The organism is Clostridium sp. (genome assembly GCF_036642255.1).
Lineage (GTDB): Bacteria > Bacillota > Clostridia > Clostridiales > Clostridiaceae > Clostridium_J.
Map to the genome: position 1 here is coordinate 57,672 of NZ_JAVWDJ010000001.1, position 115,343 is coordinate 173,014.

General features: G+C 31.4%; 94 protein-coding genes, 1 other RNA gene, 1 pseudogene and 3 riboswitches (1 of these 99 only partly in view). Of the genes and pseudogenes, 15 read left to right on the plus strand and 81 right to left on the minus strand.

Annotated features, from left to right (window positions below):
• The 9 genes from hypE to RR409_RS00280 all read right to left on the minus strand — a co-directional run.
• Positions 1-969: the 5' portion of a hydrogenase expression/formation protein HypE gene (gene hypE / locus RR409_RS00240; protein WP_332555702.1), read on the minus strand. 24 nt of this gene lie to the left of the window's left edge; 969 of the gene's 993 nt are visible here — the first part of the coding sequence; its start codon is at positions 967-969; its stop codon lies off the left edge, out of view.
• Between the two features lie 130 nt (positions 970-1,099).
• Positions 1,100-2,188 (minus strand): hydrogenase formation protein HypD, encoded by a 1,089-nt coding sequence (gene hypD, locus RR409_RS00245; RefSeq protein ID WP_332555703.1) that lies wholly within the window; start codon positions 2,186-2,188, stop codon positions 1,100-1,102.
• The gene (locus tag RR409_RS00250) at positions 2,181-2,417 is read right to left on the minus strand and encodes a HypC/HybG/HupF family hydrogenase formation chaperone (protein ID WP_332555704.1); all 237 of its coding nucleotides are present in this window, start codon (positions 2,415-2,417) and stop codon (positions 2,181-2,183) included. The genes hypD and RR409_RS00250 overlap by 8 nt, the downstream gene beginning before the upstream one ends.
• Positions 2,418-2,421: 4 nt before the next feature.
• A complete protein-coding gene (gene hypF, locus RR409_RS00255; RefSeq protein ID WP_332555705.1) occupies positions 2,422-4,728 on the minus strand; it encodes a carbamoyltransferase HypF in 2,307 nt (768 codons plus the stop codon).
• Positions 4,725-4,982 (minus strand): hypothetical protein, encoded by a 258-nt coding sequence (locus RR409_RS00260; RefSeq protein ID WP_332555706.1) that lies wholly within the window; start codon positions 4,980-4,982, stop codon positions 4,725-4,727. Before RR409_RS00260 ends, hypF begins: the two co-directional genes overlap by 4 nt.
• A 155-nt stretch (positions 4,983-5,137) precedes the next feature.
• Positions 5,138-5,593, minus strand: a complete 456-nt coding sequence (locus RR409_RS00265; RefSeq protein WP_332555707.1) for a hydrogenase maturation protease — start codon at positions 5,591-5,593, stop codon at positions 5,138-5,140.
• Positions 5,593-6,999: a nickel-dependent hydrogenase large subunit gene (locus RR409_RS00270; protein ID WP_332555708.1), complete on the minus strand. Its 1,407-nt coding sequence runs from the start codon at positions 6,997-6,999 to the stop codon at positions 5,593-5,595. The genes RR409_RS00265 and RR409_RS00270 overlap by 1 nt, the downstream gene beginning before the upstream one ends.
• Positions 7,000-7,009: 10 nt before the next feature.
• Positions 7,010-7,882 (minus strand): hydrogenase small subunit, encoded by an 873-nt coding sequence (locus RR409_RS00275; RefSeq protein ID WP_332555709.1) that lies wholly within the window; start codon positions 7,880-7,882, stop codon positions 7,010-7,012.
• 3 nt (positions 7,883-7,885) lie between these two features.
• On the minus strand, positions 7,886-8,317 hold the full coding sequence (locus RR409_RS00280; protein ID WP_332555710.1) for a cytochrome b5 domain-containing protein: 432 nt from the start codon (positions 8,315-8,317) through the stop codon (positions 7,886-7,888).
• Positions 8,318-8,660: 343 nt separating this feature from the next.
• On the opposite strand from RR409_RS00280, the gene RR409_RS00285 reads away from it, so the two are divergent.
• Positions 8,661-9,032 (plus strand): BlaI/MecI/CopY family transcriptional regulator, encoded by a 372-nt coding sequence (locus tag RR409_RS00285; protein WP_332555711.1) that lies wholly within the window; start codon positions 8,661-8,663, stop codon positions 9,030-9,032.
• A gap of 5 nt (positions 9,033-9,037) precedes the next feature.
• The gene (locus RR409_RS00290; protein ID WP_332555712.1) at positions 9,038-10,543 is read left to right on the plus strand and encodes a M56 family metallopeptidase; all 1,506 of its coding nucleotides are present in this window, start codon (positions 9,038-9,040) and stop codon (positions 10,541-10,543) included.
• Between the two features lie 143 nt (positions 10,544-10,686).
• On the opposite strand, the gene yjeM is transcribed toward RR409_RS00290, so the two are convergent.
• The 18 genes and pseudogenes from yjeM to RR409_RS00380 form a co-directional block, all read right to left on the minus strand.
• Positions 10,687-12,195: a glutamate/gamma-aminobutyrate family transporter YjeM gene (yjeM, locus tag RR409_RS00295; protein WP_332555713.1), complete on the minus strand. Its 1,509-nt coding sequence runs from the start codon at positions 12,193-12,195 to the stop codon at positions 10,687-10,689.
• 594 nt (positions 12,196-12,789) lie between these two features.
• On the minus strand, positions 12,790-14,568 hold the full coding sequence (locus tag RR409_RS00300) for an aminopeptidase P family protein (protein WP_332555714.1): 1,779 nt from the start codon (positions 14,566-14,568) through the stop codon (positions 12,790-12,792).
• A gap of 328 nt (positions 14,569-14,896) precedes the next feature.
• On the minus strand, positions 14,897-16,327 hold the full coding sequence (gene glnA / locus RR409_RS00305) for a type I glutamate--ammonia ligase (RefSeq protein ID WP_332555715.1): 1,431 nt from the start codon (positions 16,325-16,327) through the stop codon (positions 14,897-14,899).
• A gap of 389 nt (positions 16,328-16,716) precedes the next feature.
• Positions 16,717-17,436: a PHP domain-containing protein gene (locus RR409_RS00310; RefSeq protein WP_332555716.1), complete on the minus strand. Its 720-nt coding sequence runs from the start codon at positions 17,434-17,436 to the stop codon at positions 16,717-16,719.
• A gap of 121 nt (positions 17,437-17,557) precedes the next feature.
• Complete coding sequence (locus RR409_RS00315) at positions 17,558-18,094, minus strand: hypothetical protein (protein ID WP_332555717.1); 537 nt, start codon at positions 18,092-18,094, stop codon at positions 17,558-17,560.
• Positions 18,095-18,336: 242 nt separating this feature from the next.
• Positions 18,337-19,689, minus strand: a complete 1,353-nt coding sequence (dsdA, locus tag RR409_RS00320) for a D-serine ammonia-lyase (RefSeq protein WP_332555718.1) — start codon at positions 19,687-19,689, stop codon at positions 18,337-18,339.
• A 217-nt stretch (positions 19,690-19,906) separates the two neighbouring features.
• Positions 19,907-21,358 (minus strand): annotated as a pseudogene (locus RR409_RS00325) (DHA2 family efflux MFS transporter permease subunit).
• Positions 21,355-21,816: a MarR family transcriptional regulator gene (locus tag RR409_RS00330; RefSeq protein WP_332555719.1), complete on the minus strand. Its 462-nt coding sequence runs from the start codon at positions 21,814-21,816 to the stop codon at positions 21,355-21,357. The pseudogene RR409_RS00325 and the gene RR409_RS00330 overlap by 4 nt, the downstream one beginning before the upstream one ends.
• A gap of 143 nt (positions 21,817-21,959) precedes the next feature.
• Positions 21,960-22,766 carry a DUF368 domain-containing protein gene (locus tag RR409_RS00335; RefSeq protein WP_332555720.1) on the minus strand — a complete coding sequence of 269 codons (807 nt, stop codon included), beginning with the start codon at positions 22,764-22,766 and terminating at the stop codon, positions 21,960-21,962.
• A gap of 311 nt (positions 22,767-23,077) precedes the next feature.
• Complete coding sequence (gene clpP, locus RR409_RS00340) at positions 23,078-23,671, minus strand: ATP-dependent Clp endopeptidase proteolytic subunit ClpP (protein ID WP_332555721.1); 594 nt, start codon at positions 23,669-23,671, stop codon at positions 23,078-23,080.
• A gap of 30 nt (positions 23,672-23,701) precedes the next feature.
• On the minus strand, positions 23,702-24,112 hold the full coding sequence (locus RR409_RS00345) for a helix-turn-helix transcriptional regulator (protein WP_332555722.1): 411 nt from the start codon (positions 24,110-24,112) through the stop codon (positions 23,702-23,704).
• 143 nt (positions 24,113-24,255) lie between these two features.
• Positions 24,256-24,963: a DUF4367 domain-containing protein gene (locus RR409_RS00350; RefSeq protein ID WP_332555723.1), complete on the minus strand. Its 708-nt coding sequence runs from the start codon at positions 24,961-24,963 to the stop codon at positions 24,256-24,258.
• The gene (locus tag RR409_RS00355) at positions 24,956-25,516 is read right to left on the minus strand and encodes a sigma-70 family RNA polymerase sigma factor (protein ID WP_332555724.1); all 561 of its coding nucleotides are present in this window, start codon (positions 25,514-25,516) and stop codon (positions 24,956-24,958) included. The genes RR409_RS00350 and RR409_RS00355 overlap by 8 nt, the downstream gene beginning before the upstream one ends.
• A 121-nt stretch (positions 25,517-25,637) precedes the next feature.
• On the minus strand, positions 25,638-25,832 hold the full coding sequence (locus RR409_RS00360; RefSeq protein WP_332555725.1) for a hypothetical protein: 195 nt from the start codon (positions 25,830-25,832) through the stop codon (positions 25,638-25,640).
• Positions 25,833-26,247: 415 nt separating this feature from the next.
• Positions 26,248-26,784 carry a hypothetical protein gene (locus tag RR409_RS00365; protein ID WP_332555726.1) on the minus strand — a complete coding sequence of 179 codons (537 nt, stop codon included), beginning with the start codon at positions 26,782-26,784 and terminating at the stop codon, positions 26,248-26,250.
• A 577-nt stretch (positions 26,785-27,361) separates the two neighbouring features.
• On the minus strand, positions 27,362-29,599 hold the full coding sequence (locus tag RR409_RS00370; protein ID WP_332555727.1) for an excinuclease ABC subunit UvrA: 2,238 nt from the start codon (positions 29,597-29,599) through the stop codon (positions 27,362-27,364).
• A gap of 282 nt (positions 29,600-29,881) precedes the next feature.
• The gene (locus tag RR409_RS00375) at positions 29,882-31,084 is read right to left on the minus strand and encodes an MFS transporter (protein WP_332555728.1); all 1,203 of its coding nucleotides are present in this window, start codon (positions 31,082-31,084) and stop codon (positions 29,882-29,884) included.
• A gap of 618 nt (positions 31,085-31,702) precedes the next feature.
• Positions 31,703-32,953 carry an MFS transporter gene (locus RR409_RS00380; protein WP_332555729.1) on the minus strand — a complete coding sequence of 417 codons (1,251 nt, stop codon included), beginning with the start codon at positions 32,951-32,953 and terminating at the stop codon, positions 31,703-31,705.
• A 371-nt stretch (positions 32,954-33,324) separates the two neighbouring features.
• Here RR409_RS00380 and rsmH point away from each other — a divergent pair, with 371 nt between their 5' ends.
• Positions 33,325-34,389 carry a 16S rRNA (cytosine(1402)-N(4))-methyltransferase RsmH gene (rsmH, locus tag RR409_RS00385; protein ID WP_332555730.1) on the plus strand — a complete coding sequence of 355 codons (1,065 nt, stop codon included), beginning with the start codon at positions 33,325-33,327 and terminating at the stop codon, positions 34,387-34,389.
• Positions 34,390-34,750: 361 nt separating this feature from the next.
• Here rsmH and ssrA read toward each other — a convergent pair.
• The 7 genes from ssrA to RR409_RS00420 form a co-directional block, all read right to left on the minus strand.
• Positions 34,751-35,104: a transfer-messenger RNA gene (gene ssrA / locus RR409_RS00390) on the minus strand.
• A gap of 310 nt (positions 35,105-35,414) precedes the next feature.
• Positions 35,415-35,882: an SsrA-binding protein SmpB gene (gene smpB / locus RR409_RS00395; protein WP_332555731.1), complete on the minus strand. Its 468-nt coding sequence runs from the start codon at positions 35,880-35,882 to the stop codon at positions 35,415-35,417.
• Positions 35,883-36,369: 487 nt separating this feature from the next.
• On the minus strand, positions 36,370-38,661 hold the full coding sequence (gene rnr / locus RR409_RS00400; protein ID WP_332555732.1) for a ribonuclease R: 2,292 nt from the start codon (positions 38,659-38,661) through the stop codon (positions 36,370-36,372).
• A 644-nt stretch (positions 38,662-39,305) separates the two neighbouring features.
• Entirely contained in the window at positions 39,306-40,022 is a 717-nt protein-coding gene (locus RR409_RS00405) for a pseudouridine synthase (protein WP_332555733.1), read from the minus strand.
• A 102-nt stretch (positions 40,023-40,124) separates the two neighbouring features.
• Complete coding sequence (locus RR409_RS00410; protein ID WP_332555734.1) at positions 40,125-40,967, minus strand: transglycosylase SLT domain-containing protein; 843 nt, start codon at positions 40,965-40,967, stop codon at positions 40,125-40,127.
• Between the two features lie 376 nt (positions 40,968-41,343).
• The gene (locus tag RR409_RS00415) at positions 41,344-41,832 is read right to left on the minus strand and encodes an LURP-one-related family protein (protein ID WP_332555735.1); all 489 of its coding nucleotides are present in this window, start codon (positions 41,830-41,832) and stop codon (positions 41,344-41,346) included.
• 291 nt (positions 41,833-42,123) lie between these two features.
• A complete protein-coding gene (locus RR409_RS00420; RefSeq protein ID WP_332555736.1) occupies positions 42,124-44,130 on the minus strand; it encodes a triple tyrosine motif-containing protein in 2,007 nt (668 codons plus the stop codon).
• A 253-nt stretch (positions 44,131-44,383) separates the two neighbouring features.
• On the opposite strand from RR409_RS00420, the gene RR409_RS00425 reads away from it, so the two are divergent.
• Positions 44,384-44,569 (plus strand): hypothetical protein, encoded by a 186-nt coding sequence (locus RR409_RS00425; RefSeq protein WP_332555737.1) that lies wholly within the window; start codon positions 44,384-44,386, stop codon positions 44,567-44,569.
• Positions 44,570-44,753: 184 nt separating this feature from the next.
• On the opposite strand, the gene RR409_RS00430 is transcribed toward RR409_RS00425, so the two are convergent.
• From RR409_RS00430 to guaB, 4 genes are all read right to left on the minus strand, one after another.
• A complete protein-coding gene (locus RR409_RS00430; RefSeq protein ID WP_332555738.1) occupies positions 44,754-45,200 on the minus strand; it encodes a YaiI/YqxD family protein in 447 nt (148 codons plus the stop codon).
• A gap of 2 nt (positions 45,201-45,202) precedes the next feature.
• The gene (locus tag RR409_RS00435) at positions 45,203-46,558 is read right to left on the minus strand and encodes a glucose-6-phosphate isomerase (RefSeq protein WP_332555739.1); all 1,356 of its coding nucleotides are present in this window, start codon (positions 46,556-46,558) and stop codon (positions 45,203-45,205) included.
• 327 nt (positions 46,559-46,885) lie between these two features.
• The gene (guaA, locus tag RR409_RS00440) at positions 46,886-48,415 is read right to left on the minus strand and encodes a glutamine-hydrolyzing GMP synthase (RefSeq protein WP_332555740.1); all 1,530 of its coding nucleotides are present in this window, start codon (positions 48,413-48,415) and stop codon (positions 46,886-46,888) included.
• 127 nt (positions 48,416-48,542) lie between these two features.
• Positions 48,543-49,997, minus strand: coding sequence for an IMP dehydrogenase (gene guaB / locus RR409_RS00445; RefSeq protein ID WP_332555741.1), 1,455 nt, complete (start codon positions 49,995-49,997; stop codon positions 48,543-48,545).
• 342 nt (positions 49,998-50,339) lie between these two features.
• A riboswitch (purine riboswitch) is annotated at positions 50,340-50,437 on the minus strand.
• A 204-nt stretch (positions 50,438-50,641) separates the two neighbouring features.
• Between guaB and RR409_RS00450 the strand changes: the two genes are divergently transcribed.
• Positions 50,642-51,448 carry an EAL domain-containing protein gene (locus RR409_RS00450; RefSeq protein ID WP_332555742.1) on the plus strand — a complete coding sequence of 269 codons (807 nt, stop codon included), beginning with the start codon at positions 50,642-50,644 and terminating at the stop codon, positions 51,446-51,448.
• A gap of 143 nt (positions 51,449-51,591) precedes the next feature.
• On the opposite strand, the gene groL is transcribed toward RR409_RS00450, so the two are convergent.
• The 13 genes from groL to RR409_RS00515 form a co-directional block, all read right to left on the minus strand.
• A complete protein-coding gene (gene groL, locus RR409_RS00455) occupies positions 51,592-53,217 on the minus strand; it encodes a chaperonin GroEL (RefSeq protein ID WP_332555743.1) in 1,626 nt (541 codons plus the stop codon).
• Positions 53,218-53,405: 188 nt separating this feature from the next.
• Entirely contained in the window at positions 53,406-53,690 is a 285-nt protein-coding gene (gene groES / locus RR409_RS00460) for a co-chaperone GroES (protein WP_332555744.1), read from the minus strand.
• A gap of 202 nt (positions 53,691-53,892) precedes the next feature.
• On the minus strand, positions 53,893-54,624 hold the full coding sequence (locus tag RR409_RS00465) for a TVP38/TMEM64 family protein (protein WP_332555745.1): 732 nt from the start codon (positions 54,622-54,624) through the stop codon (positions 53,893-53,895).
• Positions 54,625-54,790: 166 nt separating this feature from the next.
• On the minus strand, positions 54,791-55,672 hold the full coding sequence (locus RR409_RS00470; protein WP_332555746.1) for a DNA-3-methyladenine glycosylase: 882 nt from the start codon (positions 55,670-55,672) through the stop codon (positions 54,791-54,793).
• Positions 55,673-55,917: 245 nt separating this feature from the next.
• Complete coding sequence (gltA, locus tag RR409_RS00475; RefSeq protein WP_332555747.1) at positions 55,918-57,300, minus strand: NADPH-dependent glutamate synthase; 1,383 nt, start codon at positions 57,298-57,300, stop codon at positions 55,918-55,920.
• On the minus strand, positions 57,300-58,166 hold the full coding sequence (locus RR409_RS00480) for a sulfide/dihydroorotate dehydrogenase-like FAD/NAD-binding protein (protein ID WP_332555748.1): 867 nt from the start codon (positions 58,164-58,166) through the stop codon (positions 57,300-57,302). Before RR409_RS00480 ends, gltA begins: the two co-directional genes overlap by 1 nt.
• A gap of 104 nt (positions 58,167-58,270) precedes the next feature.
• A riboswitch (glycine riboswitch) is annotated at positions 58,271-58,385 on the minus strand.
• Between the two features lie 256 nt (positions 58,386-58,641).
• Entirely contained in the window at positions 58,642-59,667 is a 1,026-nt protein-coding gene (locus RR409_RS00485; RefSeq protein WP_332555749.1) for a pyruvate kinase, read from the minus strand.
• A 235-nt stretch (positions 59,668-59,902) separates the two neighbouring features.
• Positions 59,903-60,751, minus strand: a complete 849-nt coding sequence (locus RR409_RS00490) for a 3-hydroxybutyryl-CoA dehydrogenase (protein WP_332555750.1) — start codon at positions 60,749-60,751, stop codon at positions 59,903-59,905.
• Between the two features lie 534 nt (positions 60,752-61,285).
• On the minus strand, positions 61,286-62,293 hold the full coding sequence (locus tag RR409_RS00495; RefSeq protein ID WP_332555751.1) for an electron transfer flavoprotein subunit alpha/FixB family protein: 1,008 nt from the start codon (positions 62,291-62,293) through the stop codon (positions 61,286-61,288).
• Between the two features lie 23 nt (positions 62,294-62,316).
• Entirely contained in the window at positions 62,317-63,099 is a 783-nt protein-coding gene (locus RR409_RS00500) for an electron transfer flavoprotein subunit beta/FixA family protein (RefSeq protein WP_332555752.1), read from the minus strand.
• Positions 63,100-63,112: 13 nt separating this feature from the next.
• Positions 63,113-64,252: an acyl-CoA dehydrogenase gene (locus tag RR409_RS00505; RefSeq protein ID WP_332555753.1), complete on the minus strand. Its 1,140-nt coding sequence runs from the start codon at positions 64,250-64,252 to the stop codon at positions 63,113-63,115.
• Between the two features lie 153 nt (positions 64,253-64,405).
• Positions 64,406-65,185 (minus strand): short-chain-enoyl-CoA hydratase, encoded by a 780-nt coding sequence (locus RR409_RS00510; RefSeq protein ID WP_332555754.1) that lies wholly within the window; start codon positions 65,183-65,185, stop codon positions 64,406-64,408.
• Positions 65,186-65,512: 327 nt separating this feature from the next.
• Positions 65,513-66,151 (minus strand): redox-sensing transcriptional repressor Rex, encoded by a 639-nt coding sequence (locus tag RR409_RS00515; protein ID WP_332555755.1) that lies wholly within the window; start codon positions 66,149-66,151, stop codon positions 65,513-65,515.
• A gap of 694 nt (positions 66,152-66,845) precedes the next feature.
• On the opposite strand from RR409_RS00515, the gene RR409_RS00520 reads away from it, so the two are divergent.
• Positions 66,846-68,759, plus strand: coding sequence for an ABC-F family ATP-binding cassette domain-containing protein (locus RR409_RS00520; protein ID WP_332555825.1), 1,914 nt, complete (start codon positions 66,846-66,848; stop codon positions 68,757-68,759).
• A 161-nt stretch (positions 68,760-68,920) separates the two neighbouring features.
• Here RR409_RS00520 and RR409_RS00525 read toward each other — a convergent pair whose 3' ends face one another.
• The 11 genes from RR409_RS00525 to RR409_RS00575 form a co-directional block, all read right to left on the minus strand.
• Positions 68,921-69,919, minus strand: a complete 999-nt coding sequence (locus RR409_RS00525; protein WP_332555826.1) for a M14 family zinc carboxypeptidase — start codon at positions 69,917-69,919, stop codon at positions 68,921-68,923.
• A gap of 369 nt (positions 69,920-70,288) precedes the next feature.
• Positions 70,289-71,080 carry an OAM dimerization domain-containing protein gene (locus tag RR409_RS00530; RefSeq protein ID WP_332555756.1) on the minus strand — a complete coding sequence of 264 codons (792 nt, stop codon included), beginning with the start codon at positions 71,078-71,080 and terminating at the stop codon, positions 70,289-70,291.
• Positions 71,080-72,636 carry a lysine 5,6-aminomutase subunit alpha gene (locus RR409_RS00535; RefSeq protein ID WP_332555757.1) on the minus strand — a complete coding sequence of 519 codons (1,557 nt, stop codon included), beginning with the start codon at positions 72,634-72,636 and terminating at the stop codon, positions 71,080-71,082. Before RR409_RS00535 ends, RR409_RS00530 begins: the two co-directional genes overlap by 1 nt.
• Positions 72,626-74,107 carry a hypothetical protein gene (locus tag RR409_RS00540; protein WP_332555758.1) on the minus strand — a complete coding sequence of 494 codons (1,482 nt, stop codon included), beginning with the start codon at positions 74,105-74,107 and terminating at the stop codon, positions 72,626-72,628. Before RR409_RS00540 ends, RR409_RS00535 begins: the two co-directional genes overlap by 11 nt.
• A 1-nt stretch (position 74,108) precedes the next feature.
• On the minus strand, positions 74,109-75,134 hold the full coding sequence (locus RR409_RS00545; protein ID WP_332555759.1) for a hypothetical protein: 1,026 nt from the start codon (positions 75,132-75,134) through the stop codon (positions 74,109-74,111).
• Positions 75,135-75,193: 59 nt separating this feature from the next.
• Positions 75,194-76,441 (minus strand): lysine 2,3-aminomutase, encoded by a 1,248-nt coding sequence (ablA, locus tag RR409_RS00550; protein WP_332555760.1) that lies wholly within the window; start codon positions 76,439-76,441, stop codon positions 75,194-75,196.
• Positions 76,442-76,511: 70 nt separating this feature from the next.
• On the minus strand, positions 76,512-77,555 hold the full coding sequence (locus RR409_RS00555; RefSeq protein ID WP_332555761.1) for an L-erythro-3,5-diaminohexanoate dehydrogenase: 1,044 nt from the start codon (positions 77,553-77,555) through the stop codon (positions 76,512-76,514).
• A 36-nt stretch (positions 77,556-77,591) separates the two neighbouring features.
• A complete protein-coding gene (locus tag RR409_RS00560; protein WP_332555762.1) occupies positions 77,592-78,422 on the minus strand; it encodes a 3-keto-5-aminohexanoate cleavage protein in 831 nt (276 codons plus the stop codon).
• A gap of 103 nt (positions 78,423-78,525) precedes the next feature.
• Positions 78,526-78,906 (minus strand): hotdog domain-containing protein, encoded by a 381-nt coding sequence (locus RR409_RS00565; RefSeq protein ID WP_332555763.1) that lies wholly within the window; start codon positions 78,904-78,906, stop codon positions 78,526-78,528.
• 334 nt (positions 78,907-79,240) lie between these two features.
• Positions 79,241-79,417: riboswitch (Lysine riboswitch) on the minus strand.
• A 279-nt stretch (positions 79,418-79,696) separates the two neighbouring features.
• On the minus strand, positions 79,697-79,978 hold the full coding sequence (locus tag RR409_RS00570) for a DUF503 domain-containing protein (RefSeq protein ID WP_332555764.1): 282 nt from the start codon (positions 79,976-79,978) through the stop codon (positions 79,697-79,699).
• A gap of 45 nt (positions 79,979-80,023) precedes the next feature.
• Complete coding sequence (locus RR409_RS00575) at positions 80,024-80,551, minus strand: hypothetical protein (protein ID WP_332555765.1); 528 nt, start codon at positions 80,549-80,551, stop codon at positions 80,024-80,026.
• A gap of 279 nt (positions 80,552-80,830) precedes the next feature.
• On the opposite strand from RR409_RS00575, the gene RR409_RS00580 reads away from it, so the two are divergent.
• Positions 80,831-82,627: a thiamine pyrophosphate-dependent enzyme gene (locus tag RR409_RS00580; protein WP_332555766.1), complete on the plus strand. Its 1,797-nt coding sequence runs from the start codon at positions 80,831-80,833 to the stop codon at positions 82,625-82,627.
• 3 nt (positions 82,628-82,630) lie between these two features.
• On the plus strand, positions 82,631-83,203 hold the full coding sequence (locus RR409_RS00585; protein ID WP_332555767.1) for an indolepyruvate oxidoreductase subunit beta: 573 nt from the start codon (positions 82,631-82,633) through the stop codon (positions 83,201-83,203).
• Positions 83,204-83,485: 282 nt separating this feature from the next.
• On the opposite strand, the gene RR409_RS00590 is transcribed toward RR409_RS00585, so the two are convergent.
• From RR409_RS00590 to tsaD, 4 genes are all read right to left on the minus strand, one after another.
• A complete protein-coding gene (locus RR409_RS00590) occupies positions 83,486-84,343 on the minus strand; it encodes a formate/nitrite transporter family protein (RefSeq protein ID WP_332555768.1) in 858 nt (285 codons plus the stop codon).
• Positions 84,344-84,532: 189 nt separating this feature from the next.
• Positions 84,533-85,588: a hypothetical protein gene (locus RR409_RS00595; protein WP_332555769.1), complete on the minus strand. Its 1,056-nt coding sequence runs from the start codon at positions 85,586-85,588 to the stop codon at positions 84,533-84,535.
• Positions 85,589-85,862: 274 nt separating this feature from the next.
• Positions 85,863-87,890 carry a urocanate hydratase gene (locus tag RR409_RS00600; RefSeq protein ID WP_332555827.1) on the minus strand — a complete coding sequence of 676 codons (2,028 nt, stop codon included), beginning with the start codon at positions 87,888-87,890 and terminating at the stop codon, positions 85,863-85,865.
• Between the two features lie 517 nt (positions 87,891-88,407).
• A complete protein-coding gene (gene tsaD / locus RR409_RS00605) occupies positions 88,408-89,430 on the minus strand; it encodes a tRNA (adenosine(37)-N6)-threonylcarbamoyltransferase complex transferase subunit TsaD (RefSeq protein ID WP_332555770.1) in 1,023 nt (340 codons plus the stop codon).
• A 402-nt stretch (positions 89,431-89,832) separates the two neighbouring features.
• On the opposite strand from tsaD, the gene RR409_RS00610 reads away from it, so the two are divergent.
• A complete protein-coding gene (locus tag RR409_RS00610; protein WP_332555771.1) occupies positions 89,833-90,468 on the plus strand; it encodes a RusA family crossover junction endodeoxyribonuclease in 636 nt (211 codons plus the stop codon).
• A gap of 248 nt (positions 90,469-90,716) precedes the next feature.
• Here the strand turns inward: RR409_RS00610 and RR409_RS00615 are convergent, their stop codons facing one another.
• Positions 90,717-92,093 carry an MATE family efflux transporter gene (locus tag RR409_RS00615; RefSeq protein ID WP_332555772.1) on the minus strand — a complete coding sequence of 459 codons (1,377 nt, stop codon included), beginning with the start codon at positions 92,091-92,093 and terminating at the stop codon, positions 90,717-90,719.
• A gap of 157 nt (positions 92,094-92,250) precedes the next feature.
• Between RR409_RS00615 and RR409_RS00620 the strand changes: the two genes are divergently transcribed.
• Entirely contained in the window at positions 92,251-92,832 is a 582-nt protein-coding gene (locus tag RR409_RS00620) for a DUF4230 domain-containing protein (protein ID WP_332555773.1), read from the plus strand.
• 396 nt (positions 92,833-93,228) lie between these two features.
• On the opposite strand, the gene RR409_RS00625 is transcribed toward RR409_RS00620, so the two are convergent.
• The 3 genes from RR409_RS00625 to RR409_RS00635 all read right to left on the minus strand — a co-directional run bounded on the left by RR409_RS00625 (position 93,229) and on the right by RR409_RS00635 (position 95,311).
• Positions 93,229-94,053: a TPM domain-containing protein gene (locus RR409_RS00625; protein ID WP_332555774.1), complete on the minus strand. Its 825-nt coding sequence runs from the start codon at positions 94,051-94,053 to the stop codon at positions 93,229-93,231.
• Positions 94,054-94,060: 7 nt separating this feature from the next.
• On the minus strand, positions 94,061-94,630 hold the full coding sequence (locus RR409_RS00630) for a LemA family protein (protein ID WP_332555775.1): 570 nt from the start codon (positions 94,628-94,630) through the stop codon (positions 94,061-94,063).
• Between the two features lie 303 nt (positions 94,631-94,933).
• Complete coding sequence (locus RR409_RS00635) at positions 94,934-95,311, minus strand: CoA-binding protein (protein WP_332555776.1); 378 nt, start codon at positions 95,309-95,311, stop codon at positions 94,934-94,936.
• A 220-nt stretch (positions 95,312-95,531) separates the two neighbouring features.
• Here RR409_RS00635 and RR409_RS00640 point away from each other — a divergent pair, with 220 nt between their 5' ends.
• A complete protein-coding gene (locus RR409_RS00640) occupies positions 95,532-97,523 on the plus strand; it encodes a fructose-1,6-bisphosphatase (RefSeq protein WP_332555777.1) in 1,992 nt (663 codons plus the stop codon).
• Positions 97,524-97,683: 160 nt separating this feature from the next.
• On the opposite strand, the gene RR409_RS00645 is transcribed toward RR409_RS00640, so the two are convergent.
• Positions 97,684-98,925 carry a trypsin-like peptidase domain-containing protein gene (locus tag RR409_RS00645; RefSeq protein WP_332555778.1) on the minus strand — a complete coding sequence of 414 codons (1,242 nt, stop codon included), beginning with the start codon at positions 98,923-98,925 and terminating at the stop codon, positions 97,684-97,686.
• Between the two features lie 391 nt (positions 98,926-99,316).
• On the opposite strand from RR409_RS00645, the gene RR409_RS00650 reads away from it, so the two are divergent.
• Positions 99,317-100,243, plus strand: coding sequence for an SMR family transporter (locus RR409_RS00650; protein WP_332555779.1), 927 nt, complete (start codon positions 99,317-99,319; stop codon positions 100,241-100,243).
• 144 nt (positions 100,244-100,387) lie between these two features.
• Here the strand turns inward: RR409_RS00650 and RR409_RS00655 are convergent, their stop codons facing one another.
• Both RR409_RS00655 and pepT read right to left on the minus strand, forming a co-directional pair.
• Positions 100,388-100,882: a hypothetical protein gene (locus tag RR409_RS00655; protein WP_332555780.1), complete on the minus strand. Its 495-nt coding sequence runs from the start codon at positions 100,880-100,882 to the stop codon at positions 100,388-100,390.
• Between the two features lie 243 nt (positions 100,883-101,125).
• On the minus strand, positions 101,126-102,346 hold the full coding sequence (pepT, locus tag RR409_RS00660) for a peptidase T (RefSeq protein ID WP_332555828.1): 1,221 nt from the start codon (positions 102,344-102,346) through the stop codon (positions 101,126-101,128).
• 537 nt (positions 102,347-102,883) lie between these two features.
• Here pepT and RR409_RS00665 point away from each other — a divergent pair.
• Entirely contained in the window at positions 102,884-103,372 is a 489-nt protein-coding gene (locus tag RR409_RS00665; RefSeq protein WP_332555781.1) for a thioredoxin family protein, read from the plus strand.
• 361 nt (positions 103,373-103,733) lie between these two features.
• Here the strand turns inward: RR409_RS00665 and RR409_RS00670 are convergent, their stop codons facing one another.
• Positions 103,734-104,906, minus strand: coding sequence for a malic enzyme-like NAD(P)-binding protein (locus RR409_RS00670; protein ID WP_332555782.1), 1,173 nt, complete (start codon positions 104,904-104,906; stop codon positions 103,734-103,736).
• A gap of 165 nt (positions 104,907-105,071) precedes the next feature.
• A complete protein-coding gene (gene nth, locus RR409_RS00675) occupies positions 105,072-105,704 on the minus strand; it encodes an endonuclease III (RefSeq protein WP_332555783.1) in 633 nt (210 codons plus the stop codon).
• Between the two features lie 750 nt (positions 105,705-106,454).
• Between nth and RR409_RS00680 the strand changes: the two genes are divergently transcribed.
• Complete coding sequence (locus RR409_RS00680) at positions 106,455-107,417, plus strand: methyl-accepting chemotaxis protein (RefSeq protein WP_332555784.1); 963 nt, start codon at positions 106,455-106,457, stop codon at positions 107,415-107,417.
• A gap of 34 nt (positions 107,418-107,451) precedes the next feature.
• Here the strand turns inward: RR409_RS00680 and RR409_RS00685 are convergent, their stop codons facing one another.
• The 5 genes from RR409_RS00685 to RR409_RS00705 all read right to left on the minus strand — a co-directional run bounded on the left by RR409_RS00685 (position 107,452) and on the right by RR409_RS00705 (position 112,224).
• The gene (locus RR409_RS00685; RefSeq protein WP_332555785.1) at positions 107,452-108,168 is read right to left on the minus strand and encodes an ABC transporter ATP-binding protein; all 717 of its coding nucleotides are present in this window, start codon (positions 108,166-108,168) and stop codon (positions 107,452-107,454) included.
• Positions 108,161-108,931, minus strand: coding sequence for an ABC transporter ATP-binding protein (locus tag RR409_RS00690; protein WP_332555786.1), 771 nt, complete (start codon positions 108,929-108,931; stop codon positions 108,161-108,163). The genes RR409_RS00685 and RR409_RS00690 overlap by 8 nt, the downstream gene beginning before the upstream one ends.
• Before the next feature lie 2 nt (positions 108,932-108,933).
• Positions 108,934-110,010, minus strand: coding sequence for a branched-chain amino acid ABC transporter permease (locus RR409_RS00695; protein WP_332555829.1), 1,077 nt, complete (start codon positions 110,008-110,010; stop codon positions 108,934-108,936).
• A 33-nt stretch (positions 110,011-110,043) separates the two neighbouring features.
• Positions 110,044-110,949 carry a branched-chain amino acid ABC transporter permease gene (locus RR409_RS00700; RefSeq protein ID WP_332555787.1) on the minus strand — a complete coding sequence of 302 codons (906 nt, stop codon included), beginning with the start codon at positions 110,947-110,949 and terminating at the stop codon, positions 110,044-110,046.
• Between the two features lie 99 nt (positions 110,950-111,048).
• Positions 111,049-112,224, minus strand: a complete 1,176-nt coding sequence (locus RR409_RS00705) for an ABC transporter substrate-binding protein (protein WP_332555788.1) — start codon at positions 112,222-112,224, stop codon at positions 111,049-111,051.
• 176 nt (positions 112,225-112,400) lie between these two features.
• On the opposite strand from RR409_RS00705, the gene RR409_RS00710 reads away from it, so the two are divergent.
• Positions 112,401-114,134: an NAD(P)/FAD-dependent oxidoreductase gene (locus RR409_RS00710; protein WP_332555830.1), complete on the plus strand. Its 1,734-nt coding sequence runs from the start codon at positions 112,401-112,403 to the stop codon at positions 114,132-114,134.
• Positions 114,135-114,244: 110 nt separating this feature from the next.
• On the opposite strand, the gene RR409_RS00715 is transcribed toward RR409_RS00710, so the two are convergent.
• A complete protein-coding gene (locus RR409_RS00715; protein WP_332555789.1) occupies positions 114,245-115,186 on the minus strand; it encodes a hypothetical protein in 942 nt (313 codons plus the stop codon).
• Positions 115,187-115,343: the final 157 nt, after the last annotated feature.

Here is a 115,343-nt window from a genome sequence, read left to right on the forward strand (position 1 = left end):
CCCCTCTAATTCCTTTAATACCCTTCTTCCACCAAATTTATTTTCTATAATAACCTTTTTGTTTTCATTAACAACTTCTCCAACTATAGCTGCATTTTCATATTTTTTATCACTCTTTAGTTTTCTAATTACGCTTTCAGAAACTTCATCCTTTACAATTAATATCATGACACCTTCTGAGGCTAGGTAATAAGGATCTAATCCTATAATTTCATTGAAAGTTTCAACTTCTTTTCGTATTGGTATCTCCTCTTCATATAGTCTTATTCCTATATCATATCTTTCTATAATTTCATTGAAACACTGACCTATACCTCCCCTTGTAGGGTCTTTTAATAATTTTATATGTCCACTGTACTCCTCTAAAATGGGAATTAGATCATTTAATGGTTTTACATCACTTCTTATATCGCCTAATATTTCAAGGTTATATCTATCCATAGCAATAGCAGTTCCATGCTCTGCAATTGTAGAAGTTATAATTATTTTATCCCCAACTTCAGGGCAATTCACAATGTTTTTTTCCACAATACCAATCCCAGAAGTGTTAATAAATATTCCATCTGCCATTCCTTTTTCTACAACTTTAGTGTCACCAGTTACAATTTGAACTTCTGCTATAATAGCGGTATTTTTAATTGACACTACTATTTTTTCTAAATCTTTAAAATCAAATCCTTCTTCAATAATAAAACTTAGACTAAGATATTTAGGTAACGCAAAACTTGTAACTAAATCATTTACGGTACCACAAATGCATAGCCTACCTATATCTCCTCCATTAAAGAACAACGGTTTTACTACAAATGAATCTGTTGTAAATGCTATACTTTTTTGGGACAATGCTAAAACTGCTGCATCTTTATCCTTAATTAATTCTTCATTATTAAATTGTTTATAAAAAAGATTTTTTATAAGCTCCTGTGTATGCTTTCCACCTTCCCCATGTATTAACCCTATCCTCTCCATTTGCCCTCCTAAAAGTATTAGTTTAGAAAGTTGATTTTAGAACTTGCTCAGTATGAACCTCTGACTATGACCTAATGTCCAATTAAGTATTATCCAATTTTATGCACTTTTTCTTCTGATTCATACATAATTAAACTGTAAATTTATATGCACAATAACAGGTGCCTTCCATGGATATCATGCATGGTCCTTGAGGATTTTCAGTGGTACATATAGTTTTAAATAAACTGCAACTTTCAGGATTTATTTTTCCCATAATAACCTCTGAACACCTACACTTAGAATCTTTACTTTCTATATAATCAGCATTTTCTTCAAGTTTAAATTTCACTATGGCGTTGAAGTTGCTATATTTTTCTCTCATAATCAATGAAGAATTCTCTATAATTCCAATACCTCTCCATTTTCCATGAACTACTTGAAAAACCTGTGTCATTAGTTCTTTAGCTTTCAAGTTTCCTTGAACTTGAACATAGCTCTTGTAGACGTTTTTAAATCTTCCTATATTTTCTCCACACTGTTTTTTATAGATAGCCTTCAATAAAAAATATATTGATGCTAAAATATCTTCAAAACTAAACCCTGCGATTACAGAAGAGATTTCACTATTAGCAAATAAAAGCCTAAACTCTTCCTCCCCTTGTATAACTGCAACATGACCTGGCAATATGAATCCATCTATGGAATCGGATGAGACCAAAATCTTATTTAGTATTGGCGGCATTATTTTTAAGGAGTTATAAAAGTAAAGATTTTTAATGTTTTCTTCATGAGCCTTTTTTATTATGTTGGCAATTAGTGGAGTTGTGGTCTCAAAACCAACCCCTAAAAATACATAATTTTTTTCTGCATCCTCTCTGCAAATATTAAGTATGCTATCTAATGAATATATAATTCTTAAGGATAACCCATTTCTTCTTTCTTCGATTAAGGAACTATTACTCCCTCTAACCTTTGCAATGTCTCCAAAGGTTATTATAGTAACATCCTGTCTTCCTATGGCAATGGCATTATCAATAAAGCTTTTTTCAGTTACACAAATGGGACACCCTGGACCAGATATAAGGTTGATTTTCTTTGGTAGCATATCTTTTATACCACAATCATAAATCACATGGGTATGGGTACCACAAACTTCCATAATATTTATATTGTCCTTACGAATTTCCCTACTGAATTTTTCTATCTCCTTTAATAATATCTTCAGCTTATCATCCACGGTGAACCTCTCCAAAGTCGTAATATACTTCATCTATTGTATCTTTAAGAAAACTATGATAGTTCATATCAATTTTTTGTATTGCAAAACCCCCATGAATTAAAATATATTCACCTTTCTTACAATTATCAATTAAATCAATATTCACCCACATTTTAATTCCCTTTACTTCCGTTAAGGCCTTATTATCTTTAACATCTATTACTTCCCCCGATATTGCTAAACACATAAAATCACCCTTCAATAATTTTGTTGGCGGCTACTAGTTGTCCTATAGAAATTCCTCCATCATTAATTGGAATCTTCTCATTAAAAAACACTCTAAATTTCTCACCTTCTAACTTGTCTACTAAATTACAAAGAAGATATCTATTTTCGAAAACGCCACCACTTAATACAACTAAGGAGATTTGTGTTATTTCTTTTATCCTTTTAACCATATTAAGGGTTACGCCTATTATAGTATTATGAAATTTACTTGCTATAATTCCGATTGGAATCCCTCTAAACTTATCTAAAATAATCCCTTTAAAAGTTGAAGTCATATCTACAACAATCTCATGATTTTCTAAGGATACCTTATATTCATATTCATCATCTATTCCCATAGCAACCTCTGCTTCTAATTCTATAGCTCCTTGTCCATCGTAAGTTATTTTCTGTGTAATTCCCAAAATAGAGGCTACTGCATCAAAGATTCTCCCAACACTTGAGGTTTCATAGCAATTGATATTATTCCTTAGTGCCATGGCATGGTTATTTATAGAAACTTCTACTTCTTCTTGATTCAAAAAATTTTTTAAGCTTGCTGAAATTCCCTTTATTCCACAACTTCTTATGCCTTCTTCCTGAATTTCTTCAACGAAGCTTAGCGCAACCTTATATATGTTTTTTGTAGCACTATCTCCTCCTTGAATTTTTACATATTTATAATGTCCTATTCTTTTAAAGGATTTTTTATCTCCCACTAGAAATTCTCCACCCCAAATTTTCCCGTCATCACCATAGCCTACCCCATCATATATAACTCCAATAGCTTTGTCCTCAATATTATGCTCAGTTAAACAACTTACCATATGCGCAAAGTGATGTTGAACCTGAATAACTTTGCAATTATCTAAATCCTCATATTCCCTTGTAATAAAATTTGGATGGCAATCTATAGCTAAATATTCCGGTTTAAAATTTAATAACTTCTTCATATTATTGATGCTATGAAGATACTCTTCATACACGTTAAAGTTCTTTAAATCACCGCAATACTGACTCATAACTGATATGTTTTCACTACATAGTGCAAATGTATTTTTCATTTCACTTCCTGTAGCTAAAACATTGTATTTCGTATCTGCATTTACGTAGTACGGAGCATATCCTCTTCCTACTCTGCTTATTAAAACTTTATTTCTAACTACTTTCACCACTGAGTCATCAATTGGAATATTTATCATTCTATTATGAATTAAAAAATAATCTGCAATTTGTTTTAATTTCTCTAGGGCTTTTGAGTTCTCATACTCTACAGTATCTCCACTTATATTCCCACTGGTCATTACCAATGCCTCAATATTTTCATTGAAAATTAAATGGTGTAATGGTGTATAAGGTAGCATTATTCCTAAATATTTCATTTTTGGAGCAACATAATTTGAAAGTTTCTTAAACTCTTTTTTATCTTGTTTCTTCCTTAATAATACGATAGGAGCTTTTGGAGACTTTAATAAGTTCTCTTCTATTTCATCCACATACACATAATTTTTAATAGTTTCTATGTTCTTTATCATTAATGCTAATGGTTTATGTGGTCTTATCTTTCTAATTCTAAGAGTTTCCACTGCTGTTTCATTAAAAGCATCACAGCATAAATGAAATCCGCCTATCCCCTTAATAGCAATAATTTTTCCATTTTTTATAAGGTTAGCTACTTCTTTAATTATATCTTTACTATATAAATCCTCCCCTTTATTATCCACAAGAATCAGATCTGGCCCACAACTTGGACAACAAACCGTTTGAGCATGGAATCGCCTATCCGTGTGGCTTTTATATTTTTTGCTACAGGATGAACACATGGGGAAATCCTCCATAGCAGTGGTATCTCTATCATAAGGAAAAGAATTCATAATGGAGTATCTAGGACCACAGTTGGTGCAACTAGTAAAAGCATACTTATACCATATGTTTTTTTCATCTTTAATATCTTCAATGCAATCCTTACAGGTGGCAATATCAGCTAGTAAATACCTTGCCTCTTCTTTGCTTTCCTTACTTTTATTTATCTTAAAAACTTCATATCCTAAAGGTTTCACTTTATCTATGTGAATTTTTCTTATTTCGGCCATATTAGGAGGCTGTTTAATAATCTTCAAAAGGAAATTTTTAATAGAGCTTTTTTCTCCTTCAATATCAATAATAAGGGATGAGCCCTCATTTCCTACCCATCCCTTTAAATCCTTATCTACGGCTGAGTTATATACGTAAGGCCTAAACCCTACACCCTGAACTATGCCACATATTTTAATTAGATATCTGTAAGTCAATTAGCTTCTTCTCCCTCTAGATAGTTAATTTGGGCTGTAAGCTCTTGGATATCGCTATAATTCACTACTACCATTGTATCTTCATCTACATATCCATCACATAATTCTACTAGGTGCTTCGTTAAGTGTGCTCTAGTAATGTGGCTATTCCAGTTCACCATAAGTTCCATAGCTTGCACTCTCACAAAATTATTATCTTTACATATCTTTTTAATAGTTTCTATTATATTCTGCATAAGAAATGAGTCATGCATTTTTCATTCCCCCAAGAATTATATTTCTGATTTCAATTTTAAATTCTCTCTAAGCTTATTTCTCATTTAATAAAGATAGACAATTAATAAATAAATCGATATAACATTTCATTCTACCTGTTTAATAAAGATAAATATAAATTCTAAAGACATGCTTAATTTGTATCTTTTATTAACCTAATTTTCGCTATAACCTTTTCTTTAATTTCATCAAACTTAACTTCAAGCTCCTTGCTTAGTTCTGTTCCAAAATCAATAATAGAGCTTTCAATAGTGATGAGTTTTCCCTCTATTTGCAGAAAACTAAAATTACTTAATATTTTAACTAGGCTCATTTGATGTAGCGAATATCCCTTCTCACTAAATTCCTTTAACTCATTTAATTTGAAAACAGATACTTCTCCTATCTCAATGCCGAAAAGACTTGAATCCACAATAATGATGTAATCCCCATTTTCTATATAATTTAACGTATATTCTATATCTGTTTCTCCTATGATAACTTGAAACCCTAAATCTCTTAATTGATCTTTTAACGCTTCTACAACCTTTATTCCTATAGAATCATCTCTCATGATTCTATTACCTATGCCAATAACCTTAGTTTTCATCAAACCACCCTAATCTCTACCAAAGACGTTTTATTTGATATAACATGAGTGCCACAAGAAACACAAGGATCAAAGCTTCTTACAATTCTTCCTAATTCTATAGGATCTTTCGGGTTCTCAATAAAAGATCCTATCAAAGCTTGTTCTATTGTTCCTTTTATGCCTTTAGAATCTGTAGGCGATAAGTTCCAACCACTAGGAGTTATTATGGTATATCTATCAATGAGCTTATTCTTTATACCTACAAAATGAGCTAATGCTCCGCGAGTGGTATCATGGAGATCAAAACCAAAGGCCTCTTCAGGCATAATAAATTTTTTATAGCTTGGTGGTTCACTTTTAACTTTTTGAAGAAGTCTTCTTATACCTTCAGCTATTTCCTTTGCTTCAAGTACTCTAGCCATTAATCTATTCATGGTGGAGCTACCTTCCCTGTATAAGCCAGATATATACGTTCTTGCTAGGGGACCTACTTCCATTGGCATCCCATCATATCTTGGAGCCTTTATAAAGCTATAACCTGTAGGGTTTTTGGGATTAGCTTCCCAACTTTCATTTGCAATGTTAAACTCCACATTATTTGAAGAATACCAAGCATTGTAGATGTTTTGAGTTATTTTATTGGGGTCGATGTCTAACTCTTGCCCATCTTTTAATATGATTTTTCTAGGTACATATTTCCCACCATCATAACTCTCAAAGAGTCCATAGGACATAAAGTTACCATGACTCTGTCCTATTTTGAAATAGTCATTATAATACTTACCAATTGTAATAACATCTTTTATCATTCTACTATTAATAAACCCAATAATTTCTGCAACTATGCCTTGAGCTTCTAATATTTTCTCAGCATTAATAGTAGCTGTAACGCCACCAACAAAAATTCCATGTGTATGGGGAGCCTTTCCTCCGAGAAGTGCTAATAATTGATGAGCTTTCTTACTTACTTCTATTGATAAAAAATAATCCTCCTTTAGCCTTGCCTCTTCTCCTATGGGAATTCTGTAATCCTTGTGAGTTGATGCAAACACTGGATCAACCCCAATATTACTTACGTAGTCGGGAAGTACAAATTGATAAAAGTGCCTTAAGTGATTTTGAATAAATTCACTGCTATGCATTATATCTCTTATAATTTTCTCATTTAGGGAAGTGCTGACGCTAAGAGCATTTTCTAGTGCTTTTGCAGAAACTAGTCCATGAGCTGTGGAGCATATGCCACATATTCTCTCTGTGAAATATATTGCATCACTAGGAACCCTACCTTTTAACATTTTTTCAAAGCCTCTAAACATCATCCCTTGACTTTTAGCATCTACCACTACATTGTTTTCGATTTCAACTTCTATTTGTAAATAACCACTTATTCTTGTAACAGGATTTACTATCACCTTTGTTGTCAAATTATCACCCCTATTCCATCTTCACAAATGGTTCCATTAAATCAGGAAACCCATATTGTGCACATCCAATACAGGGCGTATTATCTCCCACAGGCCAGTTTACTCTATCATTCCAATTTCTAGTAGGACAATCTGTTCTAGTTACAGGCCCTCTGCACCCTAATTTAAACATGCAGCCTAATTGACCCACTGATTCCGCAAAAATCTTATTTTCAAAAAAAGATCTTCTTTCACAATAATCATGAATTGTATTTCCATAAAACATCTTAGGTCTATTAAAATCATCTAACTCTGGTTCTCCATATAAGATTAAATTTGCAATAGTCCCCATTACCCAATCTGGATGGCATGGACATCCAGGTAAATTTATTACCCTTTTTCCTTTAAGATATTGTTGTAAACTTATACTACCAGAGGTATTAGGCGCTGCTGCTGATATTCCTCCAAAAGAAGCACAAGTACCAACTGCTAAAATATAACTAGCCTTTTGGGCTGCACTAGCTACCTCCTCCATACTTGTAATTAGCCTACCATTGAAATTCCCTGTATAAGTATAAACTCCGTTATCTTTTACAGAAATTGACCCATCTACAATTAAAATAAAATTTTCTTTAAGTAATTCATTGAATCCTATTAATGCTTGCTCTCCTTGAGCAAGCATTAAACTATTTGTATATCTTAAATTTGCCACCTGAGTTAAGAAGTAATTTAAATTTGGAGCATCTGCATTCAGGAAAGATATTATATTTCCTGAGCATCCGGTGGCTTCAATCCAAGCTATATTTACCTTGTTTTTCCTATAATTCTGTATTTCTCTAGATGCTTCCAGTATCAGTTCTCCAGTTAATGATCTTATTCTCTTATTTACCACACATTGAGCCATTACTTAACCCTCCTGCGTTTGAAGAACCCCTATCTTTGGAAGCTTATTAACCGCACCAGTTAGCCCATGACATTGATGATATTCTTGGGTGGAATCGGTTCCTGCCCTAACTCCGAAATGACTTCCCCCTGCCCATCTTGCTATATTAGTAACATCGTATACAATTCCATCAACTGCCACATAGGCTGGGTTATTGTTACTTCCGTTATATTGTTTTAATTCTTCTAAAGTGAAAACTCGTTCCTCTGGAAGAGCTTCAGTATTCTCCATAGGAACTCCTGTGGTCTCAGGAGGAGTTGCCGTTACACCTTCATGTTCTTCAATATATCCTCTCATTACTGAACTTCTTCTATATTGCCATTGTATTAAACTCACCTTTTTATTAACTTCTGTAAAATATCCATACATTTTCTTTATACTAGTTTCCAAATCCATAATTTTCTCCCTAAAATTATTTCCTTAAGATAATAATATGTTGAAAAAAATATTTATATGAGTCTATCAACAATAATAGACTTAATTTCTATATTAACTTTTTAGTTATAAATAATATCTGTCACAGAATTTATTAAGCTTTTGCCTCCAACTAACCTATCCATCATCATTACAAATATAACATTTCCAATGGACTTAAAAGATTGGCCAGCACATGAATAATTAGATTATGATTTTAAAATTATATAATTGTTAAAATCTTGAAAATACTTATTGACAGTATTTTCAAGTTAACTTACAATATAAATATAGATTACATTTGTAATCGAAGGAGGTTTAAAGAATGAATGATAATTTAAAAATATCCGATTCTGAATGGGAAGTAATGAAGATCCTTTGGGAACAGCCCCATTCCACAGCAAGTATTGTCATCGAAGGACTACAGCATAGTAAAGAATGGAAACCAAAAACAATAAAAACACTGATAAAAAGATTAGTAGATAAAAAAGTGTTAGGCTTTGAACAAGAAGGTAGAGAGTATAAATACTATCCCCTTGTTAATGAAGAGGAAGTTGTAAAAATTGAAAGTAACTCCTTTCTACAAAGAGTATATAGGGGATCGCTAAAAACAATGCTCCTAAATTTCATAGAAACCGATGCTTTGTCTAAGGAAGATATTGAAGAACTAACCCGTATTCTTAAAGAAAGGAAGTAATTCAGTTGAGTTTATTAAGCGAAGTTCTTTATGATTTATCTGCATATATGGTTAACTCTTCCTTTATGGCAACTGTTCTTGTGTTACTTATCTTATTAATTAGGATAGCATTAAAGCATCGATTAGGAATTAAACTTCAATATGCCCTTTGGTTTATCTTAATATTAAGACTTTTACTCCCAATGGCTCCTGTAAGTAGTCTTAGCATCTATAATTATGTGCCAGATATGGAGCAGTATTCTAAGTCTTATTTTAGCAATATAGTTCCTATGAATACTCCTGTTAATTCTGGTGAGCATTTAAACTTTGAACAATTTGACTTCGAAGGTTTAAATTTAATGAACTATTCAGCCTCTGAAGCTCAGCCAACTAATTATATAGAAAAAATATTTCCTAAACTTTGGATTTTAGGAGTTATTATATATCTGACAATAATCCTTGTTTCATATCTAATATTTCTATCATCTCTAAAAAACTCATCTGAAATTAAAGAAAAGAACATAATCGAAATATTTAATCAATGTAAAAAAACTATAGGAATATCTAAAAGAATTACATTAATTGAAACTAATACAGTAAAAACTCCAATTTTGCTTGGATTTATAAACCCAAAAATTCTTGTACCAAGTAATTTATTAAACTCTTCCAACCATGTGCACTTACGTTATGCATTCCTTCATGAAATCTCACATATTAAACGTAAGGACATCCTTGTAAACTATATTTGTAGCTTATTATCAATACTATATTGGTTTAATCCAATGATCTGGTATGGGTTTCATAAAATGCGAGAAGACAGAGAACTATGTTGCGATACTCTAGCTCTTTCTTGTATAAATGACAAAGAAGTTTATGAATATGGTTTTACAATAATTAAGCTTGCAGAATTTTCATCTAGGGCGCCATGGCTGCCAGGTATGGCAGGCATTATAAATAATAAATCAAAAATAAAAAGGAGGATCACAATGATAAAAGTATTTAAAAAGAATTCTTACAAACTCTCAATATTAGCTATAGTTACGTTACTATTTGTAAGCTTCATATCTCTTACTGATGCAAAAGCAGAGTCTTCAACTAATGAAATCTCTGTAGTTACTGAAGATAATGCAAAACCGAAACAAATAATATTTGATAAAATTGACTATCCTTTTGTTGATGACGAACAATTAATAGGTAAATGGACTTCCGTAAACTTTGTTTTTGAGATGTCAGACTTCGATCCAAGTTCTAAGTTTTGGACTAACGAATTATACTTTAAAAGTATGACAATACTACCTAATGGTAAGATAGATCATCCAATTTCTACAGATATACCTAATCCACCAAAAGGTGCTGTTAAATGGCTTACCTGGACAAATGGCTATATTATTCATCACGGAGATACTACTGCATCACAATATACCATACAAGAAATAAATGGTTCTCAATATATGTTCATGGAATGGAAAAGTGGGGATTATACACTTAGAGGTCAAAAACCATATTATTATGTTCTAAAAAAAGTTGAATAATTAGTAAGGATTTAAAACCCTTTAAGATGTACACCTTAAAGGGTTTTAATTTTTTAATTTTTATAAGAAAGGAGCTGCCTCTTTCTAGAAATCACTTTCTATTTTGAGACAACTCCTTTTACATGTATATAAAATATTTAATTTTACGCTACGTTATTCTTCTTTTGACCTTTGATTTTCTTTTCGTAGTTGTTGTACATTACAACAGCAACTATAGCAAAGAATACTGGTCCTGCAATACTATAAAGTGTAGTTTTTACATCACCATTCATTGCTGGATCTATGATTGAGAAGAAGTTAGCGAATCCAACTGTGAATGTTACTATTATAGCTGCTACTAAAGAGAAGCTTTGAGATTTAAACACTTCGAATGGCTTGTGTATATCCGTTCTTCTCTTAAATGATATAAATGCAATCGATAAGAACATATATGGTATTGTCATTGCAACGTTAGTCATCGCAACTAATATATCGAAGAACTTAGAAACTGCATCTCCACCGAAAGAAACTAATAATATCATAACTATTACTATTGTAGCTTGAATCCACATAGCATTTATTGGCATTCCATCTTTAAGCTCGCCCATTTTTCCTGGCCATAATTCTTTTGGAGCACCTTCAATTAGTTGCTTTAATGGAGCATAAGATAATGCGAAGAACGCACCTGTTAATGCTAATAACATTGATAATCCTACAAATCTAGCTACCCAGTTACCCATTTGAATTGCTACTGCATTAGAAGCACCAAATGCTGTTCCTAATTGGAATCCAAGATTATTCATTACAACATAACCAACGTTACCCATGTGAGCCTTATCACCTGAAAGAACTGCTTGCCAATTTGTGAATATTCCAATACAGAAGATACCAACTGAGTATCCAATTGCTATAACTATAGCCGCAATTGCAATACCTTTTGGGAAATCTCTCTCTGGATTTTCAGCTTGGTCAACAAGCCCTCCAACAACTTCTATTCCACCATAAGCAAATATAGCGAAAACTAAGAATGAGAATGTTGCAACTAAACTACCAACATATTTTGGGTTTGGAGATGTTGTGAAAGATACTGGTTGTTGGAAGTCTCCACCGTTACCGATGAATACAAGAATTGCTCCAACTATTAAAACGATGTTTAATGCTGCAACTGCAGTACCACCAACTGAAGTAATTTTTCTAATCTTATCTAATCCTCTAGAAGATGTAAATGTTACAAATAATATCCAAAGAACTGCAAGTATTCCTAAAGTTTGTGGTGTAGATAAGCCAAATAATGACCAAGTTTTACTTTTATCTACTCCGAATATAGCATTTGAGAATGGAACCCAAATACCTGAAGAAACGTTAACCATCCATATGATATTTGATGCATACCACATGAAAGTTGCCATGAAGGCATATCTTGGTCCAACAGATTTCTCCATCCAAGAGAATATTCCACCTTTTTCATTTTTAAAAGCTGCACCATACTCAGCCATCATGAATGCGAATGGTATAAAGAATGTAATTGCTGATAACATATACCAAGGAATCGCTGCATAACCCATTAAGAAGAATGATCTTGGCATGTTGTTAAATCCATAAACAGAAGTAAAAATCATTAATATTAATGATACCAGTGTTAATTTTTGTGTACTTTTACTGTTTGATGACATTTTTTTATCCTCCCTTTATTTATAAATATTTAATTAAATTATAATAACTTAATTACCTCGCAAATATCATTATACTCATACTACTAAAAAAATCAATATTTCTTAAAAAGTTTTAATATTTGATTTTTTCCGTCAAATTAAACAATTGGTCTTAGCATTGGACAAAATTTCACTAACAGTTACTAAAGTTGGTTATTCACTATTAAAATGCATATATTTAGCCCTAAATATTTAGTTATTATAAGTGTTATAGTATATAAAAAATGGACACAATTCTGAAAATTAATTTTAAACCTTTACATCTGTTAATTGTTTCACAGGATTTCATATTTTAAATATTTATGAACACTATTACTTTAAGATTATTATTTCATTAAATTCCATTTTTATGTGCTATTTGTTTAATTTTCAACTCCAAAATCTCGAATAATATGTAAAATTTAACACTAGTACCCCTTTACTGTGTACTATCGTTATAAATAACTCTTATAATAGTAATGAGGATATAGTAAAAGCAATTTAAAATACTTTTACTATATCCTCGGTTTCTAATTAATTATGATTTTCTTCATAGATGTTTTATGGGAATACTAATTATATAGCTCTTGTGGCATGTTTTAACCATGCTTTTTCTTCTTCAGTTAAGTAGCTTTCTAATTTGTTATATACAACTTCATGGTAATTATTTAACCATTGTCTTTCTTCATTAGATAATAGCTCAACTTTTATTGCTTCTATTTCAAATGGACAATAAGTTAATACATTAAACTTCATAAATCTACCGAACTCAGTATCCATATCTTTAGTTACAGTAATTAGATTTTCAAGTCTAATTCCATGTTTTCCTTCTCTGTATATTCCTGGTTCATTTGACATCACCATACCCTCTTCTAAAGGCACATTTAAAACCTCTTTTCTTATGCTATGAGGTCCTTCATGTACATTTAATAAGTATCCGATTCCATGTCCCGTACCGTGGTTGTAGTTTATCCCTCTATCCCACATAGGTTTTCTTGCTAGAATATCTAAATTACATCCTGCAATACCATATAAAAACTTAGCCATAGTTAATGCTATATTTCCTTTTAATACAGAAGTATAGTCTATAATTTCTTCTTCAGTCAATTCACCTAAAGCTAAAGTTCTTGTAATGTCTGTAGTTCCATCTAAGTATTGACCACCTGAATCAATTAAGTATAAGCTTCTTGGTTCCAATTTTGAGTGGTTTTCGTTAGTTGCATGATAATGAACAATTGCTCCATTTGGACCATATCCAGATATAGTTGAGAAACTTATATCTACGAAGCCTTCTCTTTCACTTCTAAATTGTGTAAGTTTATCTGCAGCTGTTATTTCAGTAATTTCCTCTTTTCCTATGTTTTTCTTTAACCAATTAAAGAATTTAACCATAGCTACACCATCTTTTACCATGGCATTTTCTATATTTTTAAGCTCAGTTTCATTTTTTCTTGCTTTTAAATCAGTGGTAATATTTCTTTTTTCAATTATTTTCACATTGTTGTCTAAAGCATTTTTAATCCAAACATTAGTCTTAGTCGGATCGTATGTAACAACTGCATTTTCATTTAGCTTTGTAATATCATTTACTATATCTTCATAACCTTTGATGTTTATATTATTTTCTTCTAAATACTTAGATATTTCATCACTTAATTTTTCTCTATCTATATATAGAGTGCAAGCTTTATCATCCATCAAAAGATAACTTAAGAATACTGGATTACATGGTACATCCGCTCCCCTTAAGTTTAATAACCAAGCTATATCATCTAGAGATGCTAGTATAAAGTCAGTAGCGCCTTCTTTTTGCATTTCTTCTCTAACCATAGCTAACTTTTCTATTACTGATTTACCAGTGTATTTTAATTCATGTATAAACATTTTTCCATTTGGCATAGCTGGTCTATCATTCCATAGTTTTTGGAACAAATCTTCTTCAATCTTTATATTAATATTTCTACTTGCGAATAGTGCCTTTAAACTATCTAAAGCTGCTACAGTAAACACTTTACCATTGAAGGCAACTGTGGAACCCGATTTAAGATTGTCTGCTAACCACTCTACGTGATTTTTTACTCCTGGCTCTCCAAGTTTTTCTAATATATAGCTTGTTCCTTCTATTTCTTTTGCTCCTTGAATAAAATATCTTCCATCAGTCCAAAGGTGAGCTTCATTTAAAGTAACTACAGCAGTACCTGCAGATCCTGTAAATCCTGATATCCATTCTCTAGTTCTAAAGTATTCACTTACATACTCACTTCCATGGTTATCGTCACTTGGAATGATAAAAGCATCTATTCCTCTTTCTCTCATTAGGGTTCTTAAACTATTAACTCTTGAATCAATGTTCATAATTTCTCCTCCTGACATATTATGTTCTTCTTTTAGTGCAAAAACTTTTTGATAAATCTTGCTTAAATATGTATATTTTTGAAAGCAAACTAATTTATAAGGCTATTATATTATATTGTTTTTGAAAGTACAAATATTTAAAACAAAATTACTATTCAAAACTAATATACTTTTCATCCTATCTTTTGTAATTCCATGTCCTTTTATTAAAAAATTAATAGAAATTAATTAAAATCCTGAAGGAAATCTTATAATATTTACCCTTTATAAGATTTTCTTTTTTACAAATAAAAAAGTCCCATTGATTTTTCAATAGGACTTTTCATTTTTATAGATCGTAGTAAAGTTCAAACTCTATTGGAGATGGTACTTTAGCTATTTTCATCACTTCTTTTTCATACTTAAACCTAATCCAATTATTTATAAAATGAGTATCAAATACTCCATCTCTAAGCAAGAATTCATTGTCTTTTTTAAGTTCTTCAAGTGCTTCTTCCAAGGAAGTTGGAAGAGCTTCGATCTTATTTCTTTCCTCTTCCGGCATGTCAAATACATTTATGTCATATGGTCCGAAGCCTTCTTCTGTAGGATCTATTTTATTTAATATTCCATCAATACCCGCCATTAAAAGTGCAGAATATGCCAAGTATGGATTTGCTGTTGCATCAGAAGGTCTAAACTCAAATCTACGCTTTTCAGGGTTTTTTACATATCCAGGTATTCTTATTACTGAGCTTCTATTACCCGTTGCAAAACAAATAGATACTGGCGCTTCAAAACCTGGAACTAATCTCTTATAGGAATTTGTTGATGGATTCGTGAAGGCTAATAATGCCTTAGAGTGTTTTAGTATACCACCAATAAAATACAATGCTTCTTTACTTAACATCGAATATCCATTGGCATCATAGAACAAGTTGCTTCCATCTTTTTTAAGAAGCATATGAACATGCATTCCACTTCCTGCCTCACCATATAGAGGTTTTGGCATAAAGGTTGCAGTTTTTCCATGTCTTACAGCTTCATTTTTAATAACATACTTAGCTATCATTGTAGCATCAGCCATTTTTCTCATTTCACCAAGTTCTACTTCTAACTCAAGTTGTCCTGCTGCTCCAACTTCATGATGATGATATTTAATATCCACTCCCATACTTTCAAGTTTTAAAGTCATTTCGCTTCTTAAGTCATTATTTGAATCATATGGTAGGTCTCTATGATAGCCTCTTTGGAATGGTACTTTATAACCGTAGTTTTCCTCTTTATCATTGGTATTCCAGTATGCTTGCTTTGAATTAATAGTTATTTCTTGGTGCTGATTCTTTGTTTCAAAACTAATATGGTCAAATATGTAGAATTCAAACTCTGGTCCTATAACGAATTCATCAGCTATACCAGTTCTTTTTAAATATTCTTCCGCCTTTTCAGCCACATATCTAGGATCACCACTGAATCTACCTTCTTCTTTTCCTACAGTGTAAATGTTTGCAATCATGGTTAAAGTAGGTATCTTACAATAAGAATCCACAAAAGCTGTAGTTAAATCTGGTATGAAACACATATCTGAGTTTTCTATACTTGAATACCCATAGCTTGATCCGTCAAATCCTATTCCCTCTTTAAAAATACTTTCATTTAATCTTTCTACTGGGATAGAAAGATGATTCCATCTTCCTGGTAAAGTTACTACTTTAAAGTCAACTATTCTTATATCATTTTCCTTAACGAAGTTTTCTAATTCACTATAATTCTGAAACACAGGATTCCCCTTCTTTCTTTTGAATATTATAAATTTTTGGTATTTTCAGTATAATACAAAAATCATTTATATTCAAATTATTCTTGTGGTCAGTAGAGCCAATTTAATAATGTTTATGCAAATTATCTTTCTCTATATTGACTAAATGAAGTTTTTCTTTCACTTCTTGCTACTATCTAACTAATTTTTGATTTATTAGCAGTAGAGGAGTAAAATTCATTTTTTCACACAATATTACAAAATGCAGATTCGGAAATTCTTTTTTTGCTTATACTCTTGAGTTTTTTCAAAATATAAAAGAAGTACTGTGAATTTATTATGTTCATAGTACCTCCTTCATAAAAAGAAATAAAATATTTAAGCTTCCCTACTATTTTTCTTGAGCTAGATTATACCACTTGTGAGGCTGTTAATTTAAGTAAAATATTTAATGATGATTCTTTTAGGAATATATCAATCTCCTCACTATCTAAAAATGCATCACCGATTAACCCATGTTTTAAGTCCATCTGCTTATTTGTATGAAAATCTGAACCAGCAGTATAAAAACATCCTTTTTCCTTACATATCTTCAAAAAGTTTCTTGTGTCATCCCTGGTGTTTCTAAAGTATTTTGCTTCAATTCCATGAAAAGGCATGGAAATTACATCCATAACATATCTTCTATTTATTGTTACGGGGTGAGCTAAAACTACTGTTGCGCCGAAGTGCTTCAACAGTGTTATACCACTCTCTACAGAGAGTTTTCCGCTGTCTAAGGTAATTTCTATTGAATCTCTTAATAATCTTTGCACCTGCTTGGTTTTTCTTGTTTTAATTAATCTTAAAATTTTTTGAAAGAAGTCATCTTTGTATCTATTACCATTAAAATATCCTAGAATATGAACACGATTTCCCTTGTATCTAGTGGATAGTTCAACCCCTGGAATTACTGCAACTCCATATTTTTCTCCAGCTAGTAAAGCTTCCTTCACTCCTGACATGGTGTTGTGATCTGTTAAAGCTATAATATCCACTCCTTGTTTCTTTGCAAACTGTACTACCTCAAAAGGCGTAAGCCTCCCATCTGAAGCAGTAGAATGAATATGAAAATCTCCCTTTAAAAACATTATAATACTCCACATATTGCTATACTACATACTATTTATTAATACGAAAAATGGGTATAAAAAATTCTAAAAAGAACATATTTATTAGTCCCTTCCATTTTTTAAATTTTACTACTTAGTTTTATTTTTTCCTTACCCACTTTCTAAATAAGTCTGGTCTTAATTTATCCACATGACTTAAAAATTCCTTATCATATCCAAGTTTATTTAGTTCTTCAAATATTCTCCTTGGGTAAGTAGTTTTTTCCTTCATCACTCTTGCAGTATCTATTATTCTAAAAAAGTTGTCAGAGGTTACAAATACATGAAATAACATTATATCCTGTCTACTATAACCCACCTTCCCTAATGTCTCATACACATCAATAAGCTTAGCTGAAATCTCTAAAGTCAATGGATGAACTTCTAAATATTTATCAAGTTCAACGCCTTGTATGCACTCCCTTACAATATATCTATCTCCATAGCTATATAACTTTGGAAAATGTGGATCTCCTTGAGCCATCTTTAAAGTCTTCACTTCTTTTTTACATGAATCTCCGCTTTTAAAAATCTTTATACATTTTTGTGAATCAATCTTATATACCCATCCCTGAGTTCCCTTTCCCAAAAGTTCTAGTTCTTCAATGTCATATCCGCCATACTTTTTAATATTCATCACCTACTAATATTACTAAGGCATCTCCTAAAAATAACTAGCCAATATTTCTAACATTCTAGGTATAACTTCATTACTCAATTATATTTTCCTTATCTAAAAAACCTTTTTGTGGATATACACTATCCTTGGCATTTTTCACTCTTTATTTTTATAGATGCCTGAATCTTATTATTAGTATATGATATATAAAAAAACAGGGCACAATAAATGTGCCCTAAATTCCTTTTACTTTTACTAATCTAACTTTTCCCCTTAGAATAATACTTCATCATTTCTTCTTGTGGCACCATACTTCCCCCTGTTGCCCAAGCTATATGTGTGGCATTATCCATCTTATTCTCCAAGTTATTATACTTTATATAAGCTCTTCCTTCTTCAGTTTTAAACAAATTAATTATACCTGGTATACTTGCTAGTGCTGAAGGCTCTAGATAGATCTTTTGTGAATCTGCAAGTAAGCTTAACAACACATACAATTCATTATCATCAACAGTATAAATACCACTTAAAATTTCTTCCATGGTTTTACCTATAAAGCCAGATGCTCTTCCTACAGCTAATCCATCTGCAATAGTAACATTATCTATTCCAAAGTCCTGTACTGAAACCTGATTATGTTGCTTTGTCATCATTCCAACTAACATACAAGGTGAATGGGTGGGTTCTGCAAAAAAACAGTGAACATTATCTTTGAATACTAACTTAAGTCCAAAAGCCACGCCTCCTGGTCCTCCACCAACTCCACAAGGAAGGTAAACAAATAGAGGATGTTCTTCATTTACTATAACCTTCATTTCCTCTAGTTGATTTCTTAACCTTAGTGCTGCAACAGCGTAACCCAAAAATAAATCAACAGAATTTTCATCATCCACAAAGTAGCTTTTGGGATTCATTTCTGATAGTTTTCTACCCTCTTCCACTGCCTTACTATAATCTGATTTATATTCTACTACAGTAACACCTTTACTTCTTAATAGATCTTTCTTCCACTGCTTTGCATCAGCGGACATGTGTACTGTGACTTTAAACCCTAACTTTGCACTAATGATTCCAATACTTAGTCCTAAATTTCCTGTAGAACCTACAGCTATTGAATACTGCGCAAAAAAACTCCTAAATTTATCACTGTCTATAATTGAATAATCATCTTCTTTTTTAAGAATCCCTTCTTGAAAAGCTAAATCTTCAGCATGTTTTAGCACTTCATAGATTCCGCCTCTAGCCTTAATAGACCCCGAAATTGGAAGATGGCTATCACATTTTAACAATAATTGTCCTAATATCTCAGTATGGTATAAATTTTCTATACTACTTTTCATGTTTGAAATTTCTACAATAGGTGATTCAATGATACCTTTTGTATTTTCCGTCTCTGGAAATACCTTTGCAATGTATGGGGCGAATCTAAATAATCTCTCCTCTGCTTCTTTTACATCGTCCATATTAATATTTATATTCTTAATTCCCTTTTCAAAATTCTTGTATTTAGGATTCATCCAGAATACCTCTTTTGTTTCCATAACATCCACTAATAAAGGATATTCCTCTTTCCACTTTTTGATTGACTTCCCCAAAATTAATTTACTTTCCATATAATTTATCCCCCTATCACCTATTTTTATCTATCTTAAATTTAAAACTTTCCTTAAACATCGCGTTACATCAATTATACAATACCCTTTTAAATGAGGAAATAATAATAATTTTTAATATGTTGTAACTTTTTAAGAATAAGGCTCCTTATTCTTTTAAAAAAACCTTACTAGACATATCTAATAAGGTTTTTTTAATGTAAAATATTAAATTAACTTAGTCTTGTCCAATCGTTGCTTTAATGTGTACTTTTTTCTTACTATTATAGAGTCTTATTGCTGTTAATACGGCTCCTAATACACATATGCTTGCCGCAGTAATATATACATAATTCATTCCATAGACAAATATATCATCTCTTTCAGGGACATAACTAAAAACAGGATACCCAATTTTATAGCTCATTCGATTATATAAAATACTTGTGGATAAGGAAACTCCCATAACCATTCCTAAGTTTCTTATTAAGGCATTAACACTACCTGCTATACCTAATTTATCCCTTGGTACCGTAGACATTATTAAAGAGGTGTTAGGAGATTGGAATAATCCATTTCCCAAAGACATTATTGCAATGAAGCTAATCATTGTCCAAGGACTAGAGAACTCATTTAGTGTAGACATAAGAAATAATCCTATACTAGTGAAAGTTAACCCAAAGAAGGTTAACACTTCAGATCCAATTTTATCAGACAAATAACCACTAAAAGGTGCAACTACAGATAAAATTAGTGGATATACCATCATAAATAACCCTGTGACTTCTGGTGGTAGCTTCAATACGTTTTGCAGATAAAAAGGTTGTATTATATTTGAAGAACCTATAGCTATAAAGGATGTGAATGCACAAAAGATACTAAGAGAAAATAGTGGATTATAAAATATCTTAAGATCCAACAGTGGTTTTTCAATATTTTTTTCTATAATAACAAATACCACTAAAGATAAGATTGCTAAAATAAAACCTGCAATAATCATAGGATTACTATATCCCATATGTTGCCCAAAAGTAAGTGCACAGATTAGAGCTATGATAAATATGTTAAACAATATGGCACCCTTAATGTCTAATTTTTCTTTTGAGGAAGAAGTATTCTTAGGAAAATTCTTCATTGCCCAAAAAAAAGTAAACAATCCTATTGGTATATTTATAAGGAAAATATATTTCCAACTTATTAAAGATATTATAAATCCCCCTAGTGGTGGCCCCACCATAGTACCTAATGCTACAAAGGTACCTGAAATTCCTAGGGCTCTCCCCCTTTCGTTGCTAGGAAATACCTGAGTGATAATTCCTTGACTTGTGGCCATAGTGGCAGCTGCCCCAATAGCTTGTACAGCTCTTGCTAGAACTAATATTTTTAAAGAATTAGTAATTCCACAAAGTAAAGATCCTAAAGTAAATAAAATAATCCCAAACTTGAATACAGTGGTTTTTCCTTTCGTATCTCCTAATCTTCCGAAGATTAAGATAGTAGAAGCTATAACTATTAAATAGCTCGTTACTACCTATTCTATGGCGGCCATTGTAACCATAAGTTTATCTGCCATCACTGGTAATGCAACATTCACAATACTACTATCTAAGCAAGACATAAAAGTCATCAATACTACATTAAATAAAATAATCCATCTGTTTTTATACATATTGTCATTTAACTTATTCATAATCTACAATCACCTTTCTCATTTTTTATCTTATATTCCTTTGCATTATTTAATACTTTATCCAAAAGTTGTCCTAGGATAACTTTCTCTTCAGTGCATAGGTCAGCAGTTATTATACTAATCCAATGAAGAATTTCTTTTTTAATTTCCGGAACTATTTCCTTTCCCTTATCTGTAAGATATAGTTTATATGCTCTTGAATCCTTTTCATCATTCTTCTTTTCTATAAATTGAAGTTCTATAAGTTTTTTGATAGCCCTAGCTGACAAGGCTTTATCCACGTTAAGCTCTTTGCTGATTTCATTTTGATTTATACCCTCATTATTGTAAAGCACAAGAAGAAATGGATAAGTTCCAGTGGTTAAATTAAACTTAGCCATTGCTTCATCTGTATAGGATTGAGTAATTCTAGAAATAGTGTTAACGAATTTAATCAAAGGGGTAATTTCCTCTACCATAATTTTTTCTCCTAAAATTTAATTTTCAATAATAAAATACAGCAATATAGTTGATTGGTCAACTATATTGCTGTATAAAAAAGTGTTAATTTATTTAAAACTATAAATAAATTAACACTTTATATTGTTTTACTTATTAACGATTAGCCTATTTCCCTTTTACTTATCCAATGGATTAATAAGTATCCTATTATTAAAGCTACTACGGAAGCTACTGCTGTAAGGCCTGTAGGTATTCCTGGAAATACTGGTATTAAAGATCCTAGTACAAATCCCAAAATAAGCATGTAAGTTTTTCTTGGTTGCTTTTGAAGCAGGTTTTCTATAGTTCTAGCAGTGCCTAAAGTACCTAACACTACTCCAAGTCCTAATGGGATTAAAAAGCCTATATTCCTAGTATTTACAGCATTTAAAAAGATATTATATAGTCCTAAGGTTAGTAGCATAAAAGATGCACTTATTCCTGGTAAAATCAATGCAATAGCAATGATTATTCCTGCTATAAAAAGAAATACCATGCTCATAATACCTTCGCCCATGGCTAAGGTAGTTGTAGCTGCCGGCTCCATAGACATCACTAACACAATCACAAAACCTAATATTAAAAAGATTATATCTTTTATATCCTTTTTTCCCTCTGTAGACTTCTTATATAATACTGGTACTCCACCACAGATAACTCCAATAAAAAAGAATCTCATTATGGATGGATATTGATTTAAAGCTGATTCTAATAATCGACTAAAAAGTCCAATTCCTAGAACTGCTCCTAATCCTACCTGCATTAAAAATATGGTGTGTTTTTTCCAATCTTTGAAGAAAGAGCTAATTGAGTGTATTAAATCGTCATAAATTCCTAATATTACTGCCATGGTTCCACCACTAACTCCTGGAACTAAGGTGGCAACTCCCACAACTATGCCTTTTAAAAAATTAACTAGTTTTTCCACTTTGTCCTCCTACATTTTCACTTATACTCATACTTATTTTTACCCTAATCATAGGTAAAATTATAAGCCTTTAAAAGATCTTTGTAAAATATTTTTTGCAATAAGCTAAAACTACATCATATTTAAAGAAAAATAGTACTTAAACTACATGTTACTGTAATTTAAGTACCTTTATTCAAAACAATATTTTCACTCACATCTCTCTTTATATAAGAAAGCTTATTAAAAGCATTGCCTTTGCAGGAGTTTAACCTCAGTCCAATATCCTTTAACAAAATGAACCTATTCATATGGAATAATTTATCTATTTATTATCTTAATGGTCTTGATAGTATACCATCAATAAGTCCATACTCTTTGGCCTCAGTTGATGTCATAAAATTATCTCTTTCCATATCATATGTTAGTTTTTCTACAGATTGACCTGTTTTTTCACTATATATTTCTACAAGTCTCTCTTTTGTCTTTAACATTCTTTCAGCATATATCTTTATATCGGTGGCTTGCCCGCTTAATCCTCCTGATACAGATGGCTGATGAATCATAATTTCACTATTTGGTAAAGCAAATCTTTTTCCCTTAGCTCCACCAGCTAATAAAAAGGATCCCATACTAGCGGCCATTCCCAAACATATAGTAGACACATCTGGTTTAATGTATTGCATAGTATCATAAATAGCAAGCCCTGCAGTGATTACCCCTCCAGGGCTATTTATATAAAATATTATATCTCTATCTGGATCTTCAGCTTCTAAAAACAGCATTTGAGCTATAATAATGCTAGCTGTAGTGTCATTAACTTGATCACTAAGAACTATAATCCTATCCTTTAAAAGCCTTGAGTAGATATCATAAACTCGTTCGCCTCTGCCTGTTTGCTCTATAACCGTAGGTACATAACTCATTTAAATTTCCCCTTTCAAATTTTAAACATATTATGCAGCCTTACAAATTGGACTTACCCTTGGTTGTATAGTAGTGTTTTTATAGTATAACTCTGCTCTTCTATACAATAAAACGTTAACCTTGGCTTTCCTAAATTCTCCTGGAGAAACCTTAAACATTCTTTTAAAGGCTCTTGAAAAAGCTTCCTGAGAGCTAAACTGATATTTTAATGCAACATCAACTATCTTTGCATTGGTTTCAACTAACTCTTTAGCAGCTTCTGTTAGCCTTCTCTTTCTAACATACTCCATTACTGTTTCACCCACTAATTCATGAAAGACTCTATGATAATGATACTTAGAAAGAAAAGTTCGCTTAGCTAAATCCTCAAGAGATATTCTTTCTATTAAGTTATTTTCAATAAACTCTATAGATTTTTCAATTGTTTCATTATTATTCATAGTAAACCTCCATTTCATTAAAGCTACATAACTTAATTATAAAGGGATTAAAGTTAAAATTCCTGACATTTTTTGCTCTGTTTTATTATTTGATATATTATTCCCTTCCACGGTTTATTCCTTAAATTTAATGATATCTTTACTTATTTTAAGCTTCTTGCGACTTTAATTGCCTCTTCTTCAGAAATAGTTCCCTCAATTGTATATAACCTTTCGCCTATAAACCACCTTAATTCAGCACTTTCATTTAAATTATTTCTGAAGGATTTAATATATCCTTTTATTCCATTAATATCTACGATTCTATATTCTTCAGTACTCTTCCACATAGTATTTCCTTCAACACTTATTACTAATATTTTATCCTGTGCAAAATACTCTATCCATAGATTCCTTGTTTCTGTGTCATTATTACTAACCCCATGAATTTCCTTAAGCTTGAATCCATTTGGTAAGTATGCAGGTTCTAACACATTAACCTCTAAATATTTTTTTGCCTCATCCAATGTTTTAATATCACTTGAAACTATAGGCCCAGGAAGTATTATTTCTTCGCCACCCTCATGTGCCTCAGTTGTAGAATTATCCGGTGCTAGCATCACATTTGCATTTTCAATGTTATTTTTACCGATTTCATCATTAGTATTCCATGGTTTAACTGAACGTCCCCATATGAAAATCAATAATAAAACCACACCAAAGCAGGTTGCAGGAACTAATGGAGTTTTAATAAATCTCTTGCTTTTACTTTCTCTACACTTTATCAGTGTTCTTTCTTTTAACTCTTCACTTACTTTTATATCTTTCATAATATCATCTGCTAAGCTTTTAAAGTTTTTTTGGTTATCCAAAATAATCAATCCTCCCATCCAGTTTGTTTTTAAGGATTTCTCTTGCTCTATGAAGTCTGCTTCTCACAGTACCTTCAGCCACACCTAAAACTTTACTTATTTCTTTAGTACTAAATTCCTGATAATAATAAAGTAACACTACATCTTTTAAATTAGGCTGTAGTGTTATCACTGTATCAAACAATATTTTATTTTCTACTAGTTTAATAACAGTTTCATCTGTATCCTTTTCATACTTATCTACATTAATAACTTTATCTGTTACAAACACCCTTTTAAACCATGAATTTCTTAGAAAATCCTTACAGACATTAATAGTTATACTAATAATCCAGGTTTTTTCACTACTTTCACCTTTAAAACTAGGATACTTTTTATATACTTTTATAAAAACTTCTTGAAAGGCATCTTCTGCTCTTTGCTTATCTTTCAAATATAGGTAAGCAGTCTTTAATACATCATTCCCATATAAATTCATCAATCTTTCTATCTCTCTGTGAATATCTAGCCCTTCAACCTCTCTGATCTCCTTTGGTGCAAAAAGAGGATTCATGAGACACCTCCTTATGAACATTTAATCCCATAAGCTTTAAATTATATCGGTATGCTACCTACCTATATTTCTTTATGAGTATTTTAGGATTTACTTACATACCTTGGATAAGTTAAATTCACTATATTTCTAAGTACTTTCTTTTAAATACTTTGTCCATTAGAAGTTTAATTCTTGTGAATACAAAGCTTATTATTCCTCTTTCATGTAATGTTATAGCTTCATCATAGGTTTCCCCTATAGCTAAAAACATCAAGCTCTTAAAACTTGGAATTATTAATGTGGATATCAATATAAACGTAATAATGTCCTTCATAATCACTCTTCCTTTCTAATAGTTTTATGATTCAACCTTATATTTTTCACTTATTTTTATCACTCTACTTATTAGACGAAAACTTTTTAGTTTTTGTTCTGGTTATCTTTTAAAAATAAAATATTTTTTAATATCTGATTTTATTTAAAGAATGCACTGCACTCTTACACTTTCATTTTTATATAATTTTAGTTCATTTGTATTCACAAACTTTCTTTCAAGTACACACTGAGACAAAACCTCTTCTAAAAGGAATTTGTTCATTATTTAATCCGTTGTAACTATCTTATATTCATCTTATTAATGCTTGTCCACTTAAAATTATAATTAAACATAAAGGTTCACATACTTTTTTATATATCATGTAAACCTTTATGCTACAAAAAACCTTTATTACTGTAATGATTTTGAATTTTTAGTTAGATGGGTTATATCCCACCACAGTCCATATTCCTGTGTTATCTTGTTTTATAAGTCGTTTTAGATAAACTGCTTTTATAGGTGTATCCTTTGCACTTACTTCTACTACTGCATCCTTTCCAGTGTTTTGTACTACCTTAAACTCTTCATATTTGATAGGATAATCCCCTTGGATGCCTTGAGGGAAAATTTTTAAACTTACAAATACTTGAGCCACAAAAGCAGGGTCTAATTTCCATGGTGAATGTCCTTCATCCACACTGCTTTGTTCTCTTTCTACAACTTCTAAATCTACTGAAACCTGCACTTGTGGCCTCCCTATGTCATCTTTCATTGCAGCACATTGAACTTCATCTCTCTTATTAATCATGTTCCCTAGAATATGTACAGAGGATAAATTAATTTCACTAGGAGATTTCCTTTCTGCAACCATTTCCTCCTTCCTCATATTTATCGATGTAATGAATAAAGCAACTATTAGGGAAAGTGTTAGGCTTAACCCCAATACTTTTCTTAAGTTTTCATTTTTCATAAACTTATACCTCCACTATTAAAATGACTTTTAACACCTTTCCATAATTAAAATTTTCTAATGTTAAATTTATTTTAAGCATCAACATAGTTATTGATACATAATTAATTTTTTCCAAATTATTTTACAGATTGATTTTAAAAGTATAAATCTTCTTTGGTGTTAATAACATTTAATAAATTGTATTTTGGTAAATAAAATAGAGTTAGATTCTACTACTACTGAGTGATTCTAACTCCTTTTCTCTAATTCCTTATTTAGTTTTACTTATTAAATTAGTAAATATTTAATTGCTGTGATTCATTAATAACATGATAGCGCTACTATTTATAATACCTTTTAACCTTATAATTAATTCACTAAACTGCTACTTTGCCTACTAAGTTTACAAATTTCTCTTAGATTAGTTTAAGCCATGTGATGGTATTTGTTATGGCTAATAAAATTCATAAAAAGGGTTATCTCACAATATTCATACATGAATCGTGAGATAACCCCTTTTATTATAAAAGCTAATTATCATATATTATCTACTAATTCAGTCTAGCCTTTTTAGATTTTGGATAGTAGATTCAAACTATATATATTTAGCTGTGAGTGATTCTTTACATTCGCTTAATTCTAAGGGGGTTCCCTGGAAAATTATTTCTCCACCTTTTACGCCACCCTCTGGGCCAAGGTCTATAATCCAATCTGCATTTTTGATAATGTCTATATTGTGTTCAATTATAATAACTGTATTTCCATTATCTACAATATTATTTACTATACCTATGAAATTCTCAATATCAGACATGTGTAGTCCAGTGGATGGTTCATCCATCACATATATTGAACTACTTTTATGTATTTCATTGGCAAGTTTTAACCTTTGACATTCTCCCCCGGATAAGGTATCAAGGGTTTGCCCTAAAGTTAAATATCCAATGCCCATTTCTTCTATTGACTTCAGCTTTGCTTTTATTGGTTTTTCTTTGAAAAATTCTAAAGCTTCTGAAACAGTCATGTCAAGAACCTCTATTATAGATTTCTCTTGGAACTTGTATTCTAACACTTCTTTTTTAAATCTTTTACCTTCGCAAACTTCACAGGTATTCTTGGTATTCTCCATAAATGCAAGATTGGTTTCGATAACTCCAAGGCCATTACAATTTTCACAAGCACCTGCTGAATTATAACTAAACAGTGATGCATCCACATTATTAGTTTTTGCAAAGACCTTTCTTATGTTGTCCATTATTCCACCATAAGTGGCTAAATTGGATCTAGAATTTGCAGAAACCGCACTTTGGTCAATTAAAACTGCATCCTTATTTTGTTTTAAAAACTCATGCTTCATAAGGGTACTCTTACCTGAACCTGCAACACCAGTTACCACAGTTAAAACACCTTTTGGAATCTTAACTGATATATTTTTCAAATTGTTTGAAGTACAATTATTAACTTCTAAATATCCCTTATGTTCTCTTGTATATTTCTTTATTAAAAGGCTCTTCCTTAGTGCATTACCTGTAAGTGTGCCAGAAGTTAGTAATTCATCATAACTTCCTTCAAATACTATATTCCCACCTTTGGTACCTGCATATGGTCCAACATCCACAACATAATCAGCAATTTTAATAACATCAGGATCATGTTCAACCACAATTACAGTGTTTCCTTTATCTCTGAGCTTTTGTAATAACTCATTTAATCTATGAACGTCTCTTGGATGAAGCCCGATGCTTGGCTCATCAAATATGTACATTAAATCTATAAGATTACTATTTAAATGCTTAACCATCTTTATACGCTGGGACTCACCACCTGAAAGAGTTGAGGTTTCTCTATCCAGTGTTAAATATCCTAGTCCAATATCTATGATGTTATTAAGCTTCTCTTTTATACTTTCAATTACCGTTCTCACTTCTGGCAATTTGATTTGGTCTATAACTTTAATGAGCTCATCAAGTTGCATTGACGTAAAATCTGAAATATTGTATCCATTAATTAAAACACTTAAAGCTTCTTGATTAAGCCTTTTCCCTTTGCAGAGAGCGCATTCTCCTTCAATCATCAAATTACTAAGCTTTTTCTTTGAAGCTTCAGACATTTCTTTATCACTCTTTAGATACAATCTATTGAACTTTATAATGAGTCCTTCATAAGTTATGTTCATTGTTCCAACGTCACTTACTTTTATTTTTTCAGGCTCTCCATATAAAAATTTATCTAATTCATCTTTTGAATAATCACATATCTTTTTATCATTATCAAAAAATCCAGATTCAGCAAAGATTTTCCAGGGCCAAGTACCAATACCAAAACCAGAAAGCAATATAGCCCCTTCATTTATTGACTTATTTTTATCTAGAATTTTATCTAAATCTACAGTTAGTTTCTTCCCAAGGCCTTCACACTCAGGACACATTCCACTTACATCATTAAAAGAAAATTTATTCCTTTGACCTATATGTGGCACCCCTATTCTTGAAAATAACATTCTAATGAATGGATTAATATCTGTAATGGTTCCAAGAGTTGACCGAGAATTTGAACCAATTCTTTTTTGATCAATGATTATTGGTGTTGATAAATTCCCTATATGATCTGCTTTTACTTCACCATATTTAGGGAGAAAATTTCTAATAAAAGCACTAAAAGTCTCATTTAGTTGACGTTTAGCCTCTGTTCCTATTGTGTCAAAAACAATAGATGACTTCCCTGAACCTGAAACTCCAGTAAATATAGTGATTTGTCTTTTAGGTACATTCAATGAAATATTTTTTAGGTTGTTCTCTCTTAAGCCTTTTAGGGTTATAAATTCATCCTTCATGTAATTCCTCCTTATTATTAATAATTACTTATTGTTGATTATTATTAGATAAATAAGCTTGAATTTTAAGTGTTGTTAAATACATAAATTCAGTTAAATTAAGGTAACCTTTTATGCTTTCACAATTTACATATTACCTATTTCTTCAAAATCTAAGTTGCAAATTAACTTCTAAATGTCTCTAAATTTGTTCCCTTAATGATTAGTGCTTTATCCTGAATTTACAACTTGGAAGCCTATTAAATCATAAAGTTGTAATTTATGTCAATTATATTTTAAAACTTATTCATATTTACGTGTCATAAAATAGCATAGAATTCCAACCAAGAACATAATAATTCCAGATATAATAAACCATGCATTAACCCCGATTATATCTGAAACCGGTCCAGATATTGCAAGTCCAAGTGGTGTAGTGAGGCTCATTATACTCATCATTAGAGACATCACTTTCCCGAGCTTTTCTGCTTCTATAGACTTTTGTATGTACGCCATATATGGAATTGAAAAAAACGTTCCTATAAACCCCATTAGAAATGAAACCCCTGCAAATCCAATGAAGAGATTTGAGGGTAAAGCTCCCCCTACTCCTGAAAAAATCCCTAGTGCCATTAATGATAGCGATATCATTAAAAATTGTTTTTTAATTCCACCGGAAATACCAATAATGAATGAGGATAGTAATAAGCCTGCCGAAAAGGAAAGTTGACTCACGCCATTGTGCCATGCAGTTCCCTGAAAATGAACCCTTATTAGTAATGGAAACAAGGAACTTAGAGGCATATATACTATTGTAGCCAAAATTACAGGTAAAATAAGCACCATCAATGGTTTATTGTTTCTAATTGCTATTATTCCTTGCTTCATATCATCTATGAAATGTAACTTAACTTCATTTCTTTTAATATCTGGTATACTTACAAATAAAAGTGTAATAATTGCTAACACTGCTCCAAAAATATCTACAAGCATAATGCTTTGAATATTAAAAACTGACATTAATGTTGCTCCTATAACTGGTCCAGCCATACTGGTGCCTGCATTAATCATCTGCCCTAAGCCACCAGCTTTCACTAGCTCTTCTCTTGGCACAAGTGTTGGAATTGTAGCTTGTAATGCTGGACTATGAAAAGTACTTCCCAATGCCCGCATAAATAATATGACATATATGAAAATAATAGATGGTTCTCCAAGAAGGAATGCTATTCCAAGGGCTGCACTAGAAACTGCAACTAATCCATCTGCCAAAATCATTACTTTTTTTCTATTATATCTGTCAACCCATACACCAGCAAATGGCCCTATGAGTGCTTGAGGCAAGAAACCAATAATTGATGCATTAGTCAGTGTAATTGCTGAGCTAGTTTTTATGGTAAGCCACCAGATAATAGAAAATTGTACTGCACCTGAACCAATAATAGAAAATGCTTGTCCCGTATAAATCAATGCAAAAACTTTCTTCCAATCTTGTTTTTCTTCATTCATAAAAATCCCTCCTTAATTATATATTTCAGAAGTGCTATATGTTCTCATTTCGCACCTCCCTTTTTTATTTCTTCAAATTGCATTTTTTATTATAGTATATAAATAATACCTTGGTGGTATAGTGGAGGGTTCATGAATTCTTTACTAATATTATCCAAAACAAGGGTAAATTTAGCACTAACCTAAACTTCTAATAAATAAGTGACACTATCTTGGGACTGCAATAAATAATAATTTACTCTGAAAGATGATGTTGTCAAAGAAGCCCAAGGGTATTATATAGCATGTATTCCAAAACTCTGTTCTATAACAAACTTACAAATACATCAAAAAAACCTCAATGTTTTATTGAGGGTTTTTATTAGGGCCAAAACATATTAAATTACAATTCATCAAAAATCTTTGTTTTTTATGGTACATCTCACTGTAACAACGCTATCAGAGATTTTAATATTAGATAGTAGAAACTAGATACTGAGACCTAGGAATAATATCAACTAACTTATTTTAATTGGCTAATATTAGTCTTAGGGTTAGATGATGTTATTCTTGTATGAATAGAAAGAAACAAGATTTGAAGGGTTAGAGTCAGCCCTGACTTTATACCTGCTTATCTATCTAGGCCTGTACTTTTATCTCTGGCTTTGAACCTGTTTCTTCATTTATTACTACCAGCTTTGCCACAACGAGGTTAACTACAGAAGCTGCCGCTGCAAAGAAGAATATATACTGTGGTCCAAAGCTAGTCCAGATTATTCCTCCTATATATGCGCATACTATTGCTACAATATGGTCCATACTCATACCAAGGGACAAAGTTGGAATGATTTCAGACTTGTGAACTGATATGGATCGAAGATAAATTGTTTTTATCATACTCATCTGCATGGACATACGATCCAGTATAATCAGTACAAAGGTCAAAACAACAGGTATCCCCACTTTGACAAGATTTCCTGATGAAAAGCCTGAGGCTAAAAAGCCATAAGCAATATATACCACTATAAAGGAAATGGCATCTACATAAAGCATCTTTCTGATACCGTATCTGTCTAGCCATCTTCCAAGTGCAGGAATAAAAAATATTCCTATAAAGGAGCCGATTATTCCAAGAATTGCAATAGTATCAGCTCTCTTACTTAAAAGATCAATAAGCACCCACGGGCCATAAACTGCCATAATCTGTTTTTGCACACCAGTCATTATTGATAGAATATAATAGTATTTGTATTCCTTGCGAAATATAAGCTTTAGCTTTCTATCTGCTTTGATTGGAACTTTTACAATCCTGTTCATATAAAGAAATAATATAAACACCGCTACAAAAATCACTGCTGCAATAATGAAGGGAATCTTTACGGGCGCAGTCAAACTAAAAAATCCGGTCCTAAATCCAACAAATACCATAACACTTGCAATCATGCTAAAGGCTGTGCTCACCCCTTTGTACTGTCCCATTGTTTTTCCTACTTCTTCATCTTTTATGAGAGACATACCTATGCCGTCCGACAGTGGAAAGAATAAATGCATTCCCATAGAATTTATGAAAAGAAATATACACATTATTGCAAAGGGAGGGGTTAAAAATCCCAGGAATACAAGTCCTATGGTGCTTAAAAGCTGTGCAATTATTGCAATACGTACATCTCCGAGAAAGGAAAGTAATGAAATAACCACAATTGAAAGAATTCCAGGCAGTTCTCTTGGAAATTCAATTAACCCTCTTTGAAAGGCATTTACATTATATGCTTCTTTGAAGTAGTTTGAAAACACACCGTCACTGAGTCCAAGTCCAAGAGCGGTGAGTGCTAATATTAAATAATAAACTAAGATTTCCTTTTTTACATTCTTAAATAATTGAATCTTCACTATACATTCCCCCAGAAGATATTTTATTCACTTATGCCACATCTATAATCATATATCGGAAATAGTGAAGATTGCAATGAAAATGGAAATATTTATTTCCCTCAGCTTAGGACGTAGAATAGTTGCAAATGATATCATTTATCGTCAATGTTCTATATAAAGCTTGTAAGAACGAGGTAAAATCTCTATATTTCTGCATAGAATTTAACCGCTAAAAACAATACTTTTAATACAACTCAATGAAGTATACAATATGATTATTTAGCCGAAAATTTAGAAGGTAAACTGTTGATATTGCTTTAACAAATTGTATCTGCTATTATTAATTTGCAATAAAAATACAAAATATATTATAAGAATGAGGGAAGAGAATGAGCCTAGAAAACACATTGGATGAGAAAGAGCCCAAACATCAGCGACGTACTCGATATAAAGGCACTCACCCTAAGAATTTTAAAGAAAAATACAAAGAGCTGAATCCGGAGAAATATGCTGATGATATTACAAAGATTATTCAAAAGGGTAATACTCCTGCTGGTATGCATATTTCAATTTGCGTAAAAGAAATATTAGAATTCCTACAAATTGCACCTGGCCAAACCGGTTTAGATGCAACACTAGGTTATGGTGGGCATACTTTAGAGATGCTTAAATGTTTAGATTCAAAGGGTCGCTTGTATGCAATTGATGTAGATCCTATTGAATTACCACGCACTAGAGACCGTTTAGAACGTTTGGGTTATGGTTCCGAAATTTTAGAGATTAAGCAAATGAACTTTTCAGAAATAGATAAAGTCACCTCTAAATCTGAGCCATTTAACTTTGTATTGGCAGATTTAGGTGTTTCTTCTATGCAAATAGACAATCCTGATAGAGGATTTACCTTTAAGGCTGAAGGTCCATTGGACTTAAGACTTAATCCAAAAATGGGTATCTCTGCAGCAGATCTTTTAAAAGAAATGACCCTATTTGAAATAGAAGATATGTTGATAGAAAATGCTGACGAGCCACATGCCGCAGTAATCGCTCGTGCTATTCTTTCCAGCATAAAAAAAGGAATTGATATAACCACAACAACACAACTCCGAAACATTATCAAAGATGCTCTGAAATATGTTCCAAGAATCAAAGAGAATGATATTAAAAAATCCTGTCAGCGAACCTTTCAAGCATTGCGAATTAATGTGAATAAAGAGTTTGAAGTGCTAGATGAGTTTTTAGAAAAACTTCCTGATGTCCTTGCTAAGGGTGGCCGTGTTGCCATACTTACATTTCATTCAGGAGAAGACCGTCGCGTGAAAAAATCTTTTCAACACTTTTTTCGTGAAGGCATTTATTCTGAAATAGCGCCTGAGGCTATTCGTCCATCAGCAGAAGAATGTCATGTGAACAGTCGTGCCCGTTCTGCTAAATTACGCTTCGCAATTAAAGCGTAAGGTGTAATATTTTTACTACATCTTTCCCAAAATACAAAATTCCCTTATAATGAACTGCCCTGTGTAGTTCACAAAGAAAAGATAAAATTCTTTAACTGGATTTCCCTAAGTACGGAATCCAGTTTTTTCACTTTTTGTCTCATTGTCCAAACCTTTTTTATGGTTGCTTTAATGACCTTTTCCTTCTTACCTTCATTCTTTAAACTTTTTCCAATCTATGTGAGCTCTAATTTCGCCTTTACATTCTCTAAGTTTTACTTTCTAAAAATATTTTGAAGAACAATCATTATCAAAACAATTGTTTTATAAAGAATTTATGAATTCATAGGAAAAAACCTCAGCATTTCTGCTGAGGTTTTTATGGTGGAGGCGAGGGGAATCGAACCCCTGTCCGAAAGCCATCACAACTAGGCATCTCCGAGTGCAGTTCATCTTTTTACATTCCCTCTATGAAACGCCGATAAACAGGCTTTTCACTTCAGTAGCTTCATTAATTCCGTTTCTAAGTCAAAGCTTTCCTAGACTCGGTTCCCCACTAAATGACGCCCTATCCTAAGTCGTGGGACTCAAAGGTAGAACGAGCTGAACTAAGCAGCTAACGCGAAATTATCTTCTGCGTTTATCTTTATTCCCATAGTTTTTTAAGGCGGGCCCATGAGTTCCCTCCACTCGCTTCCTAGGTGCCACGTACCCCCGTCGAAACCAGTACGCCCCCATGTTAAGTGTTATTAAACGCATTTCCCATGTTCAGTAACCTAAATATTGTTTTAGAAAACTTTAAATATAGTTTCCTAAAAAGTAATTTTGTTAACTTTACATCTAATTATTAAGTTTTAAAAGTTTAAAGTCACTATATTATATAACGCATAAGTATTTTATGCAACTATTTAATACATTATGCAACTTTAATATATTTTGTAACCACCAGAGCTTATTACTAATCGGTGACTACAAAATATATATTACACTAAAGCTACAATAATATCAAGGTACAATCATTACATATGTTGGAAATAACCTTGGTATTATCTATACTTTTCCTTCATTTCTCTATCAATATCTCTTTTAGCAGCTTTTTCTAACATTGCATCTCTCTTATCATAGTCTTTTTTACCTTTACATATTCCAAGAGCAACTTTTATTCTTCCATCCTTAAGATATAGAGATAATGGTATTAGAGTATACCCCTTTTGAGTTGTATATCCTAAAAGTTGATTTATTTGCATTCTATGAAGAAGTAATTTACGTTCTCTAAGTGGATCTCTATTAAAAATGTTTCCTTGTTCATAAGGACTTATATGCATATTTTTAACGAAAACTTCTCCATTTACTATATCAGCATAACAATCTCTAAGGTTTGCTTTTCCTGCTCTTATAGACTTAACTTCTGTACCCACTAGTTCAATTCCTGCTTCTAAGGCTTCTTCTATGAAATAATCATGTCTAGCTTTTCTATTTTCAACTAAGGTCTTAGTTCCTAATTTCTTAGCCATTTTTTCACCTACTTTTACTATATAAGTTAATTTAAAATATACTATATTTCCATGAATTTGTAAATCATTTACTTTTAATGAATTACTATAATACTGAAGTTATTCATTAGAAAAATTAAGGAAAGTCCCTGAATCCCGCATAAATACTATATATTGTTATGTTTTTTTATTGTTATATTCTTTTATCTTTATGTTCTTTTATTCTGGACCGAGACCAATATTTTTATCATTTTATTCCTCTATTTTCATCTTTCCGTAACCCACTGTTAGTGTAATATGGTGATTTTAAATCTGTTATAACTCCAAATTCTAAGAATTTTCTTCCAAAATTTTATCTAGATTTTAAAATCCTATTCCTACAAACTTCACAATGGAATTTTTATTTTATTACTACTATTATAGACAACATTATCAATAATAATATTTCGCATAATACTATGACTTAAATTTCTATAAAAAGGAGCTGTATATAAACAGCTCCCTACCTTTACTCATCTAAGTTATCGATGCTACTCCTTTGTATAATTACAGTGGTATTTTTACCATTATCGTCATCTTCATAATGTTTATTAGACTCAATATCATCTTCATCATCCTCAACAAATTCGGATAATGATATTACTGGATATTTTTCTAAGGCAAGTTCTTCTTCTGGAGATTCCCCACTCTCTTTAACTATATCGAAGTAAACTTCATGTGCTGCAATATCTACTTTAGAGCAAACTACCTTAACTGAATCTCCAAGTCTGTACATATTCTTAGTTCTTTCTCCAATTAAAGCCATGTGTTTATCATCAAATATATAGTAATCATCATCTAATGCACTTATGTGAACAAGTCCTTCTATAGTGTTAGGAAGCTCTACGAACATACCAAAATTTGTAACTGAAGATATAATTCCATCGAATTCTTCTCCAATTCTTTCTGACATGTATTCTGCTTTCTTTAAATCATCTACTTCACGTTCAGCTTCCACTGCCATTCTTTCTGTATCTGAAGATTGCTTAGAAGCTTCATCCACGAACTTTCTAAGTTTCTTCTCTCTACCTTCTCCAAGACCACCATTAATTATTTCTTTTATGATTCTGTGAATTACTAGGTCTGGATATCTTCTGATTGGTGATGTGAAGTGACAATAATATTTTGCAGCAAGACCAAAGTGCCCTACACATTCTGGTGAATATTTAGCTTTCATCATTGAACGTAATAGCAAAGTGCTAACCACATTTTCTTCTCTTTTACCTTTTACTTTTTCCAAGATTTCTTGTAACATTCTAGGATGAACATCATTATTCCATTTCACAATGTATCCTAGATTATGAACGAATTCGTTAAAATGCATTAATTTTTCTTCATCTGGGTCTTCGTGAACTCTATATACAAATGGTGCATTCATCCAGAAGAAGTGTTCTGCTATAGTTTCGTTGGCAATAAGCATGAATTCTTCTATGATTCTATTAGAAACTGCTCTTTCATATGGCTTAACGTCAATTGGCTTTCCATGCTCATTTAAGATTATCTTACACTCTTCGAAATCAAAATCTATTGCACCTCTAGCAAATCTTTTCTTATTAAGAATTTCATATAATTTTTCCATATTTTTAAAATCTTCATATAAATAATCATATCTTTTTATCAATTCTTCATCATTATCTCTTAAGATTTTAGTAACATCAGTATATGTCATTCTTTCCTTTGTTTTAATAATACTTTCAAAAACTTCATGATCTAAAACCTTACCCGTATTGTCTATTTCCATAAAACAACTTAAAGCTAATCTATCCACTTTAGGGTTTAAGCTACACACTCCATTTGAGAGTTTTTTAGGAAGCATTGGAATAACTCTATCTATAAGATATACAGAAGTTCCTCTTCTAAAAGCTTCCTTATCTAGTGTATTATGTTCTCTAACATAGTGAGAAACGTCAGCTATATGAACACCTAGCTTATAATTGCCATTAGCCAATTTCTCCACAGAAACAGCATCATCCAAATCTTTTGCATCTTCCCCATCTATCGTTACCATTTTTAAATCTCTTAAATCTTTTCTTCTTTTATATTCAGCCTCTGGAATCTCCTCTGGTATTTTTTCTGCAAAAGCTTCAACCTCTGGTGGAAACTCCTCTGGTAGGTTATGTTTTCTAATGATGGTTAAGATATCAATACCTTTATCACCCTTATTTCCTAAAATCTCAATTATTTTTCCTTCAGGATTTCTTCTTTGTTCTGGCCAACGAGTGATTTCTACCACAACAATTTGGCCACTTTGAGCTCCATTTCTGTCAGTCTTAGAAATAAATATATCTTGTGCTACTTTTTGGTTATCTGGAACAACAAAGCCAAAGTTTTTACTATCTTCATAAATTCCCACAAGCTTTGTATTTTTTCTTTCAATAACCTTCGCTATTTCTCCTTCACACTTTCTTCCTCTATCTTGTTCTCTCAATATTTTTACTAAAACTCTATCATTATGCATAGCACCATTTACATTGTTAGCTGGTATAAAGATATCTGGTCTTTCTTCATCCGCAATAACAAACCCAAAACCCCTTTGATGTCCTTGGAAGGTTCCAGTGAGCATTCCCATTCTTTCAGGAATCCCGTAGTATTCAGCTCTATTCTTAATTATCTGTCCATCTGCCTCCATACCATCTAAAAGTTTACCGAACTCTTTCATTTCTTTTTTATTTATACTAAAAATTTTCGCAAGTTCTTGTATATTCATTGGCTTATATGCTTGCTCTTTCATAAAATTAATTAAGACTTCTCTAATGTTCATTTTAATGCTCCTTTCAAATCTATAATATACATATTTTTTCACTTATACATTACAACTATTCACGTTCTTCTATAATAAACAAACTTATTCTATTTATAGCAGTGATTTTAGGTCGATATTTTTATTCTTAATATAGAGTTCACAGTAGAATTCTTTAATGCTAAACCCTATAAAATAAAATCTCCTTAAGTCATTTTGTAAATAAGCTAATTTATTATTTAATCACCTAAAGTATCTATATATCAATTATATAACATTTCACTGTAATTATTGTTAATTATACATGATTTTACCATTAAATATTAGTTAATAGATAGTAATTTTAAAATTTATTTTTATCTTTAATAAAAAATGACAATAAAAAAAAAATCCTCTGGTCTCTCCCAGAGGATTTTCCGATGACAAACTATGTTTACAACAAAATTCGACATGCAATAAAGTGCATAACAGCCCTTGGGGTTGGGCTGTTAATAAATAAAAAGGGGGCTATATATCTTTTTATTTATTTTCAAACTTATTATAATATTATTTTTTGAAAAATTCAAGTGTGTTTATAACTTGAATTATAAATAAATTATAAACAAATTGTTAATTCACCATATTTTTACATGTATTTTACAAATTACAGAATATTTTACTCAATGCTATACATTTTTCAGCATTTCTAGCTCTTCTTCAGTAAGTTCTCTGTATTCACCTTCTGATAAACTTTCATCTATAGCTAAAGGACCAAAACTAATTCTTCTTAGATAAACCACGCTTTTTCCTACAGCCTCGAACATTCTTTTTACTTGGTGGAATTTTCCTTCTTGAATAGTTACGTGAACCTTAGCTCCATCTTCATCAGAATTTAGTATTTCAAGCTTAGCTGGCATACAAACATATCCATCATCTAAGGTTATTCCCTTATGAAACTTTTTAATATCACTCTCATCAACTGACTTATTTATTTCTGCATAGTACACCTTATCAACATGATTTTTAGGTGCTATAACTTTATGGTTAAGTTCCCCGTCATTAGTTATAAGAAGCAATCCTACAGTGTCCTTATCTAATCTTCCTATTGGAAAAGGATTAAACACTTGATATTCAGGATCTAAAAGGTCTATAACTGTCTCATCATGATTATCAAAGGTTGCACTAACAACACCATCAGGTTTATTCATCATTATGTAAATGAACTTTCTATAGTTAAGAACTTCTCCCTGTACCTCAATTACTGAATTTATAGGATCTACTTTTTCTGCACTATCCTTAACAGCAATGCCATTAACAATTACTTCCCCTTTTCTACAAAGTGCCTTAACTTCTTTTCTACTTCCATAGCCCAAATTGGCTAAAACTTTATCTAAACGCTCCATAGCCATACCTCACTTTCGTAATACTATTATTATTTACATATTTTTAGCTTTAACATACGTACTAATTGTAAAACATTTAGTATATTATGGCAACAAGGCAGCTTATGGATTATAATACTTCCTAATTTTAACTAAATAGTTTTTAGTTTCAGTTGGCAATTTGTAAAAGTGTTCTTCACCGGTTATTCCTCTTTTTCTCATATTCCCCGGCCCAAAATTATATGCTGCAAGAGCCATATCAAGATCATTATTATGCATCTTTAAATAATCTTTGATATGTCTTGTTCCTGCATCTATATTTTCCTCTATGTTATAAGGATCCTTTACTCCATAATATTTCACATTTTCAGGCATAAGCTGCATTAATCCCATAGCTCCTGCAGAAGACTTCACCTTAGGATTAAAGTCTGATTCTACTTTGATTATAGCTCTAATTAACTCTTCATCCACTCCATGTTTTTTAGAAGCTTCCTTAATTGCTAGTTCTATTCTCTCACCTTCTGTTTTATTGGTATTAACTGCACTTACTGCTGTATTATTTAGAGATCTTAAAACTAAGTCATTAATATGTACACCATCAAATTGATTATTACTGTCTATTCCAATTTTATTCCCTTGCTGCTTATCATTTAATGCCTTAACTAAGGCGCCCAAAACCATTTGAAAACCCTCTGATCCTGATGAGTCTTCACCCCCACCAAAAACCTTTGACAGCATTCCCATTTGAAGCATTTGAGCTAGTCCTTCAGTACCTTGTCCATTTTCTGTGCCTAGCATACTATCTAACCCTAGGTTTCCAAGTCCTAGAGCCTCCAGCATATTACTGCTTGTTGTCCCTTGTGTGCTATTTGCTACCGTAGGATTATTAGTACTTACCTTATTAGTTTTATTATTTATATTGTTGTATGTATTTATGTTATTCATACTTACATTGTTATAGCTCATATATTTTATCCACCTTACATTTAAGATTTATTATAAATTCATCAATTCTTTATTATATTATTAATGGTGCTGGTTCACACCTTTATTCCTTAAACTTAAATTACATAAATTAACCTTATCAAGAATGAAGTAAAACTTTACATTATCCCATCCAATTGCCTAATTAAACATACAATTAAATAATCGTAAATTTTACTTACTTCATTACACTAATTATAGTTAAATTATAATGAATTTTAATATAAAAATATAGAGCCAATTTTAGGGTAAAATTAGCTCTACATTTATAATATGTTCCTATAACTCATAGGAATTTTTTTATTTAAAATTATTTAACCAATAATATGATTTTGTATTTTGAAACAACCAATGCAAATTACTTATTATTTCTATTTTGATCATGAAGTACTTGGTCAATAACTATGCATAAGGCAAGGATAAAAGCATGGTTTTCATTTTCACTTATATCTACAGTATAGCTATCTCTAATAGCTAACCACTTTTTACTAGTTTCTGCTACTTGCACTCCATTTTTATATATTATGAAGTTGTGAGCAAGAATATTTCCACAAATTTCATAGGCTCCTAAAGTACTGTCTATGTCGAACTTTTGAGTAAACAAAGTAAATTGCTTTTTCACCCTTGCTACCTCTTGCCCGAATAAATCAATATAATATTCCGGCATAAAAGCCATTACTTTTTGTCTTATATTTACAACTTCCTGACCATGAATATCATACATTTTTAGTTTATCACCTATGGCAAATACTTTTCCCTTTACAAAGAAAACTTCTCTTTCGGTATAATCCCTTATAGTAAAATCATCACCAAAAGTAAAGATCTTTTGATTTATAATGTACCTCATAATATCACCTCACTTTTATTTTTCCCTATAATTACTAACTAATAATGATCTTTATTTTATTTTCTTTAGTATATAAATTGCAATAAAGAAACTGTATAAATATCAAGCCCTTTTCTGCATTCTTTTTAATATAAGCTACTTTAAGGTGGTTTTACAATATAGAAGACTGCTTTAGCTTATATATTTCCTGTAAAAAAATAAACTCAATAAAAATATAGTACTTAAGTAATATTATATGTTAATTCATATTATTCATTTCTTATTATTATGTTAAGTCATCTCTAAATAAACTTACTGATTTACCTCTATTTCAACAATATCATAGTCTTCATATGCTAGTTTACTAAAAGTACTCTTGCATAGAACTAAAAGTTTGTAATATCCTTTTGAAAAAGGAATAAAGGTATAATAATTTTTCTTGCTATATTTTTGTATAACCTTCCAATCTCCCTTTTCCATTAAATAAAATTCACAAACTATATCTTTTCCACCTTTGCAATCCACTGTAAAATTTACTGCTTCATTACATTTGAACTTTTCATTTTCTACGGTAATATGACAATCAGTGACAGGTGGAGCTTCTAACACTTTGAACTTAACTTCTGTTTTACAATCAGAGTACTTATTACTACTTATATTTCTGCAATGAATTTCTACTACATATTCTCCAGGGCATTTTGGTGTTAGTTTAAACCTTTTTTCCTTGGAAAATTCCGTTTCTTCCACTTCATGCTGATTAATTCTAACTTTGTATTGTACTAAGGTATTTTTAGTATTTTCAGCAATAACTTCTAAAGCATATTCATCCCCTACAACATAAAAATCCTTATTAGAAGTCAAAACATAATCTATTTTTGCTGGCACATATTCTCTACATTCAATATAAATTATAGAATGTACATCATATTCTCTTTTGGATCTTCTATCTTTTACCTGAACCTCAAGTTCATACTTCCCTACTTCTTCTGGTGTGAAATCTACCCAGTTATGTTCACTGTATTCTAATTTATCAATTACTTCTCCATCCTTCATTACTAAAAATGAATACATTAATTCTAATCCACCCTTAGCCACAACTTTAATATTTACGGGTTCATTCACTAACAAATCCTTTTTCTTGTCTAAAATTACTTCCTCTATAGCTATCTTAGCTACATAATCTTCTTCTATTGAAAATTCCATAGTAGCTTTTGCTTCGTATTCTTCTTGGAAATTCTCATCCTTAACCCATAATTCTATTTTATAATTGCCACACTTTTTAGGTGTCCAAACATAGCTATTATTATAACTATAGGTGGAATTGTCGGGGTCGTTTCCATCAATTACAAATCTATATTGCAGTTTGCTCCCACCCGTGGCAATGCCCTTAAGAATTATTCCAGTATTCTCAAGTTGTGGGGAACTTAAATCTGAGGTAAGACTTAATATTTTAATAGGTTTATATAAATCTACAGAATAATGTATAATAGCTCTATCATCATATAGCTCTTGAGAATACATATCTTTTGCAATACATAGTAGCTTATACTTTCCTGCAGCTTTTTCTGAAAAGCTTACTAATCTTTTGGTTGAATAATCTTGAATTACTTTTGAAGTGCCATTTTCATCAACTCTTATAAATTTATATAATATAGTTCTGCTTTCATCATAAGTAGCCTCTACTTCAAAGGTTAATTCATTATCTACTAAAAGTTCATCACAAAGACACTTAAAATTCTTGATTTCCACATCTTCTATTGGCAAAACCTTGAATTTTGCAGATGCAAAATCATCAAATACATTTAGGGACGCCTCCTCCTTACACTCTACAAGAATTTCTAGTTCCCCTTCTATTTTTGCTATATAAGATAATGTATTTTCAATAGAGTATTCCTTGATTAAGTGCCATTTAGCATTCTCCTTAATCCAGTATCTATACATAATTGGAAGCCTGTTAGGCTCTACAGTAACATTAATCTTTTGTCCAATTTTCACTTCTGTCTTGTCCAAGCTTACAGTTTTTATTAATTTTTCTTGTATAGCTCCAATTATAAAATCTATTTTTGAAATATAATCATGAGATTTTTTACTTCCTTCTCTTTTAGCCAGTACCATAATAATATACTTGCCATCTTCTTTAGGATTCCAAAGGGCACAACTGTCTTCATGAAAATCCTTTATTGTTTCCCATGTTCCATCATTTCCAATTAAAAATTTATATAATAATCCATCTTCTATTTTGTTTTCAATGGATATTTTAATTTCTCTACACTTCTCTTGAGGACTTTCTAAACTTGTAATAATATTCATTTCATTCATTACTTATATTCCTCCCCAGCAATCTCAAAACTCTTCTCCATGACATTATGATTATATTATACTATAATTCCATAATATGTAACAATAAAATACTATTTTTTCTTTATATTTTATAAAGAGAAGCTCCTTATTTTGTGGATGATTAGATATCTATCCACCTTTACAACACTTTATGTCATTTAAACTTTTTTATTCTGCATCATAGTAATAAAAATCAAGTTAGATGTAAAAAATATCTGTAAGGAGTGATATTATGGATAAAAATAAAAACGATAGAGATTATCATTATGACCCTGATTATACTTATAAGAAAAAAGACATAACAATTGATACCGTAGAAAATAGTTATCCTATAATTGAAAAAACTAATAATGGACTTTTATTCCCTGAAGGCCCTAAAGACTTTGTAGACATGGAGCAATTTAAGCCTGGACATTAAGAATATGGAAACCTCTGTTTTTCCAGGTAATTTTAACCCTTACTTTAATTTATGCGCACCATAATACAGTATATAAAGTTACTTTTTAGAATGTCATTAAATATAAAAGGATTTGGTGAAAAATAAGTTTCCACACCAAATCCTTTTATATTTTTATTCTTTATTAAAGTATTATTAAAAGCTTTTATACTTCTTCATTTTTTTTCTTTGCTAACCTTATAAGGTTTTCTTTAAGTCTTTCATCATCTTCATTACTTCTTTTCTTATGATTAGAAGTTCTACCTCCACCTCTTCTTACCTTTGCAGAGAGGTGCCTTTCGAATAAAAGCTTCTCAATATTATCATCACTGTATATATTTCCCTTAGGATTTATAGCATAAGCCTTCTTTCCTAGAACCATAGCTGCCACTCCGTAATCTTGAGTCACTACAATATCTCCACGCTGTGCTTCATTAGCAATCTTCATATCTACACTTTGAAAACCACTATCCATATACTTAACTGTAGCATAATCGCTAGTTAATATATGATTCATATCACAATATAATATTAGCTCTAGACCAAAGGTTTTTGCTACTTCTTCAATAATATGCTTTCCTGGGCATGCATCTGCATCTACAATTATTTTCATAATTACTCCTCTAGTTTTTTCTCTAGTTCCTCTTTCAAATCTTCATATCCTGGCTTTCCAAGTAAGGCAAACATATTCTTTTTATAAGCTTCTACCCCTTCTTGATCGAATGGATTTATTCCAAGTAAATATCCTCCAATAGCACAAGCTTTTTCAAAGAAATAAATTAAATAACCTACACTATATGGTGATAGATCTTTAAGACTTATTACGATATTTGGAACCCCACCTTGATTATGAGCAAGAGCTGTTCCTTCCATAGCTTTTTTATTTACAAAATCCATAGTTTTTCCTGATAAAAAGTTAAGCCCATCTACGTTTCTATCATCTTCTTTTAAAGTTAATTCTAACTTTGGAGTTTCAACGTTAATAATGGTTTCAAAAATGTTTCTTAGCCCATCTTGAATGTATTGACCCATGGAATGTAAGTCTGTAGAGAAGTTCACTGATGCTGGGAAAATACCCTTATTGTTTTTCCCATGACTTTCTCCAAATAACTGCTTCCACCATTCACTAAGATACTGAAGACTTGGCTCATAGTTTACAATTATTTCTGTAGTTTTTCCTGTATTGTATAATATATGCCTCAAAGCCGCATATTTATAGCAGTGATTTTTATCAACATCTTCACAGGAATACTCTTCCATAGCATCAAGAGCACCCTTCATTAAACTCTCAATATCTATCCCTGCTGTAGCAATTGGAAGTAACCCTACTGCTGTTAATACTGAGAATCTTCCACCTACATCATCAGGTATTACAAAAGACTCGTAACCTTCACTATCTGAAAGGCTCTTTAAAGCACCTCTAGACTTATCTGTAGTTACATAAATTCTATTTTTAGCTTCTTCTTTTCCATATTTGTTTTCTAGTAGCTCTTTGAAAACTCTAAAAGCAATAGCAGGTTCTGTGGTAGTTCCAGATTTTGAAATTACATTTATCGAGAAATCCTCATCTTTTACAATATCCATAAGATGAGATAAATAAGTAGAGCTTATATTATTTCCAGCAAAGTATATGGCAGGTGTTTTTCTTTTTTCATAAGGTAAATTGTTGTTAAAGCTGTGTGTCAAAGCTTCAATAACTGCCCTAGCCCCTAAGTAAGAACCCCCAATACCAATTACCACAAGAATTTTAGAATCTCTTTTAATCTTTTCTGCTGCTATTTTAATTTTCTCAAATTCAGCTTTGTCATAGTTCTGTGGTAAATCCAACCAACCTAAAAAGTCATTTCCTGCACCATCTCTATTTTCTAATGTATGATGAGCTGCAGTAACCATTGATTTAAATTTCAATATATCTTCCTCATAGGCAAAAGGCATTACTTTTTTTACATTTACACATATTGGTGAACTCATAATTCTCTCCTCCTACATACTAAATCTAATATTCTTTAAAAATTTCATTCAATTATAAATTTATTTTCTTCACAATATTTGAAAGTAAGATTTAGGTTTTACTAACCCAATTCAACTCTTACTAATATCTAAATGTCTACTAAACTTTAACTTATATATTTACTTAATTTCCACTTTTTAGTATACATCACTTTATATCATTAATCAATTCTATGAAAAATATTATAAATTAGAGGGTTATGAGTATTATGAATATGTAAAAAAGACACATAGAAAGGCTGTCTATGTGCCAAATTGAAATATATGTTTAGTAAGAGAAAGGCTATTTTACTCCCACTCTATTGTGGAAGGTGGTTTTGAAGTTACATCATAAACAATTCTGTTTACTCCCTTAACTTCATTCACAATTCTTCTTGATACTTTATCAAGAACTTCATAAGGCACTCTAGCCCAATCTGAGGTCATACCATCAGATGATGTAACGGCTCTTAGTGCTACTGTATGGCAATAAGTTCTTTCATCTCCCATAACCCCAACAGATTGGATGTTAGGAAGGCAAGCAAAATATTGCCAGATTTCACTTTCTAGTCCTGCTATTGCTACTTCTTCTCTAAATATTGCATCTGCATCTCTAACTATTTCTAGCTTTTCTTCAGTGATTTCTCCTAAAACTCTAATTGCAAGACCTGGGCCTGGAAAAGGCTGTCTCCAAACCAAATGATGTGGTATTCCAATTTCTTCTCCCACTGCTCTAACTTCATCTTTAAACAATTCTCTAAGTGGTTCAATTAATTCGAAGGTAATGTCTTCTGGTAGTCCTCCCACATTGTGGTGGCTCTTTATAGTAGCAGAAGTATTTGTTCCACTTTCCACTACATCTGCATAAATTGTACCTTGTACTAAGTAATCTATTTCACCAAGTTTGTTTGCTTCTTCTTCAAATACTCTTATGAATTCTTCTCCAATGATTTTTCTTTTTCTCTCTGGATCAGAAACGCCCTTAAGTTTTCCTAGGAATCTTTCCTGTGCATTTACCCTAATAAGGTTCATATCAAAACCTTTCTTAAAGATTTCTTCCACTTGATCTCCTTCATCTTTTCTAAGAAGACCATGATCAACGAATACACAAGTTAATTGTTTTCCAATGGCTTTATGAACAAGTACTGCTGCCACGGAAGAATCTACTCCACCAGATAATGCGCAAAGTACTTTTTTATCTCCTACTAATGCCTTTATACTGGCAATTTTTTCTTCTGCAAAAGAAGCCATGGACCAATCACCTTTAGCTTTGCATATATTCTTAAGGAAATTAGTTAACATTCTCTCTCCAAATAAGGTATGCTGAACTTCTGGATGGAATTGAACTCCATAAAGTTTTTTATCCTCATTTCCCATTGCCGCTATAGGACATTGATCTGTATATCCAATAATTTCGAAACCTTGTGGCTTTTCTTCTATAAAATCTGTATGACTCATCCAACATTGACTGTGTTCAATCCCCTCAAATAGAAGGCTGTTTGTATTAAGATTTACCTCAGTCTTGCCATACTCTCTAACAGGTGCAGTTTTTACACTACCTCCCAAAGTATGAGCCATAAGTTGTGCTCCATAACATATTCCTAGTATTGGAATATTAAGGTTAAATATTTCTTCCTCTATTTTAGGTGTAGCTTCACCGTATACACTATTTGGACCACCAGTGAAAATAATTCCCTTTGGTGATAATTCTTTTATTTTATCAACTGTGATAGTATATGGCACTATTTCACAATAAACACCATTTTCTCTAACACGTCTTGCTATAAGCTGATTATATTGGCCTCCAAAATCAACTACCAAAACTAATTCTCTATTCATGAATTTAGCTCCCTTCTCTGTATTGTATTGTAAACATATTGGTTAAAATAAGGTTTGTTGCTTATTTATCATAAGCAACTTATACTTATTCGTCTTTAGCTTTGTAATGTACTTATATATTGAAACCTTATACATTTACGCTGTAGTTAGGTGCTTCTTTTGTCATTACTATATCATGAGGATGACTTTCTCTGAGTCCTGAAGAAGTTTGAACTACAAAAGTAGCAGTTTCATATAATTGTTCTAAGGTTTCTGCTCCTAGGTATCCCATTCCAGAACGTATTCCGCCTATAAGTTGGTATATCGTGTCCACTACTGAACCTCTGTATGGAATTCTTCCCTCTACACCTTCAGGTACTAATTTTTTATTATCCTCTTGGAAATATCTATCTTTACTTCCATTTGCCATAGCTCCAATGGAACCCATGCCTCTGTAGACCTTATAACTTCTGCCTTGATAAATTTCAATTTCACCAGGTGCTTCTTCACATCCTGCAAATAAGGAACCCATCATAGTAATTTTAGCTCCCGCAGCTAGTGCTTTCACCACATCTCCAGAGTACTTGATTCCTCCATCTGCTATAACTGGCACATTATATTTATTAGCTTCTTCCACACAATCCATTACTGCAGTAAGTTGAGGAACACCTACTCCTGCCACCACTCTTGTAGTGCATATAGATCCTGGTCCAATACCAACCTTTATGCAATCTGCTCCTGCTTCTATTAGGTCTCTAGTTGCTTCTGCAGTAGCTACATTTCCTGCAATAACTTGAAGTTCAGGGTATTTAGCTTTGATCTCCTTTACAGCTTCAATAACTCCTCTTGAATGTCCATGAGCAGTATCTACTGTTATCACATCAACTTGTGCTTTTGATAGAGCATCAACTCTAATCATTAAATCTTTTGTTACTCCAACGGCAGCTCCACATAGAAGTCTGCCGCTTTCATCTTTTGCAGCGTTGGGAAACTTTACAGCTTTTTCTATATCTTTAATCGTAATAAGCCCTTTTAAGTTAAAGTCCTTATCAACTAATGGTAATTTCTCAATTTTATGCTTCTTTAAAATTTCTTTTGCTTCGTCTATAGTTGTTCCTTCTAGTGCTGTTATTAAGTTTTCACTAGTCATTACTTCACTTATTTTCTTTGTAAAATCTGTTTCAAACACTGTATCCCTATTAGTAATGATTCCAACTAATTTTCCATCTTCAGTAATTGGCACACCTGAAATTCTGTATTTTGCCATTAATCCTAGTGCTTCTTCTATGGTTTTATCCTTTGATAAGAAAAATGGATCTTTAATAACCCCATTTTCTTGTCTCTTAACTCTATCTACTTCACTAGCTTGTGCTTCAATGGACATATTCTTATGAATAATACCAATTCCACCTTCTCTAGCCATTGCAATAGCCATTTTTGCTTCAGTAACAGTATCCATACCAGCACTGATTAAAGGTAAATTTAATTTTATTTTCTTAGTCAAATTAGTAGTTAGCTTAACATCTTTAGGTAACACATCAGACTTGTTTGGAACTAATAATACATCGTCAAAGGTATATGCTTGTTTTAATATTCTTGCCATGATTGTCATCCTCTTTTCTCTTCATTATTCATAAATATTATACTAAAACTCCTTATTGACTCCATGGTTCGTAAATAAGGTATGCTTCTATTAATTCAGATATATTTATGTGATTTATTTATGCAATTTATACTCTAATATTGTCATTAGCTAATAATGATAAATGGCATTACTGCACTTTAAACCGTAAAATTTAGCCTCTTAAATTTACATCATGATTTTAAAAATTATTAGATGTAAATCACAAATCTAAACTTTGATTGAGATTAATAATCTCTATACAAAAAAGACATGTTAGCTTTACGAATATAAGTAAAACTAACATGTCCAACTTTTTATTATTGTACATGCAATCTTACTCATAGTCAGAAATTATCGGTTTCCGGTAGATACTCCTTGCCATATTCAAGGGATATATGAGCTAACGTTATTTAATTATTAACATCTAATGTTCGTTGGTTTCTTTAATTATATCTATTTTAGTTAATATAAAACAATTTGTCAAGATGTTATTTGAATTGTATTTAACTTCTTAATATTTGGCAATAATTCAGACATATCTTGTTATTTGGTTCTCATGGAGGGAATTTGCAATTTAAAAACAAGATTTCTAAATTCTTTTATTTATAAAGCGAGGTAAATTTATGGATAAGCTTTTAAAGTATAAAACAAAAGATCTTAATGTAGAGTTTAGTAAAATTCTAGAGGAAGAAGATATAAATATGATATTTCAGCCTATTGTTAACCTTAGTAATGGCGAAATATTAGGATATGAAGCTCTTTGCAGAGGACCTGCTAAGTCTCCCCTTCACCTACCAGACTTACTTTTTAAAACTGCTAAGAAATCTAACAAGGTAAATCTATTAGATGAATTAGCAAGGATAAAAGCCATAGAAAAATTTATCCCTTTTTTAAAAAGCTACAAGCTATTTATAAATATGATTCCCTTTAACATAAATGATTACGACTTTTATACCAGTAGCACCTTCCAGTGTTTAAGAGATAATGGCATTGATACTAGTAATATTGTGCTAGAAATAACTGAACAAGCCCCTATCCATTTAATGAAAAACTATAAAAAATTCATTAATGATGTAAAAGACCTGGGAATTAAAATTGCACTTGATGATGTAGGTTCCGGATATTCTGGACTAAAGACTATATTGGATGTTATTCCAGATTATTTGAAAATTGATATGGATCTTACAAGGGATATCCATAAGGATAACTTTAAAAGAAATTTAATTAAAGGTTTAGTAACTCTTTCTAACAATTGTGATATGAAAGTTATTGTGGAAGGTATTGAATGTAGAGAGGAACTTGAAACCATTATGGATGTTGGAGCCTATGGAGGTCAAGGCTACTTTTTACAAAGGCCAATAGATTTACCAGAAGATATTTCTATCGAAAGTAAAGAAGTTTTCAAGAATTATTTTTCTAGGACTATTTAAAAACATTTTAGTTACTTCAAGTCTATAAACTTCTATAATTAAACTAAAACTTAAAGTCCTTCACTAGTTTTTATACCAAGGTAATAAAATTTGAATTAGTAAAATAATAGAGGTAGGAATTTTTTCCTACCTCTACTTTTATTTTAGTACATTCCGTCCATTCCCATTCCTGGTCCCATTGGAGCTGGAGCACTTTTTTCTGGTATGTCTACTACTGCAGCTTCTGTTGTTAAGAAAGTTGCAGCTACTGAAGCTGCATTTTGAAGTGCACTTCTTGTAACCTTTGTAGGATCAACGATACCAACTTTAATCATGTCCACAAGTTCAGCTCTTAATACATCATATCCAACCTCTGGAGCTGAAGCTTTTACCTTTTCAATTATAACTGAAGCTTCTTCTCCTGCATTAGTAGCAATTTGTCTTAATGGTTCTTCAAGAGCTCTTCTTATGATGTTTATACCAACTTGAACTTCTGGAGTATCAGAAGTTAATTTAGCAACTTCTGTTATTGCATTAACATAAGCAGTTCCACCACCAGCAACTATTCCTTCTTCAACTGCTGCTTTTGTAGCTGCTAGAGCATCTTCTATTCTTAATTTCTTCTCTTTAAGCTCTGTTTCAGTAGCTGCTCCAACTTTTATTACAGCAACTCCACCTGAAAGTTTTGCAAGTCTTTCCATTAACTTTTCTTTATCAAACTCAGATGTTGTATCTTCTATTTGTCTCTTTATTTGATTTACTCTATTTTCTATATCTTCTTTATGTCCTCTACCATTTACCATAGTAGTATTTTCTTTTGAAATCTTAACGCTTTCAGCTCTTCCAAGCATTTCAATAGTAGCTTCCTTTAAGTCATAACCTAACTCTTCAGAAATTACTGTTCCACCAGTTAAAACTGCGATATCTTGTAGCATTTCTTTTCTTCTATCACCAAATCCAGGTGCTTTAACCGCTACACAAGTGAATGTTCCTCTTAACTTATTAACAACTAATGTTGCAATTGCTTCACTTTCAACATCTTCTGCTATAATTAATAGCTTTCTTCCTTGTTGAACGATTTGCTCAAGAACTGGTAAAATCTCTTGAATGTTAGAAATTTTCTTTTCACTAATTAATATATATGGATCGTCTAAAACAGCTTCCATCTTATCTGGATCTGTTACCATATACGCACTTAAGTATCCTCTGTCAAATTGCATACCTTCAACTACATCAAGTTCGGTTCCCATAGTTTTAGATTCTTCAACAGTGATAACACCTTCATTGCCTACTTTATCCATTGCTGATGCAATTAATGCTCCAATTTCTTCATCAGCAGCTGATATAGCAGCAACTCTTGCTATGTCTTCTTTTCCATTTACAGGTTTAGAATATTTTTTTATTTCCTCTACTGCTTTATCTACAGCCATTTTGATACCATTTCTAATTAACATTGGATTTGATCCAGCAGTAACATTTTTTAAACCTTCTCTAATAATAGCTTGAGCTAAAACTGTTGCAGTAGTTGTACCGTCTCCAGCTACGTCATTTGTTTTAGTAGCTACTTCTTTAACAAGTTGAGCTCCCATATTTTCATATGGATCTTCAAGTTCTATTTCTCTAGCGATAGTTACACCATCATTAGTGATAAGTGGTGATCCAAATTTTTTATCTAAAATAACGTTTCTTCCTTTAGGTCCTAATGTAACTTTAACTGTATTCGCAAGAGTATCTACACCTCTTTGCATTCCTCTTCTAGCTTCTTCTCCAAATAAAATGCTTTTAGCCATATTAAACCTCCTAATTATTTCTTTATTTTATTTCCTAATTAACAAGCCGACTTATTTTCAAAACTTTGAAAGAATATTTACACTTATCAAAGTTCATTCATTTAGTTCAACTACTATTTAAATTTATTATCATTTATTAGATAACATTTTTAAGTCACTACAATGCAGTTAAAATATTAACATTAGTATTACTCTATAACTGCTAATATGTCATCTTGTCTTAAAATAATGTATTCTGTACCTTCATACTTAATCTCATTTCCTGAGTACTTAGAAAATAACACCTTATCTCCTACTTTTAGTTCCATTTTAACTTCTTTACCATCAACATAGCTTCCTGGACCTACTGCTACTACTTCTGCTTCCTGTGGCTTCTCCTTTGACGTTCCCGTTAGAACTATTCCACTCTTAGTGGTTTCCTCTGCTTCTAATCTTTTAATTACAACTCTGTCTCCAAGTGGTCTGATACTCATAAAAAAACCTCCTTAAATTTATGTTTATATAAATTTGAAAATATACAATGTCCTTGTTAGCACTCATCATTATTGAGTGCTAATTACAATATTTATGATAAAGAAAACTTCCATTATTATCAAGAGTTATTACACTATTTTATGTGCGAAATTAAGTCATTATATGAAATTATCTTTAATTTTCTAATTCTTTCACACATTATCATTGTTTATGTTTTGGTTGATGTATTCTATGGAAAAAATCTATAATTTCATGCCCTTTCCATACTCCTACTCCAAATAATGTAACTGCTACAACAGCAATTATAATCATTACTGTATAATTTTCCATATGTATTCCTTGCCCAAAATAAGCAGACATAAGCACCCATGGAAATCTCCCAAGGGAGGAATAAATTATGAAATCTACCAAGCTCACATTAGAAACCCCTGCAACATATACTAGTACGTCCTTAGGTATTCCGGGAATTAAGTAAATTATAAGTATTACACTCTTGCTACTACCTGCATCAAGTACTTTTTTAAATCTTTTAAGTCCCTTTTTTTCAATCATTTTTATTACATGTTTTTTTACAAAATACTTTGCAAACAAGTACCCAATAGTGCTACCCATTAAGATTCCAGCACTAGATAGTATGCTTCCCCAAAAAGTACCAAAAATATACCCTCCAGCTACTTGAGTTACTTCTCCTGGAATAAAGAAAATTACTACTTGAATAATTTGAATTCCGACGAACATTAACACACTGAAAGGTCCATAAGATAATATCCACTTCTTAAGTTCTTCAGGATTTTGAAACATAGTTGAATGCTTAAAAAACAGCTCATATCCTGCAATGAGTAACGGAATTATAATAATGGCTAAAAACAACTTAAATCTATGTTCTTTAAATTTTTCTACTACAAATAATAGTGATTTTTTAATCTTATTCATAGGTTTCTCCTATTAGGCATTTAAAAATAACAAATCAAAGATAAGTGGATATTTTCCATGGGAAAGGAAAGCAGAGGCCCTATTAATCAGTTTCTTTCAGTAGGCTTTGCTCACAGAATTTCAACCAATGGAATATCACACTTACTAGCTATTTTATTAAGTAGCCTTACTCAATTTTAATATTATTTTCTCTAGCATAGTAAAATAAGTATTGTTGTGCAAATCCAGAAAGTGTGCCAAATTTATCTCTTCCAAAGGTTCTTATTTTAGGTAATGATACATCAGGTGCTAAATAAAAAAATTGCATAGCTCTTTTTACCCAAACATCTACAGGAAATGCAGAATACTTTTCCATAGAAAACAACATTATGCAATCGGAAACCTTAGGACCTACGCCATTAAATTTCTTTAAGCCTTCATGGCATTCATCATCATTTAAACTCTTAATCTCTTCAAGGTCATAAATACCCTCACAAACATTCTTAATAGCATCTATTATATACTTTGCTCTAAACCCTACTCCCAATGCTTCTATTTCTTCCATTTGTGCATCTCTTAAAGCTTCTGGCAACGGAAATGTATAATAGGTATTATCCTTGTATGTTATAGGATTTCCGTACTTTTTGCTTATATTTTCAATAGCTCTCTTTATCATTGGTATTCTATTGTTGGCAGAAGTTATAAAGGATACCAATATTTCAAAGGGCTCTTGCTGTAGTAATCTTATTCCATAACCAAAATCTACTGCCTTTTTAAGAAGAGGATCTTTGCTAAGTTCATCCTTAATTTTACTATAATTTCTTTTTAAATCAAAATAATCACACCATATACTATTAAAATCTTCTAGATTGGTGTTATATATTATTATATTATTACCATTTTTTTCTACTTCTATGACTTTTCCAAAGGCTACCCCTATATAATTGTTGTTTTTTTGCCTATGCCATCTAAAACATTGCCCACAATCAAATATATGAGGTAGTTCAAAACTTTGTACTTCCTTTAAAATAACCTTACCTTCTTCTTCCACCACTTCTTTAAAATCCACTTTATCACTCCATTCTATATGTAAATTTTTCTAATTAATAATTCTATAATAATATCGAAAACTAATTGCGTAAACTTAAATTCGTTAAAATAACATAAAAATTAGCACTAAGACTATTCTCAGCACTAATGTCACAAATTATTCCATTTAAATCTATATTGATTTTCAATACTTCTAAAATACTTAGGGAGTTAAAGCATAAAAGGCCACCCTTTAGGTGACCTTTATATATAAAGCTTTATTATTTATTTAGAAAGATCAGCATCTATAGCTTTAGCCGCTTTTTTACCAGCTTCCATAGCAAGTATAACTGTAGCTGCACCTGTTACGGCATCTCCACCAGCATATACTCTTGCTTTAGATGTTAGTCCAGTTTCTTCATCTGCTACTATACACTTCCATTTGTTTATTTCAAGCTCTGGAGTAGTTGCAGGAATAAGTGGATTTGGTGATGTTCCTAGTGACATTATAACTGTGTCACAATCTAAGATAAACTCAGAACTTGGAACCTCTTGTGGTCTTCTTCTTCCAGATGCATCTGGTTCCCCAAGTTCCATTCTTACACACTTCATACCTTTAACCCAACCTCTTTCATCTCCTAAAATCTCAGTTGGATTCACAAGAAGGTCAAGGATAATTCCTTCTTCTTTAGCGTGATGAACTTCTTCTACTCTTGCTGGAAGTTCAGCTTCACTTCTTCTATATACAATATGAGTTTCTGAACCAAGTCTTAATGCCGTTCTTGCTGCGTCCATAGCAACGTTTCCGCCCCCAACTACAGCAACAACCTTACCAGATTTTATTGGTGTTGAATACTCTTTCTTAAAGGCTTTCATCAAGTTGTTTCTTGTTAAGAATTCATTTGCAGAGAATACTCCATTTAAGTTTTCTCCTGGTATTCCCATGAATTTTGGAAGACCTGCACCTGAACCTATAAATACTGCTTCAAATTTTTCTTCACTAATTAATTCATCAATTGTAACAGTTCTACCAACAATAACATTCGTTTCAATCTTAACGCCTAATTTTTTAAGGTTGTTTATTTCATGTTTAACTACTGTATCCTTCGGTAATCTGAACTCAGGAATTCCATATACTAAAACTCCACCTGGCTCATGTAATGCTTCAAATACAGTTACATCATAACCCATTTTAGCAAGGTCTCCAGCACAAGTTATTCCTGCAGGGCCTGATCCTATTACAGCTACTTTTTTATTCTTTTTCTCAACTTCTTTTGTTAAATCTACATTGTTTTCTCTTGACCAGTCAGCTACAAATCTCTCAAGTTTACCTATAGCTACTGATTCTCCTTTTATTCCAAGAACACATTTACTCTCACATTGTAATTCTTGAGGACATACTCTTCCGCAAACTGCTGGAAGTGCAGTATATTTATCTAATGCCTTAGCAGCTGCTTCAAAATCTTTATTTTTAACATGTTGAATAAACTCTGGTACATCTATAGATACTGGACATTTACCAACACAAGGCTTATTCTTGCAATTTAAGCATCTTGATGCTTCTTGAATTGCTTCTTCTTCTGTATATCCTAAGCAAACCTCTTCGAAGTTTGCAGCTCTTACTTTTGCATTTTGCTCTGCAATTGGAGTTTTCTTCATTCTATCCATTATGCATTTCCTCCTCTTCCACAACCTGGCTTCATAGTATCTTTAACTATCTCTTCATCTTTGTACATTGATAATCTCTTAAGTGCTTCATCAAAATTAACTTTATGTCCATCAAACTCTGGACCATCAACGCAAGCAAATTTAGTTTCATCCCCTACAGTAATTCTACAAGCACCACACATACCTGTTCCATCTACCATAATTGGGTTTAAACTTACTATAGTTTTTACTCCTAATTCCTCTGTTAACTTACATACAAATTTCATCATGATCATTGGACCAATAGCAACAACTAAGTCATATTTCTTTCCTTCATTGTTTACTAGATCTTTTAACTTTTCAGTAACTAATCCTTTGAAGCCATGAGTACCATCATCAGTAGTCACATAAGCATTTCCTGCAACTGCTTTCATTTCTTCTTCTAAAATTACCATATCTTTAGTTTTGTATCCCATGATAACATCTGCTTTTATTCCTTGCTGATGTAACCATTTCACTTGAGGATAAACTGGTGCTGTACCAACTCCTCCAGCTATAAACATTATATTTTTTTGTTTTAATTCTTCCATGTCTTCATGAAGAAGTTCTGATGGCATTCCTAAAGGACCAACAAAATCATAGAAGCTATCTCCTACTTCAAAGTTTGCCATTTCTTTCGTAGTGCAACCCATTGTTTGAACTACAATAGTAACTGTGCCCTTTGCCGCATCTGTATCACAAACAGTTAATGGTACTCTTTCTCCCTTTTCATCCATTCTAATGATAATAAATTGACCTGGTTTTGCAGATTTAGCTACTCTTGGTGCTTCAATTTTCATCATGAAAATTACAGGAGTCAAAACCTTTTTCTCAACAATTTTATACATAATACTTTCCTCCACATCTAAACATTTGTGTAATGAATTAAATATTTGTTTAATTTTTAACATAAAAAAACAGACAATCTGCAAAACTACATTAAAAATAATGCTATTTACATCCTGTCCTTTTATCTGAAAGTTTCCCTAAGGTTCTTAAGGTACTCCTTAAAATTCCTTAAGTTTCTTCTTCGATGTCCATTTTAGGCTCTCTCCAGGGTTGTGTCTGATTATTGTATCTTACCTGAAAGCTTCTGAATAAATCATAGCATTGTTTATTCATTTCTTCTACGGTTACCTCTACGAGGTATCTCCAATAACCCTCATCCACACAGTATTTTCTTTACACATATATTTTATAATTTAAATCAATTATAGTCAACATGAACATAGTGTAGAATGTGTGAATATTTTAAAAACCCTGAAAAAAGTCGTAAAACATTATAATATAACATAATATGCTTACTAAATATTGCTACTTTTTTTACTTATATCTATCAATGGTTCTTTTTAACAAAGAAACTGTTTCTATCGGATACTTTCCTACAGACACTTCCCCTGCAAGCATTACTCCTGAAACCTGATTACTTATAAAATTATATATTTCATTTACTTCTGCCACATTAGGTACAGTGGAATACTTCATTGATTCTAATATGTATGTTGCAATAATAAACTCTTTTTTACTTTTTTTCATAATATTCATTAGCTGCGATTGTATTTTCGGCATTTCAGTTATCTCCACTTCTGCAGACAAATCACCGCGTCCTAGCATTATTCCATCCACAGCTTTAAGTATCTGATGGAAATTCCTTATAGCTTCTTTACATTCAACCTTAGCCCATATTTTCGGGCTCTTGTACTGCGGATTATTTTTTATTAATTTATTTATATATGTCTTTAACTCATTTATATTCTTCTCAGAAGTAACATAGGAAAGGCATATAATATCAACCTTATTTTTAAGTCCAAATAATATATCTTTCTTGTCTTTACCTGTTAGTCCCATTCCTCTTCTATCTATGTTAGGTACATTTATACCCTTTTCTCCCCTTATAATTCCGCCTCTTACTACAGTAGTCTTAATTAACTCCTTGTCCTTTATTCTACTATCAACCTTAAACATCATAGTAGCATCTTTCATTAAAATATTTTTTGATTCATATAGTAAGGAGAATTTACCTTCTAGTTTTACAGGAATCAAAATATAACTTTCACTACTATTATAATTTTTAGAATAAAACTCCTCACTGCAAAAGAAAATTTCTTCATTTGGGTGAACCCTGATAGTTCTTTTAAGTAATGAAGATATTCTCAATTTATTTCCTTGAAGGTCTTGTATTATTGGTATTTGTGGATAATTTTCCTTAGCATAAATCATTAATTCCTTTGCTAACTCATAATTTATGTGAGAAAAATTAAATCTCATCATATTCATTCCGGCACTAGCTAAATTATCTATATCTATCTTTTCTTTTACATTTGGTCCCATTGAACAAACTATCTTCATGCTATACTCCTAACACATATATCGAAAAACCTTATAAATATTACAATATGTTCTAATTATAACATATCCAAATTGGTTATCTATAATCAAAAATATAAGTATTTTAATTTATAATCAATGTTAATGGCATTTTACTATACCATTAGTATAAAATTGATAAACTCTTCATTTTATAGAAAAAACTCTAGATAAAAATCTAGAGTTTTACTGAAAAGAATTAACTTTAGTTTACATATTATTTTGCGTAATTGTGGAATCCTCTTCCTGATTTTCTTCCAAGATATCCAGCTCTAACGTATTTTCTTAATAAACTGTGAGCTCTATATTTTGTATCTCCAGTTTCTTTATATAATATATCCATTATTGCAAGGCATACATCAAGTCCAATTAGATCCCCTAACGCTAATGGTCCCATTGGATGATTTGCCCCAAGCATCATAGCTTTATCAATATCTTCTACACTAGCAATACCTTCTGCAAGGATACCCACAGCTTCATTAATCATCGGAACTAATATTCTATTAACTACGAATCCTGGTGCTTCTGCAACTTCTACAGGCTCTTTTGCAATTGCTAAAGTTACTTCTTTTATTGCATTGTAAGTCTCTTCAGAAGTTGCCATTCCCCTAATGATTTCAACTAATTTCATTATAGTTGCTGGGTTGAAAAAGTGCATTCCTATAACTTTATCAGGTCTTGAAGTAGCTGTAGCTATTTCAGTTATGGAAAGTGATGAAGTATTTGTAGCTAAAATTGCTCCTGGCTTGCAAATCCTATCTAGGTCTGCAAATATTTGTTTCTTAATATCCATTTTCTCTACAGCAGCTTCTATTACTAAATCTACATCATCTAATAAATTTAAATCTGTAGTTCCACTAATTCTTGATAGTATTGCCTCTACTTCCTCATTAGTGATTTTTCCCTTTGCAGCAAGTTTATCTAGGCCCTTTTTTATGCCTGATATTCCCTTATCCACAAACTCATCTTTTATATCTCTTATTATTACTTCGTAACCTTTAGCTGCGAAAGCTTGAGCTATTCCAGCTCCCATAGTACCAGCACCAAGAACACAAATTTTTTCCATTATACAACACCTCTTTATTAATTTATAAAATTTAAAATTAGCTTTACACATGTTGAAAATAACTAGTTTATTTTATTTTAAGTATCCGATATAGCACTTTTAGTTCTACTTAATCATAACACCTAAAATCACTTGTATACTTCCGAACTCATTACTAGTAACTTCAAGTTTTATTAGTATCTAAATTGTTCATTACAAAAATTTTTTAAATAAAAAAACTTACGCAGATATTTTTTAATATATCCCTTACTGCAAGTGTTCCATGTTACCCATATTCAAGTTTTGTGCACATAGTTATATAAATTTATATAACTATATTAACATAATTTCTCATAATTTATAGCACTTTTATAAACTTTATTAATTTTTTAGAAGATTAACACTTAAACCTTCTTTAAATTATAGCTACTTTTTATAACTTTATTTTAATTTAATTATTCTCTAACTAAAGTGTTTAAACAAAATGAATTATTGATTTTTAATAGTTTAAACCCCAATACTGTAAAAATATTGGGGTAAAATATCAAGTAATTATTATTTTTTCATTGCCTTATATTGTGCTGTTAATTCAGGAACTATTTTCATATAGTCTCCAACTAATGCAACGTCAGCCATTTTCATGATTGGTGCGTCTGCATCTTTATTTATAGCAATAATAAAGTTAGAATCTTGCATACCAGCTAAGTGCTGAATAGCTCCTGAAATACCACAAGCTACATAGATTGTTGGTCTAACAGTTTTTCCTGTTTGTCCTACTTGAAGAGCCTTATCAACCCAACCATTATCTACAGCAGCTCTTGAACCAGCTACAGTTCCGCCCATAGCATCAGCAAGTTCTTTTAAAACTGAGAAGTTTTCTTTAGAACCAACACCTCTACCACCAGATACGATAAAGTCAGCTTCGATAATATCTCCTACTTCTTTAATAACCTTAACAACTTCTAAAACTTCAGTTCTTATATCTTCCTTAGATAATACTACATTAGCCTTTTCTATTTGGAAGCTTCTATTTTCATCTTTTTCTAACTTTTCAAAAACTCCTGGTCTTACTGTTGACATTTGTGGTCTATGATCTCCACAAACGATAGTAGCCATTAAGTTTCCTCCGAAAGCTGGTCTTGTCATTAATAAGTTATTGTTAGTTTCGTCTATATCTAAAGAAGTACAGTCAGCTGTAAGACCTGTTGATAATTTCCCAGCAACTCTTGGTCCTAAGTCTCTTCCGATATAACTAGCGCCTATGAACATTATTTCAGGTTTTTTCTCATTAATTACATCAGCAATAACCTTTGCATATCCATCAGTTGTGTAATGGCTTAATAGCTCATGATCTGCAACTAGAACTTTATCAGCTCCAAATGCTCCTAACTCTTTTGCCATTGCATCTATGTTTGTATGTCCAAGAAGTAATGCAGTAAGCTCTACTCCTAATTTATCAGCTATTTCTCTACCTTTTCCTAATAATTCTAATGCTACATTTTGAAGCTCTCCGTCTCTTTGCTCTGCAAAGACCCAAACTCCTTTATAATCTGCTATATTCATGGTATTTCCCTCCTACTTATATCTTAGATGAAGTGTTTTTCTTTTAGTTTTGCTAGTGCGATTGCAGCAGCTTCTTTTGGTGATACGTTGTATATTTCGCCTTGTCCTTTAGATTCTTTTGCCCAAGATTTTTTAACCTTTGTAGGTGAACCTTTAAGACCTAAAACTGCCACGTCAACTTTAATATCATTAACGCTCCACACTTTAATTTCTTTTTCTTTAGCCATTGAGAATATATTTTTAATGTTCATGTATCTTGGAACATTTAAAGTTTCGATAGCTGTTAAAAGTACTGGAGTTTGAACTTTAATGTACTCATATCCATCTTCCCAAGCTCTTCTAACTTTTAATCCATTCTCTTCTGGTTTAACTTCTTCAACATAAGTTATTTGTGGAAGGTTTAAATGTTCAGCAATCTCTGGTCCAACTTGTGCTGTATCTCCATCGATAGCTTGTCTTCCTGCAAATATTATATCGTATTCTAAGTTTTTAATAGTAGCAGCTAAAGCATGAGATGTTGCAAGAGTATCTGCTCCTGCGAAAGCTCTATCTGTAATTAATATAGCCTCATCTGCTCCCATTGCTAATGCTTCTTCTAAAGCAACTCTAGCTTGTGGAGGTCCCATTGTTACAACAGTAACATGAGCACCATGTTCATCTTTTAATCTTAATGCTTCTTCTAAAGCATTTTTATCATCTGGATTTATTATTGAAGGAACACCATCTCTTATAAGAGTTCCTGTTTTTGGATCTATTTTAACTTCATTTGTATCTGGAACTTGTTTTACGCAAACAACTATTTTCATCTTTCACTACCTCCTACTTTAATATGCTTCCTGCGATAACCATTCTTTGAACTTGAGAAGTTCCTTCGTAAATTTCAGTTATCTTAGCATCTCTCATCATTCTTTCAACTGGGTATTCTTTTGTATATCCATATCCACCAAAGATTTGAACTGCTTTAGTTGTAACTTCCATAGCTACTTCTGAAGCAAATAATTTAGCTCTAGCAGCTTCTACAGAGTATGGTAGACCTTTATCTTTGTTGTAAGCAGCTTTGTATACTAATAATCTTGCAGCTTCAACTTTAACATCCATTTCAGCAATCATCCACTGTAAACCTTGAAATGCAGAAAGTGGCTTTCCAAATTGTTTTCTTTCTTTCATGTAGTTAGCTGACTCTTCTAGTGCTCCTTGAGCAATTCCTAACGCTTGAGCAGCTATACCAATTCTTCCGCCATCTAAAGTATGCATTGCAACTCTAAATCCTTGTCCTTCTTTTCCAAGTAAGTTTTCTTTTGGAACTATACAGTTTTCGAATACTAACTCAGTTGTTGAAGATGCTCTTATTCCTAATTTTTCTTCAACTTTTCCAATTGAGAATCCTGGGAACTCTTTCTCAACTATGAAAGCAGAGATTCCTTTAGTTCCTTTTGATTTATCTGTCATAGCCATTACTATGAATACGTCAGCAACTCCACCGTTAGTGATGAATATTTTTGAACCATTTAATATATAGTTATCTCCCTCTAAAACAGCTGTTGTTTGTTGTCCTGCAGCATCTGTTCCAGCGTTTGGCTCTGTTAATCCAAAAGCACCAATCTTTTCACCTTTAGCAAGTGGTGTTAGGTATTTTTCTTTTTGTGCTTGTGTACCAAAGCTATATATTGGAGCAGCACATAATGAAGCATGAGCTGATAATATAACTCCTGTAGTTCCGCATACTCTTGATAGTTCTTCTACAGCTATTGCGTAAGATAGGTTATCTCCACCCGCTCCGCCAAATTCAGTTGGGAATTGAATACCCATCATATTATATCTTGCCATTTTCTCAACGTTTTCCATTGGGAATCTTTCAGTAACATCTATTTCAGCGGCAATGGGCTTAACATCAGTTTCAGCAAATTCCCTTACCATTTTTCTTACAAAATCTTGTTCCTTAGTTAATGAAAAGTTCATTTTCTTACCTCCTATAATTTATCCATTTTAAGTTATATTTTTAACAATTAAGAGTTGCCTTCAATAAGGCACTTTTTCAATTAGCGCTATTTATCCTATAAGTAAACTTTTATTTTAGAGGCTAGGACGCTAGCCTCTAAAGCATGGTTAAAATTATCTATTTTTGAAATCCTTATCTCTCTTTTCAACAAAAGCAGTCATGCCTTCTTTTTGATCTTCAGTGCTAAAGCAAAGTCCGAATACTTCTGCTTCATACATGATAGCATTGTCAATATCCATTTGCATTCCTTTATTTATAGCAGTCTTGCATAACTTAACTGCAATAGGTGCATTTTTTGATATTTTACTTGCTATAGCTTTAGCTTCATCTAGTAAAGTTTCTGGTTCTACAACCTTATTCACTAAACCAATTCTTAAAGCTTCTTCTGCTGTAATAATATCACCTGTGTATATTAGTTGTTTTGCCATTCCTTCTCCAACAAGTCTAGATAATCTCTGAGTTCCGCCAAACCCAGGTGTGATACCTAACCCTACTTCAGGTTGACCAAATTTAGCTTTAGTTGATGCTATCCTCATATCACATGCCATTGAAAGTTCGCATCCACCACCTAGTGCAAAACCGTTTATTGCAGCAATAACTGGTTTATCTAAGTTTTCTAGTTTTCTAAAAACTTTGTTTCCTAGCATTCCAAAGTTTCTTCCTTCTATTGGATTTAAATCTTTCATTTCTGATATATCGGCTCCAGCTACAAAAGCTTTTCCTTCACCAGTTAAAACAACTACATATAATTCACTGTCATTTGCAATAGTATCAATAACATTATCTAATTCTTTTAAAGTTTCTGAATTTAAAGCATTTAATGCTTTAGGTCTATTAATTTTAACTATTGCTAAATTTCCCTCTTTTTCAAGGATGATATTATTGTAATTCATCTTTCCATCTCCCCGTGATTTTTTTCCTGCATTACTTGTTAATTACGTAACAAGTAAAAATAAAAATAATTGAAGCTCTTCAGCCTCAATTATTATTATATATGGTATCTAATAACATTTCAATATATATTTAAAGTTTTTTGAATTTAAATCTTCATATTAAATCTAAGGATTTCTTTTAAATGCCATCGTACTCCTACACTTGATAATATGTAGTTCTAAGATTGTAGATTATTGTACTGTATGTTAAAAGGTTCCACATTAAAATAAATGGTTTAAATTCCTATCTTAGTAACATTAACTTAAAATGAAACTCAAATATGTGATTTATCCCTGGTCTTGTTCATTTAGCAAGTAGCTTAGAGTCATAAGACTTTCACTTAAATGAACATTTTCCACAATAACATCCTGTGGTACTTTCAAATCAATTGGAGCAAAGTTCCATATAGCTTTAACTTCATTTTTAGTTACTACATCAGCAACACTTTGAGCTCTATTCTTTGGAACACAAATAATTGCTATGTCGATTGTATTATTTTGCAAGAAACCATCTAATTCATCTATATCCTCAATAGCAATATCTCTTATTTTTAAACCTATAAGTTTTACATTAATATCAAAAATGCCTTTTAAATTAAAGGACATTTTGTCAAACTTTGTGTAATTGGCTATAGCCTGACCGATATTACCTGCACCTACAATCACCATATTGTATTCCTTGTTTAATCCTAAAATCCCTGCAATTTGATATAATAGCTCTTTAACATTATAACCATAACCTTGTTGGCCAAAATCTCCAAAACAGTTTAAATCTTGTCTAATTTGAGATGCAGTAAATCCAATTTTTTCACTTAATTCCTTAGAAGATATTCTATCTACATCATTTTTCACAAGTTCATTTAAGTATCTATAATATTTGGGCAATCTTTTAATAACTGCCATAGAAATATTCCTTTTTCTTTCCATTATGTCCACCCCTAACCTAATATTTATTATTTAACCTTCGCCTATTAATTCATAAATTTCATCCGTTAATTAAGTCTGTACAATAAATTTATAATTTATCTGTAAATTTATTAACACCCATACTCTTTGTGTAAATTCTCAGTACACTTTATGTAGTATATAAGAATAATACTACTATTAAATGTAAACTATTTATACTATGTGTTATTGTTAGTTAAAATATTATCTTTAGTATTATTTATTATATAAAATCCCTATAATTCATAACATATTGTAGATTTTTTAGTGTAGCTTAAATAATAATGAGAATTATGTATAAATATGTATTAACTCTCAATTATATATTATATCACTATTCTATAATGCAATCTATATTTTTTTGTAAAATACTTTAATATCTTCTTTTTAATTACACTTCAGTATTATGTATAAATCACCTTAAATCTAAACAATTACAAATAATAATGTTACTTATTTTCTTAACAAATAAAATGAATCTTATTTGTTATAAAATATACTTCTCAAACATTTTTCTCATCTGTAATTTTTTCATTTTTTTGTTTTTTTAAACATAAAAGTCTTATATTCTAATAAATAATTTTATTACTTACTTGTTTTTTGCAATATACAATAAATTTAACTACAAAAAGTAGCTTAATAATAGTAAAATATATAAGCGAGGATGGTGATGAACATGATAGTTTTAAGCTGCAAAGATATTCACAAAAGTTTTGGTATCGATATTATATTAAAAAATATCACGTTTAACATAAACGAGGGAGAAAAGATAGGGTTAATCGGAGCAAATGGTGCAGGAAAATCTACTTTATTTAAAATATTAACTTCTCAAACTGAGCAAGACAGTGGAGAATTATTCATAGATAAATCTAAAAAATTGGGATATTTATCTCAAAGTCTAGCACTAGAATCAGAAAACTCCATTTATACTGAAGTTTTAACTGTATTTAATAGCTTATTATTAATGGAAGAAAAACTTAAAGCCTTAGAAGAAAAGATGAATGAACCCTACGACTCTTCTAAGGAGGATTATCATAATAAAATAATCAAAGAATATACAACTTTATCTGAGGTTTATACAAATAACGGTGGTTATACCTATAAAGGTGAAATAAGTAGAATTTTGAAAGGTCTTGGCTTTAGTGAAGAGGATTACGGTAAATCAATAAGCATATTAAGCGGTGGTCAAAAAACTAGGGTTGCTTTGTGTAAGTTACTTTTAACCGCTCCAGATGTTCTTCTATTAGATGAGCCTACAAATCACCTTGATTTAGATGCCATTGAATGGTTAGAGGATTATTTGAAATCTTATAAAGGAACAATTATTGTCATATCCCACGATAGATTTTTCCTTGACGCCATAACCGATAGAACGCTAGAGCTCATTAATGGCATTATAGAGTCCTACAACGGAAATTACAGTACCTTTATAGAGTTAAGGAAACAAAACTATGAGGTGGCTTTAAAAGCTTATAATCTTCAACAAGGTGAGATTAAAAGGCAGGAAGAAATTATAGCAAGATATAAGTCCTTTAATAGAGAAAAAAGTGTAAAGGCTGCTGAAAGTCGTCAAAAGGCTTTAGATAAAATGGACAGAATCGAAGCACCTAATAAGGAACAAAAGGGATCAAAAATCAGATTTGAAACTCAAATTAAAAGTGGGAATGATGTTCTTTATATAGAGGATCTCTCTAAGTCATTTGGCGAAAAACTTTTATTTAAAGGTCTAAATATGGATGTTAAAAGAGAGGATAAAATTGCACTTATAGGTGAAAACGGCCGAGGAAAAACAACTTTATTTAAAATTATTATGAATGAAATTAAAGAAGATATTGGGTTTAAGGTTCTAGGCAAAAATGTATTTTTAGGTTATTACGATCAGGAACAATCAAACCTAAACTTTGATAAAACTATTTTAGATGAAGTATGGGACGATTTCCCACACATGACTACTACAGATATAAGGACTGCTTTAGCTGCATTTTTATTCACAGGAGAGGATGTATTCAAACAAATATCCACACTTAGTGGTGGAGAAAAGTGTAGAATTAACCTCCTAAAGCTAATGTTATCCAAGTCTAATTTTCTTTTATTAGATGAACCTACAAACCACTTAGATATAATGTCGCGTGAAGCCTTGGAAGATGCTATTATGAACTATGATGGTACAATTCTTGTAATTTCACATGATAGATATTTCTTAAATAAGGTTATAAGCAAAATCTTCGAACTTACTGAGGATGGTATCAAACAGTTTTTAGGTAACTACACGTATTATATGGAAAAGAAGAAAAATCCACTTAGATTCCAGTTAGAAGAAGAATATGATGGTCTAACTAAGACTCAAATAAAACTTGATAAAAAGAAGAAAAAGGAATTGGAGAAAGCTGAAAAGGAAAAAAAATCTCTTGTTAAAAATGTTGAAGATGATATTTCTAACCTAGAACGGGATTTAGAAGACCTTCAAAGTCAATTATGCCTCGAAGAGGTATACTCCAATCCTGAAAGAAGTATGGAAGTAAATAAATATATTTCTGAGTTAGAAGAGAAACTTCAAGAGCTTTATAATCAATGGGAAACTCTAGTGTAACCTAATGACATATACTTATGACATATACTTATGACATTTATTTCATCGAGGAAAAATCACCTATAAAAATCTTTATAGGTGATTTTGATTTTTGTAGAGCTTTATAATAAATTTTTACATTTCCCTCTGCTTTTTAGAACAATTTTTAATACTCATTACACCTACACTATAATAGAGGCACTCAAAAGCCTCTCTATGTTTTGTTTGTATAGTTTTGTAAAGTTTATAGAATCGCTTATAAACTCAACATCGTCTTCAATTCCAATAGTTATAGCAGGCTTATCAAATTCCGCTCTAAACCATTCCCTAAAACTAGAATATGTAAATCCTTCATGTTCACTACTAGTTTTCTTCCCCATTGAATACACACGTTTATCACTTACTAGGTATTTAAGATTTATCAATTTACTTTGCTGTTTTTTTAGATAATAAACCGCCTTTTCTTCTCTATGATAGCAAACAACCATTGAAAACTCTTCATTATTTATTAAATTCACTATAGCTTTTGTTTCAGCCTCACTTTCTGGCATTTCACCACAATAATTTTGAGGCCCAGGTTTAAATATGCCTATATTTGGTTCCTTTGCTTTCCGCTTATTCCAATATATATCGTAATTATAGTTTAAATCTACTCCTCTTATATTCGCATTCCAATTAGAGAAATCAAAACTATTATTGTTCCATTGTAATAGTTGCTCATAATACACATTATCTTTCTTTAGACCATTGACTACTAACTCCACCCCATCAGGATTTACCATGGGCATTATATAAAAAGTATATTTATTAAGAATATCATTTATAAGTACCTTACTAAAGGACTTATTGTATTCATAACAAATACATAAGTCCTCTACAAATTTCATTAGCATCAAAGAAGTAAGCCAATCATTTCCTGAATGGCTTCCACTATAGAATATTTTCTTTTCACCTTTCCCTATCTTCGCGTAGTAAAGATTTCTATTAGATTCCGTTTGACCTGCAGATTTTATGATAAGAAAGGAAAATCTTTTCACTAATAACTCAATATCGTTTACTAAGTTAAAATAATCATATTTTTCCTTATCACCTTCAATGATGCTTAATCCATATTCATTTCTTTTATAAAGGAATTTCTTTCTTAAATCTTGAATATACCGTTTAATAATAGAAGTGTGCATTATCACATTTCATCATCCTAACTAACTATATTTGAAATAACTATAAATAAACTTTATACTATGACATCTATAAAATTAATAGTTTATTAATATTTATTTCTAATGTTATTATGTGCGAAAAACTACATATTATTACACTGATTTACATTATTCATCACTTTTTACAAAAAAATATTTTGAAAGTAAAAAAGTCTATATTAAGTACTTAATATAAGTTTCACTAATAGCTGTAAGAACCATTGAAAGAAAAGCAAATATTTATATGCACTTCTTACTGTAATTAAATTTTTTAATTCTTGCAACTACACATTTTTTATAACCTCATATTAAAATAAAAAAGGCACAGAATCTAAGTTCTGTGCCCTAAAATTATTTATTTAAGCCTCTAGCTACCATTTCTGTAACTGCAAAGGATGCTACATCATCTGCATATTTTCCTGGTCCAAAACCTGCATCATATCCAAGTTCTTTAGCAAGTTCATGAGATATTCTTGGTCCACCACAAGCTAATATTACCTTATCTCTAATTCCTTCAGCTTCTAAAAGCTCTACTAGGTTAGTTAAGTTTTGAATGTGTACATCTTTTTGAGTAACTGTTTGAGAAACAAGCAATACATCTGCTTTAAGCTCTATAGCTTTTTTCACAAATTCTTCATTCTCAACTTGGCTTCCTAAGTTGTAAGCTTCTATCATTTCATATCTTTCAAGACCGTAATGTCCTGCAAAACCTTTCATGTTCATGATAGCATCTATACCAACAGTATGAGCATCTGTTCCTGTAGAAGCTCCGATAATAGTAACTTTTCTTCCAATGTTTTCTTTGATATATTCAGCAACCTGCTTCATATCCATAGTATCAACTTCTACTGTTTGAACATGAATCTCTTCATAGTTTACAGTATGTTGTAAAGAACCATATACTACATAGAAAGTAAATTCCTCATCAAGAGATTGATGATTAGCAACGTTAGGATCTTTTAAACCCATAGCTTTAGCTAATTGTGCTGCAGCTTCTATTCCTCTTTCATCATCTTTAACTGGTAAAGTAAAACTCACTTGAACTTTACCGTCATTCATAGTATCTCCGTAAGGCTTAAGCTTAGTTAAATCCAAATTTGTGTCATAGTCTCTTACTTCAGTTGAATATAATCCGCCGCTCATTATTTGTTACCTCCTAACATTAATTCTATGAATGGGTTGAAATATGCATTTTCAATCTCTACAACGCCAGTAAGTCCTTTTCCACCAGTAAGTGGTCTTTTGATACCAGCAAATTTACCTTGTTCAAGAGTTCTAAACAAGCCTTCTTTTTCAATTTCTTGAATTAAGTCAGCAGCTTTATTTACAACTTCATTAACTCTAGTTTGCATGATTCCACCTTCTTTGAAAGTGATTTCAGAACCAAGGTCTTTCATAGTGTTGAAGATATATTGAGCATTGTCTATAGAAATAGCTCTATCACTCATAAATGGAGTGTGAATAGCTTCTGTAAGCATTCCTAATAAATGTAACTTTTGAGATGTCATAATTGTAACCATGTTAAATAATGCATCTTGAACTTGACCTTTAAATATATCACCAGTCATGAACTTAGTTGGTGGCATATATTTAAGTGGTGCTTTAGGGAATATTTCTCTAGCCATTTGTGCTTGAGCAAGCTCAAATAAGAAACCATTTTCAACCTTTGGATCTATCTCAAAGGCATGACCAAGACCCATTTGCTCTTCTGGAAGACCAGCAAATAATGCAAATTGCTCGTTGATTATTTGAGATGCAAGTACTGTGTGCGCTTCTTCTACAGCATCTGCAGTTGTTAAGTAGTTATCTTCTCCGGTGTTTATGATAACTCCAGCAAATCCATTTATTATTCTTGAGAAATATTGGTCAACAATTGTTCTTTGCATGTTGATATCTCTAAATAATATTCCGTATAATGCGTCATTAAGCATTACATCAAGTCTTTCTAAAGCTCCCATTGCAGCAATTTCTGGCATACATAATCCTGAACAATAGTTACATAATCTTATGTATCTTCCTAATTCTTCACCCACTTCATCAAGAGCTGCTCTCATTAATCTGAAGTTCTCTTGTGTTGCAAATGTTCCTCCGAAACCTTCTGTAGTAGCGCCAAACGGAACATAGTCAAGTAAACTTTGTCCAGTTGTTCTAATAACAGCTATAACGTCTGCGCCTTGTTTAGCGGCAGCTTTAGCTTGAATTATATCTTCATAGATGTTTCCTGTAGCAACGATAACATAAAGGTATGGGCCTTGCTTATCACCGAATCTTCCAAGATACTCTTCTCTTTTTCCTCTGTTAGCTTTTATTGTTGCAACTGTAGCTTTTGCTACTTTATCAACAGCCATTTTAATTTCAAATGCATCGTGCATTGGTAATTTTGTTAAATCAACTTCACCTTTTGCTACTTTCTCAGCTATTTCTTGTGGAGTTAATCCCATTTCTATCATAGCATTTCCAATGAACATTGAAGCTCCTAATGCTAAGCCATTTCCATTTTTTATATTTTCAACTACTACGTTTGGTAGTGGTACTCCAAACTCATCTACACCATCTATTCCTAATAATCTACACACCGTTCTTTCTACAGCAACAGTTGTATGCTTATCTATAAAAGTTTGAGTATCTTCAGCTATTCTTCTAGCTGACTCTCTTGCTTTTGAAACCACTTCCCAATTTAAATTTAATTTACTTTCCATGGTTATCCTCCTCATCATAATAAGTTTTCGCAATATTAACTATGTCCTTTTCAAGTCCTAGGAGCATTGCAATATTAAGTGCATCTTTAGGCACTTTATTCTCTTTTGAAACCTTTTCAAGTTTATATTCCATATGTTCTTGAATTATTTCTACAGAATGAGTTTTATTCAAGTCTATCTTATATTTTAATCCTTGAAAATCTACATTTTTAAGCCCAGTAACCTGATAGTGCTCCATGTTATCTTCTACAACCCCATCATAGTGGGTAGAAATTACACTTACAGTTTTAAATTTTGTAAGATATGTGGCAAGAGATTTAACTAAATAATATCCTTCTTTAGGATTAGTACCTCTAGCAAATTCATCTAGAGCTACAAAACCATCGCCTCTTTTAACACATTCCACAACTTCCTTTAGCTTTATAATTTCTGCTCCAAAAGTACTTAAACCTTTAGATATTGATTGCATATCATCAGAAACAAAATATATAAAATCTAATATTGGAAAAGTTGCTTTCTTAGCAAACACGTAGAATCCCATTTCGCCAAGAAACAAATTTAAAACAAGGGTTTTTAAAGCAACACTTTTTCCACCCATGTTGGCACCAGTGATCACTGTGGTACCAGCAGTAAGTTCAATACTTACAGGAGTAAATGCTTTACTCTTCTTCTCTAAAATATTCTTAATTTCAGGATTAAAGGCATCCCTAAGCTTTATATTCTTATGTTGTGATATGCTAGGTTTAACACAACCATATTTTATTGCAAGTTTAGCTTTAGCAATTAATAAATCAAGTACACCAATAATCTTTAAATTTTTCTCTATTTTTTTAGAATAAGTAGAAAGTTTCTCAGTCAATTCTCTTCTTATTTTTAACTCTTCTTCATCCTCTAAAATAACTAAATCTAAACGCTGCTCTTTAAGTTTAGCTATTTCTTCTTCATCTTTAGACCCGAAAATCTCTTTTTCCTTTTGTCTCTTTTGTTCCCTTATATCCCTAAGCTGCAAACTATATTCATCATAAATATAGAAAGTAGACATACTTTTCTTTTGTGGATCTAAAATATCAACCACATCTTTTAAAGAATCCAATTTAATTTTATCAATATCTAGGTCTAGGAAATCCAAAATACTTCTCAATTCTTCATTTATAATTGAAAAGTATTTTATTTCATACAACTCTACTTCATCTAGGGTCTCTTTTTCCTTGCATCTTTTTACCGATGCTTTAATGTCCTTTATCTTACATAATATCCTTCCAATATCCCCAAATTCACAAGAATATTTGTTTAAAGCCCTTATGAGTTTTTCTATATTTCCTAATTCTTCTTCTAATTCTTCTCTTTCTGTAATTTTATATGGTCTCAAGAGTTTTTTCTCTTCCATACCATAGAAAGTAGTTATTTCTAATTCATCCATTACGAAAGAAAAGCCAATTTGCTCACGTTGTTCTTTATCTAAAAATTTCATATTATGAACCTCCAATCACGTCAAACACTGGTACATTTAAAACTTCTCTTAGGCCAGTTAAAAACTTATCCTTAGGAAACTCGTAGCCATATGGTGACTTTGGATTAGATGTAACACAGACAACATTAATCTTATCAATAACCTTTATAACGCCACCTTGTTTTTGAAACTTATAAAGTGTATCACTAGTTAAAAACACTTTTGTACCATCTTCCACTAAAAAGGTAACATTTTTATAAAGATTTGTGGATTTCATAACATTTTCTATCAGCTTATCAGTGATAACTCCTTTTATAACAACATAAGTTACAGTTTTATCTAGAGCCTCTACTATTTCTTTTGAAGCTTCTAGGGCGGTTAAAACTTCTAATGTTCTATAAGTGTTATCTTCATAAATTAATCCTATTCTACCCTCATTAACAATTTCTTTAGATAGATTAATGATGATCTCATCTTCTTCGCTAGGCAAACTCAGTAATTCTACTGTATGTTTAGTTTCATCTATAACTTTTCTCATGCTTCTTGATAGGGCTGCACCAGTAGATAAGATAGTTGCTTTCGTTATGGCGGGTGAAGCAAAAGTCTTTCTGCTTAATGCTCCATCAATTATAACTAGATCACAGTTAAGAGATAAAAGTTCTTCTCGTATATTGGCTAGATATGTGTTTAGGGATGGCCCCCCTAAATCAACATAACCATCACTTATTGCTCTACATATTATTACTTCACCCATAGGAGTATGAATTCCTGTGGTTTTAATTATTTCTCTCGTAATATCACTATTAAATAGGCATTGTTTTGCCGTGGCTAAAACAGTGCCCTTTTCAATGTATATCTTTGGTTTTTCTGTAGCGGTAACTCTATCTATCTCTTCCCCATCGCGTCCTATAGAAGTAAGCCCAAGGGATAAATTACCCCTGGCTTCCTTCAATATATGGTTTAAAGTAGTAGTCTTACCTACATTTTTATTCATTCCTATGATAGATACACTGTCATAGGATTTTATTAACTTTAAAATTTCATTCATAAAATCACTCGATTTCTGAAATTATTTTATTTCCAAAGCTCTCTTATTTCTGCAAGAAATTAGTGAGCGCTTCTTTCATTTCTCTCAAGTCCCATTGGTTCAAGAGCTAATTTTTCCCCATTTAGAAGGCCTGCTACACCAACTTTATGAACTGCTTTCTTACCAGTGCAAACATCACAAGTACATCCAGGTGTGTAGTTTGTTGGTTGAGAATAAGTTGTGATAACTCCTTCAAAGTTTCTTAAAACAACTTTATCGTGGCTTTGAGAAATTATATAGTTAGGCATTACTGGAGTTTTTCCACCACCGCCTGGAGCGTCAACAACGAAAGTTGGTACACAGTATCCAGAAGTATGGCCTCTTAAACCTTCAATGATTTCTATACCTTTAGAAACTGGAGTTCTGAAGTGCTCTAGTCCTAATGATAAGTCACATTGGTAAATGTAGTATGGTCTAACTCTAATTTTTACAAGATCGTGTACTAAGTCTTTCATTACATGTACGCAATCATTTATTCCTCTTAAAAGAACTGATTGGTTTCCTAGTGGAATACCAGCATTAGCCATTTTAGCACAAGCTTCTTTAGCTTCTTCAGTTACTTCATTTGGGTGATTAAAGTGAGTGTTTAACCAGATTGGGTGATATTTTTTAAGCATATTTACAAGGTCATCAGTTATTCTTTGTGGCATAACAACTGGTACTCTTGATCCTAATCTTATAATTTCTACGTGTGGTATTGCTCTTAATTTGCTGATGATATATTCTAATGTGTCATCATTAACTAATAGTGCATCTCCACCAGATAAAAGAACGTCTCTTACTACTGGATTATTTCTGATGTACTCGATAGCTTTGTCGATTCTTTCCATTGGCATTGAATCATCACTTTGTCCAGCAAATCTTCTTCTTGTACAGTGTCTGCAGTACATTGAACATTGGTCAGTGATTAATAATAATACTCTATCTGGGTATCTATGAGTTAATCCTGGCACTGGAGAATCTGTATCCTCGTGAAGTGGATCTTCTAAATCCGCAGCAGATTGGTGTGTCTCTAATCCTGTTGGAATAGCTTGCTTTCTCACTGGATCCTCTGGGTTAGTTGGATCGATTAATGATAAGTAGTAAGGAGTTATAGCCATTCTTAATGTTTGAAGACATTTTTTAGCTCCTTCTTCTTCTTCTTCAGTTAGAGGAACATACTTCTTTAAATCCTCTAAAGTTTCAATTCTATTTCTTGTTTGCCATTTCCAGTCATTCCATTGCTCATCAGTTACATTTGGAAATAATTCATGTCTACGATTAATCATTTTACTTTCCCCCCGAATTTATAATTTAATGTATTTTCATACTTTATTTTAATTTAAAGTGTAGTTTTAATTAAACGTATAGCTCTTCAAACATTTTTCTTAAGTTTGCATTTTCTCTTAACTCTTCAAGAGTTATTTCAGCATGTCCTTTAGTGTATCCGTTTCCTATAATCATAGTTACGTCCTTACCTACACCTTCTGCTCCTAATGCTGCTTTTGTAAAGCTTGTAGCCATTGAGAAGAAGTAAACTATACCATCATCTTTAACTGGTAATATAGTTGACATTTCAGTGTTTGCTACGTTAACGCAGTTGATAGAAACATCAACTTCTTTACCGTTGTTATTTTCTTTAGCTAAATTCATAACATCTACTGGTTTAGTAGCATCTCCAATAACTATAATTAGTCTTGATCCAAAGTCTAATCTTCTTAATCTTGAAGCTTCTTCTTCATTTCTTACAAGAGCTATAACTCTTCCAGTTGGTCCAACTCTCTTAACGCCTTCATAACAGCAAAGCATTCCTGATTTTCCTGCTCCTCCTAGTATTAAAACTGTTTGTCCTGGAGTAACAAGTTTAGCAACTTGAGCTGGTGCTCCTGCAACATCTAATGCAGCTAATGCTAATGTTTCTTCCATATCTTTTGGAAGTTTTGCATATAAACCGCTTTCGAAAAGAACAGCTTTTCCTTTGATTTCAACTCTATCGATATCTGGTTTAATATCTATTATTTCATCAATTCTTAGTGGAGTTAATGAAAGTGATACTAATGTAGCAATTTTATCTCCAACTACTAAGTCAGTTGTTCCCTCTAATGCTTCTCCAATTTTTTCAATTGTTCCTATAAGCATTCCACCTGATCCTGTAACTGGGTTTTGCATTTTTCCTTTTTCAGCAACGATTTCAAGGATTTTTGCTTTTATTTTTTCAATATCATGATTAGCTTCTTCTTCAATTTGAGTGAAGCTTGCTGAATCGATATTTAAAGCTTGAACATCGATTAAAATTTCGTTATCATAAATGTCCATGTCATTATCAATTTTCACCGCTGGTTGTGGTAATACTGATTTTGGTTCTATAACTCTGTGAGTTCCATATTTACATCCTTTTTTCATTTTTAAGACCCCTTTCAACGATAAATAAAATATTTATTATACTTCTAATGGTTTTAAGTTTAGGATTTCTCTAGCTTCTTTAGGAGTTGCAATTTCTCTTCCAAGTTCTTTTGCTATTCTAACAACCTTTTCTACAAGAACTGCATTAGACTCAGCCATTACTCCCTTTTCTACATATATGTTATCCTCAAAACCCACTCTAACATGGCCACCAGTTAAGATTGCCATTGTAGCTAATGAAAACTCGTATCTTCCTATTCCTGCTACTGTAAAAGTACTTCCTGCTGGAATGCTCTCCTTCATGAATAAGAAATCTCTCATCTCTCCAGATATTCCACCATTTACACCCATAACAAAACTAAAGTGCATTGGTGCTTTTATGTAGCCTTTTTTATGAAGTCTTATAGCCATGTCTATCATGCCTTTATCAAACACTTCAAGTTCTGGTTTTACTCCCATTTGGATCATCTTTTCACCGAAAGCTTTTATTGTATTCTCAGTATTAACGAAAACTTCATCTCCACCAAAGTTACAAGTTCCACAATCTAGTGTAGCCATTTCTGGTGCTAAATCAACTGGTTGTAATCTTTCTTCATTACTCATACCAACTGCTCCACCTGTTGAAGGTTGAATTATAGCATCTGGGCATCTTCTTCTGATTTCTTCCATACACTGTCTAAATCTTTCTCTGTCTTGAGTTGGCGTTCCATCATCTTTTCTTACATGCAGATGAATAATACTAGCACCTGCTTTATAAGCTTTTTCAGCCTCTATTCCAATTTCTTCAACAGTGTAAGGAACATTTGGGTTATGATCTTTTGTAACTTCCGCTCCACAAATAGCTGCAGTTATTATTAATTTTTCCATAATCTTATACCTCCATATAGAGTTATATTTACTTAATTTAACTAACTATCGTTAAATATTTAACAAATACATTGCAGGATTTCCTGCAATTTTCTGTCTATGATTACTTTCTCTTTTTATCTTTTGGAACTACACAAGTTCCGCTTGCTTTACAAACAACTATTGGTTCTTCTAATAAGTCACATGCTGAATCATTTATGTCAGGTCTTGGTACTATTACTTTTCTTGCTTCAAATATCATTTTTCTTGAAGTGTTTCCAACTTGTACGATTTCACCTACTGCTTCGATATAATCTCCAGCATAAACTGGTGCTAAAAATTCAACACTGTCGTAAGCTTTGAATAAACCTTCATCTCCATCATTTAGGATTAGTAACTCAGTAGCTACATCTCCAAATAATTGTAACATTCTTGCTCCGTCAACTAGATTTCCACCGTAGTGAGCGTCATGAGAGCTCATTCTTAATCTGATTAATGATTTCATTTTTCTCTCTCCTCCTTAAATTATCTCCTCTAGAATATGTTTAACTATTTAATCATCATTTGCATCAAACGATGAACTTTTTCATAATATTATGTAAATTTAATTAGATATTTTAACATTTTTGTAAACTATTACATTAAAGTGCTAAAGCGTAAACCCTAAAAACTCTAAATATATAATTATGTTTACCAAGTCTTTTAGTAATTAAATTTTTAATATGTACTTAAATAATAATGTTTAGACAAAATAAAAAAATGGCATCGAAAAATTCAACACCATTAATAAACATTAAACACCCTAGAGGACAACTATTAATGCAATGAATTTTTTTCATCACATAAATAGCTCACCATAGAATTATGGCAGTTGTAGAATATTTTACTCTACCCCCAAGTAATATACATAAGAACACGTATATCCTTTCGGCATATAAATACTTCATTTATAGCATTGAAGGTTCTTCTCCTTAACATCTATAAATTACCACTTTACATGCGCCTCTATTTATGCACTATTCAGTTTTATTTCTTATTTACAGTTTATATTTTAATTATAATGTTGCCTAACAAAAAATGCAATATGTTTTTTATCAAAATTATGCTTATATTAAGAAATTTTTAAAAAATTAAATCATGCACCTTAACAATCGACATTTTTAAATTTCCCTTCGACATTTTAAAATTAAAAACGTCCCAATACCTTCATATAAGAATATTTCATTACCAAAATAATTATTATTAAATTTAAATTTATTTCGGAAAACAGTAAAGTTTTCTCACTTGTTATTTATTTAAATAATTTCAATATATGTATCTAGTAAATTTGCCGAAGTATTTTCTTCTATATAATTTACGATAGTTTGTATCATAGAATTAGCATGAGCACTATTATTACTTATAACCGCTAACCCAATTACTATACTCTGATGTACATCTTGATCTTCAATTTCCGCGATAGCTACATTAAATTTATGCTTCACTTTATCAATTATGCTTTTCACTACAGTTCTCTTTTCTTTTAATGAGTGCGAAAAAGGAACATTTAAATATACTTTACAACTTCCAATTATCATAATTCCACCACCAGCTCACATAATTATATAAAATCATTATAATTATTAGTTCCTAATAACTTCATTGCCTAGTTCTTTCCATAATAGTTCATCATCGAAGAACTTCTCATTAAGCCTTTTGAATAATTTGTTATATTGTTTTTTATTCCACTTGCATTTAGTATTTAAACACCTTTCAATATATTCTTTGAAGAAGGCTTTCATACCATTTTCTAATGTAATTTCTTTTACTAAGTTATTATTATTGTGGCACAGTATGACATAAATATACTTTTGTTTTATTAAGTTCAATATTAATCTCAGACATTTCTCGTCATTATAATCAAAACAAAATTTATAATACCCACTAAACCCTTTTTCCCTAATGTTTATAATTATATATTGAGCCAGAATCTTATCATCTTTAATAAAAGCTCCCTTTATAGCAACATGAGGATTTGTAGCTTGTTCCTTTAAAAAATTAAACTCATCCTTTATAATCATTAACGTAACATTATTTAGTTTAACTTTATGTTCAACTAAAGTTGAAGAATTAGAAGGCAGATTTATAATAACATCCTCTAAACTTCTCACATCGTTATCCCCCATGATAAAATCTTACTTATAAATAATTCAATTTTTAAATAATATTTTATTTCCCTTAAATATCAATATAATATTATATCATATTTTTATGATTAAGCTATAATCATTCTTCACAAAATCAAACTTTCACTAGGCATATCTTATTATATTATAATAGCAAATAACTACATTTTAAGTTATTAACTTTAAAGTTATTTAAAGTTTATAATAAAACTGCGATTTTCAACATATAAATTATTGTAAATCACGACAATTTGGAGGAATCTTTTGAGTAATAAAAAAATTTTAACAGGAAATGAAGCCGTAGCAAGAGGATTTTTTGAAGGTGGAGGAATTATTGCTTCAAGTTATCCTGGGTCTCCTACAGTACAAATTTTAGACAGCCTAAAAGACTACAATGAAATATTTAGCCAGTGGGGCACTAATGAAAAGGTGGCTATGGAAATCGTAATAGGTGGAAGTATTGCTGGGGCTACTTCTATGGTGTCCATGAAACATGTGGGTTTAAACATTGCAGCCGATCCTTTTATGACCTTTACTCAAGTAAAAACAAAGGGTGCTTTATTACTAATTGTTGGCGATGATCCCGGCCTTACTAGTTCACAAAATGAACAGGATAGTAGATTCTTTGGGAAATTTGCTAACATACCGATTTTTGATCCTTGTAATCCACAGGAGGCTAAAGACTTTGTTATTGAAAGCATAAAAATCAGTGAGACTTTTAATACACCTGTTCTTATAAGACTTACTAGCAGATTATGCCACTGTAGAGGAATTGTAGAGTTAAATGAAAGGGCAGTACTACCGTCTTATTTAGGATTTGAAGAAGATCAAAGTAGATATTGTATGTTACCTCCCCATGCTAATGTAGCCCAACAATTTATGAAGGAAAGAATAGAAAATTTAAAAATTTATAATAGCACTTATTACGTAAACAATCTTGAGAAAAATAATAGTGACACTCTAATAATCACCAGTGGTATGTGCTATGAAAACCTTAAAGAGTTGGATGTAAAAGTAGACATATTAAAGCTAGGAATGATTTTTCCACTTCCTATGGATTTAATAAAAGAACTATATTATAAGTATAAAAAAGTCATAGTACTAGAAGAAATGTTGCCATTCATAGAAAATGAATTAAAGATTGAAGGGTTGCATGTTCTTGGTAAAGAGCTATTTTCTTTTACTGGAGAGCTCACCATAGAAGTTATTAAACAGGGACTCATTAAGGGCAATGTAATTCAAGGTGAATTACAAACAAAATCAGAAGAACAAACTACATCACTTCCTCCAAGAACTCCAATGCTTTGTGCTGGATGTCCCCATAGACCAATTTTTCATATACTTAAAATGAACAAAGCCACGGTTATCGGTGACATTGGTTGCTACTCTCTAGGTATTTTAGAACCTTTTGAAGTTCATAAAACAAATATTAGTATGGGCGCTTCTCTTGGCATGGTATTAGGACTTGCAGAAGCAGAAAGTAAAATTAATAAGAACAGACCTTTAGTTGCGACCATAGGGGATGGTACCTTCTTTCACTCTGGTATCACTGGATTTTTACAACTAGCTAGAACAGATAAAAATATTACTGTAATTGTAATGGATAATAGAACTACAGCTATGACTGGAGGGCAAATAACCCCAACCACGGGAGACTATTTCAAAGAAGAAAATCTTTATTCCGTAAACATTGCTGATATATTAAAATCTATAGGAATTAAAGATATCACAGTGGTAGATCAATTTAAATATAAAGAAACAAAAGAAGCAATCAATAGTGCAATGAAAAGAAATGGATTATCTATAATTATTACTACAAGACCTTGTGCACTAAACTTCAAGATAAAAACCCCTCATTATTACGTTGATGAAAGTATATGTATTAGTTGTAGAAGTTGTATAAAGACTAATTGTCCTCCAATCTCTATGAAACTATATGAAGGAAAAACTAAAAAGAATTCTTATATTGATAATGATATGTGTGTAGGTTGCTCTGTGTGCTCCCAGGTTTGTCCTGTAGGTGCTATAAAATGCAGCAACACAAAAGAAGAGGAGGTTTAATTTATGAAGTGCACTAATATATTAATATGTGGTGTAGGTGGTCAGGGATTAGTGGTTACTACCAATATACTTTCCCAAGTTGCCTTTCTTGAAGGCTTTGATATTAAGACCAGTGATGTGATTGGTCTTTCCCAACGAGGCGGTATGGTATTTGGTTCTGTTCGATTTGGTGAAGTGGTTCATTCTGCTTTGATTCCCGAAAATGAGGTAGATATGTTAATTGCTCTTGAAAAACTTGAAGGTTTACGATGGAGCAACAACCTTAAAGAAAATGGCTTGGTGATTTTAAACCAAAGTATTACTTATCCAAATAGGGTTCTTATTGAAAAGGAACAGTACCCAGAAAATATAGATGAATTGCTAAAAAATAAAAACCTAACAGTACTCTCTGTTTTTGCAAAAGATATGGCTAAAAATTTAGGTAATAAAAATGTGGAAAACACAATATTGTTAGGAGCCCTGTCTAATTCCCTTACATTTTCTGAAGAAAATTGGCTTCAGGCATTAAATGATATTTTTCCAAAGGAACTTCTGGATATAAATATAAAGGCCTTTTATTTAGGAAGAAGTCTTTAATATTATTGTGTTTCCAACTATATATTCACGATTTTTATACTGCATTTCATATTATCTTTAATTAATCTATATTTTTAATAAACAGGTAAAAGTTTAAAAATAAAAACATGGGTAAAAACATCTCATAGCGAAAATATATATTCCACTATACTAAATTCTTATGGAAATCAATATGTCCCTATATACAAACCTTTATTTTTTCCATAAATAAAAGCTAAGGAAAATAAAACTTACATAGTGAGTTTTATTTTCCTTAGCTAAAAATCTTAAATTATATCTTTACTAAGCTGACATTTTTTCTTTACGAGCTTCAATTACATTTTTAGATGGTATATATTTATAGATAGCCCAATAAGCTAATCCTACAAATACTGCTCCACCTATTATATTTCCAATAGTTACTGGTATTAAATTATTAAATATACCACCAATAGTTAAGTGAGACAGCTTTTCTGGTGTAACATGAGATGCTTCTATAAATGCAGCATTTGTCTTTGCAAACAACCCAATTGTAAAATAATACATATTTGCAACCACGTGCTCATAACCTGAAATAACAAAAACAAATATTGGAATAAATCCCATTAGTACTTTCCCTGTAACATCTTTAGCTGCATAAGTTCCCCATACACAGAAACATACTATTATATTACAAAGTATTCCACTTGCTAATGCCTGTCCAAAAGAGATGCTTGCCTTAGTAGCCGCTACCTTAATAGCATATCCACCTAAGGTTCCTGTAGATAATAATCCTGCGTAAAATATTAACGAAGCAATGATTATTGATCCTATAAAATTTCCTACAAAAACTAGTGTCCAATTTTTAAACATTTGACCAAATGTAATCTTCTTTTCTGCCCATGCGATACTTAACAAGGCATTACCAGTGAAAAGTTCCGCACCACAAATTAAAACAAATAGTAATCCTACTGGGAACACTATTCCAGCAACAGTTTTTTGTAGCCCTATATTAGTTATACTATGAGACGCCATTGATGCTCCATATGCTCCCATAGCTATAAACATACCAGCTAAAGTAGCCAGAAGTAAAGTTTGCGCTATTTTATTATTTGCCTTTTTTATACCTACTTCTTCAACATAATTTGTAATTTCAGACGGTGTTAACATCTTCTTATCCATTCCCCTACCCCTTTCATTTTTCATAAATATACACACATTAAATAAATGTGTGTATTAAAAAGCGTTAATTAATTATTAGTCCATGGATAATTATATTGAAGGATATATCCATTGTCAACAAAATTATATTTACTGCTTTGTCACTTTTTACATAAAAATAGTATAGAAATTATAAACTCCTATACTTAGTTAAAACCATTGAATATTATATATTTCCAATTCATCCAATTGAAGGTAATCTTCAATAAACTCATCTACAAAAGTCTTTTTTAATACTTGTTTAAATTTAATAAGTTGCTCTTCTGTAGGTATTGACTCAACTTCCTGAGCAGTGTCTATTAAGGTAAAAAAAGAACCCTCCACTCTATAGTTACTTTCCTCACCCTTAATAAATAAATCATTACTTTTATCATAAAAAATAGCACCTGAAATATTAGATGGAATGGTGATCTTACTAATATCGGATATAGTTGATGTGGCAAAATCAAACTTTCCATTATAAAGAAATTCCACTACTTCTCCCTTATCTGCATCATAAGAAAAAGTGCTAAATGCTATATTTCTTTTATCTGATGATATGGTAGCAAAATGAATTTCTTCTATACTATTATCTAATTGATAAATTAATTTATCTCCTAAATATAAGGTGCTATTTTCTTTTTCATCACTTCTTGATGTTTTACTATATAATAAAATATTTCCATCTTCAAACACTTCCATCAATAATCCCTTAATAGAATTAACTTGTTTATTGGAATTTATATCATATATTCCATATTTTAAAACAGAAGGATTTATAGCAGCAGATACAAGCAACCTTTCATTATTAATCCAAGTTAAACTAATTATATTTTCCAGTTCATCATCTACAGCTATTTTGTTATATTCCTTACTCTCTAAATTATATATAAATATTTCAGTTTGATCTAATTCCTCTTCATAAAAGTATTTAAACGCAACCCTTTTTTTATCTGGACTCAACATAGTTAATTCTTTAAACTTTGTGGTATCCCCTATAGGATAAAGTGATCCCATTTTCTCATCATAAAAATATATATTATTATTCCTTTCAAACACTGCATTAACATAACTCTTCTGAGTTTCCTTAGGCTCATCTTTAGTCTTATCCACTATTTTTTCGCCCTTATTAGTGCAAGCAGTTATTAAAAATATCATTGTTATGCAAATTATCATCAAAGTAAATTTTCTTAAAAACCGGAACATTCCAATAGGTCTAACTAACACAGAAATTCACCTTCATTCCCACTACTTCCCCAAATTTAATACCGTCCATTATTATACTCCTATTAATTGCTCTCTTCAATATTTAATACGAGTTTTTAATGCTTTAGTTAACATATAAACACGTTATTCTTTGACAAATAAACTCACTTTCCTTAATGTTTTAAATCCATTAGTAGAATATGATTGCATATATCAAAATATACTTATATTAATGCCAAAAGAAAAGCCACTTAAAACTTAATTTTAAGAAGCTCCTCTTATAAAAATTTATTATTTATTTTTTTAATTTATTTTCCACAATAGTGCTTATGAACTTTTCATCTGTGATGTATGGAAGAGTTATATGGTCTGTGTTTTTATGTTTTTCATTATATTCTATGATAGTTTCGATGGAATGAGGATTTCTCGCCCAAGCTCTTCTAGCTACCCCACCCATAACATCCCATGCCATAGAGGTTTCTATAATGAAATCTACTCTTTCACTGCCATCAAGCACAAGACCAAAACCACCATTTATCGATTTAGAGGTTCCAACCCCTCCACCATTGTGAAGTGCAATCAAGCTCATGCCCCTAGCAGCATTACCTGCAAAGCACTGTACTGCCATTTCGGCCATCATATTACTTCCATCTTTAATATTTGAAGTTTCTCTAAATGGTGAATCTGTACCACTTACATCATGGTGATCACGACCAAGCATTATTGGACCAACTTCCCCTTTTCTTACCATATCATTGAACTTAAGCGCAATATCTATACGGCCCTGAGCATCTTGATATAATATTCTAGCTTCTGTTCCAACTACAAGTTTATTTTTCTCAGCATCTCTTATCCACATATAATTGTCTCTATCTTGGCCTCTTCTATTCGGATCAATACATTCCATAGCTGCTTTATCGGTTTTCACCAAATCCTCATGGTCTCCACTTAAGCAAACCCATCTAAAAGGTCCATACCCATAATCAAATAGCATAGGTCCCATAATATCTTCCACATAAGAAGGATATATGAAGCCATCTTTTTCATCTACACCATTTTTAGATATTTCTTTTCCGCCAGCATCATACACTGCTTTCATAAAGGAATTACCATAATCAAAGAAATATACACCCCTAGAATCTAAAACCTTAATAAGTTCAAAATGTTTAAGTAAGGTTTTATCTACTAATTTTTCAAAAGTATTTCTATCTTCTTTAAGAAGTCTAGTTCTCTCTTCAAAAGAAATCCCCATTGGTGCATATCCACCATCATAAGGCGCATGGCAAGAAGTTTGATCAGATAATAAGTCTATTTTAATATTATTGTCTACAATATATTGAAGCAAATCAACTATATTTCCATGATAAGCTATTGATATTGATTCTTCTTTTTTTGCTTTTTCTAAAGCTACTGTAACTACTTCTTCCAAATTATCTGATGCCATGGAAACCCATCCTTGATTTAATCTAGTTTCTATTCTAGAATAATCAACTTCAGCAACAATCCCTACCCCATTAGCTATTTCAATAGCCTTAGGCTGAGCACCACTCATACCACCAAGACCAGAAGTTACAAATATCTTACCTCTTAAATCACCATCATCCGCTACTCCAAGTTTTAACCTTCCTGCATTTAGCAAGGTATTAAATGTTCCATGTACAATTCCTTGTGGCCCGATATACATCCAACCTCCAGCAGTCATTTGTCCATAATTGGCAACACCTAATTGAGTAGCAAGATGGAAATCCTTTGGATTATCAAACATCCCAATCATAAGTCCATTAGTATTAATTACCCTTGGTGCAGTTTTAGAGCTTCTAAATAAGCCTAGAGGGTGTCCACTTTCTAATACTAAAGTTTGCTCCTCTGTGATTTGCTGAAGATATTTCATTATTAGCCTATATTGCATCCAGTTTTGGCATACTTGTCCAGTTTCTCCGTAGGTAACAAGTTCATAAGGATATAATGCTACCTCAAAATCTAAATTGTTATCTATCATTACTTGAAATGCTTTTCCTTCTAAGCATTTACCTTCATATTGATCAATTGATTTTCCATAGATTCTACCTTCTGGTCTAAATCTATATCCATAAATTCTTCCTCTAGTAATTAGTTCTTCCATAAATTCTGGAGCAAGTTCTTCATGGTATTTCTCAGGAATATAACGTAATGCGTTTTTAAGAGCAAGTTCTGCTTGTGGTTTAGTTAAGGTAAATCCTCTATCTGGAGCCCTTCTTATTCCATCAGCAAATTCGGGCATCCTTGGTAATTCCTCATCTAATTTTATTACCATTCCATTTTCAATATCTATATTTCTCAAAATATAGCCCCCTTTTCCATTGTAAAAATCCCCACAATAAAAATTTATCATATTCAGAATTTTAAAACAACAGTTTCGACTTTTTTTTTAAAATATTCTTAATAATTTAAGTATTATTAAAACTCTATAAAGGTCTAACTAGATATTTATTGAATTAAATTTATTTAGTTAGTGGCTTTATCCCAATATTTTTACTATCAGTTATGCTAATGTGCAAAATACTACAAAAGTTTATGCTAAATAACTATTCAAAAGGGAGCTATCTTTAAGATAACTCCCTTTAATATCTTTTTAAGTTTGTTTAAAATTGTTACATTGTACACTTTTCATATTTCATCATAGTCCTTCAACAAACTTATAATAACACGCTTGTTCTTATAAGTTATTACTTTGTATGCACAAGTATTCTTGTTCACAAGTCTTCTTGTTCACAAGCTTTCTTACGTACAAGTTCTCTTGTGGACGAGAAATATCATAGTACTTTTATTTATACTCTTATTTATACTCTTATTTGAAATTCTTATCTTTGCCCTAACTTTAAATTAGGACTAGCATTAAGAGTTAAATCTGATACTCTTCCTTTTAAGTATTCAAAATATGCTGCACTACCAATCATAGCTGCATTATCAGTACAAAGCACTAGTTCAGGGAATAGCACCTTTATGTTTTCTCTTTTCCCTCTTTTCATCATTGCATTTCTTAGATAAGAGTTTGCAGCCACGCCACCAGCTATGGCTATTTTGTCAACTTTCTTTATTTTGCAAGCTTCCATAGAATTATCCACTAAAACATCTACCACAGATTTTTGAAATGACGCTGCCAGATCAGCTCTATTATAATCTTCACCCTTCATCTCTAGTTTATTTAGATGATTTAATACTGCTGATTTAATTCCACTGAAAGAAAAGTCTAAACTCACTTCATGAAAATTTGCCCTTGGAAATCTAATTGCATTTTCATTACCTTCTTTTGAAAGTTTATCAATTTTAGGTCCACCGGGATACCCAAGTCCTATGGCTCTTGCCACCTTATCATAAGCTTCTCCTGCGGCATCATCTCTTGTTTGCCCCATTACTTCAAAATCACCATAATCCTTCATATAAACGATGAAAGTATGTCCTCCTGATACTACCAAGGTAACAAAAGGTGGTTCTAACTCTTTATATTGTATGAAATTAGCACTTATATGGCCCTCTATATGATTAACTCCAATTAACGGAATATTTAAAGAATATGCTAAAGCCTTAGCATATTGTAAACCCACTAATAATGCTCCCACAAGTCCTGGACCATAAGTTACCGCCACAGCGTCAATATCCTGAAAAGTAATTTTAGCTGTATCTAGAGCTTCCTGAACCACTGCACTTACAGCTTCAATATGTTTTCTTGAAGCTACTTCTGGCACTACCCCACCAAATTTTTTATGTATATCTATTTGTGAGGATATTACATTTGACAACACATCTCTTCCATTCACTACTACTGCTGCAGCTGTTTCATCACAACTAGATTCTATTGCAAGTATTTTAAATTGTTTCTCCATTTGTATTCACCTACTCTAATTCTTAATTTAGAAAACTTTATTTGTTAACTTTTTAGACTTATAGCCACTAATATAGGTTATACATTGATATTTAAATTTCATACCAATTCATAGCCCAGCCAAAAGATAATCTTTACTGAAACTCATGCTTCAAAAGCATTCTAGTTATTTTAAATACGTTTTATATTAATTCCTATAAACAGTTTTTATTATACTTTAACTTTCAATATGTATCAAATAATATTATCAAATGTGCTTTAAATAATGAATTTGTTTATTTATTGGAAAAGTTAGTTATTTTTGCAAACATTAGTTCCCTGTGGTATAATTAATTTAATTAAAAAAATAAAATAAATAGCGAAAATTTTGTAAGTTCTATTTTGATTTAAGCAAGGAGTTATTATGAAATATACCAATTATGCTAAGGTTATTGTAAAGGGTTCTCCAATTTCAAAGTCTAACTTTAAGTTATTTAACTTAAATGGCAGAGCTATTCTTCCTTATAATTCAGGAAAATATCATGATAGATATGCACTTTATGAAGAAGAAATAGCCTATGAGTGTAGACTACAGAACCCAGGATTAGTTTTAAGCGAATCTCTTATTGCAATTCTTAAAGTTTTTTATAAAAGTTCAAAACGTCATCCTGATACCAATAATATAACTAAAAGTATCTTTGATGGAATTGAAAAAAGCGGTCTTATAGTAAATGATGCCCAAATTAGAAGAATAATTATCGAAGAATTTTATGATGAAGAAAATCCTAGATTTGAGTTAGAGCTCTTTGGAGAAAGTACTTACGGGATAAGTTATTCAGTTACTAAGCTTGACTCACCTTGCAGTCCCATTTCCTATAATCCTCCCTCTAACAAAAAAAATCTTGGAAAACCTTCTAACAGCTCTTATGGAAAATCCTCTTCAAAAGAATCCTGTCCAAGCTGTGAAGTATGTGGTAAAACTGTAAGTAAAGAAAACTGCATCACCGCCAATAAAGGGACCAGTGTTTTATGTAAAAACTGTTTCAAGAAATTATTTTAACTACATTTGGATAACTAAACCTACATACCCTTTTCTGGACTTATATAAACTTTAGATTAGTACTCTCTACTAAAACATTCTTTATGTGATATATACTTTTTAAACTCCTCCACCAAAATGAACTTCTTAAATAATTTGCTTTCTTTCTACCCATAAAAATATACTCCCTTCATGGACACAGTTTTATTTTTTACTGTCTACCATAAAGGGAGCATATCACAGTGAGAGTTGACTTTTTTTATATAATTTTATGCTGGCACTTTACACTCATCTTCTTTATATATGTTTTTAGATTTATAGAACAATATACTTATCATAAACCTTACAACTAAATCCACACACATAGCTGACCATATTGCAATTACACTTAAGTTTAATACATAAGTAAAATATAAAGCTAGTGGAATTCTTACTAACCAAATACCAATTCCTGCTGAATACATAGGAACCTTTGTAAAACCTGCTCCCCTTAATGCACCATTTAAGCATGAAGCTATGTTTTGAGGTATTTGAACTAATCCCATTAATATTAAGTATTTAGAACCTAATTCAATTATTGGTTGTTTATCTGTAAGAAGTCCCATTACAAAGTGAGGTAAAAATAATAATATTATGGATGAAAAAGTAGTTAAAATGGTTGATCCTATTAAAATCTCTCGCATATATCGTTTTCCAAGTTTTCTATTATTAGCACCTATTGTTTGACCTGTAAAGGCTGTAGCTGCCACTGCAAATCCTACTGCTGGCATAAAAGAAATGGATTCTGCCTGCAGTCCTTGTTGATATGATGCCATTGCTACATCCCCATATCTTAAAATTAAGACAGTTAAAATTATAGATGACACCTGCCAAAATATAGATTCTAAGGCTGAAGGTATCCCAACTCTATAAACCTCTTTAATCTGATGTTTATCTATTGCAAAACTCTCTCTAGTCCTAGACCCAGCTAATACACCGTCTTTATTAAACAATACATATAACCCCACCATAGCGCCTACAAATTGAGCAACAACAAGCCCCATAGCTGCTCCTCTAAGCCCCAACGCTGGTAATCCTAAAAGTCCGAAAATAAAAATTGGACTCACCATTATATTAGTCCCATTCATAATAAAAGCAATTTTCATTGGGGTTTTAGCATTACCCATACCTTGCAGCACTGCTGCTACCACCAACATGATAACTTGAAAAGGTAATCCAAATACAACTATTTTAATATATTCATAAGCCGTTGCCCTTAATATTTCACTAGAATTCTTATAAAGAACTGCTAAAAAGAAATCTCCATTGAAAAATAAAACTGTGGCTAAAACCAACACTAACATTAAACAAGATAATAAAGTTTGCATGGTTACATGCTTTATCTTCTTATGGTCTTGAGCACCGTAAGATTGTGCTACGAATACTGATCCTCCAGTAGCTATCCCCTTAAAAAGAGCCCAAATAATATTAGTAAGTCTACTACTTATTCCTAGCGCAGACATGGCAATTGCATCTAATCTTCCAATAAAGGCTGATGCTATAAAGCCTGCAGTCATCTGTAGTACACTTTCTAAAGTTATAGGAAGTATCATTGAATAAATCTTTTTTCTCACTTCTTTCTGACTCATCTCTTTTGTTTCTCCCACTAATATCCCTCCATCATGATTAATACAAATTCATTATATCATTATATTTCGAGTATCGAAACATACTTGCAATAAATAAATTTTGATTATTAATAAATTAATTTTTAACTTTCAACATACATATTATTAGAGAGCTTTTTGGGGAGGTTTTGTGTAATTGTCCATATTAAAGATATATAAAAAAATCAAGTTAATGCTTATACTACTTATAGCATTGGCTATTGCACTATTTTGTAGTTCATTTACATTGAAAGATAATTTAGAAAAGAAATGCGAACTTGTTGCTGAAAAGTTGGTAACTATCTCTGAACTTGCCACAATAAAATATAATTATTCTAATGTAATTTCTATAAAAGACAACTTGAAATATAAAGATTTTATTATTCCTTTCACCGAGAAGTCCTGTGTTATAAAGTATAATGGCTACATCACTGCTGGAGTTGATTTAAGCAAAGCCCTAATATCTGCAGAAAACAAGGAATTATTAATTTCACTTCCTCCATCTACAATTCTTAATCACACTGTTAATGAGGAAGAAATTTTTATTTTTGATGAAAAATCATCAGCCTTCAATAAATTAAATATTGGGGACATGTTGAAAGAAATAATATCAGAAAAAGAGAAAACAGAGGAAGAACTCATTAAAGAAGGATTTCTAAAAAAGGTAGATGAAGATACTATAAAATTTCTTCAAGGTTTTTTTAAAGAACTCGGTTATGATAATATTAGATTTTTGTAGAAAGATAATATTAGCTTTCTTAAAGTGATTTTTATATATAATACTTCTATGGTTTTTAAAGCTTAATATTAGTAGTACATTTAATAAGAAATTAATTTATAGTTTTAAGCTTTTCTTAAAATTTAATGTTAGATGTTTATGGTATTTTTAATACTAGCACCTGAAGTCAATGATTCTAAGGTCTTTCAGTCACATTCTCAAGTAAAAAGCTATATTTCTTAAAAAATAAAAAACCTATATCTTTAAAACCAAAAGATATAGGCTTTACTATTTATTGCTATTGTATCTTATTGAAGATATTTTTATCTTTATGAGGTAGGATTTTCTTAAGAAAACAACAGTAATATAAAAGCTTAGAGAACTAGTCTCAATGTAATTACTAAACCTTTATAACTGCTACCAATTTCCTGAAGACCCTCCACCACCAGAGGAGCCGCCACCAAAACCTCCGAAACCTCCACCTGAACTACCTCCTGAACCTCCACCAAAGCCTCCGCGACCACCTCTTCCTCTTCCACCAAAAATGCTGCTCCAAAACAACATTTTAAACAAAAATGAGGTAAGTCTCGCTCTATTAAATATTACATCTAATAAAAATATCCCTATGAATATTCCTATAGGCAGGGGATTAGAATTTCTTCTCTTTGAGGTATTTCCACCATAATGTCCATTAGGTAAGGTTATCTTCATGGATTTAGTTAAAGTAACTCCATATTCTTTTGCTATATAATCACTAATTACACTATAAGAAGAAAGGAGTCCTTCGCCATATTTTCCCGCTGCGAAACTTGGCTTAGCCACCTCATTCATTATTCTACTAGAAAGCACATCTGGTACTGCACCTTCAAGTCCTCTTCCTACCTCAACTCTCCATTTCCTATCATTGATAGCAAGAAGTATTAATAATCCATTGTCCTTATCCTTTTCACCTATACCCCAGGTTCTAAAAAGATTCAGAGCATATTGCTCTATTGGTACATTATTAGTTGTATCAATAACTACCACTGTAGCTTGCGCTCCCGTGCTGTCTTCTAGCTCTTTTCCAATAGAAACTATATTCTCTATTTCACTTTTACTTAAAACACCTACATAGTCATTTACATATTTATAAGGAGTAGGCGAAGGATATCCTTCTGCGGCTTTTGTACTAATAGGTATAATAGATACTATAAATATTAGAAGAGAAGTTATTATTACTTTAAGAAATTTATTACTTTTCATAGTAACCTTATACACCAAAGTCTACTTTGGGAACTTCTTTAGCACCTTCAGCTGCTTTATAAAGAGGTTTTTCTTCAAAGCCAAACAAAGATGCAACTATATTACTTGGAAATCTTCTCCTCTTTGAATTATATTGTGTTACTGCAGTATTGTAATCTTGTCTTTTTACTGCAATTCTATTTTCTGTACCTTCTAGTTCTACAGTTAAATCTCTAAAATTTTGATTTGCCTTTAATTCTGGATAATTTTCAACCACCACTAGTAATCTTGAAAGAGCACTGGATAAACTAGCATCTGCCTCTGCTTGTTCTGTAACATTCTGAGCTCCAGCAAGTTTTGCTCTTGATTCAGCAACTTGAGTAAAAATTTCATTTTCATGAGATGCATAGCCTTTAACTGTTTCCACAAAGTTTGGGATTAAATCCGATCTTCTTTGCAAATCAGTATCAATGTCAGCTTGTGCACTATTTACCTTTAGTTCAAGATTTACTAAACTATTATAGGTTCCTACAATGGGAAGTGCTATTATTACTAATACCACTATAATAGCTAATAAAGCTTTTAAGCCACCTTTCATTGATGTTTCCTCCTAATTTATATATTTAATGATTTAAGTTAGTTTTTTCTACAACTACTTTCAGAGAATTCTATAATCTTACCTATTCTATTTGCTTACTATAAAATAAGATATTTTCTGATAATAGCTTTCTAACTTAATACATTTCTATAATATAAATATGTTATAATAAGTATTTCTATACATTTAAATGAAATTGTTTCTCTTCTGCATGAAAATACTTTTTATCTATGGAAACTTACTTATGACTAGTGTGCTTTTTTATTTTTTTGTAATTGTCATATATAAAGTTTATATTGGGAACTATAATTTTCCAAGCTCTACATATAAACATTGATCATATTCTACATTAAATCCCATTTCTTTAGCTTTATTAATTACTTCTTCATCAAAAGAACCTGGTTGAAACCAAAGATTTTTAATTCCCGCCTTCTTAATTTCCTCTAGAGAATTCATTGCAACCTTGGGATTCACAATAATATTTATAGCTTCTACTTTTGATGGCAACTCTTGTACAGACCTATATATGTTCATTCCTTCAATCTCATTATATTTAGGATTAATTCCATGAACCACATAACCCTTTTCAGCTAATCTTTTTAAAATCTTATATCCAAATCTACTTTCATCTGGAGTTGCACCAAGCAGTGCCCATGTCTTAAAATTTAGCATTTCATTCATAATATTTCCTCCTTAAAATAGTTATATTAATATTAGGTTTTCCAATAAAATTAAGTTCATGATATATTTGTTTCTAATATTTGTCAATAACACATTTGCTCACTACATTTTTGTTAGCAAAATTGCATATTCTGTTATATAATATCAATGTACATTAATTAATATATTGTGTATCACATATATTAATATTCATATATATCAATTAGAAAAGGGGATTGAAATGAATAGAATTAATGGGATTAATGTTGATATGATTGAAAGTGATTTGAGATATCTTAATTTACTTTCTCATAAGTTTCCAACAATTTCCGATGCTGCCACTGAAATAATTAATTTAGAGGCAATTTTAAACTTACCTAAGGGAACAGAGCATTTTCTAACAGATATTCATGGTGAGTATGAAGCTTTTAACCATGTACTTAAGAATGCTTCAGGAGTTATTAAAAGAAAAGTAAATGACATATTTGGAAACACCTTAAGAGAATCAGAAAAAAAAGATTTATGTACATTAATTTACTATCCAGAGCAGAAGCTAGAGCTTGCCCTTGCAAAGGAAGAAGATATCCATGATTGGTATAGAATAACTTTACACCAACTTATTCAAATATGTAGAAATGTTTCTTCAAAATATACCAGATCTAAAGTAAGAAAAGCATTACCTCCAGATTTTGCTTATATTATAGAAGAATTATTGCATGAATCTCAAGTAAGACCTAATAAACATGATTATTTTAATGGAATTATCAATACTATTGTGGTGATTGGTAGAGCAAACGAATTTATCATCGCCATCTGTAATGTAATCCAAAGGCTTACAATAGATAGACTTCATATTATAGGAGACATTTATGATAGGGGCCCAGGAGCACATATAATTATGGATACTATCATGAAATATCATGCTGTAGATATTCAGTGGGGAAACCACGATATACTTTGGATGGGTGCTGCAGCTGGTAATGAAAGCTCCATTGCTAACGTAATAAGGATTTGTACAAGATATGCAAATCTTGATACCCTAGAAGATGGTTATGGAATTAATTTATTGCCTTTAGCTACCTTCGCTATGGAAATTTATCAGGATGACCCTTGCAATTCCTTTAAACCTAAAACTGGCCCAGATGATGTATACAAAGAAAAAGACTTGAAACTTATGGCTCAAATGCATAAGGCTATTTCAATAATTCAATTTAAACTTGAGAGCGAAATAATAACCCGTCGTCCTGATTTCGGATTAAATAATAGACAACTTTTAGATAAGATTAATTTTGAGGCAGGTACAGTGACTATCGGTGATAAAATCTACGAACTAAATGATACAAATTTCCCAACTGTGGATCCAAAAGATCCTTATAAGCTAACTGATGAAGAAAGAGAATTAATAACAAGATTAAAATCCTCCTTTTTAAATAGTGAACGACTTCAAAAACACGTGAGATGTTTGTTCTCAAAAGGGAGTTTATATTATAAATATAATTCTAACTTACTATATCATGCCTGCATCTCCTTAGATGAAAAAGGAGCCTTTAAAAAAATTAATGTTATGGGCAAATCTTATAGTGGCAAGGAATACATTGATAAAGTTGAAAGATTGGCTAGAGAAGCATACTTTAACAAAGGAAACCATGAGGAAAAAGAATATGGTCTAGATTATTTATGGTATCTCTGGTGTGGTGAGGATTCGCCTTTATTTGGTAAAGACAAAATGGCTACCTTTGAAAGATATTTTATTAATGACAAGGAAACTCACAAAGAAATGAAAAATCCATACTTTGAACTTAGAGATAACGAAGAAATTTGTGATATGATTTTAAAAGAGTTTGATCTTGATCCTAAAACTTCTCATATCATTAATGGCCATATGCCTGTGAAAACCATTAAGGGAGAAAGTCCAATAAAAGCTAATGGTAAATTGTTAGTTATAGATGGTGGTTTTTCAAAAGCATATCAACCTGAAACTGGCATCGCTGGATATACTCTAATATTTAACTCTTATGGGTTGCAATTAGTTCAACATGAACCCTTTGAATCTACTCAACAAGCCATAAAAAAAGGGAAAGATATTCTTTCAACTACATTTATACTGGAGAGTAGCGCTAACAGGATGAAGGTACGAGACACTGATATTGGTAAAGAATTAATAGACCAAATTGGTGACCTCCAAAAACTTCTAATTGCCTATAGAAAAGGTATTATTAAGGAATTAAAATAAGTTCACATAAAAAAATCAGAGAGAAGGGGGATTCTCTCTGATTTTTTTATATATTAAAGAATGAACTTTTTTTTACTATAATATTCAATTCTTTATAAACATTTAATAGCTATTCATTATTTTATTTATCTTTTATAAAAGCCTTCTTATGATTTTTTAACTATTCTATCTTTAAATTAGCAGTCATGTTTTGACCATTTCGTACAAATTCTGCTGCAATAGTGTCTCCATCTTTGTGCGTATCTTTAATCTTATTAAGCTCTTCTACCGTTTCAACCTTTTTGCCATCAAACTTTACTATTACATCTCCTGGCTGAAGGCCTCCTTTTTGAGCGATACTAAAATTATCTACATTAGTAATATATATTCCTACAGGGATACTGTATCTTTCTGCTAAGTCTTTCGTTACATTTTGTACAGTTATTCCTAGTCTAATTTTTTGCTTTACTAAGTTTTCTAGCTTTGCAGTTACATCATTTATTGGTATAGAAAACCCGATTCCCTCAATTCCTTCTCCACTAAGTTTTGCAGTATTAATACCTACAACTTCACCTTTAGAATTTATTAAAGGTCCTCCACTATTACCTGGATTTATTGCTGTATCTGTTTGAATTAAGTTCATTTTTTTTCCATCTATTTCAACGTCTCTACTTACAGCACTAACAATACCAGTGGTCACAGAACCTAAATACTCTTTCCCTAATGGATTCCCGATAGCAACAACTTGCTCTCCCACTTGTAAACTTTCAGAATCTCCTAGTGTTACTACCCCTGGAAGCTCTACATCATCTGTAATCTTCAGTACAGCTAAATCCGCTTCTTGATTATAGTTAACAATTTTCGCATTAACTTCTTTACCATTATTAAATATTACTTTTACTTGACTGGCACTAGAAATAACATGAAAGTTTGTTAGAACATATCCATCTTCTGAGAAGATAAATCCTGAACCAATACCTTCTTGTTCACCCATATTAAATCCGAATATATTTGAAGAAACAGATTTTGTTGAAACTCCAACTACTGCTGGTGAAACCTTAGTGGCTATTTCTGGTATATTTATTGTTCCTGTGGCAGTTGGTGTTATTGAAGTATTTCCAACCACATTCTGGTTCTGCTTAACTGGAGTCCCTGTCCTTTTCATAGTGGTATAGGTTACAGCTCCTCCTACTGCTCCTCCTAGTAGTGAACATATAAGTGCCACAGCTATCACTGACCCAAATCTCCCTGTTCCCTTTTGTCTTTTTATTTGCTTATCAGGATATACATAAGGTTTATTATAATTTTCTGTATTATTAAAACTATTATAAGATGAATTATCATAATTATTGTTATTATAATTCATATTTTGTCCTTCTGGCATAGTATTAAATTTCTCATTTTCTTTTTCAAAGTTATCCATTGTAAGACCCTCCCTTAATTAATTTTCCCTATACTTATATTATCACCATTTATGTGTCAATTCAGTGGCGACTTTGTGAAAAAACTTTAAAATATGTCACAGATACTAATATACTTATGTCATAATTATAATATACATATTTTATTCTATGTCTCTAAAAAATTTCTAAAAATGAATTCTCCAGTATTTCACCCCTTAAACTTATTTATCCTAAACTAAATTTATATTTAGAACACTTATCTGCAAAGTATTCTATATAGAAATAAAATTTCTTATATAACTAATTTAATGATATTAACTTATTTTTTAAAAACTTATTATGTAATCTTGATATTCTACAACATTTATTTAATATAAGGTTAATATTAGTTCTATTTAAAATTCAAAGGAGATGAACAAAGTGTTTTTTCTAATTTTAGCTATAATTTGCAGTTCCTCTATTGCACTTATATTTAAGTATACCGAAGGAAATAGAATGAACAGGTATGCCGTAACCTCTGCAAATTACTTAATTGCATTCTTAGTTAGTATTATAATGTTTTTATATGATAATTCATTGGATCTCTCTTTTTCCCTATCAATAAGTAAATTTTTATCTGAAACTTCTTCAGTAATTTTTTCAGATTCAACTTTATTTTCTGCAGAAAGTAGCTTTATTTGGGCAATATTAATTGGCTGTTTTGCTGGAGTGTTCTTTTTTCTTTCTTTTGTTTACTATCAAAAGAGCGTAAAGGACAATGGTGTTGGTCTTTCTGGAACTTTTGGAAAACTTGGGATACTTATTCCAATGATATTCTCAATAATTTTATGGAATGAAATTCCCACATTATTGCAATGGACTGGTATCGTTCTGTCCTTACTTTCTATCATTATAGTTAACTTCTCCATTAAAGATTTAACTTCTAAATCCTTAAATTGGACCTTAATATTATTATTTATCTTTGGTGGTATGGCTGAATTCTCAAATAAAATATTTCAAAAATATTCTATAATAGAATACAAAAATCTATTTTTATTTTTTGTATTTTTTATAGCCTTTCTTATTAGTATATTCTTTACTATTAAAGAAAAGAAACCTGTTACTAATAAGGATATATTACTAGGCATACTGGTAGGTATCCCCAACTTATTTTCATCTTATTTTTTAATTATGGCCTTAAATTATATAACCACTTCAGTAGCTTTTCCAATATATAGTGCTGGAAGTATACTCATTATAAATTTAGGTGGATTTATAATTTTCAAAGAAAAGCTTTCGAAGAAAGATACTTTTGCTGTAATTATGACTCTTTTCGCTTTAGTACTTATAAATATGTAAATACGTTATTTATTGACGGTGTTATAACTCTATCCATACACTATAGAACCTTTTGTTCTATAGTGTATATTTTTATCTTATATATCACTCTTATTTAGACTCGTAAAAAATGCTGATAAGATAACTTACCAGCACTTTTAAAATCTATATTGTTTTATATTTTATTATACTAGCATGAGTAAAAGGAAGAGTTCCTTCTTCAGCTCCCTCATCTTCACTACGAACTGTCAAATCTACACCAACCTCAGATGCAAATTCTTCCTGTCCAAAAGATTTGTCAGCAGTATTCATTGATAGAAAATCCCTATTGTACTGGGTGCTACCATAATAGTCATAATTATCTTTATCGTATCCAAAGGACATTTCATCTCTAAGCTCCACGTTTTCGTAGTCATCTCTAAGATTATCAAAGGTTATTTCCTCTGCAAACTCATTTTCAAAAATATCAACTTTATTTTCAAAATTGCTATGAGAATGATATGGAGCATTATTGGTTGTTTGATTTACCATTTGAGCCTCTTTTTTTGCTTCATCAACCTTACCCCAAGCTGATTCAACTCCAGGATGAGCAACTCTAAAGTCGCCGAAATAGTTATGTTTATTTGGTGGATATATTGGATTTGATTCTTTATTAGCCATAATTTACCTCCTTAAAATCTTTATAACTATAGGTTGCATTATTTTAAGGAGAATTATGTATATTTTATAAAAATTAAGCTATAATACTTAGTTGTTTTTATTTCTAACGATAATATCAAGAAGTTTATATATAATTTTTTAAATATGTATATAGCTTCATTTTCTCTCATTATATATTTCGTATAAAAATAAATGCAAAATTGTTAGTTAACAACTTTGCATTTATTTTTATAGATAGTAATTTTATTTTTCAGTGTAAAGCTCTATTATCTTAACAATTAATTCAACTGCTTTTTCTATAGATTCTGTTGGAACGAACTCAAACTTACCGTGGAAGTTATGTCCACCAGCAAATAAGTTTGGTGTTGGTAGGCCCATGTAAGATAATCTAGCACCATCAGTACCACCTCTAATTGGAACTACCTTAGGCACTATGTTTAATGCTTTCATTGCTTCTACAGCAGTATCTACAACGTGCATTACAGGCTCTACTTTTTCCTTCATGTTATAGTAAGAGTCTTTTACTGTAATATCTACAGTTCCCTCACCATACTTCTTGTTTAACTCTTCAGCAATTTTAACAATGTTAACTTTTTTAGCTTCAAAGCTATCTTTAAAGAAGTCTCTTATGATATAAGACATTTCTGTTTTTTCTACTGAACCTGAAAAACCATTTAACATATAGAAGCCTTCATAGCCTTCAGTATGCTCAGGTCTCTCATTAGCTGGTAACATGCTATTTAGTTCCATCCCAATAAATTGAGAATTTATCATCTTGTTTTTTGCTGATCCAGGATGAACGTTTCTTCCATTTATTATTATCTTAGCTCCAGCAGCATTAAAGTTTTCATATTCTATTTCACCAATTCCACCACCATCTAATGTGTAAGCAAAATCCGCATTGAATTTTTCTACATCAAAGTGATCAGCACCAGCGCCTATTTCTTCATCTGGAGTGAATCCAACTTTAATAGTTCCATGTTTTACTTCTGGATTATTTATTAAATATTCCATGGCAGTGATAATTTCAGCTATTCCAGCCTTATCATCTGCTCCTAAAAGACTATTTCCATCAGTAGTAATTAAAGTTTTACCTATGTAATCATTTAATTCTGGGAAATCCTTTGGTGAAAGTATTGTAGTTGGGTTTAATTTTATATCTCCACCATCATAGTTTTCAACGAACTGAGGATTTACATTAGCTCCTGAGTAATCTGGTGCAGTATCCATGTGAGCTATGAATCCTATTGTTGGTACTTTTTTATCAGTGTTTGCTGGTAATGTAGCCATTACATATCCTTTTTCGTCTACAGTAACGTCGCTCATTCCAATTTCTTTTAATTCTTCTACTAACTTCTTAGCAAGAACCATTTGTCCTGGAGTACTTGGAGTAACACCAGTATTTCCATCAGATTTAGTGTCGTATGCTACATAGCTTAAAAATCTTTCAACAACTTTAGACATTATTATCCCTACCTTTTCTAAAAAATCTTTTGTTTTAACCATACTTTTCAAGATTTCGCCTCGCATCTTCTATAAGCTAAACGTATTCAAAGTTCCTTTACCCTAGTAAGAACAAAATCCTTTTCAGTAATTGGTCATAATAATCCACATTTGGATTATTAAATAATATTATACTACCTTTTGTAAACATTCTCAATTTCATTTTTATAATTAAAATAAAATTTAAACTTTTCTATTATTATTGTCTTATAAAACTTAAAAATATATTACAAATATCCAAGACAAACTAATCTAAAATAATATTTTAAAGAGTGCTAAGTAGTAAATTAATTAACTTTATCAAACCTATCAACATATTAATTTTACTTCTATATCAATATGCAGTATGAAAAAATGCTTTTTTTAGTAAGGTTGCTTGAATTCCTCTTCCAAAACACCATTAAACTGGTATAATTTACTTATCACTAGCATTTACTTTAAATGTGAAAATTTATCTAATAGTTCATTAAAAATATAGCTTAGATTGGAGGATTAGCAATGATAGATTTAACAAAAGGTTTAAACTTTAATGATTACTTACAAAAACAACATGAAAAATATGGGGATGTTCAAGATAAGGCCTATGAAAATACTACCCTTTCTCAAAATGCCAAGGAAAAAATCAATAAATTAACCAAAACAATTCATGCTGCAGTATTTACAGAAGGTTTTTGTCCAGATTGCATTGTTACAATACCCTTTATTCAAAGAATGTCTGAGGAAAATGAAAACCTTAAAATTCACTTAATGCCTAGAACTGGTTTTGAAGCATTTCTTGAGGAAGCTGTTGGGGAATCAAGAATTCCAACAGTAATAACCTTTGATGAAAATATGAATCCTAAGGGAGCTTACGTAGAAACCCCTAAGGAATTAAGAGAAAAAATGATTGGATTAAATAATGATGAAAAGAAAGCTTTAATAAGTGACTATAGAGCTGGAAAATATAATGAATTAGTAGAAAAAGACCTTTTAGATATAATATTTTAAATCATTAACTAAATCCTTGAAGTAACTTTCAACTTAACTTCAAAGAAAATTAATGATTTTATAAATTAATACAAATAATAAAAATTCCGTTAAAATTTATAATATATTTTAACGGAATTTATTTATTCTTTTACATGTTATAAAGTTTCATAATAAAATTTAAATATATTCATCCCTAAAACACTTAAAGTAGCCAGTGTAGACCTACCTTTAAGTTAAGCCTTCACTTTAGTTCTCTATAAATAAGGAACAACTACTTTTTTAACAACAACATAAGGTGATTTATATCCCATGAAAATTTAATATTTTCCCTAGAACTCTCATTTAAAGAGCCTAGGACATTTTTCTTGGGAAGTCCTGGTTAAACTCTTGCAGCTCCCATTTCTCTTGCTATTCTCATTACTTCTTTGGCAACCTCATCTGCAACTCTTGAATCAAATACATTTGGAATTATATATTCTTCATTCAACTCTTCAACTGCAATTAGATTTGCAATTGCCTTTGCCGCTGCCAGTTTCATCTCTTCATTTATTTCTTTTGATCTTACCGCTAAGGCGCCTTTAAATATTCCTGGAAACACTAATACATTGTTTATTTGGTTGGCAAAATCTGATCTACCAGTAGCAATAACTCTTGCTCCACCTTTTTTAGCCTCTTCTGGCATTATCTCTGGTGTTGGATTTGCCATAGCAAATATTATAGCATCTTTATTCATGTTTCTAACATCCTCAGATGTTAACACCCCTGGAGCAGATACCCCAATAAATACATCTATTCCTTTTATAACCTCTGCTAATACGCCCTTTTTCATTTCTTTATTTGTCTCTAAGGCTATCTCTTGTTGAGCAGGATTTAAACTTTCTTCACCTCTATAAATTGCTCCCTTTCTATCACACATTATTATGTTTCTAGCCCCTGCATTTAGGAGTAATTTGCAAACTGCAATTCCTGCTGAACCTGCACCATTTATAATTATCTTCGCATCTTCTAATTTTTTATTTACAAGCCTTAGTGCATTATAAAGTCCTGCTAGAACCACCACTGCAGTGCCATGTTGATCATCATGGAATACAGGGATATTAAGTTCTTCTTTTAATCTAGCTTCTATATAGAAGCACTCCGGAGCTTTTATATCTTCGAGATTAATGCCTCCGAATACTGGAGCAATTAACTTCACTGTTTTAATAATTTCTTCTGGATCTTCTGTATCTAAGCAAATCGGAAAGGCGTCCACCCCTCCAAATTCCTTAAATAATAAAGCTTTACCTTCCATTACTGGAATCCCTGCTTCTGCGCCAATATTACCAAGTCCTAACACCGCTGTTCCATTTGATACTATTGCTACAGTATTACCCTTAATTGTATAATCATAAACCTTGTCCTTATCTTTTGCGATTTCTATGCAAGGCTGCGCCACACCTGGTGTATATGCTATGGAAAGATCTTCTCTGGTCTCAACCTTAACCTTTCCAATCACCTCAAGTTTACCTTTTTTTTCTTTGTGCATTTTTAATGATTCATCACCATATGACATAATTTTTCCTCCTAATCAAATCTTTCTTTTAAGAGCTATAGTATTATTAATTCACTTAATTTTATTGTATTATAAATATATTAATTTTATATTAAATCTTATATGATAGTTTCAAACTTTCAAAACACAGCTTCTAAGATCACCCTTATATTATAGTTCATCTTATTACTGCTTGCCATTAAAGTATTCACAATGTGGAGCTATTGGACAAATTTCACACTTAGGCTTTCTTGCATTACATATTTTTCTGCCATGCCAAATAATATAGTGATGAGCATCACTCCACATATTTTTAGGAATATTTTTCATAAGCTTTTCTTCTACTTCTTCTACATTTTTCCCCTTTGCCAAGCCTATTCTATTGGAAAGTCTAAACACATGAGTATCCACTGCAATAGCTGGAACTCCAAAAGCATTAGAAAGCACCACATTTGCAGTTTTCCTTCCTACCCCAGGAAGTTCTATTAGCTCCTCCATGGTCTTTGGAACTTCTCCATTATGCTTTTCTAAAATTCCTCTGCAAGCTCCTAATATATTCTTACTTTTATTTTTATAAAAACCACAGCTTCTTATTTTTTCTCCTAGCTCTTCCTCTGTTAAAGTTACAATAGCTTCTGGTGTATTATATTCCTTATAAAGCTCCTTAGTAACCAAGTTTACTCTTTCATCAGTACATTGAGCTGAAAGAATTGTAGATATTAATAATTCAAAGGGACTATTAAAATCTAATCCACACTTTGCTCCCTTATAGGTCTCTTCTAATATATTCAATATTTCTTTTCTTTTTTCTTTGTTCATGAAAAACACCTCATTTCAATGACGTTCACCATATTTGAGAAAATTAGTCCTTCATTGTTATTATAGCAAAAGTAGCAACTAATTATTTTAAAATATTATTAATAATAACTAATGTATTATTTACTATGACCTTTTAGCATAACATTTGAATTTATGATTTATACTAGCTTGCATTAAAACTAATGACAATGTAAAACTATTTCATTAGAACTATTATAACTTATTTAACTAAAATTAAATTATGAATTCATCTCTATATATGAAAAATCAAAATTAATTATGTATAGCTCTATATTATTTTTTATATTCTTGTGAGATGAAATTAATAAATTTTCTATTTAATATCTTATAAATATGACTTGAGTCACATCCCTTATATAGCATTATGTTATAATTATCCATGTAGCTGGTTAAGCTTCATTTTTGTAATAACATCAATACAAAATTTATTTATTTTAAAAAAGCTACTTTTCTTAAAGAGATAGACAAGTTCTACGATATATTAAGTATTCAAAATATTTGTACTGAAATTTCTTATATAATACACATGAAATATATTAGTAAATAACAGATATTCTAATTATTTTGGAGAACACGAAAAAATATTTCTAATAACTACGTATTTATAAATTCTGTTAATGTAGCGGCACTGATGTATAATACAGTTCTAGCTTCACTAACATATTACATACTTATTTTTTAAGATATGCAAATTATACAATTAAACTTTAATATTAAGGAGTATATATCATGAAGTTATTTGGTAAAAAACAAACTATAGAAACAGCCTCAACTACAGATGAATTTAAGCATGGCAATAGCAATAGTAATACTAGCCAAAACAATGCCACCATTGAATTTCTTAAAAATATAAATAAAGACATTGAAAAAATAATTACACAACATAATGTGGTTAATAGTGAACATGATGTTTTATCAAATCTAGCCACGAAAATAGTAAATCAAATGAACATCATTTCTGATTTAGCTGTAGACACTGACTCTTCTACAGAATCATTACATACTCAAAGCAAAAATCTTATAAAAATGACCCAAGAAAATGTGGACAAGTCTAAAGACGGTAAAAAGACAATTGAAGATATCGTAAACATTATCATCTCCTTAGAGGGTGAGGCGAAAAATACATATACTAGCATAAATAATCTTTGGGGAATGATTCAACAAATTTCTCAAGTAGCACAAATAATTGATGGAATAGCTTCTCAAACTAATATGTTAGCTTTAAATGCTGCCATTGAAGCCGCTCGTGCTGGAGAAGGCGGACGTGGTTTTGCAGTGGTTGCCGAAGAAGTACGAAAGCTAGCTGAGATGACCTCTCAAAGTACAGGGGATATTACAAATCTTACTAATAAAATTCAAGCTGAAGCCAAAACGGCGTTAAATAGTGCTAATAAAAACACTCAAGTTATTTCTCAAGGGGTAACCACTTCTAAAAGTGCTCTTGAAAAAATTGATAGCACATTAGATTCCTTTGGAAAGGTTGAAAGTGAAGTTACTGGTGTAATTCAAGTAATTTCTAATCAAAAATCTCATATAGAAAATATTTTAAATAAGATAAGTGAAATAGATGGAATCTTAAAAGATACAAACAATCAAATAAAACATCATATAAAAGAAGCTAGCATAGTTGACACGAAACTTGAAGAAGGTGTGTCTAATATTGCTAAGTTTATTAAAGCCCAAGATATTTAATAAAAACTCCCAACTTCATAAGTTGGGAGTTTTCTTATTTGGAAACACTTTCTCCTAAATATGCCTTTTTAATATCTTCATTTTCTAATAATTCCTTACCACTACCTTCAATAGTGATGTTTCCTGTTTCTAATACATATCCTCTATCTGCTATTTTTAGAGCTACATTTGCATTTTGTTCTATTAATAAAATAGTAACTCCTTTATCTCGAATCTCCTTGATTATATTGAATATATCTTTTACTATCAGTGGTGCTAATCCTAGGGAAGGCTCATCCATCATTAAAAGTTTTGGTTTAGACATTAGCGCTCTCCCTACCGCTAGCATTTGTTGCTCTCCTCCTGATAATGTTCCTGCTTGCTGCCAACTTCTCTCCCTAAGTCTTGGGAAAAGACTGTAAACCCATTCTATATCTTTTTCTATTCCCTTTGTATCTTTCCTAAAATACGCTCCTAGTTTTATATTTTCTAATACTGTTAAGTTAGAAAAAACTCTTCTTCCTTCTGGAACTAAGGTTATTCCCTTCGTAACAATATTTTGTGACTTTTCTCCAAGTATTATCTTTTCTTCATAGGCTATATTTCCACTTTTAGGCTTAACTAGTCCCACTATAGATCTGAGCAAAGTACTTTTCCCTGCACCATTAGCTCCAACAAGAGTTACTATTTCGCCCTTCTTAACTTCAATGTCCACTCCTTTTAAAGCTTCTATTCCACCATAGGATACAACTAAATCCGTTATTTTAAGCATCTTCCTTCACCCCCAAATATGCTTCTATAACCCTTTGGTTATTTTGAATTTCATGAGGAGTACCTTCAGCAATAGTAATTCCATAATCCAAAACATAAATTCTATCTGATATTCCCATAACCACCTGCATGTGATGTTCTATCATAAATATAGTAAGATCATACTCGCCCCTTATTTCCTTGATGAACTCTGTTAGTTCCTCAGTTTCCTTCGGATTCATCCCCGCAGCAGGCTCATCAAGTAATAACAACTTTGGATTGGTAGCTATTGCTCTTGCAATTTCAAGTCTTCTTTGTTTCCCATAAGGAAGTGAGGAGGCTTTTTCGTTCATAACATCTGTAAGTCCAACTCTTTCTATAAGCGCTAAAGATTTCTCTCTTATTGCTCTTTCTTCCCTTCTATAACTTGGCAATTTTAAAATTGCGCTAATTAATCCAGACTTTAAATGTAAGTGATTTGCGATAAGTACATTGTCCAGTACTGATAAATCTTTAAATAATCTTATATTTTGGAAAGTTCTAGCTATACCCTTTTTTGTTATCAAATCTGGACGATTTCCTGTAATGTCTTTTCCACCATATATGATTTTTCCTTTTGTAGGGGTGTACACTCCTGTTATCATATTAAAGGCTGTAGTTTTCCCTGCTCCATTTGGCCCTATAAGAGCTACTATTTCACCTTCTTGTATATTAAGATTAAACTCATTAACTGCAGTAAGACCTCCAAATTGCATCGTGGCATTATCTGCTCTCAATAATTCCATAATTATTTTCCTCCTTTAGCTACTCTTTTTCTCCTAAAGAAATTAAATTCTTTAAGGTTTTTAAGAAAAGTTATAAGTTTGTCCCAACTAAATTCTCTTGTACCCATAACTCCATTTCTAAAGAATAATACAGCTAACATTAATAATGCTGAAAACACAACCATTCTAAGTCCCGGTATTCCCTTAATTTCCATAAATCCTAAGTTAATGCTCTCATCTAAAAATCTTAAAACTTCTCCTGCAATGGTAATAACAAAAGCAGAAATAATGGTACCTGTAACACTTCCCATACCACCAAGAACGATGATAAGCAAGATATTAAATGTTAATGTGAATCTAAACATTAATGGATCAATAGTTCCCATTAAGTTTGCAAGGAGACCTCCCCCAATAGCAGCAAAGAAAGCACCGATAACAAAAGCTAACACCTTATGCTTAAATAAATTAATTCCCATACTTTCTGCAGCTATTTCATCTTCTCTTATAGCTTTTAGAGCTCTTCCATAACTGCTATTTATTAGAGATAAAATGATTATTATAGTTGCAATGGCTATTCCAAAGGTCCACCAGAGATTAATAATAGGAGGTATTCCTTTTAACCCTAAGGCTCCATTGGTAATGGTTTGAGTGTTTGTTATTACCACTCTTATAATTTCTGCAAACCCTAAAGTTGCTATTGCTAAATAATCACCTTTCAATCTTAGTGCTGGTGCACCTATCAAGTAAGCAAACAATCCTGTAATAGCCCCACCGATAATTAAAGCCACTATGAAGGGCATAACAATTGAGTCAAGAGGCTTCATCATTGGAGCTAAAAAAAAGTTTTGTGTTTTTACAGCTACTGGCATAGTTAATATTGCGGTAATATATGCCCCAATTGCTATAAACCCAGCATGTCCAAGTGAAAACAACCCCGTAAACCCATTTATTAAGTTCATACTCAAAGAAAGAACCACATAAATTGCACATAAGTTCAATATTCTAGTTTTATAACTATCTAAGTTTCCATCTAAGAAAAAAATTAGTATTGCTAACAAAACAAAAGATATTGCAGTCAACTTATTATTTCTTTTACTCATCCATAATAAAATACCATTTCTTTTTTTCATGTATTACACCTTCTCTGCTATTTTTTCGCCCATTATTCCTGTAGGCTTGAATAGTAGGATTAATATTAGTAATATGAATGCAAAAGCATCTCTGTACCCTGAAAGACTAGGTAAAAAAGCTACAATCATAATCTCACCAACCCCTAGAATAAAACCTCCAAGAACTGCACCCTTAATATCTCCTATTCCTCCAATAACCGCTGCAATAAAACACTTTAACCCTGGCATTATACCCATAAGAGGTGCTATCTGAGGAAACTTCAATCCCCACATTATTCCTCCAACTGCTGCAAGAACAGAGCCTAGTGCAAAAGTTAATGAAATTATTCTGTTTATGTTTATTCCCATTAAAGATGCAGTTTCATGATCCTTAGAAACCGCTCTCATTGCCATACCGCTTTTAGTCCTATTAACTAAATATAATAAAGCGAATAATAGTATGAGAGTTACCACAGGAATTATGAAGGTTAATCTTTGAAATGATACCTCTCCTATTTGTATAACTTCAGTGAATAAATCTACCTGTGGAAAAGCCTTCGGAACTCCACCAAAAATCACTGTCCCTAAATTCTCAAGCAAGAATGATACACCAATAGCGGATATTAAAATTGAAATCTTTGGCGCATTTCTTATAGGTCTATAAGCAGCAACCTCTATAAGCATTCCTAAAAGTCCCGTCATTATAATTGCTGCAAAAAAGGCTAGATACCAAGGCATAGAGAAAAGAGAGACTCCATAAAAGGCAAAATAAGTAGCAACCATAAAGATATCTCCATGAGCAAAGTTTATCAGCCTCAATATTCCATAGACCATGGTATATCCTATAGCAATCAATGCATAAAGACTACCTAAAGATATGCCATTTAATAAGTGTTGCATAAACATATCTAAACTCATTTCTAAATTCATTTTTTCACCATCCTTATAAGTTTAACGGCATATTAATTTGTTGATTATTGATACCTTAATAAAGAAGAACAAGTACTACTTGTTCTTCTAGTATATTTTCTATTTTGCGCTATCAACTATATCTAGGAATGTAAATTTACCGTCTTTAACTTCTTTAATAACTGCATTTTTAATAGCATTTCTATTTTCATCAAAGTTAACAACTCCAGCTGCGCCTTGGAAATCCTTTAAATTAGCTAAAGTATCTCTTAACTTAACTGAATCTGTATTGCCATTTGCTTCTAAAGCTTTTATAAGTATTAAATAAGCATCATAACCAAGAGCTGTAACTGCTGCTGGTTCTTTGTTGTATTCTTTCTTATATTCAGCTAGGAATTTCTCTGATTCTTTAGTTATTGGCTTCTCTGTTGCAAAGAAAGTAGAGAATACTGCTCCTTCTACTGCCTTAGCACCAATCTCTATAAATTGTGGAGTTTCCCATGTGTCTCCTCCAATAATTGGGCATGTTATTCCAAGTTGTCTTGCTTGTTTGATTACTAAAGCTGATTCAGTAAAGTTTCCTGGTGCGAAAATAACATCTGGATTTTTAGCTTTAATATTAGTTAGTTGAGCTGTAAAATCTTGATCTCCAGTATTGTAGTTCGCAACTTCAATTATTGATTTATCATCCTTGGTTAAACCCCTGAAGGAATCTGTGAAATACTTAGCAAGTCCAATAGCATAATCGTTTCCTACCTCTTGAACTATTGCAACTTTTTTAGCATTTAATTTTGTATAAGCATAATTTGCCATTACTGTTCCTTGATATGGATCTATGAAACATACTCTAAAGTAATATTCATTTCCTTGAGTTACTAGAGGATTTGTACAGGATGTTCCCACTGTAGGTATTTGTGCCTTTTTAACAATATCTCCAGCTGCCATTGATAAAGAACTTCCCCAGCTACCAACAATAGCTGTAACTTTTTCTTTATCAACTAATTTTGCTGCGGCATTAGCTGCTTCAACCTTGTCTGATTTGTTGTCTACTACAACTAATTCAACTTTTTTTCCTAAAACCTTTGGATAAAGCTTATTGGCAAGTTTTATCCCTTCTAACTCTAAGGCTCCTCCTCCCGCATTAGCCCCAGTTAATGGTTCAAATACCCCTATTCTTATAACATCATCTTTGGCTCCTGAAGTGTCTTTTCCGCTATCAGTATTTTTTCCGCAACCAGCAAACATAGAAGTCATTAAAAACAGTGAACTAAGTAAAAGCGCAATCCTTTTTTTCATGATTTCCTCCTTCAACTACTTTGAAAATATTACCTCTTAGTTATTAATTTTTTTTAAACTAATTAGTATAATTATATTTATTTTGAATGCCATGAAATTATTCCTTTCATTTCTAAATTCAATAACAAATTTAATGATGTTCACATATAATAAATAAGATATCAATGAATAAGGATATGTGTGTTTTGACAAATTTGAGACAACAAATTCCACTTCAAATGAATAACCCGACAAATGATGATAGATATAATCAACTTAAATATTTGCTAGCTATCGAAAATCGCCCAGAGGATTTTGAGTATATAATTGAAGCTCTAAAACCGCCACCTGACATAACAACACTTTGTCCAAATCAATGTGGCAAAGATGTTAAGGTTGCAGTAATTGGTGGTGGCGCTGCTGGACTCGCTGCAGCCTTTGAATTAAAGAAGATTGGCTGCGATACCACTTTATTTGAGGCAACAAACAGGTTAGGTGGAAGAATTCTTACTTATTTTTTCGATGAGGATAAAAACCAATATGCTGATCTTGGTGCTATGAGGATTCCTGTATCTCATGAAACTTCTTGGCATTATATTAACTTATTTAATCTTAATACCTATCCCTATGCTAGTAGTAATGTTAATGGATTGTTTTACGTAAGAGATGGCCGTGCCATAAATGATCCCCTTGGCATTAGCGTTATGGAAAACATCTACCCAAAGTTCCCTTTAACAGAGGAGGAAAAGCGAACTCCTTGGTTCGAATTACTTGGAAGACTAACTTCAAAATATATGTTAGATTTAACTCCAGAAGAAAGACAAGAATTAGTTTTAACAAAGCCTGTATATTCTGATATTATAAAAAGAATGGATAAATACTATTATAAACTTGGTTTTGAAAGTGTTGGATTAAGTCAGGGCGCTATTGCAATGTTAAGCTATCTTTCAGCTTTCATTGTTGATTTTTTTAATTTAAGCTTAGCAGAGATGATGGAGAAGTCTTATACAGCTGATTTCTCTTTACTTTATGGCATAGAGGGTGGTGTTAGTAACTTAGTGAATTCTTTTTTGAGTGCTCTTAATGGTGAGTTACTAGATGTATATAGTGGTATTAATAAAAGTGATCTTGGAGTAAGTAATATACGCTTTAGTACTGCTATTGATGGTATTTATCAAACTGATGGACCAAATAAAGTCACATTAAAAGTTGTAAACACTACAAATAATACTGCTACCTTTGAAGACTTTGATTACGTGATTTGTGCCATACCTTTTTCAAGTTTAAGAAGAGTAGATATTAATCCCTTATTTGGTTATAGAAAAATGCAAGCAATTACTGAGCTTAACTATGAGCCTGCTCAAAAAGTTTTTATTTACCTCAAAAATAGATTTTGGGAAATGGGAGATGAAGCAACAAGGATTATTGGTGGAAGCTCTGCAACAGATCTTCCAATAATTGAAACAGTTTACCCATCAGATCATGCTACTCCAATCAGTGGAGTTCCCTATAGTTGGACTTTTAGACCTGGAACATCAGCAAACGAACCTGGTGTGCTACTTGCCTCTTATAACTGGGGCCAAAATGCTTCTCGTCTTGGTAGTGAACCTGCTACTCTTCGTTTATCAGACGTTACTAGGCAAGTGGAGCAAGTTCATGATTTACCTGAAGGGTTTATAAATGAAAACTTAATTTCTTCTTTTTCTATCATGTGGACAAATATCCCATATATTTGGACTGGTGGATGTCTTGGCAAGCCTCAAGATAAACTTTTATTCTCTTATGCAGTTACACTACCAGAAATGAATAACAGAGTTTTCTTTGCTGGAGAACATATATCCCAAAAACACATTTGGATTCAAGGTGCATTACAAACAGGAATGATAGCCGCTAATGATGTAGCTAACCAAATTCAAACAAGAAAAAGCTAAATTAAAAGACTGTTGTAAATCTTATTTACAACAGTCTTATTTTCTTTTTAATGTTCAATTTTTTCTTGTTAAGTAACGATACTTCTGGAACTTCTTCTACTTATTTCTTTCTAGTGCTTTATTTTATCTAAAAGGATTTTTTTCTTTTCTTCAAACTCTACTTCAGTAAATAATCCATATTCCTTAAGATCTATTAATTTATTTATTTTATCCATAATTTCTTCACTCTCAATTTTTAGTTCTTTCATGCCAACTATAACACTTCCTAAAGGTTTGGTTTGAATATGATTCAATATATATTTTAGTTCCTTTTCGATTATTTGATTTTTGAAAACTTCATAGGATTCTGCTCCAAAAAATCCGCAGTGAATCTTTTCTCCAAAAATAAATTCAACTACAGTGACTTTTTCATCAATTTTTATATTTTGTGGAAAAATACTTTTATTAAAAGTAATTGTACCATCACCTAAAACTGTACCTATCCTAAATTCAGAAAATCCATCTATATTTATTTCTTTGCTTGCATCTCTTTCTTGCTCAATATCCTCTTTTCTGCAATAGCACGTCACTTTGTCTAGATTGAATTCAAAGGTGCCTATCCCCTGAGGATGTTTATCTACTAGATAGAATTTATCCTCATTTACCCAAAAATAAAAATCAATTATGCCTACTTTTTCAAACATATATATTAGGATATCACTATCTACACTACATAAGTTTTTAGCAAATCTAGGATCATTAATTTTATTCTTTATTTTCCTTACTGTATCTTCAAAATATAAGGGCTCATTTTTTTCTAAATCTTCAACAAAATTCTTATATCTATTTCCATCAAACTTTGTATATGCATTATTAATTATATGTGAATATCTCTTTTCTATTTCAGCATCAACTTCAGGTATTCCCCTTATATATTTAACCGTCATAGCCGTTGGAGGAACATTACAATGTTCCTTATAATCATTTTCTATGTTTCTTCGTCTTGTTTTAATAAAATTTATTATACTGATAAAACATACAATTACTATAAAAAACCCTAATAAATATTCCAAAGCCCATTCCCCCTAAAACTAAGTATTTTATAATAAAGTATATTAATAATACTTTATTTTATTCGAGTAGGTTTTATTTTATTTTTCAATTACATGTAAAAACTGAACCTCTACCTTTCAAAGTGTGATGCAATTACCTGCATTCTTTACATTTAAT

Excerpts from the sequence above, each read along its gene's own strand:
- RR409_RS00420 (WP_332555736.1), bottom strand. The coding sequence starts at position 44,130 with ATGAATGAAATGAATATTATTACAAGTTTAGAAAGTCCTCAAGAGAAG.
- RR409_RS00665 (WP_332555781.1), top strand. The coding sequence starts at position 102,884 with ATGATAGATTTAACAAAAGGTTTAAACTTTAATGATTACTTACAAAAA.
- gltA (WP_332555747.1), bottom strand. The coding sequence starts at position 57,300 with ATGGATAGAATGAAGAAAACTCCAATTGCAGAGCAAAATGCAAAAGTA.
- RR409_RS00355 (WP_332555724.1), bottom strand. The coding sequence starts at position 25,516 with ATGAATCCTCTTTTTGCACCAAAGGAGATCAGAGAGGTTGAAGGGCTA.
- guaA (WP_332555740.1), bottom strand. The coding sequence starts at position 48,415 with ATGAATAGAGAATTAGTTTTGGTAGTTGATTTTGGAGGCCAATATAAT.
- RR409_RS00415 (WP_332555735.1), bottom strand. The coding sequence starts at position 41,832 with ATGAGGTACATTATAAATCAAAAGATCTTTACTTTTGGTGATGATTTT.
- RR409_RS00670 (WP_332555782.1), bottom strand. The coding sequence starts at position 104,906 with ATGTCATATGGTGATGAATCATTAAAAATGCACAAAGAAAAAAAAGGT.
- RR409_RS00450 (WP_332555742.1), top strand. The coding sequence starts at position 50,642 with ATGGATAAGCTTTTAAAGTATAAAACAAAAGATCTTAATGTAGAGTTT.
- RR409_RS00685 (WP_332555785.1), bottom strand. The coding sequence starts at position 108,168 with ATGCTTAAAATAACGGATTTAGTTGTATCCTATGGTGGAATAGAAGCT.
- RR409_RS00275 (WP_332555709.1), bottom strand. The coding sequence starts at position 7,882 with ATGGCTCAATGTGTGGTAAATAAGAGAATAAGATCATTAACTGGAGAA.
- RR409_RS00480 (WP_332555748.1), bottom strand. The coding sequence starts at position 58,166 with ATGTATAAAATTGTTGAGAAAAAGGTTTTGACTCCTGTAATTTTCATG.
- RR409_RS00485 (WP_332555749.1), bottom strand. The coding sequence starts at position 59,667 with ATGAAGATAGTTTGTTCAATGGGACCAAATGTAAAAGAAAAGATAGAT.
- RR409_RS00410 (WP_332555734.1), bottom strand. The coding sequence starts at position 40,967 with ATGAGCTATAACAATGTAAGTATGAATAACATAAATACATACAACAAT.
- RR409_RS00680 (WP_332555784.1), top strand. The coding sequence starts at position 106,455 with ATGAAGTTATTTGGTAAAAAACAAACTATAGAAACAGCCTCAACTACA.
- RR409_RS00625 (WP_332555774.1), bottom strand. The coding sequence starts at position 94,053 with ATGAAAAGTAATAAATTTCTTAAAGTAATAATAACTTCTCTTCTAATA.
- RR409_RS00635 (WP_332555776.1), bottom strand. The coding sequence starts at position 95,311 with ATGAATGAAATGCTAAATTTTAAGACATGGGCACTGCTTGGTGCAACT.
- RR409_RS00430 (WP_332555738.1), bottom strand. The coding sequence starts at position 45,200 with ATGAAAATAATTGTAGATGCAGATGCATGCCCAGGAAAGCATATTATT.
- RR409_RS00260 (WP_332555706.1), bottom strand. The coding sequence starts at position 4,982 with ATGCATGACTCATTTCTTATGCAGAATATAATAGAAACTATTAAAAAG.
- RR409_RS00650 (WP_332555779.1), top strand. The coding sequence starts at position 99,317 with ATGAACAAAGTGTTTTTTCTAATTTTAGCTATAATTTGCAGTTCCTCT.
- RR409_RS00280 (WP_332555710.1), bottom strand. The coding sequence starts at position 8,317 with ATGGATTTGGAAACTAGTATAAAGAAAATGTATGGATATTTTACAGAA.
- RR409_RS00695 (WP_332555829.1), bottom strand. The coding sequence starts at position 110,010 with ATGAGTAAAAGAAATAATAAGTTGACTGCAATATCTTTTGTTTTGTTA.
- RR409_RS00465 (WP_332555745.1), bottom strand. The coding sequence starts at position 54,624 with ATGAATAAGATTAAAAAATCACTATTATTTGTAGTAGAAAAATTTAAA.
- RR409_RS00310 (WP_332555716.1), bottom strand. The coding sequence starts at position 17,436 with ATGTTTTTAAAGGGAGATTTTCATATTCATTCTACTGCTTCAGATGGG.
- tsaD (WP_332555770.1), bottom strand. The coding sequence starts at position 89,430 with ATGGAGAAACAATTTAAAATACTTGCAATAGAATCTAGTTGTGATGAA.
- pepT (WP_332555828.1), bottom strand. The coding sequence starts at position 102,346 with ATGTCTAAAGTTGTTGAAAGATTTTTAAGCTATGTAGCATACGACACT.
- RR409_RS00375 (WP_332555728.1), bottom strand. The coding sequence starts at position 31,084 with ATGAATGAAGAAAAACAAGATTGGAAGAAAGTTTTTGCATTGATTTAT.
- RR409_RS00545 (WP_332555759.1), bottom strand. The coding sequence starts at position 75,134 with ATGAATGAAATTTTAAAGTTAATAAAATCCTATGACAGTGTATCTATC.
- RR409_RS00265 (WP_332555707.1), bottom strand. The coding sequence starts at position 5,593 with ATGAAAACTAAGGTTATTGGCATAGGTAATAGAATCATGAGAGATGAT.
- RR409_RS00640 (WP_332555777.1), top strand. The coding sequence starts at position 95,532 with ATGAATAGAATTAATGGGATTAATGTTGATATGATTGAAAGTGATTTG.
- RR409_RS00535 (WP_332555757.1), bottom strand. The coding sequence starts at position 72,636 with ATGGAAAGTAAATTAAATTTAAATTGGGAAGTGGTTTCAAAAGCAAGA.
- RR409_RS00710 (WP_332555830.1), top strand. The coding sequence starts at position 112,401 with ATGTGTGTTTTGACAAATTTGAGACAACAAATTCCACTTCAAATGAAT.
- RR409_RS00610 (WP_332555771.1), top strand. The coding sequence starts at position 89,833 with ATGAAATATACCAATTATGCTAAGGTTATTGTAAAGGGTTCTCCAATT.
- rsmH (WP_332555730.1), top strand. The coding sequence starts at position 33,325 with ATGAGCCTAGAAAACACATTGGATGAGAAAGAGCCCAAACATCAGCGA.
- nth (WP_332555783.1), bottom strand. The coding sequence starts at position 105,704 with ATGAACAAAGAAAAAAGAAAAGAAATATTGAATATATTAGAAGAGACC.
- RR409_RS00655 (WP_332555780.1), bottom strand. The coding sequence starts at position 100,882 with ATGGCTAATAAAGAATCAAATCCAATATATCCACCAAATAAACATAAC.
- RR409_RS00520 (WP_332555825.1), top strand. The coding sequence starts at position 66,846 with ATGATAGTTTTAAGCTGCAAAGATATTCACAAAAGTTTTGGTATCGAT.
- rnr (WP_332555732.1), bottom strand. The coding sequence starts at position 38,661 with ATGAACATTAGAGAAGTCTTAATTAATTTTATGAAAGAGCAAGCATAT.
- RR409_RS00315 (WP_332555717.1), bottom strand. The coding sequence starts at position 18,094 with ATGAATATTAAAAAGTATGGCGGATATGACATTGAAGAACTAGAACTT.
- dsdA (WP_332555718.1), bottom strand. The coding sequence starts at position 19,689 with ATGGAAAGTAAATTAATTTTGGGGAAGTCAATCAAAAAGTGGAAAGAG.
- RR409_RS00495 (WP_332555751.1), bottom strand. The coding sequence starts at position 62,293 with ATGAATATAGCAGATTATAAAGGAGTTTGGGTCTTTGCAGAGCAAAGA.
- RR409_RS00585 (WP_332555767.1), top strand. The coding sequence starts at position 82,631 with ATGAAGTGCACTAATATATTAATATGTGGTGTAGGTGGTCAGGGATTA.
- RR409_RS00700 (WP_332555787.1), bottom strand. The coding sequence starts at position 110,949 with ATGAATTTAGAAATGAGTTTAGATATGTTTATGCAACACTTATTAAAT.
- RR409_RS00560 (WP_332555762.1), bottom strand. The coding sequence starts at position 78,422 with ATGGAAAAATTAATAATAACTGCAGCTATTTGTGGAGCGGAAGTTACA.
- ablA (WP_332555760.1), bottom strand. The coding sequence starts at position 76,441 with ATGATTAATCGTAGACATGAATTATTTCCAAATGTAACTGATGAGCAA.
- RR409_RS00505 (WP_332555753.1), bottom strand. The coding sequence starts at position 64,252 with ATGAACTTTTCATTAACTAAGGAACAAGATTTTGTAAGAAAAATGGTA.
- RR409_RS00555 (WP_332555761.1), bottom strand. The coding sequence starts at position 77,555 with ATGAAAAAAGGATGTAAATATGGAACTCACAGAGTTATAGAACCAAAA.
- RR409_RS00250 (WP_332555704.1), bottom strand. The coding sequence starts at position 2,417 with ATGTGTTTAGCAATATCGGGGGAAGTAATAGATGTTAAAGATAATAAG.
- RR409_RS00300 (WP_332555714.1), bottom strand. The coding sequence starts at position 14,568 with ATGAACATTGATTCAAGAGTTAATAGTTTAAGAACCCTAATGAGAGAA.
- RR409_RS00370 (WP_332555727.1), bottom strand. The coding sequence starts at position 29,599 with ATGAAGGATGAATTTATAACCCTAAAAGGCTTAAGAGAGAACAACCTA.
- RR409_RS00330 (WP_332555719.1), bottom strand. The coding sequence starts at position 21,816 with ATGGTAGAGGAAATTACCCCTTTGATTAAATTCGTTAACACTATTTCT.
- RR409_RS00360 (WP_332555725.1), bottom strand. The coding sequence starts at position 25,832 with ATGAAGGACATTATTACGTTTATATTGATATCCACATTAATAATTCCA.
- RR409_RS00510 (WP_332555754.1), bottom strand. The coding sequence starts at position 65,185 with ATGAATTACAATAATATCATCCTTGAAAAAGAGGGAAATTTAGCAATA.
- RR409_RS00590 (WP_332555768.1), bottom strand. The coding sequence starts at position 84,343 with ATGGATAAGAAGATGTTAACACCGTCTGAAATTACAAATTATGTTGAA.
- yjeM (WP_332555713.1), bottom strand. The coding sequence starts at position 12,195 with ATGTCATCAAACAGTAAAAGTACACAAAAATTAACACTGGTATCATTA.
- RR409_RS00500 (WP_332555752.1), bottom strand. The coding sequence starts at position 63,099 with ATGAAAATAGTTGTTTGCGTAAAACAAGTTCCAGATACAAATGAAGTT.
- RR409_RS00365 (WP_332555726.1), bottom strand. The coding sequence starts at position 26,784 with ATGAAAAATGAAAACTTAAGAAAAGTATTGGGGTTAAGCCTAACACTT.
- RR409_RS00565 (WP_332555763.1), bottom strand. The coding sequence starts at position 78,906 with ATGAAATCATTAATCAGATTAAGAATGAGCTCTCATGACGCTCACTAC.
- RR409_RS00530 (WP_332555756.1), bottom strand. The coding sequence starts at position 71,080 with ATGAGCGGCGGATTATATTCAACTGAAGTAAGAGACTATGACACAAAT.
- RR409_RS00525 (WP_332555826.1), bottom strand. The coding sequence starts at position 69,919 with ATGCACACTTCTATTATTAAACGGTATATTCAAGATTTAAGAAAGAAA.
- RR409_RS00285 (WP_332555711.1), top strand. The coding sequence starts at position 8,661 with ATGAATGATAATTTAAAAATATCCGATTCTGAATGGGAAGTAATGAAG.
- RR409_RS00540 (WP_332555758.1), bottom strand. The coding sequence starts at position 74,107 with ATGAAATTTTTAGATAAAGAACAACGTGAGCAAATTGGCTTTTCTTTC.
- smpB (WP_332555731.1), bottom strand. The coding sequence starts at position 35,882 with ATGGCTAAGAAATTAGGAACTAAGACCTTAGTTGAAAATAGAAAAGCT.
- RR409_RS00645 (WP_332555778.1), bottom strand. The coding sequence starts at position 98,925 with ATGGATAACTTTGAAAAAGAAAATGAGAAATTTAATACTATGCCAGAA.
- RR409_RS00425 (WP_332555737.1), top strand. The coding sequence starts at position 44,384 with ATGGATAAAAATAAAAACGATAGAGATTATCATTATGACCCTGATTAT.
- clpP (WP_332555721.1), bottom strand. The coding sequence starts at position 23,671 with ATGAGTTATGTACCTACGGTTATAGAGCAAACAGGCAGAGGCGAACGA.
- RR409_RS00690 (WP_332555786.1), bottom strand. The coding sequence starts at position 108,931 with ATGGAATTATTGAGAGCAGATAATGCCACGATGCAATTTGGAGGTCTT.
- RR409_RS00515 (WP_332555755.1), bottom strand. The coding sequence starts at position 66,151 with ATGGAAAGAAAAAGGAATATTTCTATGGCAGTTATTAAAAGATTGCCC.
- guaB (WP_332555741.1), bottom strand. The coding sequence starts at position 49,997 with ATGGCAAGAATATTAAAACAAGCATATACCTTTGACGATGTATTATTA.
- RR409_RS00705 (WP_332555788.1), bottom strand. The coding sequence starts at position 112,224 with ATGAAAAAAAGGATTGCGCTTTTACTTAGTTCACTGTTTTTAATGACT.
- RR409_RS00490 (WP_332555750.1), bottom strand. The coding sequence starts at position 60,751 with ATGGAAAAAATTTGTGTTCTTGGTGCTGGTACTATGGGAGCTGGAATA.
- groL (WP_332555743.1), bottom strand. The coding sequence starts at position 53,217 with ATGGCTAAAAGCATTTTATTTGGAGAAGAAGCTAGAAGAGGAATGCAA.
- RR409_RS00630 (WP_332555775.1), bottom strand. The coding sequence starts at position 94,630 with ATGAAAGGTGGCTTAAAAGCTTTATTAGCTATTATAGTGGTATTAGTA.
- groES (WP_332555744.1), bottom strand. The coding sequence starts at position 53,690 with ATGAGTATCAGACCACTTGGAGACAGAGTTGTAATTAAAAGATTAGAA.
- RR409_RS00345 (WP_332555722.1), bottom strand. The coding sequence starts at position 24,112 with ATGAATAATAATGAAACAATTGAAAAATCTATAGAGTTTATTGAAAAT.
- RR409_RS00435 (WP_332555739.1), bottom strand. The coding sequence starts at position 46,558 with ATGAGTTCACCAATATGTGTAAATGTAAAAAAAGTAATGCCTTTTGCC.
- RR409_RS00405 (WP_332555733.1), bottom strand. The coding sequence starts at position 40,022 with ATGGAGCGTTTAGATAAAGTTTTAGCCAATTTGGGCTATGGAAGTAGA.
- RR409_RS00570 (WP_332555764.1), bottom strand. The coding sequence starts at position 79,978 with ATGATAATTGGAAGTTGTAAAGTATATTTAAATGTTCCTTTTTCGCAC.